A 115,343-nucleotide genomic window follows, 5' to 3' on the forward strand; every position below is an offset into this window, starting at 1 on the left:
TTTCGATACCCTTTGCGGATTACTGTTTTTCATGCTTTTGGGTAAAATTTTCCAGAAGAGAACCTACAACGCACTTTCTTACGACAGAGATTACAAATCATTTTATCCAATTGCCGTTACAAAAGTTGATTTTGAAGGAAAACAGGATAATATTTTACTTTCTGAAGTCAAGATCGGTGACAGAATTCTAGTTAGAAATCAGGAAATTATTCCGGTTGACGCGATTTTGATTAATGGTGAAGGAAATATCGATAACAGTTTTATTACCGGAGAAAGTGCGACCATCAGCAAACAGCCTGGAGATAAAATTTTCGCGGGAGGAAAGCAGATTGGCTCTTCTTTGGAATTGGAAGTAATTAAAGATGTTGACCAAAGTTATTTAACACAGCTTTGGAACAAGGAAGCTTTCAAAAAACACGAAACAGGACTTGACACACTGACCAATAACATCAGTAAATATTTCACATTCATCATTTTAGGCATTGCTTTAATTTCTGGAATTTATTGGGCAACAGTTGATTTGGAGAAAATGTTTCAGGTGATTTCGGCGATTTTAATTATTGCTTGTCCGTGCGCGCTTGCATTGTCTGCACCGTTTACTTTCGGTCACATTATGAGGATTTTAGGTCGAAATAAGTTTTATGTAAAAGATACTTTAACGATTGAAAAAATCGCCAAATTAGATACCATTGTTTTTGATAAAACCGGAACGATTACACATAGAAAAAAATCAAATATAAAATTTGAAGGAACTGAAATCAACGAATTTGATTTACTAAATATCAAATCTTTATTAAAAAACTCCAATCACCCGCTTTCTAAGTCTCTGTATGAATTTATTGAAGTGAAAGACGAGTATTTTCCGGTGGAAAACTTTATAGAAATTTCAGGGAAAGGATATGAAGCGAGTGTAAGAGGTAATATTTACAAAATAGGTTCTGCACGCTACAATAATCAGGAATCTAAAAATCTTGAAACAGCGGTATACATCAGCAAAAACAATGAATTTTTAGGGAAATTTATCTTTAAAAATGAATATCGCGAAAACCTTAAAAGCTTGTTCGGTAAGCTTACTAATTATAAAATTTTCATTCTGAGTGGTGACAATTCTTCAGAAGAAAATCAATTGAAAGAATTAATTCCGAATTATAAAGGGATGGCTTTCAACCAAAATCCAGAGGATAAGCTTAATTACATTAAAGAACTTCAGAATCAAAACATGAAAGTAGCAATGCTTGGAGACGGCCTCAACGATGCCGGAGCATTGAAACAAAGTAATGTAGGAATTGCCATTGCCGATGATTCTAACAGCTTTACCCCTTCTTCTGATGTGATTATGAATGGTGAAAAAGTAGTGACGCTGGATAACTATCTGAACGTAGCCAAAGGTTCGATCACGATTGTGAAAATGACATTTATAATCAGTTTTCTTTATAATGTTGTAGGTTTAAGTTACGCTGTGACAGGGCATATGCATCCTCTTTTTGCGGCGCTTATCATGCCTGCAAGTTCCATTACCGTGGTTTCATTTACGACACTTTCGACTTGGATTTTGGGAAGAAAATATTTCAAAAAACGTGCTTAAAAGCCCTTATTTAGACTGATTTTAAATTAGCCAAAACCCGTATTTCGTGATGAATGTCATTATTTTTCACTAAATTTGAACCCCGAAAATAGGTTAATTTTGTTGTCCAATGGATATTCTATATTTAATGATCTTATGCAGTGTTTCTTTAGCTGCGGTTTTCTTGGTCGTGTTTATAGTGTACGCCAGAAAAGGGCAGTTTGAAGATGACGAATCTCCGGCTGTGAGAATTCTTTTTGAAGACGAAGTCAAAGAAAAGAAAGATCCTGGCAACAAAGCAGAAGACGAAAAAGAAATAGGAGAAAATAATAAAATTGAAGAAAAAAGTGAATAGTTGATATGGAAACACAGAAGTTTAGTTATGACAACAGTATTGTTCGGGCATTTCTTTATGCGACCATCGTTTTTGGGATCATAGGGTTTACGTTCGGACTTACGGCGGCATTAATGCTTTTCTACCCTGAACTTCCGGAATTCTTTTTCGGAACAGATGATACAACAATTAATAGTTTGGCATCTGGAAATATCCAAGGGTTGATAAACACACACGGTGCATTTGGTTTTGGTAGAATCAGAATGCTACACACAAACACGGTAATCTTTGCATTTGTTTGTAATATTGTTTATGTAGGGGTTTATTACTCTACACAGAGATTATTGAAAACAAGAATGTACAGTGATACACTTTCATGGATTCATTTCTGGACATGGCAGTTGATGATCGTCGCTACATTCATCACATTCTTTATGGGGATCAATACTTCAAAAGAATACGCTGAGCACGAATGGCCAATTGATATCTTAATTGCGGTATCTTGGATTATTTTCGGAGCGAATATGATCTTAACGATCAGAAAAAGAAGAGTAAGACACCTTTATGTTGCCATCTGGTTCTATTTGGGTACTTGGGTTGCCGTAGCAATGCTTCACATCTTCAACAATTTAGAAGTTCCGTTATCTTTCACTGGCTGGAAATCTTATTCAGCATACGCAGGGGCAAAAGATGCCATTGTACAGTGGTGGTACGGTCACAATGCAGTAGCATTCGTATTAACGACACCGGTTTTAGGTTTAATGTATTATTTCTTACCTAAGGCAGCAGACAGACCTGTATTCTCATACAAACTATCTATTATTCACTTCTGGTCATTAATTTTCGTATATATCTGGGCTGGGCCTCACCACCTTCAGTATACAGCTTTACCAGCTTGGGCACAGGCAGTAGGAACTGGTTTCTCTATCATGCTTATTGCACCATCTTGGGGAGGTATGTTAAATGGTCTTCTTACATTAAGAGGAGCTTGGGATAAGGTAAGAGAAAATCCTATTCTGAAGTTCTTCGTAGTTGCAGTTACTTGTTATGGTATGGCAACGTTTGAAGGACCGCTTTTGGCAACAAAAAACATCAACAAAATTGGTCACTTTACAGACTGGGTTATCGGTCACGTACACTTAGGAGCACTTGGATGGAATGGTTTCATGGCATTCGGGGTTATCTACTACTTGGTACCCATCTTGTGGAGAACAAAATTATATTCTACGAAATTAGCTAACTGGCATTTCTGGTTAGGTACATTAGGGATCATTTTCTATGCGGTACCTATGTATATTTCAGGATTTACTCAAGGTTTAATGTGGAAACAATTCAACCCAGACGGAACATTATTATGGAAAAACTGGTTGGATACGGTAACTGCTATTATCCCTTACTTTAAAATGAGATTTGTAGGAGGTTTATTCTACATTTCAGGAGCTCTTCTAATGGTTGTGAACGTTTTTGCAACAGTAAGAAAAGGATCATTCCAAAAAGATGTACCTGCAGAAGCACCTGCTTTGGCCAACATCGGAAACAAAAGAAAAGAAGGAGAAGGATTCCACCTTTGGTTGGAAAGAATGCCTACTCTATTAACAGTATTGTCTTTATTGACAATCTCAATCGGTAGTATGGTGGAAATTATCCCTACACTATCTCTTAAGAAAAGTGTACCTACAATTTCTGCTGTGAAGCCTTATTCACCGCTAGAATTAGAAGGTAGAGATATTTATATCCGTGAAGGTTGTAACGCTTGTCACTCTCAAATGGTAAGACCGTTCAGAGATGAGATCGTAAGATTTAACGGTAAAAACGGACAGTATTCTAAAGCAGGAGAATTCGTTTATGACAGACCATTCTTATGGGGTTCTAAGAGAACAGGACCAGACTTACATAGAGAAGGAGGTAAAAACCCAAGTTCTTGGCACTATAAGCATATGTATAACCCAAGATCTACATCTGCAGGTTCTATCATGCCTCGTTACCCTTGGTTGATCGCTACTAACCTAGACAGATCTAAAATGGTAGACAAAATGAAGCTGATGAAGAATACATTTGATGTACCTTATACAAAAGCTCAAATTGATTCTGCTGACACATGGGCAAACAACCAGGCTTCGAAAATTGTAAAAGATATCTTCTCTGAAGCAGCTGACTTAAAAACAGCGTATGCTAAGAGACCACAAGGAGAACTAGAGAAAAAAGAAATTGTAGCTTTGATCTCTTATCTTCAAAGATTAGGTACAGATATCAAGACAACGGAAATTAAAACAGCAAGTAATAACTAACATTAAAGGTTCAACATGATTCCTCAGAACTTTAAAGATATATTATCCAATACAGAAAACGCTGGTTTTTACCAGACGCTGGCTCTGATTTTCTTTTTGCTGTTCTTCGTAGCTCTTATAGTATATGTTTTTAGCAGGCCTAAAAAATATTATAAAGAAGAAGAAGAAGCGCCTTTGGGGGATGATGAAGATGATTTTAATTTAAAAAATTAAACTACTTATTATGAAACAAAGAACACCGGTTGTTGTAAACATTGCAATAATAATTGGACTTTTAATAGTTTTTTATTATCTGTTTGTACAAAGCTACGCGTTTTTAGGCTCACCATATTTCTGGGGAACTGTAGTGATCGCTGGTATCCTGGCGTACATTCACAGTGCTATCGGAGATTTGATTGAAAATAATAAATTCAAAAAATTATCTCAAGAAGAAAAAGATGCATATTTAGCTGAAAAGAAAATCCCTTTCTTGAAGAGACAATATGATGCCGCTTTCAAAAAGCAATCAGATTCTCATGAGAAAGATATCCTTATCGACCACGGTTTTGATGGGATCATGGAGCTGGATAACCAATTACCAAAATGGTGGGTAGGTTTATTCTATTTTGGGACTGCTTTTTGTATTGTATATATATGCGCATACTCTTTCACGGATTTCGCACACCCGTTGAGCGAGTACGAGAAAGAATATAAAGAGCAGATTGCAAGCATTGCAGCTTACGAAGCAACTCAGCCACCTGTAACGATCGAAACTGCTAAATATTCAGCAGATAATATTGCAGAAGGTAAAGAATTATTTAAAACAAACTGTGCATCTTGTCACAAAGAAGACGGTAGTGGTGGTATCGGTCCTAACTTGACTGATAACTACTGGATCAACCAGCCAGAGAAAACGTTATTCAAAAACGTATTCCATATGGACTGGAATGGTTCTCCTACTAACCCGGCGATGAGAGCATTCGGTAAAAATGGTGAAGTTTCTGGTGCTGAAATTGAAAAAATTGCAGCGTATGTGTACCACATCAACCAAGAACAACCTCCAGTTACGCCGGCTCAGGGTGGAGCTGCTCCTCAGGGAACAGAAGCACATTGGGAAAAGGAATAATTTTTAAAAAGAAAAAATAGAACATATGAAAAACATAATTTGTTATTAACTAAAAACTAGTAGCGAATTATGTTTTTCTTTTTTTAAACACTTTACAAAATGTCAGACATAGAAGAAATAGAAGTACGCGGCGGACAGGGACAAGTTCTGGATCCTGAGACTTACAGAGATTCTATAGGCACGATGGATCAATCCGGGAAGAGAAAATGGGTTTTTCCAAGAAAACCGAAAGGTAAATTTACCAACTATAGAAACATTGTAAGTTATGTTTTATTGTTAGTTTATTTTACGGTTCCGTTTATTAAGATAAATGGCAATCCGCTGATTTTGTTTAATGTCATCGATAGAGAGTTTTTCATCTTCGGACAGCCTTTCTATCCTCAAGACTTTTTTATCCTTACTTTAGGAGCCATAGCTTCTTTAATATTCATTATCGTGTTTACGATTGCATTCGGAAGAATTTTCTGCGGGTGGATTTGCCCTCAGACAATTTTTATGGAATCTATATTTCGTAAAATAGATTATCTTATTGAAGGAGACCGAAACAAGCAAATGAAGCTTGATCGACAGGAATGGAATTCTGAAAAAATCTGGAAAAGAAGTTTGAAATGGACGATCTTCGTGATCATTTCATTAATTATAACCCATTTCATGTTTATGTATATCGTAGGATATGAAGAAGTTCTGAATATCGTTTCGCAAGGGCCATTTGCCAACCCGACCAACTTTATGGTCATGATTCTTTTTACTGCCGCATTTTACTTTGTATTTGCTTGGTTCAGAGAGCAGGTTTGTACATTGGTTTGCCCTTACGGAAGGTTGCAGGGTGTTTTAATTGATAAAGATACTATCAATGTTTTTTACGATTTTAAAAGAGGGGAAAACAGATCTAAATGGAGAAAAGGTGAAGACAGAAAAGCAGCCGGAAAAGGAGATTGTATCGATTGTCATCAGTGTGTAGTTGTTTGTCCAACAGGAATCGACATTAGAGACGGACAACAATTAGAATGTGTAAACTGTACTGCTTGTATTGACGCTTGCGACGAAGTAATGGAAAAAGTAGGTCTTCCAAAAGGATTGATTCGTTATGCTTCTGAGAATGAAATTGAACAGGAAACGAAATTCAAGTTTACCGGAAGAATGAAAGGTTTTGCCATTCTTCTTTTAGGGCTTGTGGTATTTTTAGGGTATTTGTTATCAAGCCGTGGAGAAATGGAGGCTAAATTCATTAAACCAGCCGGAAGTACATTCTTTGTAAGAGACGGAAAAATTACCAATACCTACAATTATACTTTCTTAAACAAAACAAATGATAAAAAGATCGTTACCGTAAAAGTTATTTCTCCTGAGCACGGTGAAATTATTTACAGCGCATCAAGCAAAATTACGGTAGAAAGAGATAAAATTACGAAAGGAACCATCAATATCAGCTTCCCGGAAGATGACATGAAACTTTCAAAACAAAATATCACCATTGGGGTCTATGATATGAATGGGAAATTGGTAGATTCTTATCAAACCTATTTCGAAGGACCATTTAAATTACAATTTTAAATTTTAGAAATGAAGAACTTTAGTTGGGGACACGGTGTTGTAATCGCATTATTTGCGTTCATAGTTTTTATATTATCGATGATGTTTCTTTTCCCGAATGGGCAGAAAAACTCTGAAATGGTAACCGATAATTATTATGAAGAAGAGCTGCAATATCAAGATGTAATTGATGCTAAGAAAAGAGCTGACGAACTTCAGGAAAAACCTACGTACAGCCAGGATACAAACGGAATAAAAATTTCTTTTCCAAAAGATTATAATAATTCTAATACTACGGTAAAATTTGTTTTAAACAGAACCGACGACCAAAATTTGGATATTAAAAAATCTGAACAATTGGATGCGAATCAATCGATTTTAGTACCTGCACAGGTGCTGAAAATGGGAAATTATACCTTACGATTGATGTGGACTAAAGACAAAATAGACTATAGAATGGATTATGATGTGATATGGAAATAGCACTTATTGTTTCGGCAATCGGATTAGGTTTTGCTTCCGGATTTCACTGTGTCGGAATGTGCGGACCTATTGCGCTGTCGATGGGATTAACAAAGAAACAAGCGACCAATTTTTACCTTCAGAATCTCACGTATCAATTCGGTAGAATTTTTACCTATTCACTTTTGGGCGCGATCTTAGGAATTATTGGTGAAGGTTTTGAAATGGCCGGAATTCAGCAATATTTAACCATTGGTGTAGGAATTTTGCTGATTATTATGGCATTATTTTCATTCGGAGGAAAAGATTTTGCTTCAAAGATTCCCTTTTTCTCGAAGTTTTTATTTAAAGTTAAATCAAACTTAGGAAAATTGCTTCAAAAGGCAGATTATCGTTCAAGATTCACCACCGGTATTTTAAACGGATTTTTACCTTGTGGAATGGTCTATATGGCTTTAACCGCAAGTTTGGCAAGCGGCGGAATATGGCAAGGCGCTTCATACATGGCTTTATTTGGATTGGGAACCCTTCCCTTTATGTTTGCCGTAGTTTTAGTTGGAAATCTAATGAATCAGGCGTTCAGAATAAAAGTCTTAAAAGCAATTCCGGTAGTAATGATCATTTTAGGAGGATTATTTATTGTAAGAGGTCTTGAATTGGGAATTCCTTATATTTCGCCAAGAGCAGAAGCTATGACGATCTCAAAAGACAATCAGGGCGACTGTCATTTGCCGGGAGATCACAGCACACATCAACATTCGAATACGAATTGTCATTAATAATTACTTTTTAACCATGAAAAAAACATTCTTTTTACTCATTATCAGTCTTTTTGCATTGCAATCATGCAAGATAAATTCTGAGGTTGTTTATCATCAAGATGCATCATCTACAGCCATTACAGATATTGATATTAAAGATTTTGTAAAAGAAATGAAAGCGATGACGCCCGATTCTTTGAAAAATAAAGAGTTTGGTGATTTGGATAAACTTCCTTCAACGTGGACGAGCTTCTACGATTTGGAAAAACAACAGGGAAAACTAAAAACCAAAGATCCGGATTCATTGCGTTTGATGAAGAAAATGTTTTTAAAATCTACAAAAGAAAATAATGAACCTACCTCTTTTGCTTTAAAACTGGACCACTTTAACCAAAGTGATTACAAACAGTTAAATGCTTACACTCAACAGGAAAAATTGCCTTTAGATCAAAACATCTATAATAGTTGGGATGGAAAAACGCTAACGATCGATACCGACAATTTTAACATTAAAAGTATTGAAGATGCGATGAGCAAAAACTCTCCATCCGGAGGTTCTGAAAGCGAAGGAAGTACCAAAGGAATGCTTATGATGTTCTTAAAACAAGTAGGAACTACGTTAAAATTTGATGGAAAAATAAAATCCATCACCGGAAAACATGATTGGCTAAAGCAAATCGACGATCACTCTGTAAAAATAGAATACGATCTGGAATCGCTCTATGAAAAACAGAAAAAACTAACCAACAAGGATAAAAAAATCGTCATTGTAACTGAATAAGTGAAGCCACCGAAAATTTCGGTGGTTTTTTATTTAAATTTTCCTTAAAATCACCTTATCTCATTCAAAATGAATTGCAAACGCTTTTATATTTCAGTACATTTGGAAAAAGAACTGAATGAAAAAGGCTCGCCATGAAGACAGAGCAAAAGTGGTTGATATTTTGTGTAAAGCATTCATAGATGTGCTTATTCCCAATTCCATCAACTTTGTAGTAAAAAAATCAGGAAATCGATATAAAAGACTGAAATCTTTAATGGAATATCAGTTTGATATGTCTATGCTTTATGGACAGGTTTTTCTAAGTGACGATGAAAAAGGCTGTGTTTTATATCTTGAACAAAAAGGCTCTGGATTGAAGAAAATTATTCTTGAAGCAAAACTTTTATTCAACTGTATTGGGGTAGAAAATGTGTTTAAAGTTTTAACAAGAGAAAAATTATTAAGTAATTATCACCCAAAAGAAAAATTCATTCATCTTTGGTTGATGGGAGTTCTTCCCGATGAACAAGGAAATGGCGTAGGCACAAAATTACTGAAAGAAAGCCTGGAAGTTTATAAAAATCAGTTGATTTATGTAGAAACCACAACGCCTGAAAACAGAGCTTTTTATAAGAAAAACGGCTTTACCATTTTCCATGAGACTTTTGAACTAGATTATCCACTTTATTTTCTGAAATATGTTTAATACAGAGCTTTACCTCAGTACATTTATTAGCATATTGATATTCATTGTATTGCTAATTATCGTTTCTGTACAACTATTTTTTGTGTGGAAAAGAAGAGACCGAAATTTTTATCTTAAATTTTTAGGATTAATAATATCCGGAATTATTTACAATGTGGTGGAAGGATTATTGCCTGATGAACGATTTAATGTAAATATTATTTCGCAAAACATCTGCGCGTGGATTGTGGGCTTAGCAGTGGCACTTCATTATTTCATCTATATCAAAAATGAATACGATCTTGTATTTTTTAAGAAATTTTCCATCAGTTCAATAGGAATGTTTGCCTACATTACATTAATTATGTTGTTTATTTTACCATATACCATGACAGGATCTTTGGAAACCTCCAGAGTATTTTTCCTCAGTTTTTTCCTGGCTTTATTTATTTTAGCAGCGATTATTGTCATTAAACAGCAAATCGCTAAGTTTAAAAATCGTAAAACCAAGGTTTTTAAAACCCACGATATTATCGGAATTTTAGCTTTCTTTGGTTTGATTTCCTTACCTGTTACGATATTAGTTTTTGGTGATAATCAACTTATTGAACAAACTTCTTTCAGCATCGGTTTTTTTGTTGTTTCTGTAGATTTTTTCTTGTATGGCTTTCGAAAAAAAGAAATGAAAAAACACATTCCTTTTGAAAAGCTTTCGGCGCGTGAAACGGAAATTTTAAAATTGCTTTTAGAAAATCCGAATTTGAAATATGCTGAAATTAGCGGTATGTTGAACATTTCAGAAAAAACTTTATCTACTCATTTATCCAATATTTACAAGAAAGTAGAGATAAAAAGCAAGAAAGAAATCAAAGAATTGAGCAAAGTTTATCGAGATTCCATAATGGCATAAATATTTAAAAACCAACAAAATAAAAATCCTTAGAGCTTACCCTTAGTGATTTAAGGAGCGATTTAAGGATGAAAATTTTCGCCAATCGAAATGGGAATGATATGTTTGCATCTAGTAAAGCAATTCGATTTTCTTCCCCTTAATCACTTTGCTTTTTGATTTTAAATGTGTGCACTTTATGAATGCAAATTCACCAAAAACACAAAGATATATAGGTGTACTTATTCTAATCAAAAATCAATGAAAAAACTAATAATCTTTGAAGTCAAAATAAAGAAATCTGCTTGCTGCGAATAAAATTGTAGCGAACATTTAGAAGAAAGTCAATACAAACGATAAACCCTCTGAAGTTCAGAGGGTTTATTTTTTATGTAGAGTGATTTAGTTAATCACATCAAATCTTGCATATTCAGCAATCTTCTTAGGAAGCTTAATGCCTTCTTCCGTTTGATTATTTTCTAGCAAAGCCGCCATAATTCTTGGCAAAGCCATTGCAGAACCGTTCAGAGTGTGAACCAGCTGAGATTTTCCATCTGCTTTGTAACGACACTTCAATCTATTAGACTGGAAAGTTTCAAAATTAGAAACAGAACTAACTTCCAACCACATTTCCTGAGCAGCGCTCCAAACCTCGAAATCATAAGTCATTGCAGATGCAAAACCAGTATCTCCGCCACAAAGTCTTAATACTCTGTAAGGAAGTTCAAGATCAGTTAGAATTTCCTTGATATGTTCAACCATTTCTTCCAAAACAGCATAAGAATTTTCAGGCTTTTCAAGTCTTACAATTTCCACTTTTTCAAATTGGTGAAGACGATTCAAACCTCTTACGTGAGCTCCGTAGCTTCCAGCTTCTCTTCTGTAACACTGAGAAAATGCCGTATTTTTAATAGGAAGATCTTTTTCTTCCAATAAAACATCACGATATAAATTCGTTACCGGAACTTCAGCCGTTGGGATCAGATATAATTTATCTTCAGTTACATAATACATCTGCCCTTCTTTATCTGGCAACTGACCAGTACCATAACCTGAAGCTTCGTTAATAACGTGAGGCGGATTTACTTCCGTATATCCTTTATCTATATTTTTATCTAAGAAATACTGAACCAAAGCTCTTTGCAATCTCGCCCCTTTTCCAAGATAAACAGGGAAACCTGCACCGGCAATTTTAACTCCTAATTCAAAATCGATAAGGTTGTATTTTTTAGCCAGCTCCCAGTGAGGAATTGCGCCCTCTCCCAGTCCTTCTACTTCATGAGACTGGAAAATAATTTCGTTATCGTCTGCAGAAGCGCCACTTTTTACCAATTCGTTCGGAATATTCGGGATTTGATATAAGATATCAAGCAATGCTTTTTCTTTAACATCTAGCTGAACTTTCAATTCGGATGTCGACTCTTTGTATTGTGCGGTTTTAGATTTCGATGCTTCAGCTTCTTCTCTTTTTCCTTCTTTCATCAAAATACCGATCTCTTTGGAGATTCTGTTGATTTCTGAAAGTTGGGAGTCTAATTCAAACTGAATTTTTTTTCTTTCTTCGTCAGTAGCAATAGCCTCGTCTACCAACTCAAGATTCTTGAATTGTCTTTTTTGAAGACCTTCTAAAACGCGTTCTTTGTTGTCGCGCAAAAAATTGACTTGTAACATTTTATTTAGATGTTAGTTATTAGAAAGTTAGCATCAGAATGCCAACAGATATGCAAATGTATAAAATTATTTTACGATAGTCACGACATTCGGAACATTTGGTTCCTTCGTGAACTGAAGTTGATCGTTGTAATAAACTTTCGAGACCTCGAATAAGGAGGGTGTCCAATGGTATTGAATTTTTAGCCTATCAACCGTAACTTCCGTACTGTCACCTACAGGTTTTGTTAAGCTCACAGTAACTTCCGATTGATACGTTCTGTCTTCAGGGCTGATGGAATCAACAGTTATTCGTTTCGCACCGGCAAGGTATTCAATATAATAGATGGAATCTGTAGTCATTTTTAACGAAAAAGTAACTGGGGCAACATCCGTCGTTCCATTCACATCATTCATAGAAATAGCGGTATAGGAACCAGATTTTTTACTATTCAGTAAATCCTGTCCTGCACTGTTTTTCATATAAAGATTGAATAACTGATCTATTTTCTGCAAAGAATCTTCATCACTTCTACAGCTCAGAAGTGCGAAAAATATGACCAATATTCCGAAGACTACATTTTTCATTATTCAACAAAGATAAAAACTTATTTTAATTCTTTAAGGTATTTGTGAAAGAAGTAGGCAAGAATAAATCCTGAAATTAATAAGGTAAGCGTTACACTGATCGTCATTCCGAGAATTTCGTATTTCGGAACTAAAATAAACGCCAAAACAATCAATAAAATCAAGGAAAATAAAGATGTTTTTGTATTTAAAGACATTTTCCCGGCTGCGGAAAGCATATTTCCATATAAATTTCGGAACAGAATATTCATGAGAAATGTAAACATGAAAAGAATAAACAGGATATAATTTTCAGCATATTTTTCATTGAACAATGTTTTTAAAATGAATTTACTTAAAACCGAACAAACAATGAAAATTCCAACGCAAACAGGAATAAACAATTTGTAATATCCCGAAATATAATTTTTAAGATACATTTTATCCTGATGATTTTTAGCTAAAACAGGAAAATCACTCTGCATAAAAGCCAATGCTAAAAAGGTAACATTGGAAGGAATTAAAATGGCAACTCGGTAACTAGCCACAGCATTTTCATTTAATAAAAACCCTAACAACAGAATATCTGCGGAGAATAAAGCATCTGATAAAATGGTTGTTCCGGAAGTATGAATGGCATATTGCCAAATTTCTTTCGACGTAAAAACAGAAGGTAAATCAGCTTTTGAAAAAGTAGAAATTTTCAGCCAAAATAAAGATAAAAACGGAGTTAAAGCCATTGCAATCAAATAACCTTTTAGCTGAAAAAAATAACTTAAGATTAATAAAACTGCTAAACCGACAACATTTACCACATTATTAAGTCGCGCAAATTCTCTGTTTTTTTGATTGATTCTTAACTCAGACTGAATAAAATAGAAAAAATAAAACCCAACAAAACGAATGGCAAAAAATAAAAAAATCCAGAATATATCTTCATATTTCTGAATATAAAAAATGCTGCAACCAAGGAAAATTAATGTCAGTATTAATTGATAAATAAACCCTTTAATCAGCAGATAGCTTGACAATTGTTTCTTAATCAAATTATTGGCAGCCAACGATCCGAATCGCAATAAACTCTGATAACTTCCTAATCCTGTGCATGATGCAAACGCCGCAAAAAGTGCAGCTACAATACTCATTACCCCAAAATCTTTTTCGGGTAATAATTTAATGATAAAAAGAGAGGATAAAAATGCGCAGATTTTCCCAATCAACAGAGAAACAAGAACATACTGCCCCTGATTACTGAAAAAATTCTTTAGAAATTGCCATCCGCCTTTCATTCATCAAAAATAAAGCTTAAAAATGGATAAAATATTGATCGCCTGACATTTGTGGTAAAATGTTTTTTGTGAAAACAGATCTGAAACCTCCAAAAGCAATTCGGGATAAAATTCTAACCTTCCTATATTTTCATTAAAATAATTCTGATAATATTGTTGAATTTCCGGTGTGGAATCAAAGTAATACTGATATGGATACATGCTAGCCTTTTCAGGAGAACGTAAAATCTTATTAAAGAACGCCAGATATCCGTTCTTTACATATTTTTCTCCAAACTTCACTTTCCAGAAAGCATCTGGTTTCATTAACGTTCTTTCCCATCTGTATTTTTCGGCATCTTTACAGTGTTTTGAAAGCCATTCGAGATAAAACTGATGACCAAACTTCCATTCTTCAGGAAGACTTAAAGACAGTTTAATAAAATCTTTAGTCATAAAAGGAGAAATAAGATAACCTCGCGGCTGGAGAACCTGAACTCCTAAAACAGTTCGGTTATACGCCAAATTCTGAAGTAAAAATATTTCTTCTCTTTCGTAATTTGACATTACATTTTTCAGATCATTTTGAATCTTCGGAAGGAAGTTTTGATTGACTACAATTTTATATTCTGAAGGGCCTTTTCGTTTAGGCTCAGAATTAAATCCGCCTAAAATACCATCGCCAATCTGGCCGCCGTGAAAAATATTAAAATCCTGAAAAGAAAGCTGATCCAGCGCATATTGCACGTGAATTCCACCTGAATACAGGCTTGTACCTTCAGAAATAGCGGTAAGCTCATCTATTTTTTTCAGGAAACTTCCGTTATCTAAAGGAATGAATTCATAGTTTAATTGATAATCTGCCGCAATTTTTCGGGAAATGGTTTCATCAAAATATCCGGAATGCGAAAAACATAAAGCACAGCCAATATCAAACTTATTCTGAATCGCGTAAAACATTGCCATTCGGCTGTCTAATCCGCCACTTAAAAAAGCTAAAGAGGACGTATTAAACTCTAAATCTTTATTGTATTCCCATTGTACCGCTTCAGTAAAAATTTCATGAATATCATCAACAGCATTTCCTTTTTTCTTAGTATAATATTCAATACCGGAAACATTGAAATACTCTTTTTCGGTTAAAGAATAATTTTCACAGTTAATTTCAACAAAATGAGCATCTTTAACCTTATAAACTCCTTCAATAGGCGTTCTGTTTTCCAAAAGATTACCGATTGACAACAACTGATAGATAGAAATCATATCAGGATTGATGGAAATTCCTTTTTCTTTAATGGTTTTACTTAATCGAACCAAATCTGAATCAGCAAAAATCTGATTGTTTATTTTAGCATAAAAAACACGCTGCGTGGAAGTTGGATTGGTAAAAATTAAGACTTTTCCGCTATTTTTATCCCAAATACAGCCTCTGAATTCTCCTTCTAATTCCTGAAGAAATCTCCAACCTTTTTCAGCATATATTTTCAATACATAATCCTGAAAACTGAGTGATGAATTTTTAAGTAAATCTTTTTTATTGAGAATAATTCCTTCAAGAACAAGTATAATTTCAGGAGTTTCCACAAATACAGAATCGTACGTTTCCTGCTCAAAATAATGTGTAATTTGAACCTGATCCTGATGAATAAAAACAGAAAAACCTAATGCCATTTATATAACTTTCTGATAAATTTCGGTGAACTGACGGGCAATTGCTTCTCTTGAATAATTTTCTACAATAAATTCTCTGATCTTACTGTCCTGATCAAAAGTATATTCTTTATTGCAAATTTTTTCTAACGTCTGATAAAGCTGATCGACATTATTTTTTTCAATTCCAATACCTAAACCGTCTAAAATAAACTCGGCTGCACCGCCTACTTTGGTTGAAATCACAGGCTTTCCGCAGGCATATGATTCTAAAATCACACAACCCTGGGTTTCATTTTCGCTGAAAAGAATGAAATAATCTGAATGCTGCATTTTTCCAGCCACTTCCTGATAACTGATTTCATCGAAAATCTTAATATAAGATTCAGCATTCATTGATTTTACTAAATTTCTTAAAGAATCCGTATCGCCGTCACCTCCAATTTCCAACCTTACAGAAAAACCATTTTGATGTAAAGAATGAATGGTTTTGATAATATCTTTTGGTCTTTTTCTTGGAATAAGGCTCGAAACATGAAGAAATTTAACCGTATCCGATATTTCTTTTTTAGGTTTAATATCAAAAACTTCAGTATCAACAACATTAGATATAACTTTCATTGGTGTTTTTATACCCAACATCTCAAGACTTTCCTTTAAATTATTGCTTACCGGAAGAATATAACCTGCATTTTTCGCAATATATCTGGCAATACGCTTTATATTTCCTGAAGTTTTAGACAAATTATCTTTCTGCAAAGCCGTCCAGTGCTCCGTTAAAACAAAAGGAATTCCGAACTTTTTTTTAAGATACACCGCAAAAAGCATATTATTATGGAGCACATTCGCATGCACAATATCAGGCTTTTTCATCTTTGAAAACCCCATTTTATAGGCTTTCATTCTTCTTAAAAAATTCTGAACCGGATTTTTTGAATTTTTATAATAAATAATCAACGTATGAATTCCGTTGACGACTTTATCATCAAAAACAAATACTTCCTTTTGGTTAAAATCTCCAATTACATGCAGAATTTCTACCTCATGCAACAAAGCAACAGCTTCGGCATGACGCTGTACGAAATTACCGTTGGTGGGTTCCAGATTATTTGGAAACCATGAGGAGATAAAAAGTATTTTCAAAAGATTATTTTATAGAAACAGCCCAGCTTTTTTCGAAAGGTAATACAAAATGACTTAAGAAATCAAGGTAAGTATTTTTAGAGAAATCAAACACCTGAATATCTTTCGATAGTTCACCACTTCTGATTTTATTTTTAAAATCGATCAATTTCAATGTTTTTACCTCTCCGTTTTCAATAAAACTAGCCTTCATTCTGTCGAACAATCCCAACTGATACTGTTCGTCAATTTCCCGCATGATCTTTCCTAAAGCATCAATGCTGCAGCCTGAAGCCATTTCTTTTTCTTCATCCACACATACGATGATGAACTGATTTTTTTCGATCTTAAAAGACGAAGAAAGGGGCTTTCCGTGTGCTGCCCAAGTCGCCAGAAAATCAAATAATTTTTCGGTAATCGCTTTTGCTTCCTTGGTTTCAAAAGGTCTGGAAGCGGGATATATAATAACTCTATAGTCGTTTGTTTCTACAATACTCGATTCTTCAATTTTCATCTTAGAAAAATTTTAGATAAAATTACGATTTTTTATTCAAACAAAAGATTTCGTTTTTCTGCAAGCACCTCCTTACGCTTTAATATATTCGAAAACTGCATTGTATGAATTTTCATTCTGACTTAAGGTTTTTGTCTTTCTATAGCCCTTTTCAGTCAAGAGAGAAATAAGCTCCTCTTCATGATGATTTGAACTTTTTAAGGCTGTATTGTTTATTTCTATCAGTATTTTAGGTCGGTAATGAGTCAGAATTTCATTCATGCCCTGTAAAGCAGCGAATTCTCCACCTTCAATATCAATTTTAATAAAATCAATCTTAGGAATTTGTTTTTCTTTTACATATTCATCCAGATTCACACTTTCTACGCGCTCTTTCGCTGTGAATTCTTCCAAAAAAGAGGAAGCCATGCCTACGTTGTTATAGGTATCATTGTAGAGGATTTCAATAAACCCTTTTTTATCGGCAATTGCCAAATGCTCCAACTTTATATTTTGAAAATGATTGATCGAAATATGATCTTTAAATTGATTATAATTCGGTGTAAAAGCTTCAAACGAAATCACTCTTCCCTCATTTCCAACAATTTTTGAAGCATTTAGAGAAAAAAGTCCGATATTTCCACCAATATCAATGAAGGTATTTCCTTTTCTCAGATTAGAATACAAATAATCGATCTCACTTTTTTCATAATCACCCAAAAAGTAAATCTGCTGCTGAATCCAGTCTTCCAGGTTTAAATGGAGCTTTATAGAATTTCTGTAAACCACTTCTTTTTTAACCCCTTTAAACAATTGATAAGGATTAAAAATGTATTTATAAAACGCAAAATATTTCTGCTTAAAAAAACTGAAACCTAAAATAAATCTAAAAAACGAAGCCAGAATACTTCTCATATTGAGTGGATATAAAGCGCAAGTTAGGTTAAATTTAGCCTTAAAACAATAAAACCCAAGATCACTCCTGGGTTTTGGTATTATTTAATTTAATATTGCTTTTCTTACACATCGTCTGCCTCCGCAAGAAGCTCTACGATATCTTTTACAGCAACTTCTGTATTTTTATTAAAATGTTTTACACCATCTGTCATCATTGTATTACAAAATGGGCAACCTGTTGCAATAACTTTAGGTTCAAAAGATAAAGCTTCTTCTGTTCTTTCGATATTGATATCTTTATTCCCTTTTTCAGGCTCTTTGAACATCTGTGCACCACCAGCACCACAACAAAGTCCGTTGGTTTTACAACGTTTCATTTCAACCAGTTCAGCATCCAGTTTTTCCAATAAAAGTCTTGGCGCTTCATATTCGTCATTGGCTCTTCCTAAATAACAAGGATCGTGGAAAGTGATTTTTTTTCCTTTGAAAGCACCGCCTTCAATTTTCAATCTTCCCTCTTCCATTAATTTTTTAAGGAACTGCGTGTGGTGAAGAACTTCATAGTGCCCTCCCAAGCTCGGATATTCGTTCTTTAATGTATTGAAGCAGTGCGGACAAGCCGTCACGATTCGTTTCACTTCATACATATTCAGAACCTCAATATTGGTAAGTGCCATCATCTGGAAAACGAATTCGTTTCCGGCTCTTTTGGCAGGATCTCCTGTGCAGCTTTCTTCTTGTCCAAGAACTGCAAATTCAACCCCAATATTGTTCATTATTTTACAAAATGCTTTCGTAATTTTTTTGGCACGGTCGTCGAAACTTCCCGCACAACCAACCCAAAATAAAACTTCCGGTGATTTTCCTTCGGCAGCGAATTCTGCCATTGTTTTTATATTGAAATCCATTTTTAAGTCAATTTATCAATATACCAATGTAACAGTTTACCAATGATTGTTACATCGTTACATTTTTTACATTGTTACATTAATTAATCATTTGCCCAATTCAAACGGTCTGCCTGATTATACTGCCAAGGAGCCGCATTGTTTTCTACGTTTGTCATCATCAGATTCAGCTCTTGCGGTGCAGCAGACTGCTCCATCACCAAGAATCTTCTCATTTCGAAAATAATAGAAAGCGGATCTAATAATACAGGACACGCTTCTGTACAAGCATTACACGTAGTACAAGCCCAAAGTTCTTCTTTTGTGATATAATCGTTCAGCAACTTTTTACCATCATCTTCGAACTTACCATTTTTATCGATATTTCTCCCTACTTCTTCCAGACGATCTCTGGTTTTCATCAGAATTAATCTTGGTGATAATTTTTTACCTGTAATATTAGCCGGACAAACTGAAGTACAACGCCCACATTCCGTACAAGAATAGGCATTTAAAAGCTGAACCTGATTAAGATCAAAAATATCTTCAGCCCCAAATTTTGAAGGAACTTCTGCAGCATCACCTTCTGCCGGAGCAGCGTAAGGGTCTGCATTGGGATCCATCATTAATTTAATTTCTTTGGTAACCGATTCTAAATTGTTGAATTTTCCTTTCTTTTCCAAATTTGCATACCATGTACTTGGGAAAGCCAAAATGATATGTAAATGCTTCGAATAATAAAGGTAATTCATGAAGAATAGAATTCCTATAAAGTGAAACCACCAAGCTCCTTTTTCGACAAACATTAAAAATCCGTTATCAAAGCTGAAAATTTCTAAAAATGGAACCAACGTCACTTCACTGATCGGGAAACTTCCGTGTTCCGGAAGAACGCCTCTTAACTGAAGAATGTGATCTGCGGCATTCATTGTAAAGAAAGCCATCATTAGGGCAAATTCAATGATCAGAATCCAATTGGCATCTTCTTTTGGCCACCCCAAAAGTTCTTTCATTGTTAATCTTTTCACTCCGTAAAAATTTCTACGAATGAAGAAAGTAACGACTCCAATGACCACCAAAAGGGCTAATACTTCTAATGTTGCTGTGAAGAAATTATAAAATGTATGTCCGAAAATGGTTGATAAAAAACGGTGGGTTCCGAAAATTCCGTCAACTATAATTTCGATTAATTCGATATTAATAATGACGAAACCAACGTATACGAAAAGGTGTAAAACCCCAGCTATTGGGCGAGCCGTCATTTTGCTTTGCCCCATTGCTACACGAGCCATGGTTTCCCAACGCTCCTTTTTATGATCGTTTCGATTGATTTCTCGGCCTAATCTGATGTTTCTATATATCTTCTGCAGACTTTTTGCAAAAAGCCCAAAACCCGCAACCAATAAAATCAGAAAAATAATATTATCGATATATTGCATGGTGTATTAGTTTAGTCTTTATTATTCTTTCCGAAAACAGAGAAATTGATGTATCTCTTCGGATTTGCTTTCATATCTTCAATTAATGAATTCAAGTTGGTAGAAGCAGAATTTAAGTTATTATACAGCTGCTCATCTTTCATTAATTTTCCTAAACTACCTTGTCCTTTATCAATACCACCGATTACCTGGTTCAATTGACCAACAGTAGCGTCCAGATTCGCAATCGTTGCGTTCAGCTTTTTAGTATCAATGCTTTCTGCTAAGTTTCCGTATTTATCTAAAGTCGTTTTACCGCTTTGCATGGTAAGACTTGCATCATCCAACACTCTCTGAAGTTTAGGATCGTTGTGACCTACTAATGAATTTACGCTTCCTGCAGTAGTTTGTAAAGCACCAACTGTTTTATTAAGATTTGATAATAAAAGTCTGATTTCTTCTCTATTTTGAGCATTCACCACTTGGTTTGCGCTAGACATTAAAGAATCTACTCTATACAAAACATTCTGCAATTGATCTTTCACAGGACCAACCTGAGAAGACAGACTTCCCAAAGTTCCCAACTTGAAAGCACCTTTCAGTGTATCGCCATCTTTTGCTGTAGCTCCTCCGTAAGATAGATTGACTCTCATTTCCTTTCCTCCCATTAAACTAGGCTCAAAGATCTCAACCGTTGAATTTTTTGAAAATTCAAAATTGTTATCAACCGTGATTTTTACAATGAAATCGATTTGACCCGTTTTAGAAGTACGAGGAATGATTTTGTCGACCTGCCCCACTTTCAACCCATTGATGGAAACGGGAGAAGACTGCGCCAGCCCCTCAACATTATCATATTTTGCATAAAATATATTATCGGTAGTAAAAAGGCTTCTGCCTTTCATAAATTGAAAAAGCACGACGAAACCTACAATGGCCAGAAGTGCAATTACACCAGCTTTTATTTCTTTACTGAACTTCACTTGCTAATTTTTTCTAATGAGCAAATATAGTACATTTTAAATTAATGTTTTTCTTTATTGCTCTGCGTTAAATACAAAAAAAGCGGCAAAAACTTTGCCGCTTTTCAATATAGATGAAAATTAATTTCTTATTGTTGCTGAGAACCTAGTTTATTCCAGATTTCAATTCTGTAATCATCGATATCTGCATTGTCCTGCAAGCTCTTTAACCAAGCCTGACCGAACATTCCTGCATTTCTCTGAGTAACAGATTCTGTGAACTGTTTAAGATCTCCAGGCTGTTTGTTTGTAGTTTCGTTTTTCTTCACTAAAACATATACTCCTGTTCCACCTTCGATTGGGTTAGAAACCTTACCTTTTGCAACACCGAATGCAGCACCTGCAACTTTAGGTTCCATAGCTCCCGCTACTGAAGGGTTTAATAAATTCACCTGAGCCGATTGTTTTGCTGTAGCAAATTGCTTAGCAATCTGATCTAAATTACCTGCTTTACCAATTTTCTCAGAAATTTGTTTTGCAGCCAATTTATTTTTAACAACTGTTTCAATTTGATCTCTTACAGATTCCGGATCTGCAAGACCTTTTTCCTGCTTACCGTTAAGATAAACAACGATTTTATCTCCTGTTCCTTCTACTGTAAAGAATTCTGTATCTCCTTTAGATCTTTTCTTATCGAAAGCCCAAGCTAAGATTTCAGCATCTTTATCTGTACCTAAACCTTGAAGCTGACCGTCGAATCTCTTCGCTTGTTTAGGATTTGAGAACTGATAGTTTCCTTTTTTAGCAATATTCACGAAATCGTTGAAAGATTTTCCTTGTACCTGCTGAATAAATCTTCTTGCATTTTTATCTGTAGCTGCTTCTGTAGCATCAGAAGGTTTTATAGTTTTCACCAAGTTAGCTACTTTATAAGCCATTGAACCTGGTTTTTTATCTTCAATATTGATAATATGATATCCAAACTGAGTTTCAACCACACCTGTAGCACCTTTAGGGTTGTTCGCTAAATAATGTAAAAATTCAGGAACGAAAGGAGTTTCAGGAGTCGTCCAACCAAGGCTACCACCTTGTGCAGCAGAACTTGGGTCGTTAGAAAGCTTAAGGAATTCTGTAAATTTAGCCGGAGTAGCTTTTACAATCGCACCAATAGAATCTGCCAATTTCTTAGCTTCTTCTTTAGATCTTGTAACACCTTCTCCCGCAGGGCTTCCTTTGAAAGCAATAAGGATATGTCTTGATAATGTAGAATCTGAAGTCTTTTTATCTAAAAGTTTAGACACTACATAGAAGTTTTGCTCTTTATAAGGGCCAAAAGTCTGTCCGATAGCAGCAGAAGTAATTTGTCCCTGAATAGATTGTGGCAATTGGTTTGGCTTCACATACTGAGCATTGAAAGGCATGTCAGAATTAGCCATTACGAACATAGAGTCGTTTTTAGTATTTTGGAAGTTTTCCGCTCCACTTGCATCACTTCCAGAGAATAATTTTGTAATCTCTTTCTGAGCCGCGGCATCATCAGCTGCACTTGGCTGAGACGGGAAAAATACAATTCCTAAGTTTCTGCTTGGTTCAGCTTTGAACATTACAGGGTGTTCCTTAATGTACGCTGCTAAATCTTCAGTAGTAACTTTGATATTATTTTTTTGAAGGTAAGCAGTATAATCAATTTTAACGAAATCGATATCAGCTAACTGATCTCTTTCTTTCATTAATTCTTCTGCTTCTTTCTTCCCAGTAGTAATTCCTGTAGAAATATTTGCAAAAACCTGTCTGGCCATTAGTCTGTACTCAATAGATTTTTTAGTTTTAATCCATTGATTATAGCCTTCCGGACTAGCCTTTTGTAAATCTTCAATTTGTTTTTTAAGCTCCTGAGTTTTAAAGTTTCCTTTCTCATCAAAGAACTGCTGTTGCTGAGCAAACATTTGATCATACTGAATTTGATTCCAGAAATAATCATCCGTCATTTCGAAGCCCATTTTCTCAAACTGCTGCTTGATAAGTTTAGATTGAACCAATAACTGCCAAGCCTGCTCCTCAAGACCAGCCTTTGGTTGACCTTGCTGCTCAGCTTGTTGCTGTAATACGAAAAGTTGGTCATTAAACTCCTCACGGGTAATTTTCTCACCGTTTACTTTTCCTAAAACATCAGGATTTTTACCAAAAACCTTATCGATGCTATCTGGGTTTACCAAGAACGCTAAAAGCGCCAGTGCAATTACTCCCATCAACAGCCAAGGCTTACTCCTAATTTGTCCTAAAATTGCCATTATATAAATTATAGTTTTTTATCAGTTTGCGAAAATACACATTTTTAAGAAATTACAGAAATCTCAGACCTTTTTTTAATTTTTAAAATTTAAATAATAGAAAAAAGGAAATTTTGACCATATTTTTTAGCGAAAAACAAATGGCATAAGTATTGTGCCATTTAGTATATCATGATATGTGATCCATTTTCAGCACATTTTGTGAGATTTCAATTTAATGAATTAAAACGATAATGACAATTTGTCATTCGATTAACTATGATAGAATTTGAAGATATTAGTTTAGAGGAAATGATTAGCGATGGATTTGATATTGTAGCGGAAGAAATCAACCTTTCTGACTTATCGGAAACAGAACAAAATTCCGAACAAAAGATATTCCCGATCCTTCCTGTAAGAAATATGGTAATGTTCCCAAATGTTGTAATTCCTATTACAGCAGGGAGAAAAACATCTATTCAACTTCTTGAGGAAGCTCAGAAAAACGGAGATTTCATCGGAATTATAAGCCAGAAAAATTCAGATTTGGAACAACCTACCGAAAAAGATTTGTATCAAATCGGAACGTTGGCGAAAATTATTAAAATTATAAAACTTCCTGAAGGAAATATTACAGCTATTACAAAAGGTTTTCACAGATTTAAGGTTAAAAAATTTGTTGAAACTCAACCGTATTTTAAGGCTGAAATCACGAAATTAAAAGACGGAAAAGCAAAAAATAAGGAAGAATACGAGGCTTTGTTGGAAAATATTAAAGATTTAGCTTTAAAAATCATTGAGCTTGATCCGAATATTCCGAATGCAGCCAATTTTGCGATTAAAAACATTAACAATAATGATGATCTTTTAAATTTCATCTGCACAAATGCTAATTTCCCTTCAGGTGAAAAACAAAAATTGCTTGAAGAAAAAAGCTTGATCGAAAGAGCGAATAAGTGCTATGAAATGATGCATGAAGATTTCAGAAAGCTGGAATTGAGAAATCAGATTCATCAGAAAACTTCAAAAGATCTTGATAAACAACAGCGAGAATATTTTCTGAATCAGCAAATGAGAACCATTCAGGAAGAATTGGGTGGCGGCGCTGAAAGCGATATCGAAGATCTGATTGCAAAAGCAAGAAAGAGAACATGGAGCACTGAAGTTGAAGAACATTTCCAAAAGGAAATCAACAGATTACAGCGTCAGAATCCAAACTCACCGGATTATAATGTTCAGAGAAATTATCTGGATTTCTTCACAGATCTTCCTTGGGAAACCTACACAAAAGATATTTTTGATATTGCCAAAGCAGAGAAAGTTTTAGACAAAGCACACTTCGGACTTGAAGATATTAAAAAGAGAATTTTGGAGCACATGGCTGTTTTAAAATTAAAAAACAACATGAAATCCCCTATTCTATTGCTTGTTGGCCCTCCGGGAGTTGGTAAAACTTCATTAGGAAAATCAATTGCAGATGCATTAGGAAGAAAATATGTACGTCTTTCTTTGGGCGGACTTCACGACGAAAGTGAAATTCGCGGGCATAGAAAAACGTATATCGGAGCAATGGCGGGAAGAATCCTTCAATCCATCAAAAAATCGGGAACATCAAACCCTGTAATTGTTTTGGATGAAATGGATAAAATCGCACAAGGTTTACACGGAGATCCAAGTTCAGCGCTTTTAGAAGTTCTTGATCCTGAGCAAAATAAATCTTTCTACGATAATTTCTTAGAAATGGGTTATGATTTGTCTAAAGTGATGTTTATCGCAACAGCCAATTCATTATCCACCATTCAAACTCCATTATTAGACAGAACTGAAATTATTCAGATTGCCGGATATACTTTGGAAGAAAAAATCGAGATTGCGAAGAGACATTTAATTAAAAAACAACAGGAAGAAAACGGTTTAGATGCAAAATCTTTCAAACTAGGAAACCCTGAGTTAAAACATATTATCGAAGCTCACACTTCGGAAAGCGGCGTAAGAACATTGGAAAAAAGAATTGCATCAATCGCCCGTTGGGTAGCTTTACAAACCGCTTTGGTGAAAGAATATGATTCGAAAATTTCTCTTGAAAAAGTAGATGAAATCTTAGGAGTTCCAAGACCAAAAAGCTTATCGGAAATCACTGGATTTCCAGGAGTTGTGACTGGTCTTGCCTGGACAAGCGTTGGCGGCGATATCTTATTCATTGAAAGCATTTTAAGCAATGGAAAAGGCGCCTTAACAATGACGGGCAACTTGGGAACGGTAATGAAGGAATCTGCAACCATTGCTTTAGAATATATTAAAGCTAAACACGATGAATTGGGAATTTCTCAGGATGATATCGAGAAGAAAAACATCCACGTTCACGTTCCTGAAGGAGCGACTCCAAAAGATGGACCTTCGGCAGGTATCGCGATGCTGACTTCAATGGTTTCCTCATTTAAAAATAAAAAAGTGAAGGCGCATTTGGCTATGACCGGAGAAATTACGCTAAGAGGGAAAGTGCTTCCTGTAGGCGGAATTAAAGAAAAATTGCTGGCAGCAACAAGAGCCGGAATCAAGGAAGTTATCCTTTGTGAAGCCAACAGAAAAGATGTGGAAGAAATTAAAAAAGATTACCTGAAAAACCTTACCGTTCACTACGTAAACCGCATGGAAGAAGTAATCGAAATAGCGATTGAAAAGTAACTAGTAAACATATTAACATTCTCAATAAGAAACACGTCTTGATTTTTTTCAAGACGTGTTTCACTTTTAATATATTCACTTTAAATAAGATACTCGTTCTTTATAAAAAATTCATCTTATTTAATTTTTGACGGAATAGATTTTGCTTTAAATCGAAAAGAATTTAGGTTCACCATAAAAAAGCTCTTCAATTCGGAGGGTTTTTCTTATTTTTATACAGCAGATTTTGAAATTATGAATTTTATTCGACTCCCTTTTCTTGTTAAACTGACTTTAGTCATCATTTCCATTATTGGTCTTGGTTATCTTTTGGCATTAGGACAAAGCATTTTAGCACCTTTCTTTTTAGCATTTTTAATGGCGATGCTTTTTCTACCATTTGCCACTTTATTAGAAAAAAAATTAAGGTTCCCAAGGTCTATTTCTACCATGACTTCGGTATTGGTAATGTTGGTGATTTTAGCAGGACTCATTTATTTCTTCGGATCTCAACTCTCGGATTTCAGTAAAGATATTCCGCATTTAAGAACGCAATTTACCACGGTTTTTGAAAATCTTCAGCACTGGATTTCAAAGACTTTTAATGTCAAAATTGATGATCAGCTGGATTACATCAATCAAGGACTGAACAAATTACTTTCGTCTTCGGGCGTAATTTTAGGATTCACTTTCGGAATATTTTCAACAGGATTCGGGTTTATTCTGTTTTTTATTCTTTTCTTTATTTTCATCTTGAATTACAGAAGAGTTTTAAATAATTTCATCGTCACTGTTTTTCATGAAAAGCATAAAGCAAGCGTTCAGGAAGTGGTGAATGAAGTTCGTGTAATGACGAAAAAATACATTATTGGGCTTTGCCTTCAGGTTTTCATTGTCTCTATTTTAACATCCATTGTTTTAACCGTTTTGGGTGTAAAATATGCTGTTCTTTTGGCTGTTTTAACAGGTTTATTAAATGTAATTCCTTATCTGGGAATCTGTATTTCGTTGGTGATTTCATGCTTCATTGCTTTTGCTACAGGCACTCCGGTTACATGTTTTTATGTTGTGATCGGATATATCGCCGTTCATATCATTGATGGAAATATCGTTCTTCCGTTTGTCGTTGGTTCTAAAGTGAAAATCAACGCTTTATTTTCATTTTTAGGAATTCTTTTAGGTGAACATCTTTGGGGAATTGCAGGAATGTTTTTATGTATTCCGGCGATTGCGATTATAAAAATTATTTTTGAAAGAGTGGAAGGTCTGCAGCCTTGGGGAAGACTTCTCGGTGAGGAACAAAAACCGGATAAAAAGAAAAAGAAATATAAAATTTCAAAGAATATTACGTTGGAAGAAATGGATTAATCATTAGCAATAAGTAATTGGTAATGAGCAATTTTAAAATTCTATAAATAAATGAAGCCTTCAAAATTTTGAAGGCTTCGTATTTTTTAAAGTGCACAAATCGGACTCATTCCGCTTGGACAACTTTGATCGCATGGAATATAAGATTGATTATCCGGACAATAGCCTACAGGTTCACCTGGATTTCCTGGTCCACCGCTTCCACCTAAACATGGATGTCCAGCAGGAATTTTACACGGACAACCTTCAGGACCGATGTCACAAATTTGCTCACGACCGCCTCCTTTAATTTCTCTTAAATCTACACGATTTAGTTTTTTAAGATTTCTCAACATAATATAATTTGTTTAGTTTAACTTGATTAACAAATATATAAAATACAGCCACACAGCTTGTAAAAAATTCACATTAAATTGAAAAATAAATAAAAATCAATCTGTTTAAATAAACGAATATCATTTTTGTATTATATTTAATATAAAATCAACAATATGAAAATCGTAAAATTTATTATCTCCTTACTTTTCGGATTGATGTTTATTAATGCCGGATTAAACAAATTTTTAAACTACATGCCAATGGAAAAACCAACGCCCGAGCAAATGAAAATTTTTACTGCTTTTGGAGAACTCAGCTGGTTGATGCCCTTAGTTGGTGCTGTGGAAGTTATCGGAGGGCTGCTATTTATCTTTCCTAAAACCAGAGCTCTTGGAGCCATTGTTATTTTGCCGGTAATGGTAGGAATTGTTGCTCATATTTTTACACTAGACAAATCTACCTCAGGCATGTCTATTGCCGGAATTATGTTCCTGATCAATCTTTGGATGATTATTGATAACAAAGAAAAATATAAAGCTTTAGTGAAATGAAAAAGTTAACGGTGAGTGGTCAATCGTCAATTGTCAATCGCTTTGTTTGTCAATTTTAAAAATTCACTTGCGGAGCAAAATTCACGATTGACCATTCACTTTCAACATTATACAAAGGCGCTGAATCCGGTAATCGATCTTCCGACAATTAACGAATTGATTTCTTTTGTTCCTTCATAAGAATAAATTGCTTCGGCGTCGGCTACAAATCTTGCCACGTCATATTCAAGCAAAATTCCGTTTCCACCCAACACTTCACGGGCTCTGGAAACGATATCTCGTGTTCTCAAAGTACAGAAAACTTTTGCCAAAGAAGCATGTTCATCTTTTAAAATGCCTTCGTCCTGCATTTCAGACAATCTGAAAATCATGGTTTGCATTGCCGTTAAATTCGACAACATTTCCACCAAATGCCCTTGAATCATTTGAAAGGAAGCAATTGGTTTTCCAAACTGTTCGCGAGTTCTTGTATACGCTAAGGCACTTTCATAAGCTCCTCTTGCGCAACCTGTCGCCATCCACGCCACTCCCGCTCTCGTCATTCTCAAAACTTTTCCGGTATCTTTAAATGAATTGGCATTTTGCAGACGGTTTTCTTCTGTGACTAAACAATCTTTCAGCGTAATCAAACCATTTTGAACGATTCTCAACGCCATTTTTCCTTTAATTTTCTCAACAGAATAACCTGGATTATCTTTTTCAACAATAAAACCTTTCACTTCTCCGCCATCTAAATCTCTTGCCCAAATAATAATTAAATCAGCAAACGTCGCATTTCCAATCCATTTTTTTTGACCATTTAAAACCCAACCTTCAGGAGTTTTTTTACAAGTCACTGTTAAACCTCCTGCTGCTCCGGAACCAACTTCAGGTTCTGTTAACCCAAAAGCACCTATTTTTTCAAACTTCTGCATTTGAGGAAGCCATTTTTGTTTTTGTTCTTCAGAACCGCAAATATAAATTGAACCCATCGCCAAGCCGGACTGCACTCCAAAGAAAGTAGCAATCGAAGCATCAATTCTTGCCATTTCCATCGCAATAACACCTTCCATTAAAAAAGGCATTCCCGGACAGCCATACCCTTCGTAGGTTACCCCGCAAATATTTAATTTTTGAAATTTTGGAATTAATTCATGCGGAAATTCATCGCGTAACCAATAATGATTTACCAAAGGCTTCACTTCTTTTTCCATGAAAGCCCTTACTTTTAACTGAATTTCTCGTTGTTCAGGACTCAATGTGTGATAAATATCGTAGAAATCTCCGTCGATAGGCGGAAGTTCTTTTTTCTTTTTATTCGGATCGAGCATTTTCATTAATCCGCCCAACTGTTTATCATCAAGTTTCGAGAAATTTTGCATCAGTTTGGGTAAATCAACTTTTTGAGAAATAGCACTCAACTGATCAAAGTCGATGGTTCTTAATAATTCTATCGCGTTTCTGATTTTGGAAAAAGTATTTGACATAAGAATTTATTGTGTGTTTGATTTGTAAAAGTTAAGCAAAAATTAATCCGAAAACAAGAGACATATTTTTAATTCATTTTACAAAACATTGATTTTCATTTATTTAAAACAGAATTTTTCTTTACAAACTTTTTACTTGGCATTTTCAAACATTACAAGCCATTCTTCTGGAACTTTGGAATAAGCAAAAACATTAAAAAATCAATATTATGAGAACGACTTACATAAAGCTATCCATCGCAACGGCACTTTTATTAGGAATTTATTCATGTAAAAAAGGAGAAGCAATAGAAACATCATCTGCAGATTATGCGACTGCAGATTCTGCTGCGGTAGTGGTTTCCGACAGTGTTTCTTCCGCTGCAACGATGAATGTAAAAGACAAACAGTTTATCAAAACGGCGGATGTAAATATGGAAGTGAAAGATGTTTATGATGCAACCATTTCCATTGAAAAATCGGTTCAGCAACTGGAAGGATTTGTAACAAAAAGCAATCTGCAAAGCAATGTTGTTTCTGAAGACACTTATAATACATCCAACGAAAACGCAACTTTGGTTAAAAAATTTCAAACCGAAAACACGATGCAAGTTCGGGTTCCAACGGATAAATTGGGTGAACTTTTGACGTTGATTAATGATAAAAAACTATTCTTGAATTCAAGAATCATCAATGCGGAAGATGTGACTGCCAGCATAAAATATGCAGAACTTGAGGCTCAAAGAAATAAAAAAACTGATAACAATATTGCTCAGATGAAAGTGAATAAAGATAAAGTAAGTATGAGCAACGACAATATGAAAGAAGGCAATCAACAGCAGCTGGAAACCATGAATACAGCAGATCAGCTAAAATACAGCACGGTGGATATTTACATTAAAGAACCTAAACTTCGCATTGCAGAAATTGCCATTACCAATACAAAAAGCATCGACGATAAATATAGATTTGAATTTTTATACAGTGCAAAATCTGCTTTCGTGGAAGGGTATTATTTAATTCAAAGAATTATTGTTGGACTAATCGTAATCTGGCCCTTATTATTGATTGGCGGCGTTGGATTATTTTTCTACAAAAAGAGAAAATCAATTAAAAAATCACATTCAAATATTTCAGAATAGCAATCCTAACCTTTGGTTATTTATATAAATTTTTAGATTTTACAAGAAACCTCCAGGTTGATTCTGGAGGTTTTTATCTTTAAAATTTTCTTTTTAAAATCTCAGGTTTTGTTTTGTGAAGATGGAGAATTAATTCACCAAACAACGTATTTGCCCAGGCAAACCAAGATCGTGTAAAATCTTTCGGATTATCAACATCAAAAGATTCATGGATAAATCCAGTTCCGGCGTGCGTTCCTTTCAACATTTTTAAACAGGCTATAATTTCCTCGTCATTATCGGTCGTCAAAGCCTGCATAATTAAACCCAAAGGCCAGATTTTATGTTCCCCAATGTGCGGGCCACCAATTCCTTTCGCAAATTTACCTTCACTAAACCACGGATTTGCATGACTTAAAGAAAACTTTCGTGTGTTTTTATAGACTTCATCATCCTTTGAAGCATATCCCAAATAAGGAATTGACAATAAATTCGGAACATTAGCATCATCCATAAATAAAGCATTTCCGAATCCATCAACTTCCAAAGCGTAAATTTTTCCGGCTGTTGGATGATTTAAAATTGCATATTTTTGAATCGCTTCATCCACATTTTTTGCTAAATTTTTGAATTGATTTGATGAATTTTCATCTTTTAAAATCTTAGAGAAAATTTCCGCCGTTTCGCGTAAAGAAACTACCGCAAACATATTCGAAGAAATCAAAAAAGGATAAAAAGTGGCATCATCCGAAGGTCGGAACATCGAATGAATCAAACCTACCTTCTTCGTAGGATTTCCAAAACCTTTGCCAAATTGTGTATCTAGAGGATTTCCGTTCGCTCTTTCAAAAGAATAAGGCCCTTTTGAATTTTTTCGTTGCTGTTCTTTAAAAGTCTGTAAAATCAACAACATCGCTTTTTTCCAATCTGCATCAAAAACAGAAGAATCTCCTGTTGTTTTCCAGTAATTATATGATAAACGCATTACGTAACACAACGAATCGATTTCCCATTTTCGCTCATGAATTCCAGATTTCATATCGGTTGCATCATCTTTCCATTCGCTGATTTTGTGAGCATCATCAAAAAAAGCATTGGCATAAGGATCGAGAAGAACACATTCAACCTGTTTATTAATAACTCCTTTCAAAAGATCTTTTAATTTTTTGTCTTCATTCGCTAAATTTAAATAAGGATAAACCTGTGCCGAAGAGTCACGTAGCCACATCGCATCGATATCTCCCGTGATCACATAGGTAAAAGGTTTATTATTCTTATGATAAAACTTTACCGTTGTATCGAGCGTATTCGGGAGACAGTTTTCGAACATCCACGCCAATTCATTATCAGCAATGTCTTTTTTTATAGTTTTAATTGTTTTTTCGACTGCTTCGGAAGTGAATTTTCTTTGATTTAGACTCGGTCTTTTTGAAACATAATCATTCAAAAATAAAAATTTTGCCGAGGAAGGAACCGTGAAAAAACCTAATCCAAGTCCTGATTTTTTGATAAAATCTCTTCTTTCCATCATTAATATAAATGTGATAATTTGGATTGGAAGTTAATAATTTTATAAACACAAATGATGATCTTCAAATTTCCGAGCCTATTTTTAATTGAATTTTTTCAAAATTTAAATATTTCTTATCATTTTGAGACATTCACCCCATTCATTTTTTCCTTAAATTTGCAGATTGAAATATCACAAACAGAATTCAGGAAGAAAAACACACTGAAATTTCAAATAGTATAACCCTAATTTCTAAAATATATGTTATCAAAAATAAATCCTACTCAAACCAACAGCTGGAAAGCTTTGGACGAGCAATTTGCAAATAATGACTTTGATTTAAGAAGCCTTTTTGAATACAATCCGAACCGTTTTAATGAATTTTCGATTAAAAGACCTAACTTTTTATTTGATTATTCTAAAAACTTAATCGATTCTAAAACAAAAAACCTTCTTTTAAACCTTGCTGAAGAATGCGAATTGAAAGACGCGATTTCTAAAATGTTTTCGGGAGACAAAATCAACGAAACAGAAGGAAGAGCCGTTCTGCATACCGCTTTGAGAGATTTTTCTGATAAAGAAATTTTGGTAGACGGTGAAAATATCAAACCTCAGATCAAAAGAGTTTTGGATCACATGAAATCTTTCTCTGAAAGCATTATTTCTGGAGGTCACAAAGGTTTTACCGGAAAAGAAATTACAGATGTCGTGAACATCGGAATCGGAGGTTCAGATTTAGGACCTGTGATGGTGGTTTCGGCTTTGAAACATTTTAAAACAAGGTTAAACGTTCATTTTGTTTCTAATGTGGACGGAAATCATATCGCAGAAGTTGTTAAAGATTTAAACCCTGAAACGACTTTATTCATCATTGCTTCTAAAACGTTTACGACTCAGGAAACAATGACGAATGCAAATTCAGCAAAAGATTGGTTCTTACAAGCTGGAAAACAGGAAGATGTAGCAAAACACTTTGTCGCTTTATCAACTAACGTTCAGGCCGTTAAAGACTTCGGAATTGCAGAAGAAAACATTTTCGAATTCTGGGATTGGGTTGGCGGAAGATACTCATTGTGGAGCGCGATCGGTTTAAGCATCGTTCTTGCAGTAGGTTATGAAAATTATGAGCAATTATTGAGAGGAGCTTACGACACAGATCAGCATTTCCAAACTGCAGAATTTGGTGAAAACATTCCTGTTTTGATGGGATTAATTGGAATTTGGTATCGTAATTTCTATGCAGCGACAACCGTTGCTATTCTTCCTTATTCTCAGTATTTAGACAGATTTCCGGCATATTTCCAACAGGGAGATATGGAAAGTAACGGAAAATGTGTTGACAGAAATGGAGAATTTGTAGAATATGAAACAGGACCAATCATTTGGGGAGAACCGGGAACAAACGGACAACACGCTTTCTATCAATTGATTCACCAAGGAACAGAACTGATTCCTGCAGATTTTATTGCGTATGCGAAAAGTCCGAACAAAGTTTCTGATCATCAGGATAAATTATTAGCTAACTTTTTTGCTCAGACTGAGGCACTTGCTTTCGGAAAAACAGAAGAGGAAGTGGAAGCAGAATTAAAAGCTTCGGGAAAATCTGACGAGGAGATTGATTTCTTATTAAATTATAAAGTCTTCCACGGAAACACACCAACAAACTCTATATTAATCAATGAATTAACTCCTTTTTCATTAGGGCAATTAATTGCTTTGTATGAGCATAAAATTTTCGTTCAGGGTGTGATCTGGAATATTTTCAGTTTCGATCAGTTTGGTGTAGAACTTGGAAAAGTTTTAGCTAACAAAATCCTTCCGGAACTTGAAAATAATGAGAACGTTACCTCTCATGATACATCAACAAACGGGTTGATTAATTATTATAAAGCGAATAAATAAAATACGATAAAGATTAAAAGTATGGTTGATCATAAATGAAAGTAGATTCAATCGTTAAATATTTAATTCTTATCCAAAATCTAATAAAAAGTAATAAAAGTAAAATGGCAGAAATTCTTGACGGATTAAAAGTATCCAAAGAAATAAAACAGGAAATCAAGGCTGAAGTTGAAAAAATTCTTGCAAACAAAAGAAGAGCTCCGCATTTGGTGGCAATTCTTGTTGGAAACAACGGCGCGAGCAAGGCTTATGTAAACGCAAAAGTAAAAGATTGTGAGGAAGTTGGTTTTCAATCGAGCTTAGTGAAATTTCCAAGTACGGTTTCTGAATCTGAATTATTGGAAAAAATTGAAGAACTTAATAAAGATAAATCTGTTGACGGATTTATCGTTCAGTTGCCTTTACCGGATCAAATCGATCAGGAGAAGATCATCAACGCAATCGATCCGAGAAAAGATGTTGACGGGTTCCATCCTACAAACTTTGGGAAAATGGCTTTGGAAATGGATACTTTCTTACCTGCAACTCCGTTCGGAATTTTAACATTATTGGAAAGATATAATATTGAAACTAAAGGTAAAGACTGCGTTATCATCGGAAGAAGTAAAATCGTAGGTAGACCAATGAGTATCTTAATGGGAAGAAAAGATTTCCCTGGAAACTCAACGGTTACGTTAACGCACTCTTACACAAAAGACATCGAAGAATACACTAAAAAAGCAGACATCGTAATTACAGCGTTGGGAGATCCTCACTTCTTAAAAGGTGAAATGATCAAAGACGGAGCAGTGATTGTTGATGTAGGTATTACGAGAGTAGACAATGATTCTCCAAAAGGTTATTATTTGGCAGGTGACGTAGATTTCGACAGCTGTGCTGCAAAAGCAAGCTGGATCACACCGGTTCCGGGAGGAGTTGGACCTATGACAAGAGCGATGTTGATGAAAAACACCATCATTGCTTACAAAACTTCAGTCTACAACGACTAATTTTAAAATGAATAAAGAAGAAGATATTTTATTAAAAGAAGGTAAAATGCTCCCTGTGATGGAGCATTTTTACACTCTTCAGGGAGAAGGAGCACACACGGGAAAAGCAGCCTATTTCATCAGATTGGGCGGTTGTGACGTTGGGTGCCACTGGTGTGATGTAAAGGAAAGTTGGGATCCGAACTTACATCCATTAATGAATGCAGAAGAAATTGCAGAAACTGCGGCAAAGCATTGTAAGACCATTGTTTTAACAGGTGGAGAACCCTTAATGTGGAATCTTGATATTTTAACATCCAAATTAAAAGAATTAGGATGCACCGTTCATATTGAAACATCCGGAGCATACCCGATGAGCGGACAAATCGACTGGATCACCCTTTCACCAAAGAAAACAGGCTTACCAAAAGAAGAAATTTATGCTAAAGCTCACGAACTTAAAATGATTGTATTTAATAATAATGATTTTAAATTCGCTCAGGAACAAGCGGCAAAAGTTTCAAAAAACTGTACATTATATCTTCAGAGCGAATGGAGCAAGCGCGATGAAATGTATCCTAAAATTACAGATTTCATTCTTGAAAACCCAGATTGGAGAGCGTCTGTTCAGACTCATAAATATCTTAATATCCCATAAAAATACGTACCTTAGCTCTTCGTATCCGTTTATAACACATAGATGCAGAGAATTCGATACTCTAGATACCTGAAATCAATCATTATATTGCTTGACCTTTTGGTTATTGCATCTATTTTCATATTCTTTTTTATAAGCAGAAACGAAGAATTAAAGTACAATCAGGAAAGTTGGTACCAAAATACGTTTTCTCTGGCCTTATTATTTTTGTTTTGGATGCTTCTCAGCGGTAGAACAAAAATCTATAATATTCCCAGGAACTTAACGTATACTTTGTTTCTTGAGCGGCTTTTAATTCACTTTCTCTTATTTATTTTAGGAGTTTTCCTTATCGGGAAAGTGAGCTACAATGCGTTTTTCAATTCCGACATTTATTGGTTATCGTTTTATCTCTATTTTTTCGTATTCCTTTCTAAATCAATAATTTATTTCGGAATAAAATACATCCGAAGTTTAGGGGTAAACCATCGAAATATTATGTTTCTGAATGAAAACAGCTCTACGGAGATTTTAAAGAATATTTTCAGCAACAGAAAAGATTACGGTTATAAAGTTTTTGATTATAAAGATGTTGATATTCAGTCTGAAAATCTGATAAAATTTTGGCAAGACAACGGAATTCATACTTTATTTTTGCCCACAGACCATTCATTCAGCCCAGAAACTGAAGATCGTCTATTTAAACTAGCCGAAGCCAATAAAGTACATATTACTTTAATTCCCAATATTTCACAAAGTGATTTTTTCCTTTATGATTTGGCTTATATTCAGACGCAGCCCATTCTTAATCAGGCAAGATATCCTTTAGATTATTATTCGAATTTTCTGATGAAAAGAACGTTCGATATTCTGTTTTCCATCTTCGTTTTGGTAGGAATTTGCTCTTGGCTTTTCCCAATTATTGCAATTTTAATTAAATCAACATCAAAAGGGCCTGTTTTTTTCATACAGAAAAGATATGGTTTTCATGAAGAGGTTTTTAGTTGCATTAAATTCCGAACCATGGTGGTAAATGATGAATCTACAACCAAAACAACCAGCGAAAACGACTCGCGAATCACCAAGATTGGTAAATTTTTAAGAAAGACCAGCCTTGATGAAATGCCTCAGTTTTTGAATGTGTTGAAAGGTGAAATGTCGATTGTTGGTCCTAGACCGCACATGTTGGCTGTTGATGATTATTACAAACCCAAGATCGGAAGATACAGCCTGAGAAGCATGGCAAGTCCGGGAATTACAGGTTTGGCGCAGGTAAACGGACTTCGTGGAGACTCGGGAGACGTGGAAGTAGAGATGAAAAAACGTGTATTGGCAGACGCTTTCTATGTGAGAAACTGGAGTTTTGCGCTGGATCTTGTTATTATTTTGAAAACCATTTTATTAGTTCTCGGTGGGGATAAAAATGCAAAATAAGGTTTAATTCAAATTAGGATAAATTTAATCTTAATTTGAGCATTTAAAACTAAACCTTAGACTTAATCTCAACTTAAATAATTAAATAAAAAAAGTCTAATTTAGCAGAATGTTAAAAAAGTTTTTTACAGCAGTCGGAGAATATATTCTTCTTCTTGGTAAATCTATCCAGAAACCTCAAAAAATGAGAGTATTCTGGAAACTATTCATGAGAGAAATCAATGATTTGGGAGTCAACTCTTTCGGGTTGGTTATCTTCACATCTATATTCGTTGGAGCGGTAGTGGCTATTCAAATGTTTAATAACTTTGATGCTTCTTCATTTCCTATTCCTCCGTCATTTGTAGGATATGCAACAAAAGCCGTTTTGGTATTAGAATTTGCGCCTACAATCATCAGTTTGATTCTGGCCGGAAAAGTAGGTTCATATATAGCATCCAGCATAGGTACAATGAGGGTTTCGGAACAGATTGATGCTTTGGACATTATGGGAGTAAACTCTCCTAACTTCCTGATTTTACCTAAAATCATCGCCTGTGTAATATTTAATCCTTTACTGATTGCCATAAGCATCGTTTTTGGGATCGCCGGAGGATATATTGCAGGAATTTTGACAGGAAACTGGACAACCAATGATTATGTAATCGGAATTCAGATGTATATGCCGAATCTTTTCATTTATTATGCATTTACAAAAACAGCTGTTTTTGCATTTATCATTGCCACCGTTCCTTCTTATTTTGGTTATAATGTAAAAGGAGGCTCATTGGAAGTAGGTAGAGCAAGTACACAGGCGGTAGTTTGGACGATGGTTTTCATCATCCTTTCCGAATTGCTATTAACCCAATTAATATTAAGCTAATGATTGAGGTAAAAGATTTAAAGAAAAGTTTTGATGGTGTTGAAGTACTTAAAGGAATTTCAACCTCTTTTGATAAAGGTAAAGTAAATTTAATTATTGGGCAGAGTGGTTCAGGGAAAACAGTTTTTCTTAAAAGCTTACTGAATGTTTTTCAGCCAACTTCCGGAGAGATTCTTTTCGATGGAAGAGATATTAACGTGATGACACGTGACGAAAAACAGCATCTTCGTTCGGAAATCGGAACCGTATTCCAGGGAAGTGCCTTGTTCGACTCATTAACGGTGGAAGAAAACATCATGTTCCCGTTGGATATGTTTACCAATTTATCTTACAGAGAAAAGAAAAGACGTGTTTTTGAGGTAATCGGAAGAGTACATTTAGATAAAGCTAATAAAAAATTTCCTTCTGAAATTTCCGGGGGAATGCAAAAAAGGGTTGCTATTGCGAGAGCGATTGTAAACAACCCAAAATATCTTTTCTGTGATGAGCCAAACTCAGGATTAGACCCTTATACATCAAACGTAATTGATGATCTTCTGCTTGAGATCACTAAAGAATATAACACCACAACGATCATCAACACCCACGATATGAACTCGGTGATGACGATTGGTGAAAAGATTGTTTATCTAAGATTGGGTATCAAAGAATGGGAAGGAAATAAAGACGTTTTGATCACGGCGGGCAATAAAAATCTTATTGATTTCGTTTATTCATCAGAACTATTTAAAGAACTGAGAGAATATTTACTTGAGAATAATAAAACTATTGATAATACAATCACAAAAATAGACGATAATGAAAAAGGCACTTAGTATAGCATTAATAGGTTTTTCAGTATTTGCTTCTGCTCAGATTTCTTTGGCAGGTAAAGCAAACATAATATTTCCTACAGGTTCACCATCTTGGAAAAACATTAAAGGAACCGTAAATGATGCCATTGAAGGAAGCGGAAAAAACAATGCAGGTTTCAACGTTGGTCTTTCATTAAAAGTTCCGTTGCCAGGGGCTTTATATGTAATGCCGGAATTGTACTACACGCATTTTAAAAACGAATTTACTACAGAATCTACAACCTTCGATATCAAAAGTAATCGTATGGATTTGCCGATTCTTTTAGGGTATAATCTTTTAGGAAATACTTTAGGAGTATTTGTAGGACCCGTGGCGAGCTATAATTTGAGCAAAGAAGATACTTTTAATGATTTTAAAGAAAACTCAAGAGATAACTTCACGGTAGGTTACCAGTTCGGAGCTCAGTTTGAAATCAAAAAATTAATTCTGAATGCAAGATATGAAGGTGCTTTCAGTAAAGATTCAAGAAACTTCATCAATAAAGTTTCTGGCGAAGAAATAAGATACGACAACAGACCTAATTTATTTATGGTAGGTGTTGGTTACAAGTTTTAATTAATTCGAAAATAACAATTTTAAAAAAATCCTCAAGTCGTTAGATTTGAGGATTTTGATTATGAGACTGTAATTCTGCTTCACGTTTTGCAATTTCGGCAGCCTTTTGTTCAAGCTCTTCTTTATCTTTTTGCAACTGCTTGAATTCTTTCTTCTTTTGTTCAGCCTTGATGGCGCTCCCTTTGCTAACGTATCCTACCATTCCGCCAATAATTAAACCAATGCCAACACCTCCCATGATGCCCATAACGTGGGACATCTGAAGATCATTGATAGTAAAATTGGGCGAGGTAAGGTAAAATAACAATACAGAAACAGCCAAAAGTATAAGCCCGGTAAGTGATAAACCTTTCATAATGTGTGTTTAAGTGGTTAAAATTAAAGCCTTACCAAATTTAGCAAAAATTTAATAAGGCTATATTTCAAGATTAAAATTTCTATTTATTATTTTCCTCCCGCTGCTTTGTAATATTCTAAAGCTTTAGGTAAATCTTTATTAATATCTGAAATTCTGGTTTCAGGATTCGGGTGGGTAGATAAGAATTCCGGCTGTCTTGCTCCGGTTGCTGCGGCTTCCATTCTATTCCAGAAAGGAACTGCTTCTCTCGGATCATATCCTGCCATTGCCATTAAGTATAATCCCATTTCATCTGCTTCAGACTCTTGGTTTCTACCATATTTCAACAAAGCCACCTGAGAACCAATTGGGTAAACTTTCTCAAAAACATTAGCCCATTGCCCGTTAGAAATCGTTCCTCCTAAGATTTGACCACCGTATTGTGCGACCATAGCCTGAGAAATTCTTTCGTTTCCGTGACCTGCCAATGCGTGTGAAACTTCGTGACCCATCACAACAGCAAGACCGTTATCATTTTTAGTAATTGGTAAAATCCCAGTATAAACAGCAACTTTTCCGCCAGGCATACACCAAGCATTCAATTCACTGCTTTGTAAAAGATTAAATTCCCAATTATAATTTGCTAAATCTGCCGATCTGCCAATATTTTGATAATATTTCTCTGCTGCCGCTTTTATTCTGCTACCAACAGCAACCACTTTTTTGGCGTCTGCCGTCCCGGTAATCACTTTACCTTTAGATAAGGTAGTTTTATATTCTTGTGCAGACATGGTAAGGATTTCAGAATTGTTTGCCAATTGTAAAGAAGACCTTCCCGTGATCGGGTTTGTAGTACATGCTGCAACGGAAAGAGCCAGCGCTCCTATTCCTAATAGATGTGTAATTTTCATAGTTTAGAGGGTTGTTAAATCATCATTTACAATTTCTATTCCAAAACTTTTTTGAAACAGAATTTTTGCATACATTTTGCTATTTAAATTTAATAATTATTTTATTATCATGAAAAAGTATATTTCAATCATATTCATTTTTGTTTTTCTGATGATCTTTCAGAATAGTTTTGCCCAAACTAAAGTTGATCCTTCAACTATTGCAGGAATCGTAGATACCGAAGATTTCTCGTTTCGTGCAGAAAGAGCAACACCAACCAATTATGATGTTATTAATGTTATGAATTCTCTTCCTAATACCACATCAACAAGAATGCTTGATCTTGCAGGAAGTAATTATTCAATTGATTTAAAAAAAGATAAGCTTGAAGTTTATTTGCCCTATTTCGGAAGAGTGTTCAACCCATCTTACGGAAATACAGATAAAACCGGCTACAGATTTACCTCAAAAGATTTTTTGGTAAGTAAAACTCAAGGTAAAAAAGGAAAATGGATTGTTAAAATTAAAGTAAATGATCAAAGTACTGTGGATGAGATCATTATTGAAATCTTTAAAAACGGAAGAGCATTTACATCAATCAGAAGTAATGATAGACAGCCGATTTCTTATGACGGATTTATTTCTAAAAATATCGAGGAAAAAGAAAAACTCTAATTTTCAGGATTAAGGAATTTTTCAACAAATAATTTTGCTTCAGTGCTAGGATTTGAAACCATTGCTGAAGCATTTTTTCTATGCTGAAGGTAAGCTTCTTCTAAAGATTCATTTCTCTTCATCAAGGCTAAAATATATTCTTGAACCCAATATTCATATCGTTTTTCAGCTTGCTGTGTTCTAACTTCTTCGAAGCGATTGATTTTCTTTTTTAAATTAATGAAATCTGTTATTTTTTCAAAAATTTCTTTCAATCCTTCGTTGTGCAGCGCAGAACCCAATAAAACCGGAACTTTCCAGTCTTTTTCTTTGGGCGGAATAAAATCAAGGGCACGTTTCAATTCTAACCTTGTATTTTTTGCTTTTTGAAGATTATCTTTTTCAACTTTATTAATGAAAATTACGTCTACCATTTCCATGATCCCGCGTTTGATGCCCTGAAGCTCATCTCCGCCACCAATTATTTTTAAAAATAAAAAGACATCGGTAATATCCGCAACCAGCACTTCCGACTGACCAACGCCGACCGTTTCAATTAAAATATAATCATAACCCGCTGCTTCACAGATCATCATTGTTTCAAAAGTGGTATTGGCAACGCCTCCTAAAAAACCGGAACTTGGAGAAGGACGAATAAAAGCATTTTCTTCCTTTGCCAGTTCTTCCATTCGGGTTTTATCTCCTAAAATACTTCCTTTATTGATTGCTGAACTAGGATCTATGGCTAAAACTGCTACTTTTTTGCCATTTGCAATCGCTAATCTTCCAAAACTTTCTATAAAAGTTGATTTTCCGGCTCCCGGAACTCCTGTGATTCCTACACGAACGGAATTTCCTGTAAAAGGCATGATTTGTTTTAATAATTCTTCTGCCTGAGTTCTATGTTCTGCCTTTTTACTTTCCACTAATGTAATGGCTTTCGCAATCAGACGTTTGTTGCCTGATCGAATTCCATCCATTAGTTCTTGTGTAGAAAATTTCATTGATTCAAAAATAAAGATTTATAAGTCAATGGTCAAGTGTGAAGAGGGTTTCATTTATTATTTTTTGTCGAATAATAATTTTATTTAACAATTGGTATTTGAAATTTTGTATGAGCTCTTGTGGATTTTTACTGATTTTGAGAGAAATGACGGTTTTCTAGCCCGATTGCAGCGTTTGTTTGAGCTCATTTTCTGAGTTTCGGCGGCGGCGGGCTTTGCCCGCCGCCGAAACTCAGAAAATAGCGAGTGCGAAAAGCGAGAAATAGCTTCTAAAAAAAAGAGCGTTTGAGAAAATTTGCCTTCGCCCATTCATATTTATACTTCTTCTAAATTAAGTCTCAATTTATCAATGAGAAAGGGAATTTGCTACATTTGTTATCAATCAAAATAAGAAACATGAAAAAGATAATCGCTGTAGCATCATTCATTGCTGTTTTATTAGCATCTTGTACATCAAAATCATCTACACCAACAGCTCCAATAGGACCTGCAACGTCTACAGCCGAGCAAATAGCACAAGGGAAAACAATTTTTGAAAACTCTTGTGGAAGATGTCATAAATTACCAGATCCAACAGCTCACACTTCGGTACAATGGGTAGGTATCATGAACTCGATGGCTCCGAAGGCAAAACTTACGGATGAGCAACATCAATGGGTTTATGATTATGTTGTTTCTGTGAAGAAATAAACCTTTTCTAAAAATATTGTTATGAAAAAATTGATTTTAGGTATGATTATCGTGTCTGCGTTTATGGCTTCTTGCGGACCTAAAAGTGTAGCTGTCACCGGCCCAAAGTATACCTCATCTGAACAAATCGCTCAGGGAAAAACTGTTTTTGAGAACTCTTGTAATAAGTGTCACAAACTTCCTGATCCCGCAAAGCATGATGACCAAGACTGGATAAAAACACTGGCAAGAATGGCTCCTAAAGCCAAATTAACCGATGACCAGCATCAAATGGTTTATGATTATCTGATTTCTGCGAATAAGAAATAATTTTTCTAAATAATATAAAAGAAGGAGATTTATTTAACCTCCTTCTTTTTTTTGGATTTTATTTTCTTTGGCATTTTAGATTTTACAAACTTTTTACGATCCTTTACCACATTCAAACTATATTCTGTGAAACAATACTTTGCAGATTCGTCCAGAAATTTCAGGGCATTCTTAAAACTTCCTCTTTTTTCGGAAAGCAGGGATCGGTAAAACCATATTGTAGACTTATCAATCCCTTTAATTTTTAATGCATATTCGATTAATCTTGCCGCTTCATGAAAATCTTCGTTATCCAAAAGACATTTGATATAATACTGCGGAGTATTAAGATTATTGACATCATACAGCATGGCTTCTTCAAAATATAGCTTTGCTTTTCCGTAATCAGAAAGCATTTCACTGTAAATTCTTCCCATCAGACAAAGGCTGTCTGCGTCTTCCGGGTCGTAAGACAACGCATAATTCAACGCTTCCAAACATTCCGGAAGACTGTACGGATAGTTGTCCAAAGCTTCGAAGTAATATTTATTTTTAGTTAAGGTCATTTTTGTAGTTTTTTAATTCATTTTTGAGTTGATTTCTCTGTTTTTTGAAAGATTTTTTCTGATGATTCTTTTTAAAATCTGTTCCGGAAAACGTTCTAATCGGGTTTCCTCTTTGCACCTGTAAATGATTGTTCCACGTTTCCTGCATTCTTTTTTGAAGCTGAATAATATTCTGTTCCAAAACCTTTTCCTTCAATCTTGTAATCGAAAGTTTCTTATTCTCCAATTGTGAACGAGAATCTTGCACAAAAACACTTTGTCCCGTCGGAATATGAGTCGCCCGAACAGCCGTGTTCACTTTATTCACATTCTGCCCGCCACTTCCCTGACTTCTTGTTGTCTGAAACTGAATATCTTTTTCATTAAATTGAATTTTCTCCAAACCTTCCAGTTCAAAAATTCCGATAAACCAATTACTTCTTTTATGCAGTTTTCGGAACGTACTTTTTCCTGTCCAGCAAATGCTTCCTAACCACGTTTTTAAAAATTCATTGATGCTTTTTGATTTTAAAAGCAACGTTACAGATTTCAATGTCAGGTTTTCATCACCATTTTCACGATGGATGATTTCATAGTCTATATTATTATTTTTTGCTTCCTCAAGGAATGTTTTCAGCACTTTGGCAACGACCCATTGGCATTCCAAAGGTCCTCTTCCTGAGGTTATTTGTATGAGTTTTTCCATTTTTGTAAAATTTTTAAAATCGCCTCTCTGTTTTTGGCTTCTTTAATAAATGTTGGTAATCTTTCTACCATTCGCATTCTGTACGGTAATCTTGTTCTCAAGTCTGAGGAAACATAGTTTTGCATCTCTAAAAGATGTTCCCTATTTTTTGCCCAGAATAATTTTCCTTTAAAATCTTCCTGAAAATAATATCTACAACCGAAAACGGGATCATGTATCAAGCCTTCTTCTTTTATTGAATTATTGAGATATTTCTCTGATTTTGGTTGAATGTGAAAAGAAGATTCGCACTCATCACATTTTACAGTAACATTCTTAGGTTTTTCTTTCAAATTTCCTTGCTCATAACGAATCGGATGCGCACAAACCGGACAATTTAATTTTACAAACACTTTGTAAATCACTAAATCCAATCCTTTTTTTCGCAAATCACAATGATTACACTCTAATGTTGCCGTTTTATAACTGTGTTAATTTTTCACAACAGCATCTTCTCCGCAATCCGGACAAACTACGAGAATACTTTCGTGATAGCCAAAATATTCCTGTTTATATCTTTTTTTCATTTCAGTTTATTTTAGGCATTTCACTTAATTTCGGATGACCAACCGGGTCAATTCCTTTTTCTAATAATTCTTTTGCCGCCATTACTCCCCAACATTTATCGCTGGAATGGATATTTCTGTAAAACGAAAGTAAAATATCAGGTTTTACGACAGTAAATCCGTTTGCTTCGACAGTTTCCAGATCGTTTTTCTCAAAGAAATCAATCGTAATTCTGTGAAATTTTCCGTTTTCCATTTCAAGTGTTTTCTCATATCTGCGAAAATTTTCTTCGCTCGGAAGATGATCGTATCTTGTCCAGACTTTTTGAAAACCTTCCTGCTGAAGAATCATTACAGCCTCAGCTACATTCTCTTTCTTTACAAAAACATCAATATCCTTGTGGTCATGAGCGTGTTTGTATTCCGTATGTCCGGTTTCAGACATAAAATGCCACGCCCAACCTCCTGAAATGATGACTTTATCTTTTAATTTCTCTAAAATTTCCAGTCCGTGTTGAATCCTAAATTCCGGCCAGACTTCACCGTATCTTTTTATATTATGTGGTGCTCCCATTTTGTCAAATTTTTTGTTGATTGTTGACGGTTGATAGTTGCTGGTTAAAATCCATCAACCAACAACTAAAACCCATCAACCAATTTATCTATCCATTCTCACAATTCGAGGCTGGAAAGTTCCCAGAATATCAACTAACTCACTTTGTGCATTCATCACCTCATTGATATCTTTGTAAGCCATTGGTGCTTCTTCTGTATTTCCGCCCATCAACGTGACATTCTTCAGTTTTAATTCTTTTTTGATGTCATTTTGAGTGAAAAGACTTCTGCATTCTCCTCTAGAATGCGCTCTTCCTGCGCCGTGTGAAGCCGAATTCAAAGAATCCGGATTTCCTTTTCCGCGAACGATGAAACCTTTTGCCGTCATCGAACCGGGAATCATTCCCAATTCATTTTCATTAGCTGGAGTTGCACCTTTTCTGTGAACAATTACTTCTTTTCCGTTATGAATTTCTTTCCATGCGAAATTGTGGTGATTTTCGATTCTGGCTTTCACTCTTCCTCCGACCGCTTTCACCAATCTTCTGTGAATATCGTCGTGACAAGCCGAAGCGTAATCTCCTGCCAAATTCATTGCAGTCCAATATTCCAATCCGAGGTGAGTACTTAAATCCAGCCAGGCAAATTGTTGTGCTTCTTTCGGCAACGGACATTGTTCTGTCGCCACTCTCGAATAATACTGAGCGATTTCCGCTCCCAATCCACGCGAACCGCTGTGTGAAAGAATTCCGAGATATTTTCCTTTTGGAAGTCCGATTTGTTCATCTTCTTCCGTGATTTCTACTTCTCCGAATTCCACGAAATGATTTCCGCCTCCGGAACTTCCCATTTGCTTAATGGCTTTTCCTTTTAATCTTCTCAAAATCGGAATTAAATCAAACGTATCTCTGTCGAAAATTTCATGATCGACGTGAGATTTATGTGTTTCATACATTCCGAATTTGGTATGTTCGGCAAGAGCTTTTTCGTATTTATCTCCCGCTCCGTCAAGATATGAAATAGGTGTATCCAAAATACTGAGGCTCATTCTGCAACCGATATCCATCCCGACTCCGTAAGGAATCACCGCATTTTCTACGGCGAGAACTCCACCGATTGGAAGCCCGTAACCGCTGTGTGCATCGGGCATTAAAGCTCCCTGCATCGAAATTGGAAGTTTCAATGCGGTGTACAGTTGGTTTTTTGCTTCATCCGAAATTTGAGTTCCGAAAATATTAAAAGTCGCTCTGTTTGTATTAAGCATTCTTTTTTCTGTTTTCTTGGATGAAAGCAAAGCTTCTGCGATTTGTCCGAACGTTAAATCTTTTTCGAATTGTTCTGGATTTTGCAGAATTTCCTTTAAAAGAGATTTCACATGATGAATATTTTTCGTTGCAAAATTTCTTTTCATGACTTCCAAAGCGATGTTCACACTCTGATTGTTTGGATAGCCTATTTTTAATATATCTTTTCCTTTAAGTTTTAAATTTCCCATTGTTTTTGTTTTAAAATTGGAGGATATTTCCATCCTCTGAATTTTCTGCAATCTCTGTTGCAGACATTTTGTAGTGAACGCATTTTCTGCTGTTCAGCGGATCACGTTTGTATCTATCTTTCCACGGATTGGGTTTACCATATATCTTTTTATGAATAATTCCCATAATTTTATGCCGACCTAAAAATGAATCGAGTTCATCAATTTCTTTTTCTAAATCGGAATTCAATGGTTTGTAATGAGTGACCATGTTTGGTTTTACTCTCAATACAAATCTCCACGGTTCGATAAATTCGTAGTAAATATTATATCTCTTTCTGAACGGACAATACTCTTCTCTTTTTAAGAAATATTGCCTTTCTCGGATTGTTAATCCCAACTTGGGATCGTTCCACTGATACGTTGAAAATCGAGCCAATTTCTGCTCTCTTTCAATATATATTCTTCGTCCGCATTTTCTTTTCTTTTTTAAGAATTTTCGGGTTTCTGAGTACATCTTTGTATTGATCTTATCTAAAATTCCTTCGAAGAAATCGCCATCTTTGGAACGTTTCACATCGTCTCTTATGACAAAGAATCTTACAAAACCTCTCTGATAAGGTTCCATCAAAGGAACTAACGGAATATTTCTTCTTATTTTCCAAAGTTCATCACTAAGTTTATACTTTTTCCTGATCTGCTTTTCTACATCTTTTCTTATGATTCTTTTTCTGCTTCTCAGACTTCGTAATCTGGAAGACAAAAGGTTATCTTTTTCCATTACATTTTAGATATTAGAAGTGAGACTTCGATATATCACATTAAATCTGAATCAACTAGCATTTTAGTTGACTTTATTTAAACCTCATAGGCTTCAAAAACCTATGAGGTTTCGTTTAGCGGTAACCTTTTCCTAGCCCCGATTGCAACGGCATCCTTTTTTGTTGCGGCCGCAGCGAAGCGGAGGCCGTAATAAAAAAGATATAGTGGAAAGCGGGATAAAGCTCCTAAAAAACTTTATTCGAAAAGATTCCAAAAATTGTATAAAAAAAGATTTCGGGGAAACTGATTTGAGTTTGATATATTGCGCAATAAAAAACCCGAAAATCTTACGACTTCGGGTTTTGATATATCATTATACTGTTATTCTAAGAGTGTACCAAACCACGAAGCCTCGCCTTTGCAAAAGACAATCCTACTGTTGAATGTAGATTAAATTTGAACATTGCTTCGTTGTTTTTTAATGGTTAAACTTGATTTTCAGATGCAAAGATATAGTATTTTTTTAATCTGCAAAATAATTTTTTAAAATTCTTTGCCTTTCATCATGCTGAGCATCAAGTTCAAAGCATTTTCCGAGTGAAGGAATGCCGTATTTTTCAATGTATCTTCGGTGACTTTTGAGGTTCTTTGCTGCATCTGTTTTTCGTAGTATGAAATGGCTGTTTTCAGGTCTTGAAATTGATCATTGGTGAGTGCGTCCGCAAGCTCGAAAGCATCCTGCATTGCCATATTCACACCTTCTCCAGCATAAGGCGGCATTCGGTGGGCAGCATCACCGAGCAGCGTGATATTGGGCATAGTTTCCCAAGATTGATTCAATGGAAAATGATATTGCGGGCGGGGAATACAGCTTACCTCATCACTCGAAAACAGCTCATTCCAATCGGAACTCCAATTTCCAAACTCCGTTTTAAACCAATCAAAAACCTGTCGATTATCTTTAAAATCAATTCCTGAATTTTTAACCCATTGTTCTTCCACTTTACTGCCTGTGTAAAATGAAAGGCTTCCGTCTCCTTTCGAACTTAGAATAATTGATTTTTCATCGCCGAAAGCGAAAACTTTGCCTCCTTTTAACAGGGCATTCAGTTTCGGAGCATTTTTTTCTGCGTTATAAACATTTCCTTCCAAAATGGTAACTCCGGAATAGATGGGCTGAATAGCGTTAAGGTATTTTCTGATTTTTGAATTGGCTCCGTCTGCAGCAATCACCAGATCAGCATAGGTCGAAGTTCCGTTTTTAAAGTGAAGCATCCAGCCCTCACCAGATTTTTCCATAGAAATGAAATGACTGTCCCAGATGATATTTTCAGGATCTAAAGAGTCTAAAAGAATTTTTCTGAGTGGTCCTCGATCGATTTCAGGACGGTCTTCTGCGTAAGATTCATCGGAAAGATGATCATCCAGATGAATATTGTTGTTTTTATCTACAATTCGCATTTTTCCGGCATCGGGTCTGTAGTTTTGTTCAAACTCCTGCATTAAACCAGCTCTGCGAAGTGCTTCTAGACCAGATTCTTCATGCAGATCCAAAGTTGCGCCCTGTACACGCACCTCTTTGTTGAAATCTCTTTCATACACTTTGACATCTAAACCCTTTAATTGAAGCAAACGTGCTAAAGTTAAACCGCCTGGACCGCCACCTACAATGGCTATTTTTTTGTTTTTCAGTAACATATTGTTAAATTTCATGTTACAAAATTAGAGTTACTGCAACGTAGAAAATTGTATAAAACGGTCGTTTTTATTTTTGAATAATTCTTTAGGGGAAACTCCCGCCAGTTTTTTCACCTCTTTGATGAAATGTGCCTGATCTGTAAAGTTTTTCTCAGGAAATAATTTCCCTTGTTTGATGTGGCCGAACGAAGCTCTGAAACGAAGAATATTACAATAAGATTTTAATGAAAGTCCGAATTCTTTAGTAAAATATCTATTGATTTGCCGACTGCTCCATCCTATTTTATCAGATATTTCTTTAATGACAATATCTCCCTCTGATTGATACACTTCATGGAACAGTTTTTCTTTTCTTGAATCCAAATCTGCGGGTAAAAGATCAATAATTTTTTGAGTGGCGGACACATGAAAGGTTTTGAAATCGTTTAAAGATTCAACATCAAAGCCCAAGAAGTCATTATTCAGAATTTTTGCTTTACCTAAAAGATCAGCCACCGATTCATTTAAAATATATTCTACCGCAAGTAATGTAAAGCTAATGGCAAACATTTTTGTTTTGGCAGGAATAACAATTTGTTCAGGCAATGTTTCAATCCCCAAAAGAACGATATGAAAAGGCTCGGATGATGATTTTGAAAGAATAAGATCTACCCTTCCGTCAGGTAAAAGTATGGCTTCTTTAGGGTCTTCAGAATGATTTTCAAGCATCCAGAAACTTTCCACAAAATTTGAAATTTCGGGTTGAGGCTGAATGAAATGATATTCAATCTGAGAATCCATACTGTTTAAAATTTACTTTAAATTAATCAAACTGATGAAAATGGCATCAATCACCTTCGTCATTCTTTGTAGATCGAGCGTTTCCAACGTATCTGTCGATTCGTGATAATTTTTATTTCTAAAAAAAGAGGTATCTGTAATCATTAAAGCCGGATAATCAAATTTCCAGTAATTCAGATGGTCTGAAAAATCTACTCCTTTTACAAACTTAGGAGCCGGAAAAGTTTCAGTTTTGATTTGTTTTGATTCTTTAAAATTATCTATAAAGTTTCTCACAAATTTTCCTGAACCGCTAAATCTTTTAACCAAAGTGATAAAATCTCCTTTATTTCCATAAATCCACGAAAGGGCTCCTACAGGAAAATCCTGTGAATTTTTTTCGTCTTTAAAATAGCCAATCATTTCGACACTTGCCATTCCGTACACGTCAATATGATTGTCTTTGAGATATTTCGCATGAATATAGCTTCCCATATTTTCAGTTCTGAAAAACGGTGGTTCCTCCAATGTATAAGCAACCAAATCGATTCTATAATTGAGTTTTTGCCCTTTCAACATTCTGGCTAATTCCAAAAGAGCCGTCACCCCCGTCGCATTATCATCCGCTCCTTTTTGATCGCCGCAAACATCATAATGAGCTCCAATGATAATTCTCTTTTGATGTTCTGTTCCGAAAGAACAAATTACATTTTTATAGATCTTTCCATCAACTTTATATTCCTGAAAGATCGTTTCATCGGCATATTGATTGAAGTTTTTAAAAATATAATCTGCAGTAGCATTCAGTTGTTCCAAATTATTATGATTCCGAAATTGTGGGGTTTCCACCAACAATTTTAAATGTTGATTTACCAAATGAATATCTGCTGAAACATTTGCTTTATTTAAACGAATTTTCGTTTTGAAAGTTCCACAAAGAAAAAGAGTTAGAAAGCAAAAACCTACAAGAAGAAAAAATTTTCCTCTTGTAGGCTTCAATATATTTTTAAATTTCATTATTTATAATAGGTTAGTTGAGTTTAATCTTTTGAACCCAAATCATCCATCGTATCTTCCATTCCTCTGCTATTAGGGCGATAGGTTCTTTCTGGATCAAGGAAATAAATATCGTGTCTTGCTTTCGCAATGATTCCATCATATTCTTTCTCCGTCATTCCGTCAGGAATATCTTTCTGATGATCCGAAGGTTTTCTGTATACTTCAAGAGCACCCTTTTCATTAAGAATCATTTTTGCTGCTTTTGCCTGTTCCAAATCATTTGCATAGACCACCACATTATTTTTTCCTACGCTATGCGTTCTGTAGGCATCCAACATTTCGGCATCGTGGGCGAACACATAATCAAAGAAGCCTTTTGTCTGCTCGTCTTCCTGATAATGATTAAGCCCCGCCTCAACATTTGATTTTGAAACAATAATATTCGCTTCGCTGAATCCTTTTTCTTTTAAATCTTTTTTAATTTCCTCTGTATCTACAGTCTGCGGAAATACTGAAACTACTGTATAAGCCATAATATTTTGTTTTGGTTATGGTTTACAGTACAAACGCTGTGCAATTTTTCCATTGAAAACGTTAATTTAGTTTAAAAATTTCTCCAAAATATCGACAGCGCATTTCGGTAGATTTGTTCCCGGACCGAAAATAAAGTCTGCTCCGTTAGCATATAAAAATTCATAATCCTGTTGAGGAATTACGCCACCAACAACGATCGTAATGTCATCTGCTCCCAATTTTTTAAGTTCTTCCACCACTTGCGGAACCAATGTTTTGTGACCCGCCGCCAATGAAGAAACTCCCAAAATATGAATATCGTTTTCCACGGCCTGTTTGGCCACCTCTTCCGGAGTCTGGAACAATGGCGCCACATCGACATCGAATCCCATGTCCGCAAATGCGGTTGCCACGACTTTTGCTCCTCTGTCATGACCATCCTGTCCCATTTTTGCCACCATTAATCTTGGTCGGCGACCTTCTTCTTCTTCAAATTTCTGAGTAAGATTTAATGCTTTTTCAAAATATTCGTTTTTCCCTGCATTCATCGCATAAACTCCTGAAATTGTTCTGATGTTTGCTTTATATCTTCCGAAACTCTCTTCCATGGCATCACTCATTTCTCCCAGCGTCACTCTTCTGCGAGCCGCTTCGATACATAATGCTAAAAGATTGCCTTTTCCTGTTTTTGCGGATTCTCGGATTTCATTTAAAATCTGTTCAACCGCTTCGGAATTTCTGTTTAACTTAATGGAATCCAATCTTTCGATCTGCTTTCTGCGAACTTCCGTATTATCAATATCTAATATTTCGATTTGATCTTGTTTCAAAGCAGATCTGAAAGAATTAACTCCGATGATAAATTCCTCTCCGCTATCAATTTTAGCCTGCTTTCTTGCCGCCGCTTCCTCAATTCTCATCTTTGGAATTCCGGCTTCGATGGCTTTTGTCATTCCCCCTTCCTGCTCAACCTCATCAATATATTTCATAGCTTCCTCGATCATTTGCTGAGTCAGAGATTCAACCAGATTACTTCCTCCCATAGGATCTACAACATCACAAATTCCACTTTCTTGTTGAAGAATAATCTGTGTATTTCTTGCAATTTTCGCTGAATAATCTGTAGGAAGTGCAATTGCTTCATCCAAAGCATTTGTATGCAAAGACTGAGTTCCACCTAATGCAGAAGACAATGCTTCAATCGCTGTTCTTGTAATATTGTTAAATGGTTCCTGTTCCGTTAAAGACCAACCAGAAGTCTGAGAATGCGTTCTTAAGGCTAGCGATTTTGGATTTTGAGGATTGAATTGCTTTAATAATTCAGCCCAAATATATCTTGCGGCACGCATTTTTGCGATTTCCATGAAATGATTCATTCCGATTGCCCAGAAGAAAGATAATCTTGGGGCAAAATCATCGACATTCATTCCCGCTTTAATTCCGGTTCTTACGTATTCTAAGCCATCTGCAAGTGTATATGCCATTTCCAGCACCGGAGTTGCTCCAGCTTCCTGCATGTGGTACCCTGAAATAGAAATTGAATTGAATTTTGGAATATTTTTAGATGTATATTCGAAAATATCAGCAATGATTTTCATGGAAGGTGCTGGTGGATAAATGTAGGTATTTCTCACCATGAATTCCTTCAAAATATCATTCTGAATGGTTCCTGAAAGTAGATCCTGAGCAACTCCCTGTTCTTCCGCAGCAACAATGTAAAAAGACAGAATCGGTAAAACAGCCCCGTTCATCGTCATGGAAACCGAAATCTGATCTAATGGAATTTCATTAAATAAAATTTTCATATCCTCCACAGAATCGATCGCTACTCCCGCTTTTCCAACGTCTCCAACCACTCTCGCATGATCGGAATCATAGCCTCTGTGTGTCGCCAGATCGAATGCTACGGAAAGTCCCTTTTGCCCAGCCGCTAAATTTCTTCTATAAAAAGCATTGGATTCTTCCGCTGTAGAGAAACCTGCGTACTGACGAATCGTCCAAGGTTTCTGAACATACATTGTGGAATACGGACCTCTTAAATAAGGCGCAATCCCCGGAGAAGTTTCGGTTAAAGATTGATCTTTAACATCTTCTTTTTTATAAGAAGATTTTAACTGTAATCCGTCTTTTTCGAAAGGATAGATTTCCGTTATTTTTTCAGTTATATTAAATTGAGGAGTTTTGTTTTGAACTTCTCTTCTCATACTTTCAGATTTATTAGATGGCTAAATTTAAGCATTTTTGGAATAATAAAACACTATTGATAACCTTGTGATTACGTGGATTTTAAATTAAAATTAACTCGCATTACATTTTGTTTAAAGTATGATCAAAATATAGTTTTGAAATTCATAAATCCATCTTAGTACCACTATTAAGAAATAAAAACCGGATGAAGCTCATCCGGTTTTATTTTATGTTATAACAATGTATTCTAAAGTTTAATTCCCATTTCATATAAAGCAAAAGAGATCAAATCTGCATTTTCGCCAATCACCTGTTCTGTAGACCTTCCGGCTCCGTGACCTGCATTTTTCTCAATTCTTAAAAGGATAGGATTCTTACAATTTTGTTTTTCCTGTAATTCTGCACCAAATTTGAAAGAATGCGCAGGTACCACCCTGTCATCATGATCACTTGTGATAATCATAGTTGATGGATAGCAAGTAGATTTCACATTATGCACCGGCGAATATGACTTTAAATATTCAAACATTTCTTTGTTATCCTCCGCTGTTCCGTAGTCGTAAGACCATCCCGCTCCGGCTGTAAATTTGTTATACCTCAACATATCCAAAACACCCACTCCCGGGAAAGCAACTTTTGCCAGATCAGGACGCATCGTCATCGTAGCTCCCACTAAAAGACCACCGTTTGATCTTCCCGACAACGCCATATATTCTTTTGAAGTATAGCCTTTAGACTGTAAATATTCTCCAGCAGCAATAAAGTCATTGAATACATTTTTCTTCTGCATTTTCGTTCCTGCATCGTGCCATTTTTTACCGTATTCCCCTCCTCCACGGATGTTCGGAACGGCATAAATACCTCCATTTTCCATCCAGATAGCATTTACCACAGAGAAAGAAGGTTGCAGACTGATGTTGAACCCCCCATAAGAATAAAGAATCGTAGGATTTTTACCATCCAGCTTAGTTCCTTTCTTATAATTGATCATCATCGGAACTTTTGTTCCGTCTTTTGAGGTATAGAAAACCTGTTCAGATACATAATCTTCAGGATTAAATTTCACTTTAGGCTTCTGATACACCTCTGATTTTCCAGAATCTGCATTGAATTTATACGTTGTTCCCGGTGTAATATAGTTCGTGAACGAGAAATAAAGCTCCTTCTCTGTTTCCTTACCGCCAAAACCTCCGATATTACCTTTGCCCGGAAGCGCAATTTCTCTTACTAATTTTCCAGTCTTGTCATACTGTTTCACCTGATCAATAGCATCAATCATATATGTCGCAAAGAAATAACCACCACCTGAAGAAATTCCCAAAACATTTGGCGTTTCCGCAATCACATCTATCCAGTTTTCAGGAGATGGATTTTTAATGCTTGTCTTTACCAAACGCATATTCGGAGCATTTTTATCTGTGAAAATAAACAAATTGTCTCCTTCCGTATCTACAATGCTCGCATTGATGTCGAAACCTTTGTTAATCTGAACGAAATCACCTCCGTTTTTCAGATCTTTGATGTATAATTCGTTTCCGTTGGTGGCATTCGCAGCAGAAATAATTAAATATCTCTGATCTTCAGAAACCCCCGCGCTTAAATATCTTCTCGGAGTCTTTTCACCACCAAAAATCAATTGATCTGCTGATTGTTTTGTACCTAATTTGTGGAAATATACTTTATGCTTATCCGTCATTCCTGAAAGCACCGTTCCTTCTTTAGGTTTATCATAGCTTGAATAATAAAAGCCTTCATCACCTCTCCATGAAATTCCGCTGAATTTTACATCCACCAATGTTTCATCGATCTGCTTTTTAGTAATCGCATCAATAATGATGATTTTATTCCAGTCGCTACCGCCTTCTGAGATGGAATATGCCGCTAAATTTCCTTTTTTATTGAAAGATAAATTCGCCAAAGAAGTGGTTCCTTTATCTGAAAATTTATTAGGATCTAAGAAAACCTCCGTAGATTTTGTTTTATTGTTGGTTCTGTATAAAACCGACTGCGCCTGCAATCCGTCGTTTTTATAATAATATGTATAATCGCCTTCTTTGAAAGGTGCTGAAATTTTTTCATAATTCCAGATATCTCTCAGCCGATCTTTGATTTTATCTCTGAAAGGGATTTTTGAAAGATAATTCTGAGTGTAGCTCACCTCTTCATCCACCCATTTTTTAGTGGCTTGGGAATCATTTTCCAAATCCCTGAACGGATCAGCAACCGAAGTTCCGAAGTAGGTATCGGTTTGATTTCCTTTTAATGCTTTAGGATAATTCATTTTTTGAGAATAAAAAGTTGCTGAAAACAAAACGCCAGCCGTTAATAAAATAGGTCTAAAATTCATTTCGAACGATTTTCTCAAAAATACGCAAACTATCGGAAATAAAAAAAGCTACTGAAAACAGCAGCTCATTTTATTTAAGGTTTTATTTTGTTTGAATTAAAATTTTGAAAATAGAAATTATTCAGCTTCCACAACAATTCCTGAGGGCCTCCATTCCAGTAATAAACTTTATCATTTTTATAAATCTGATATAGATTAAATTTTTCCGAAAGAGAAAATTCTTTATTGGCACTCAATAATTGATTCGTTATATCTTTCAAGTAGATTTTCAATTCTTTAGCGCTGATTTTCTTTCCATTTTTAAGATCAATATTAGATTTATTTTCCGGAATTTTTACCATCACCTCATAATAAACTTCAGAAATATCCTGACTTTGAGAATAGTCGTTTCGCATCGTTTCCATATTTTTAATGGTGTAACGCGCAGATTTAAATCTATCAAAAAGTGCATTGAAGTAATTTTTAACATCCGGCTCGCATTCTTTAGCTACATTTTCCGAAAATCCGGATAGAAACAGATTGGTCAGTCCTTTCAGTTCTTCACGATAGGCAGTTTTCATATCAACTTTATAGAGACCTTCCTCGCCAATAAAATTTTTAAGATAATCATTAAGTTCTGTTAATGACTGATCGTTGTGCTTTACAAAAGCATTAAAATACAAATCAAATACTTTGTCAGGCTTTAAAACATTCGTCTGTGCCCTCAGATTCTGAACACAGATCAGTACTGTAAGTAACAGCACATTTTTGATCCATCCCATAGTTTATATTAATTCTCAGTGTTTAAGCAAAAAAAAGCTCTTGAATCTCAAGAGCATTATAAGTGTAATTTTCTTTTAAAAGTTTTCTTCTTCTCCTTTCATTTTTTCGGCATTTTCTGCCATGATTACTGCATCGATCATTTCAGAAATATCGCCATTCATGTACGCATCTAAGTTGTACATAGACTTGTTGATTCTATGATCGGTAACTCTTCCTTGCGGATAGTTATACGTTTTGATCTTTGCAGAACGGTCACCCGTAGAAACCATGGATTTACGTTGTGCAGCAATATCTCCCTGCACTTTCTGCAATTCGATATCATACAATTTTGTTCTCAACATTTCCATTGCTAGTTCACGGTTTGCTAACTGAGAACGTGCCTGCTGACAAACAACTACCAAGCCTGAAGGTTTGTGGGTTAACTGAACTTTAGTTTCTACCTTGTTAACGTTCTGACCACCAGCCCCACCTGAACGCGAAGTCTGCATTTCGATATCAGCTGGATTTAGTTCAAAATCGACTTCTTCAGCTTCCGGAAGAACGGCAATTGTGATTGCAGATGTGTGAACTCTACCTTGAGATTCCGTTTCGGGAACACGCTGTACACGGTGAACTCCCGATTCGAATTTCATGACTCCGTAAACGCCTTCGCCTTCTACTTTCATGATTAATTCTTTGTAACCTTTTGCAGCTTCGTTAGAATCTGTTACTTCATGTCTCCATCCTTTCGTTTTGAAATACATAGAATACATTCTGTAAACATCTTCCACGAAAATAGCAGCTTCATCGCCACCTGTTCCCGCACGAAGTTCGACAATTACGTTTTTATCATCCGCAGGATCTTTAGGAATTAATAATACTTTTAATTCTTCTTCCAATCCCGGAATTTTTTCCAACGCTTCGTTTTTCTCGATTTTTGCCAATTCAACAAAATCTTTGTCTGATCCGTCAGCAATGATTTCATCGGACTCTTCGATCGTATCCAAAGCTCCTTTATATTGATCGTAAACTCTTACAATTTTCCCCAAATCGCTATATTCTTTGTTCAGAGAAGAATATCTTTTCTGATCAGAAATAACATCAGGCTGTATAATAAGGTCTGCAACCTCATTATATCTTTGTTTTATAGCTTCTAATTTTGGAATTAATGATTTAGACATTATGAAAATTTTGTGGGTGCAAAGATACGGATTATTAATTCAAAACTCAATAACCCATCGCATTACATTATTTTTTCTCGCAAAATATTGCGGTTTGTCATTCTGAATGAAGCGAAAGCGTAGTGAAGAATCTATTTTTAACTCAAAGTTCGCTAAGTTTTTATTTGAAATTATTGAAAATATTTTTTGTTCGCAAGGGCGTTTCACTCAGCAAATGATAGCTGATTTTTTAAATTAAATCAACAGTATTTTTGTCATTCTGGAAGAATATAAACAGTTTTTAAAATTGTGAATGTCCTTTTGTCTTGAAACAAAAGAACGAAAAGTTCAAGACTTGGAATCTGAATGCTAAAAATAAATTCTGTTCTCTAAAAATTCTAAAACTCGCGCGATTTCAAGATTTGTTCTTCGATACAGAATTTATCTCGCGCTCAAACAGTAGAATTTTCTTAACATTCACAGATTTTATTTTCTTTACGCTTCAGCTTCCTATGTCGAAAGAGATCCTTCGACTTCGCTCAGGATTACATCGCTAATATTAACTGCTTAATTAAATATTTGATATTTAAAACCCAATTAAGCCAGTGTCAGTCTGAGCGGAGTCGAAGACTTTTACCGTAAATAATATTAATAATTCAAAAAAATCAAGAATCAAGCTTTAGGCTTTAGGCTTAGTAATTTTCCTATCAATTAAGTAAAGAACAATTCCCAAAGCAACAATTCCCAATCCAATAATACTTTCCTTTGGATTGTGGATAAATGTGAAATACAAAATATAAACACTAAACAAAAGAAAAACCGTCGGGAAAATGTAAAATAAATTTGATTTAAATATTTTTAGGTCACTTTTTTTAATAAAGAAAGCCGTAGAAATTGCTAGACTCGCAAATAATTGAAGAATAAAAGCCGTGTACACAAAGATTTCTTTAAAACTTCCCGTTAAAATAATCAAAGTTGCAATGGCTGCATGAGCAAAAATCGCTCGAACCGGAATTCCTTTTTGATTGGTTATTGACAAACTTTTCCACAATTTATTTTCCTTTGCAAAAGCCTGTGTTAAACGCGATCCAACCCATAAATATCCACTGATGGTTGCGATCAATTGCAAAGCGATAAAAACATTCACTACTTTTCCGAAAGTGTAACCGAGCATATTGTTTGCTGCTTCTCCCATCACATCTTCTTTTCCAGCTAATTGATTTACGGGAGCGTGTTTTAGCATGATAAAATTCACCAAAAGATAGCAAACAGTTACGAAAACCGTTCCGACAATCAGTGATTTGGGAAGATTTTTTTGAACATCTTTTATTTCTCCTGCAATGTAAGATGCAGAATTCCATCCTATGTATGAATACGTTACAAAAACCAAAGAAGTTGCAAAAGCAGGAAGCATAATTTCTTTTTGCCAGGAATTATCTAAATTTAAACTATTTCCGATGGTTTCCGATTCTGAAAGTCCGACTCCGAGAATAATTAAAACAATGATAAAGGCAATTTTAATAAAAGTAAAAAAATTATGAAATCGGCTTGAAGCTTTTAAACTAAAGGATAAAAATATAGAAACCAAAAAAATCACACCAATAGCAAAACCATTTCCAAAAGAAAAATTGAAAGCAGAAAGATATTTCGACATCGCCAAAGCCGCCAATGCGACGGGTGACGAAAATCCGATAATCAGGGAAATCCAGCTTACCAAATATCCCAAAAGCGGATGGTAGGTTTCTTTTAAATAGATAAAATCTCCGCCATTTCCTTTAAAATGAGATCCCAATTCGGCATAGCAAAAAGCTCCAAACAAAGCCAAAATTCCCCCGATGACCCAAAGTAGGAATATGCTGTATGTATTTGTAATATCTGCCAACTGAAAACCCAATGTTGTAAAAATCCCCGTCCCGATCATATTCGAAACGACAATGGCAACGGCGGTTTTCCAGCCAATCTGGTGTGAAGTAGATTCCATTTAATTAAAATGTAAAATTAAGCCTTCCGAAGAAATAATTCCCCAATGTTCCCATTTGAACCGGAGCATATTTGAAAACACCATAATACGAATTTTCATAGATCTGAAGATCAGGAAAAACATCGAAAACATTGTTTGCACCGATTGTAAGATTAATATTTTTCGTAAAATCATAACCAACACTCACGTCCGTCACAACTTTTGGAGTAAATTCCTGAACACCGCCGAAAGGATATCCATCTCTGATCACTTTTCCGAAATACGTATTTCTCACCAGGAAATTAAATTTACCAATTCCATAATTTAAGCCCAACGTTGCTTTTGTTTTTGGTGATAAACTTTCGATGATATTAATTTGATCCGGTCCGAAAAATTCATCTTGAGGTGTTTGAAGATTTGCCGGGAAATGGAAATCTGTGATTTTTGTTTCCGTATAATTTCCGGCAAGATTGATGTTTAAATTTCCACCACCTAATTTCCAGTCGTATGAAACAACCAAATCAACACCTTTTGTTTCCGTGTCGACTGCGTTGGCGAAAAACCTTCCGCTTTCTACACCATAAACCGCCAATCTGTCGTCGGTAATATTACTTGTGATGACAATTCTGTCTTTCACTTTAATTAAATATCCATCCAACGTAACGAAAAGACCTCTTGCAGGTCTTAGGGTAAATCCGGCGCTTCCGTTGACAGATGTTTCCTGTTTTAATTTATCAAAACCAAGAGCTCTTGCCGCTTCACTGTCATTATTAAAGATTCCTTTTGTAACGATGGAATTTCCTGTTGTAGAAATGTCCGCATAAGAATTATTAAAATATTGCTGCTGTAAAGACGGCGCTCGGAAACCAGTTCCTACCGCTCCACGAATCGCAAAGTTCTTTACAAATTCATATCTCAAAGCCAATTTACCATTCAAAGTGCTTCCGAAATCTGAATAATTTTCGAATCTTCCCGCTAAATCAACATTAAATTTTTTATTTAAATCATAAGAAACATCTGCATAAACTGCGGTCGAAGTTCTTGATTTTCTCAAAGCATTTTCCGGTGAAAAACCAATGAATGACTGAGATCCTCCCGCTCCGATAATATCAGCAGAAGGCGTTGAAGCTGTTACAACATTTCCGTAAATATCGTATCTCGCATATGATGATTCTTGTCCGGATTTGATTTCATATTGTTCGAATCTGAATTCTCCACCGAAAGCAATGTTGAAGTTTTTAATATTTTTTGAAACATCAAGATTAACTGTATTTTGAAGGAAACTGTGCGCCCCTGCTTCAAAACTTGTCGGAGATTTTGCGCCTAATGAAGCATTTACCGTGTTGCTCACATCATAATTGAAAGTATTGCTTCCGAACGTATTGCTTAGATCAAAAAACCAATCGTTTTTGTTGTATTTTGCTCCTACAGCGTAAGAAAAATCGTACACTTTCGATCCTAAAGTCGGCTGAAAACCATTTGGAAAAATGGATGGTACATTATTCGAAGTTTCGCTTGGAAGCCTTCTGAAACCGTATCCCTGACCTTCTTTTATGCTGAAACCTCCAAAAGAATATAATTTAAACTGATCATTAATCGGATATTCTGAATTAAAAAACAATTGCGCCTGTTTGATTTGTGCATCTCCAATTTGGAAATTGAAATCGTCGCGAGTTAATCCATTTTGAGCAATTAAAGCATCATCATAAGCCCTTGAAATTTGCGCACCTGTTCCTCCGTCAGCAGGATCGGCAAATGGATAAGCAAAAAAATTCCCATAACTTCCGGTGGCAATCGGTGAAACATTTGGTAAAACTATTCCATTAGCTGAAATTGTTCCCCCATTATTAACGACATTCAGATTTGATTGATCGTAAATAATCAAATCATGATTCTGCGTTCTTGTCGTTTTTCCTCTATAATTTAATTGTAAAGATAAATTGATGTAACCATCTTTTTTACCCAAAGAAGTTCCGTAGTTCGCTCCGGCTTGGTAAGTTTCGCCATCATTTCTCCCTGTAATTCCATAATTAAGAGTTGCAGATCCGCCAATATTTTTTTTCAGAATAATGTTGATAACTCCCGCAATCGCGTCAGAACCGTACTGCGCTGCTGCTCCATCTCTCAATACTTCAATTCTGTCGATGGCAATGACCGGAATTGTACTCAAATCTGTTCCGACAGAACCGTTCCCAACTGTGTTCTGATAATTCACCAAAGACGTTGTGTGTCTTCTTTTTCCATTCACCAAAACCAAAACCTGATCCGGTCCCATTCCTCGCAATGTCATCGGATCGATGTGTTCTGTACCATCCGAAGCTGACTGGCGAACTGCATTGAACGACGGAATCACGTAATTCAATAAATCCTGAACGGAAATTTGCGGTGAAGATTTTTGTATTTTTTCGATATTGATAACATCTACTGGAACTGGAGTTTCCAGCTTTGTGCGTTTTGCATTTCGGTTTCCGACGATGATAACGTCTTCAATTTGTTTTTCTTTTTCCTGTTCCTGAGCCGATACGAAAACCGCTCCAAGCAATAATATAGAAATGCTTAGTTTCTTCATCTCTTGTTTTTTGCAAAATTAATAATAAACCCGAACGGATCAAAATCCGCCTACAAAGACCGTCAAGAAAATGGAAAAATATTAAGAATATGCTTCACTTATCTTCCCCCGATTGGGTTGGAATTAGCACCTTTACACGTTTGGAAATGTGTCGGTTGCTAAGGTTTCACAGGGCCAAATCCCTCCACCTTTCTTGATAAATCTAGTGCAAAGGTAGAGTATTAATTTTAATTGACAAAAAATCGCAAATTTTTACTGTTTTTGAATCCTTTTTCGATTGTGAATAAGTTGTGGATAACGCGTGAATTACCTGTTAGCTAGGCGTGAATTGCATGTGAGTTATCAAAATTCAAATATTAACAAGTTATTTTTTAAATGTGAATAAGATATGGATAACGTCTTAATAAGCTATTAACAAGCCCAAAAAATTTGTGAATTTCTATGCGGAAAACCCTGTGAATTACGTGTTGAAAAGCCGTTAGTTTCTTATGAATAAGCATTAATTTAAATGTGAAAAAAGTGTGGACAAACAAAAAAAGAGATCACTTGCGTGACCTCTTTGTATGGTAATCCTCAGACTTATCCACAGGTTATTTCACAATCATTTTTTGAATTGCAATTCCTGTATCTGATTTTAAATGAACTAAATATGATCCCGCAGGATAATTTGTTTTCAATTCATATGTTCCGTTTTCATTGGTAAGCTTAAATGAATCCATCTTTTTTCCACTCATATCGTAGATTGAGATCTCCCCATTCTTCGCTTTGTGGTAAATTAATTTAGCCAAACCATTTTTTACAGGGTTATCCCCAATTTGAAGCGATAATGTATTTTCTGCATTCACATTGACTGTGGATAAATTCGTTCCCGTATAATTTCCGAAAATTCTGAATTCTCCCGGTTGAAGAGAAATCGGAGTCGTTGTAGAAGCCACTGTAAAGATTGAATTGTCCATTAAATTCTGCCATTGCCCAGTATAAGGAAAATACGGAACAACATTTTGAGTTGCCGTTGTGTAATTCGCCAATACAACAACGTTTTTAATTCCCAAAGTCAACGTATTATCGTACACGAAGATCCTTGTAATCAATCCGTTTGGATCATTTGTTAAGTTATTGGATTCAACTGTATATGTTTTAGATTTAAAAACAGGATGTGCATTTCTAATGTTGATAATTTTAGCCCAAGTATCATAAACTGCCTTTCTATTGGCACTTGTATCATAGTTTAAAGTGAATGCAATTGGTTTTTCATCGGTTCTGCAACCGTTATTAATAGAACCATCTGCACATCTATTGATGCTAAACTCATACCCCAATTCACCAAACTGCCAGATCATTTTGGGACCAGGAATTGTAAAAAATGTAGCTCCAAAAGTTTTCATTCTATCAAGTGCCGTATTTAAGTTTTTAACATCATAAGAACCATTCACCGCACCATACGCAAGATTTTTAAACATCAGTCTTTCCTCGTCATGACTTTCACCATATCCAACCGCTCTCATTTGCGAAAACCCATGAAGCTCATGATCCATTCTGTCGAAATTGCTATTTTCCTTATAACCCATCGTATTTTGGTTATAAGAACCATTCTGATTATTCCACATCATTACACCCTTACCTTCCGATGCCTTATAATTAGCCCATTGCTGCTCTTCCTGATCTGTTCCCAAATGCTCAAAAATCATATAAGAATTCGGATCCAGCGCCCACTGTTTATCGGCATAATCTTTAAGAATATCTAACCTGTCCTGTTGATAAGCATTGGTACAGTTTTCATCATTTTCAGAACAGTTTTGAGTGAAACCTTTAGTCAAATCCCAACGGAATCCATCGATTTTATATTCAGTTAACCATTGCTGCAATGTTCTTTCAACGTAATATTTAGTCGAGGGACTTGTATGGTTAAAATCATTAAATACATTATACGAATGTTTGGGAACCGTATTAAAATAAGGATTGTTAGCTGCCACATCTCCATAGCCGTCGCCATCAGGATCAACATTCCAAAGTCTTACCAACGGAGAACGACCCGTTGCATGATTGAAAGCAACATCCAGAATCACTGCAATACCATTTTGGTGACAAACATCTACAAATTCCTTAAATTTTTCCGGCGTCCCATAGGCTTTATCTAAAGCATAATGAAAAGACGTATTATATCCCCAAGACAGATTTCCATCAAATTCCATAATAGGAAGCAGTTCGATTGCATTAATGTTCAATCCTTTCAAATAAGGAATTTTAGCAATTAAAGACTGCCAGTTTTTTTCCTGAGTAAAATCTCTTAGCAACAATTCATATACTACAAGATCCTCTTTTGCCGGACGCTGAAAATTGTTTACCTGCCAATTGTAAGGCGTTTGACCTGTTTTAAACATTGAAACCTCAAAATCCTGTCCAGTAGGAAATATTGGTAAGTTCGGATAAGTAGTAGCCGAAATCCATTGATCATCATAAGAAGATAAAATCTGTGGTGAATAAGGATCTGCCACTTTTTTCAAATCATTAGTTCTGTATTGGAAAGTATACAGTTGCTGAGGAGTCAGTCCGTTTAATTCAATCCAGTATAGATCAGGATTTGTCGTATCTCTTTTCATTAAATAGGCATCATTCACCGCCCAGTTATTGAAACTTCCGATTATGTGAACGAAATTTTTAAATGGCGCATACAAAGCCAATCCCACCTTGGTATTATCTGTAGGGTTGTAATTAATTCCCTGTCTTATCCATCCCGGAATTGCTTCAGAAACAACATTTCTAGGAACTTGTAAAGTAAATGTTGCATTTTTAGATGAAGAACCTTCCGTAGCAATCAGTTCCATATTAGCATCTCCCGTCACAGTATAGGCGTAAGAATAGGAATTGGAAGGCGTTGATGTCGAATTCACAACTGTTCCGTTGGCTTTTAGCTGGAAAGTTGAATTCACATTGGTAGTTGCTGTAACATTGATTGAATTCCCTACAGGAACCGATGTCAAGCTATTTGCAAGAGGATTGGTAAGATTTAAATTTAAAACTCCAACATTCACAAAACTATCTCCCGTTTGGTGTCCTCCTGTTTTATCTTTTAATAAAAATCCGAATCTTCCGATTCCGGTTCGGTTATAAAAAGTGGTTGGCGTAAAAGTTAAGGAATATGAATCTGTCGCGTTATTATATACCAACTTGTTCGCATCGTTGGAATCTCCCCATTGTCCGTTTGTAGGGCAATCCTGACTGTTTTGGTAATTAGCATCCAAAGACCAAGTCCAAATATATATCGCGTTATTGGTAACTCCCCAGGCGGCTTCATCGATCTGATCTCCGGGAACCGTTAAGGTAATCTGATCCGTCTCATTGAACGGATTTGGTGTAATTGTATAGTTGATCTGCCCAAAAACCAGAGCCATGATAAACAACAATATACCCGAATAAAATTTCTTCATAAAGTTTTAATTTTTTTGTTAGTACTATACTAAAATAATTTATTTTTTAACAAATAATCATATTTCAGTCGGAAAAGACATAACTCAGTGCTTAAAATAGTATGCAAATCTTTGTACTTTCAAAATTTATAAAATTCTAAAGCTCAGGTTTGTCTATTTCAAAATACGTATTGTCCGTTTCACCTTGTTTGTAATTTCTTAGCAATCTTTCGCGAACTACTTTTGAATTATAATTTAAAATCTAAACCATTATGTATCCCTATTCAAAACCTCAGCAGATTCAGAATATTAAAAAATATTTAGCAAGCGGAATTCTAATTTTACTTTTCAATTTAGGATTATCACTAAACGCTCAACAAAAAACAGAAGGCTCTTTAGGAACTTTAAAGCAGGTCAATGCAGGCGTTTTAAACATTGGCTATACAGAAGCAGGACCATCCAAAGGAACTCCGGTTATTCTTCTTCACGGCTGGCCTTACGATATTCACAGTTATGAAGAAGTTGTTCCGCAACTTACTGCCAAAGGATATCGTGTAATTACTCCGTATTTACGGGGTTTTGGAACCACCCGCTTCCTTTCTGACAAAACCATGAGAAACGGACAACAGACTGCCGTGGCTTTAGATATTATTGCTTTGATGGATGCTTTAAAAATTGATAAAGCCATTATTGGAGGCTTCGATTGGGGCGCAAGAACCGCCGACGTAATGGCTGCACTTTGGCCTGAACGTGCAAAAGGACTTGTTTCTGTAAGCGGCTATCTAATCACCAATTTAGAAGCCAACAAAAAACCGCTTCCTCCGAATGCAGAATTAGGATGGTGGTATCAATATTATTTTTCTACCGAACGCGGCGAAAAAGGCTATGCAGAAAACACGTATGATTTCAATAATTTGATTTGGAAAACGGCTTCTCCAACCTGGAATTTTGATAAAGCAACGTACGACAGAACAGCTCAATCTTTCAATAATCCAGATCATGTGGCGATCGTGATGCACAATTACCGTTGGAGATTATCTTTAGCAAAAGGTGAAGCACAATATGATAAATTGGAGAAAAAGCTTCAATCAAAACCAAAAATCAATGTTCCGACAATTACGATCAGCAGTGATTTTGACGGAGCCGCTATTGATGGAAAGGCATACAAAGGACAATTTACAGGAAAATATTCTCACAAAATTTTAAATAAAATCGGGCATAATGTTCCACAGGAAGATCCAAAGGCTTTTGCGGATGCGATTGTGGAAGTGGATGGGTATTCAAAATAATTAAAAGATCCTCTCATTAAAGATAATTACAATACTTTGAATTAAAAAGCAATTTTTCTTTTGTCTTAACACAAAAGAAACAAAAAGTCAAGACTTGGAAAATGAATGCTAAAAATTAAAACTTAATCCTAAAATCCCCAAAATTTGCGCGAATTCAAAAGTTTTTCATCTTAACTAAATTTCTCTTGCGCTTCGAACAGTGGGAATTTTTTAACGGATTAATTTCCAATTTTCTTAACGCTTCATTTTCCGACGTTCATGATGACAAGGATAAATTCATTTCAAAATAAATTTCAATCAATAAAAATCTTAAAAATGGAAAATACAAACATCATTCAGGCAGAAAAAGTTTTATACACAGGAAAAACACATACTACAGGCGGCAGAGAAGGATTCTCTAAAAGTTCGGATGGTAATTTAGATATAAAATTATCAACACCCGGAGGTTCGGAACCGGGAACCAATCCGGAGCAGCTTTTCGCCGCGGGATGGTCTGCTTGTTTTATCGGCGCTTTAGGAATTGCCGCAAGAAAAAGAAAGATTAAACTTCCTGCTGAAACCGCAGTAGATGCCGAAGTAGATTTATGTTTAAACGATGATGCCTACTTTTTGCAAGCCCGATTGAACATTAGCCTTCCAGGAATTGATAATGAAACAGCTCAATTATTAGCCGAAGAAGCGCATCAAACATGCCCGTATTCAAAAGCTACGAGAGGAAATATCTTGGTTACATTACAAATCTCATAGTCTATTCATTTATATTAAACAAAAACCCGCACTGTGACGAAACAATGCGGGTTTTACTGCAATTTAAAAAATGAACTAGCGCTGACTTTCAGACAAAGGTTTATGGAGCAGACCTTTGAATTCAATCAAACGTTATGACTATTAGTTTTTAACAACTTTTTTCGAAATTTTCTGTCCGTTCTTCAATTTCAATTCAACGATATACACACCGTTTGAAAGTGCTTTCATATCGATTTGATTGTTTGAAATCTGAACATCTACTTTTTGACCTACCAAATTGTAAACAGCAACGTTATCAATCGTAGAATCTGCTTTGATATTTAAAATACCATTCGTAGGATTTGGATAAACACCGATGGTAGCTGCATTTAATCTTACATCAATAGTACCTAATTGTGTAAAATCTTTGATACATCTTACAGCTTCTCCCTGACCTCTCGGTGCTCCGGAAGTTGGCTGTGCATTCCCTGTTCCGATATATAAAAACTTACCACCTGAAGTCGCCGTATCTGAACTCCAGTAATATCCTCTTTCTCCAACAAAAGTAAATCCTCCTGTTGAGCTGCTTCTGTATCCTCCTGCAGGTAATTTCAAGTAACTGTTAAATGCTGTTGCCGGATTATTAATACCTTCTGCATTTACTGCTGAAACCCACTCTGCTGAAACCGGAAGTCTCCAACCCTGACCTACTTTTTTACAAGGATCTGCACTCACTGCTGAAGTTACATCTGAAGAAGAAGCTGCCGTCCAAGCATCACTAGTAGCATTTGTTGCCCACCATGAAGAACCTGAACCACCGATGATATAAGAACTATTTCCTCCCGTGATTCCTACTGGTGAATTTGGACTAGGCGCTGAATTAGTTGTTGAATTTCTCAACTGGTGACCATCATCCCATCTTCCCCACTGGAATAAATCTCCATAAGAATCTTCATCATTAAAAGTGGTAGCCACTCTTGTACTTCCTAAATTTTGCTGGAACCAAACTTTCCCATCTGCACCTCTTACCGTTGTGTAAACAACTTGCTGACCTTGATAGAAGAAAGATACACATCCTAGATCTCCAGGGTTATTTCCCGGATCTGTATTGTTACAAGTTGGAATTGTATTATTACTTGTGATTGAAATTCTTTTCACCTTTGTTCCAGCATCTGAATACGCTAAAACCAAATAATTATTAGCCTTATCAATTGCTAAATCATTATAAGTCGCCTGCCCGTCAGAGATAAAATCTCCTCCGAATTTTTCCCAGACTTGATTAGCATTTAACTTAAATACTGAATTTTTCAGATAATTATCATTTTCGAAACGACTCCCCACCACATAAGGTTCTCCTGAAGGCGTAACAGCAATGGCAACGTGCTGCACTCTTCCTTCACTGAAGTATTGATTTCCAACCGCTACCCAAGAAGTTCCATCGAATTTTTTAACATTTAATTTAGTTCCGTTTGTTGAATTGGAAACATAGGCAACATATATATTGTTATTTCCATCAATCGCAATATCCGAAGTATACTGCTCGCTTGCTGCAGCACCATCTACAATACTTCCGCCAACCAATTCCCAATTGTCTGTAGCACTCGCAGTCGTAGAATTTACATAGACTCTTAAACCACTTGATACGTTTGCCGTATATACTTTATTGTTGGTTCCGATTACCATTTCTGCATACATGGCACCGTTGGAAAAACCTGCATTCCCAACTTGCTCCCAAGCGCCGTTTACATAACGAGAAACAGTTCCTGAGTTATGATTTCCGAACGTAAATAAAACATTAGAAGGTGAAACTGCCGAAGCATGGTAATTTACAGAGGTATTGGTTGAGTTTGGTAACGAATTCCAAGATGTTCCGTTAAACTGACGAACTTCCATTCCCGAACCTGGATATCCGATCTGATTTGTATAATAAATATTGCCTAAACCGTCTACTGATAAAGAATTATAAAGCGCAGTTCCTGTTGTAATTCCCGCACTTCCTCCTGCATAAGACCAAGTATTTCCGTTAAAAACCTGAACAGAGCCTTTTGCTACTGAAGTATCATAATATGAAAGATAATATTTTCCTGCATTATCTACAACCAGATTGTTATAGCTACTTCCTCCGGCCGAAACCGTTGCCACACCTCCTACATTCTCCCATTGCTGAGCGTATGAATATGTACTTGCGAATGCCAAAACACCGAGACCAACCCCGATTTTTTTCATCGCCACGTGTAAATTTCCGAACATAATCAATATTATTTTTATTTATTCTAAATTATATTTAATTTTGCGCAAAATTACTTCTCATTATTAACCTCAAGTTATCATTTCCGAACTTTTTGTTATCCTATGTGAAGCTTTTATTTTAAAATGTACCACAAAAACCGCGCATCGTATGAAGCAAACTAAGAACGGATCTATATTCCAGTCCGATGATATACAAATAGTACTGCATGAAGATTCGTATGCGGAACATTATTTGAAATCGAATTTTATTGAAGGAAAGTCGAGCTTCAATCTTCTTTTTTTATTAAGTAACAATATTCATCTGGAAGCCAATGACTGCGGTGCTAATTTTCTTTTCAAGAAAAACCAGTACATTCTTCATTATTCTTCATTAGACAGCTCGGCAGAACTTTGGACGGAAAATCAGGATAGTTTAAAATATTTGCAGATTCAGATTAATTATAATTATATATTCAATCTCATTAATCCGGAAGCCAATAGAGAAAACGCGGAAATTTTGGAGAGTATGATTAAGAATAATTTCATCTTTCTCCATAAAAAAACGCCACCGGATATGACGGTAGAAATGCACATGATTTTGAAAGAGATCATCAGCTATTCAAAAAAAGGCGTGATGCAGAAATTGTTTGTGGAAGCCAAAATCATCAAGCTTCTTATTTTGATTTTTGAGCAATTTAATAGTAAAAATGTAATCGATAACACCCCAAAAACATCTTCTATCATCAAAAAATTCATCGATGAAAATTATCATAAAAATATTAAAGCTGAGGAAATCGGAAAGCTGATTGGGATGAATCAGAATAAAATCAGAAAAGAATTCAAGGCACAATATCAGATGACTGTCACCGATTATATTTCTGAATTGCGAATGCTAAAAGCTAAAAAACTGATCATCAACAAAGATATGATGATTAAAGAAATTGCTATTGAATGCGGATATGAATACGTTCAGAATTTCACAAGAGCCTTCAAAAAGAAATTCGGAGTTTCGCCTGAAAAGCTTCGAACGAATTAAAAAAAAGAAAACCACTTAAAAAATTAAGTGGTTTTGTATATGTTGTTTTGCTTTGATATTACTTCCTCGGAATTCATGTGAGAAAGCAATGACTATCAATTAATGATGTCCGTGACTATCGTGACCGTGGTCATGAATAAAAGGCCCGTGACCTTTAGGCTCGTTGAAGATTACTTCAACACCTTCTTGTTCTGTAAGCAATTTGCTTCTGATATCTTCCGGATCGAAAGGTTTTACTTTACCGAAATACTCTTTTAAACCTTCAGTCAACCACATAGGAATTACCAATCCGAAGAACATGAAAATACACCAGAATCCTACTAGGAACATTGTTACGAAGAAAATCGTCCAAAGGAACTGGTAAAACGGCCAAAATGCTGATAAAATCGTTATCATTCTTTAAAGATTTTAGGCAAAAATAAGGCTTTTTATTGTTTTACACAAAACATACAAGCCCTATTTTGTTATTTATTTTGATTTTAATTAAAAGACTAAAAGATGATAGACGGATAGATGATAGATTATTCACTCTTTTATCTATTTTCGATCGTCTATTATCTATCTGTCTTAATGCGCAAGATTCGCAAAGAAATCATTTCCTTTATCATCAGTAATAATGAATGCAGGGAAATCTTTCACCTCGATTTTTCTTACTGCTTCCATTCCTAATTCCGGGAAATCGACTACCTCAACAGACACAATATTATCTTTTGCCAAAATTGCAGCAGGACCTCCGATTGAACCAATATAGAAACCACCATATTTGTTACATGCGTTGGTAACGTCTGCTGTTCTGTTTCCTTTTGCCAACATCACCATGCTTCCGCCATGGCTTTGGAATTCGTCAACATAGACATCCATTCTTCCTGCCGTTGTTGGTCCAAAACTTCCTGAAGCCATTCCTTCCGGGGTTTTTGCAGGTCCCGCGTAATAAATTGGGTGATTTTTGAAATATTCAGGCATGGGTTGTCCAGCGTCCAATAATTCTTTGATTTTTGCGTGAGCAATATCTCTTGCAACGATCAATGTTCCGTTTAATTTTAATCTCGTTTTGATTGGATATTTTGAAAGCTCTGCTAAAATTTCAGACATAGGCTGATTCAGATTAATTTCAACTGCTTCTTCCAAATGTGGCGGAGTTGTCGGTAAAAACCTTTTCGGATCTTGCTCCAACTGCTCCAAGAAAATACCTTCTTTGGTAATTTTTCCTTTAATATTTCTGTCTGCTGAACAAGAAACTCCCATTCCCACTGGACAAGAAGCCGCGTGACGAGGCAATCTGATTACTCTCACGTCGTGTGTTAAATATTTTCCACCAAACTGAGCTCCAATCGCACTTTCCTGGCAGATTTTCTGAACCTTTGCTTCCCATTCCAAGTCTCTGAAAGCCTGTCCAGCCTCATTTCCTTCAGTCGGAAGATTATCGTAATATTTTGCAGATGCTTTTTTCACTGCAGCCAAATTCGCTTCCGCAGAAGTTCCACCAATAACCAAAGCTAAGTGGTAAGGCGGACAAGCAGCTGTTCCTAGATCCGAAATTTTCTCTTTGATGAATTCTTCAAGAGATTTTTCGTTCAATAAAGACTTAGTTTTTTGATAAAGGAAAGTTTTGTTAGCAGAACCTCCTCCTTTCGTTAAGAATAAAAATTCATAATAATCTCCCTTTTTAGCATAAATATCAATCTGCGCCGGAAGATTTGAACCAGAATTTTTCTCATCAAACATTGTTAAAGGAACCACCTGAGAATATCTTAAATTTCTTTTTTGGTAAGTATTAAAAATTCCTTTGCTTAAATATTCACCGTCGTCAACGCCTGTGTAAACATTTTCTCCTTTTTTACACATCACAATCGCTGTTCCCGTATCTTGGCAAGAAGGTAAAGCGCCTTCCGCAGCCACTGCAGCATTTTGCAATAAATTATAAGCAACGAATCTGTCGTTATCTGTCGCTTCAGGATCGTCGATAATTCTTCTCAAACTTTCAAGGTGCGAAGAACGAAGCATAAAAGAAACATCCGCCATCGCCTCTTCTGCAAGAAGTTCAAGACCTTTCGGATCTACGGTTAAAATTTCTCTGTCTCCCAATTTTTCAACTTTCACATACTCTGAAGTCAATTTCTTATACACCGTATCATCTTTCGTGATCGGATACGGATCCTGATATCTAAATTCCATTCTACTTTTAATTTTTTCGATGCAAAAATACGGCTTACGCAAAAAAACATGAGCAAAATCAGTGATTTAGATTGATATTTATAATGATTATAAATTGCGAGAGTTTTCATTATTGAGTAACTTTAACAATTAAGGCTAAGGTTGAGATTGAGGTTAAAATTCACCTTAAACTTAGCATAAACCTTTAAAATAAATTTCACAATGAATTACAGAATAGAAAAAGACACCATGGGTGAAGTGCAGGTTCCTGCAGATAAGTTTTGGGGAGCACAAACAGAACGTTCGAGAAACAATTTCAAAATCGGTCCGGAAGGCTCTATGCCACACGAAATTATTGAAGCTTTTGCCTATTTAAAAAAAGCGGCAGCATTCACCAACACTGATTTGGGAGTTCTTCCTGCTGAAAAAAGAGATATGATCGCAAAAGTGTGTGATGAAATCTTAGAAGGAAAATTGAACGATCAGTTTCCTTTGGTCATTTGGCAAACCGGTTCGGGAACGCAATCAAACATGAACGTAAATGAAGTTATTGCCAATCGTTCACACGTAAATGCGGGAGGAAACTTAGGTGATAAAACTGAAGTTCATCCGAATGATGATGTGAATAAATCTCAATCTTCGAATGATACGTATCCAACCGCAATGCACATTGCAGCGTATAAAAAAGTGGTGGAAACGACAATTCCAGCAGTGGAAAAATTAAGAGATACATTAAAAGAAAAATCAGAAGCATTTAAAGATATTGTAAAAATCGGAAGAACGCATTTGATGGATGCAACTCCACTAACTTTAGGGCAGGAGTTTTCAGGATATGTCGCTCAATTGAATTATGGAATTAAAGCGTTGAAAAACACTTTACCTCACCTTTCAGAATTGGCTTTGGGAGGAACTGCGGTTGGAACAGGCTTGAATACTCCGCAAGGTTACGATGTAAAAGTGGCTGAGTATATTTCAAAATTCACGAATCTTCCTTTTGTGACGGCAGAAAATAAATTTGAAGCTTTGGCTGCTCACGACGCGATTGTTGAATCTCACGGCGCTTTAAAGCAATTAGCCGTTTCATTATACAAAATTGCTCAGGATGTGAGATTATTGGCTTCTGGACCACGTTCAGGAATCGGGGAAATTCATATTCCTGAAAATGAGCCAGGTTCTTCGATTATGCCTGGAAAAGTAAATCCTACCCAAAACGAAGCCATGACGATGGTTTGCGCACAGGTTTTAGGAAATGATACAACAATTTCGTTCGCAGGAACTCAGGGAAATTACGAACTGAATGTTTTCAAACCTGTCATGGCGTACAATTTCTTGCAATCTGCTCAGTTGATTGCTGATGCCTGTATTTCATTTAATGATCATTGTGCGGTTGGAATCGAGCCGAATCATGAAAGAATCAAAGAACTGGTTGACAAATCTTTGATGTTAGTAACGGCTTTGAACACCCATATCGGTTATGAAAATGCTGCAAAAATTGCAAAAACTGCTCACAAAAATGGTACAACATTGAAAGAAGAAGCTATAAATCTTGGACTTTTAACTGCTGAACAATTTGACGAGTGGGTAAAACCTGAAGATATGGTGGGAAGTTTGAAATAATGTAATGGCTGGAAGAGGGAGGCTAGAAGCGGGATGAATATAAATATCAACTTCTGACCCCAATTTTTCAGAGAAAATAAATGAATAAAACCTTAGAGAAATCTGAGGTTTTTGTTTTTTATAATTGATTGAAATACAATTTTTTAAATAAAATCATTTTCGAATTATTTTTTTTCATAAATTAGTGATATAAATACAAATCATTATAACAAATTACTATGAAAAATTTAAAGAAAATCAAGAGACAGAATTTAAAAGAAGTTTTAGGAGGACACACTTGCCCCGGAAACCTGATCCATGTACAATGGAATGGCTACCATGCCTGCTGTATTACACCTCCGCCGGGTGGAAATCCCTGTAACGGAACGGCTTGCCTTATTCCTGTAGATATGTGCGACGGCGGATTGAGCTAAAATGTATAAATAGTTGATAAAAGATTTCAAAAAAGAAAGGTCGGAGAATTTTCTCTGACCTTTTATATTTAACTTAATGCTGGTGATGAAACCTGATCTGCAAAATATTGCTCTAAGTCTTTCAACGTTTCCGGATTGGTTTGAATATCTTTTACCAATTTTCCTTTATTCACTACAACAATTCGGTTGCAGACTTCCGTTGTATGCGAAAGATCATGACTGGAAATAAGGAAAGTAACACCTTCCTGTTTTGATAATTCTTTAATTAGATTCTTTAATTTAATTTGCGTTGAAGGATCGAGATTGGCAAAAGGTTCATCAAGAATTATAATTTCAGGATTTCCGATTATCGCACCTACGATCCCTACTTTTTTCTGATTTCCTTTTGAAAGATCACGGATATATTTTCCTGAATTTAAAATTTCACCACTGAAGAGATCATGAAACTGATTTAGAAATTCGTCTACCGAAGCTTTGTTCTGACCTCTCAGCTCACCGATAAAGTAAAAATATTCTTCCGGCGTAAGATAGCCTATCAAAAATGTATCGTCTACAAACGCTGAAACTTTACTTTTCCAGGCTTCAGATTCGTTTACTTTAATTCCATCAACACTTACGAAACCTGTTGTTGGTTGGATAAGATCGAGCATTAGACTAAAAAGCGTTGTTTTTCCGGCTCCGTTATTTCCCACCAGTCCGAAAGTTTCTCCTTTAGGAATTTCAAGGTTTTCTATATTTAAAACGGTAGCATTTCCGTATGTTTTAGATAAATTTTGTATTGTGATCATGATATTAAGCTTTATTTTTAAATGCGTCTATGGTACTATATTTTTCCACTTTATAGTGTTTTACAATAATGTCGAAAATTTTCTCTCTCAATAAAAATCCTATCAAACCAATAATTGCTATACTTACAACACTGGCTGTGATTCCGAAGAAATATTTAGCACCGGCAAAAACTGCCATCGGTAAAAGCATTTTAGGAATGAGTAGAAGTAAAGATTTTAAATTGAAACTATTTTTTTGTCCGAATCTTTTTTCTTTAGAATTAAGATCGATCTGCATTTTATTGTAAGCACCCGACCATAAGGTAAATTGTGAATTAACTCCGATATTATAAATTCCGGCAGCAAGAAATGTTAAATAAATTTCCCATCCGAAATAAGCATAGCACAGCGCCAACACAATGGAAACCGCAGTTACAATATTCATCAGCCACCATTTTGCCTTGATGTATTCTTTATAAGGAACATTCAAAGTCATCATTAAAGGATAATACGAGCTATCAAATGCAGGAACTCTTTGCCCAAATAAAAACTGAAAGCCTCCCGTTACAAAAAGCCCCATAAACATCATCATCGCCGGCGTTTTATAAACCGAGGAAGAAAACATCAACATTCCGTAGAACAAGAAAAAGAAACTTCCGATTAAAATACCTTTGGTTACTTTATTTCGTCTCAGCATTTTAATATCGTTGTTGATAAACGTCCCGATCACTCCATATTTATTCAGAAAAGCGATATTTTCCGTTTTACCGACTTCTTTTTTGACTTCTAAACCTTGATCTAGATAAAAATCTTTAAAAATAGAATTAAATGAAATTTTCCATAAACCAGAAAATAAGCTGATTGCGATCACTACAAAATACGGCCTTTCATAGAAATTATAAAAGAAAGTTTCGGCATACGAAAGCACAGGAACGATATTATAATATCCCAACGCAGCAATTCCTGCAATCAGAATTCCAATTCCGATGGCAATATTTTCTTTCTCATTCAGAAGAATATTGATAAAATTATTCAGGTAAAAGAGTAAAGAAACACCTAAAAACCAAGTCAATATTCCTAAAAAGCTGAAACCATTCCACAAAGCAATAACTGAAAAAGTGATAAAGAAAAGCGAATTCAGCCAGCTGAAAGGAGACAGAAAAGTTTTGATCAACATATAATTAACCAACGTTTTCTTCGAAATATTCATCGTCAGAAAAGGCTTGATATTCTGCGTCGGCAATTGCTGCATCATGTATTTAAAAATAAGATCCGCAAGCCAGACAATAATTAAAAATCGGGAAACAATCTTCAAAGGATCTAAGTTCAGTTCTTTGTGAATATAATAGTAAGCGCCAAATGCTCCGCCCACAAGACACGCCATAAAATAAAGAATTCCCAGTAATCTGAAAATCTTCATGGCAAGATTCATCCCCAACGACGAACCACGAAAAAAACTTTTGATCTCTAAACGTAAGAATTTTACAAACATAGCTCAGTTTTAATCATTAGTTATGATTTTGTAAAATATGTTACAGTTTTCTAATGAAAAATGTAGTCTTTAAACAAAAAAAGACCTCTAATCAGAAGTCTTTCTATATATTTTAATATGAATTTTTATTTTATCCGATAAGCTCTTTCGCCTGTGCCAAAGCTGCTTCGGTAATTTTGCTTCCTGAAAGCAATTGTGCAATCTCGTTCAGCTTTTCTGCATCGCTTAAAGGAACAATATTGGACTGCGTTTTTCCGGCAATATCCTGTTTTACAACCTTATAGTTATTATTCCCTTTTGCAGCAACTTGGGCCAAGTGAGAAATAACAATCAGCTGCATATCTTTAGACATTTCGCGCATCAGATTTCCGATTTCTTCGGCAACTTTCCCTGAAACACCGGTATCAATTTCATCCAAAATTAAAGTTGGAAGATCGTCACTTTCAGCAATAATTTTTTTCACTGCCAACATGACTCTGGATCTTTCACCTCCTGAAATGGCCGTTTGAATCGGTCTTAAAGGAAAACCTGAATTCGCCTGAAATAACAGCTGAATATTTTCTTTTCCGAAAGAATTGAATTCTTCAGAATGCTGTAATTCAATATCAACTTTTGCTTTTTCAAGACCTAACTGCTTCAATAATTTTTCGGCTTTCGAAATGAAAACAGGGACACTTTTTTTTCTGTTTTGCGCCAGTTTATCAGCTAAAATCTGTAATGACTTTTCTTTTTTAGCAATATTTTCCTGAATTTCAACAATATATTCTTCCAGCTCAGAAGCTCCTTTTTGTTCACCTGATAATTGATCTCTGAGATCTTTCAATTCATTAATATCAGCAACATTATGTTTAATAAACAAACTGTTGAGCTTATTATTAAGTTCCGTTAAAATCAAAAGATTCGCCGGATTGATCTCTATTTTTTCAGACTCGTTTTCAAGCTCCGAAATAATATCTTTCAATTCAACAAAAGACTGCTCAAGCCTTTCATCAAGCTCCACAAAACCATTGGAAACTTCAGCAATTTTTGAAAGCTTATTTTTTGCTTCATGGAAAAAGGATAAAATCCCGATTTCTTCCTGATGAAATCTCGACAAAACCTGACCGATATTTTCTGAGATCATCTCCGCATTTTCCTGAATAGAAAGCTGATTTTGAAGATCTTCATAATCTACATCATCAAGATTCAGTTCAGTTAATTCGTTCAGTAAAAACTGCTTATAATCACTTTCCTTATTGCTTTCAGCAAGTTGAGTCTGCAATTTTTTAAGCTGAGTTTTTAAACTTTGAAATTCTGAAAATTCAAACTGATAATCTTCAATCAGCTTTTTATTTTCTGAAAGTCCATCGATTATTTTAAACTGATATTCAGAAGTAAAAAGATTAGACGTTTCAAACTGAGAATGAATATCAATCAGTTGCGAAGAAAGCTCTTTTAAAATATCAAGCGTTACCGGAACATCATTTATAAATGCCCTCGACTTTCCTGAAGGTAAAATTTCTCTACGGATGATGGTTTGGTGTTCATAATCTAAATCATTCTCAATAAAGAATTTTTTGAACTGATTATTTAAAGCAAATTCCGTTTCTACCACGCTTTTCTCTTCCGATTTTGCAATAGATTTTACGTCTGCCCTTTCGCCCAAAATGAGTCTCAGTGCTCCAAGAATAATAGATTTCCCAGCTCCTGTTTCACCGGTAATAACCTGTAAACCATTGTTTAGTGACACTTCAAGAGTATCAATTAATGCAAAATTTTTAATATAAATTCTCGATAGCATTGATAAGCAAATTACTTTAGGTATTGCAAATATAAAACTTTAGAATCGTAAAAAATTATTTCCATTTACTCCATCTGGAGTCTGTATTTTTTGGAGAGAACAGCATCATTAGCTGTTTCAAACTGGCAATATCGATTCCACCGTTGTTGGTAGAATTAAAGATATTAAAAATCTCATCAGCCTTCGTTACGAGAAAAAGATCGAGGAAATAATTCTGTGCAAAAGAGTTTTCATACATTTTCAACTGCATTAAAGCATCGAAAATAACTTTTTTACCTGGTGCTTGATCCTGATTAAATAAATTATCTAAACCCGCTCTATGATATGAATAATATGAAGAACGCAATTGCGCCATATTTGGATTCATAATCTCTCGAATTAATTGAGATCTGTTTCTAGGCTCGTTTACCTGCTTCCAGCCTTCGTAATTGTTTTGAGACTCTCCGTTTTGTGCGATCTGCTGCGCTTTTTGGAACCATTGAGTTCCTCCCATTGATTGGAAACTGTCTGCATCATACCCTAAAATCACATACACATAAAAACTGATTACATCAATAAGGTTTTTACCGGAAAACTGTCTTTCATTAAATATAAGATTTTCATTTTCAATATATTCAAAAGAAAATCTTTGATCCTGAAGATTAAGTAAAGGAGACTCATAATTGGTATTAAAAACCGGACGAACCGCCTGAATAATAATACTTCCCTTAAACCTATTGGCATCTCTTTCTGCAATTACAATTGCGAAATTACACTTTACTTTTTCGAAATTCTGAAGTCTCTTCCCCGTCCAGCTTGTATTATTGATAAAATCTTTGAGACTTTTCTCCAGCGCTTTAAAAGCCTGTGTATTACTACCCTGCACCTGTTGAGAATTCACCTGAACGGTAGCCAGCAATTCCTGAGAAAAACTTGTAGTATATATGAAAAGTAGTAAAAATAAACTTATAATTTTTTTCATTGTCTTATTAAAAATTGAGAACGGAAATTTATTAAAATTATTTTAAAAGTTGAGTTTCAACGAAATCCAAAATATCTTTCGCCACCTCATCCTTCGATTTTAAATTAAACTCTGTTTTCTCTGTTTTGGTGAATATTTTAATTTTATTAGTATCATTCTTGAAACCCGCGCCGCTGTCACGAAGAGAATTCAGAACAATCATATCCAGATTTTTCTTTATCAGTTTACCCTTTGCATTTTCCTCTTCATTTTGAGTTTCCAAGGCAAAACCTACTAAAAACTGATGCTTTTTATTTTCACCCATTGTCTTCAGAATGTCCGGATTTTTCACCAATTCAATCGTCAGATTTTCATCATTTTTTTTGATTTTTTCCTTCGCCACTTCTTTAGGAGCATAATCCGCAACGGCAGCACTCGCAATCGCAATATCTACATTCTCGTAAAATTCAAATACTTTGTCGAGCATTTCTTTTGCTGAAGTAACCTTATGTAAATCAACGTTTTCACTATGAATTTTTTGAGAGCTCGGCCCCGAAACTAAAATTACTTTCGCACCTCTTTTTGAAGCTTCTTCGGCTAATGAAAAGCCCATTTTTCCGGATGAATGATTTCCTATAAATCTCACAGGATCAATTGCTTCATACGTTGGTCCAGCAGTAATCAAAACCGTTTTTCCTTCAAGGCTTTTATTTTCATTTGAATTAAAAAAATTTTCTATCGCTTTCGCAATCATTTCCGGCTCAGCCATTCTTCCTTGCCCAACCAACCCACTCGCCAGTTCGCCACTTTCAGCAGGAATAATAAAATGTCCGAAATCTTCAGCCATTTCTAAGTTTTGCTTTGTTGAAGGATGTTGATACATATCCAAATCCATTGCAGGAGCGATGAAAACAGGGCATTTTGCAGACATATACGTAGCAATGACCAAATTATCACACATTCCGTGCGTCATTTTAGCCAATGTATTTGCGGTGCATGGAGCAATAACAATTACATCTGCCCAAAGCGCCAATTCCACATGACTATTCCAGGTTCCGTTATCACTGTAAAAATCTGAGTACACAGGTTTTTTAGATAATGTTGATAAGCTAAGCTTGGTAACGAAGTTTTCAGCATCGGGCGTCATGATCACCTGAACTTCAGCCCCTCTTTTTATAAAATCTCTTATCAGAAAATGAATTTTATAGGCTGCAATACCTCCGGAAACAGCTATGAGAATCTTTTTCCCTGAAACGCTCATGTAGTTTTAATTTTAGAATACTAAATTACTTATTTTTTCTCAGAACGCGGCTTTATAGAACGATAAAGGTCATAAAAGAAACAACTCCTTTATGACCCTCATCTATAAAAAACATATTGTATTTTATTTTCTGTCTTCAGTTTTTCTGAAGTAAACGTCTTCATTCAACCACTCTTCAATTGCGATAGAAGTTGGTTTTGGAAGTTTTTCGTAGTGCTTAGAGATCTCAATTTGCTCTCTGTTTTCGAAAACTTCTTCTAATGTAGAATTGTGAACAGCAAACTCGTCTAGCTTATTGTGAAGCTCAGTACGAATTTCAGCATTAATTTGCTCTGCTCTTTTTCCCATGATAACAATAGCTTCATAGATTGAACCTACTTTATCTTCAATCTTATCCTTATCGTAAGTGATAGTATTTACTTCTGCTTTTGTATCTTTTACACTCATTTTGAGAAATTTAATTTATTTTAAGTTGGCAAATTTACGAATTATCTTTGAATTTTGAAAGTCGCTGCCGGCGGAGGTGTCTGAAGCGCTGCACTATCCCTCTGGATCTGCATTGCCTTCTTCTCAGCATCGATTTGATTTTTCACCTGCTCATCAGATTTTTGCTTTGATGCTAGTAAATCTGCTTCTTTTTTCTGCTTTGCCGTTAATGTTGCAATTCTTTCTTCCGTTTGTTTTTTAACAATAACGAAATTCGCTTTTTCTTTTTCTAATTTTTTTCTTAGATCTAAAGCTTTTTTAGAATATTCTGTATTCGGAAGATCTTTTTCAACCTGTCTTGTAAATGCCAAAGCACTTTCAATACGCTCGTCTTTCAAATCATAAATAGATTTTGCGGCAAGCTGATAACGAGAATCCATGATATATCCATAGATTTTCGGACGAAGTTTTGTACTTGGGAAATCGTTCAATACATTTTCCAACGCTGTATTTGCAGCTTTATATTCACCCATGTTGAAATATTGTCTTGCATTTTCAAAAGCTTTAAATTCAAGCTTGTAAGACAATTCATCAATCATCGTGTTGATATTCTTAGATCTTTCAGACGCCGGATATTCGTTCAGGAAATTCTGCAATTCATTAATTGCCAATTCTGTACTCGACTGATCCAAATTATAATCCATTGAACCTTCATAGTAGCATAATGCTGATAAATAGGCAGCTTCTTCAGCTCTTGGATCTTTCGGAAAGTTGATCGAAAAGTTTTTAAACTGATGCCCCGCCAATTTATAACTCTTGTCATAATAGTTAGCAGAAGCCGTATTATAGGCAACATTTGGGAAATCATCTGTTCCGGCAACAAGATTCGCAAGTCTGTCGTACAATGCCAAAGCATTTTTCCATTTCTTTTTAGCGAAGTTTTCATTGGCTACTTTCAGGATGTACGCTTTGTCAGCACTTTTCATTGCTTTATCTTGCTGACTAATACATGATGACACTACAGCTACAGCAAAAAGACCTAAAATATATTTTTTCATATAAAAAATTCAACAGTTTTCGGATTATATAACCGATCTATTAATTTGCAAAAATATAACTTTTTTGTCAATAGATTTTTTTTTATGAATATTTAACGTAATTTTAGTCCGCAGCGTATCCCAAAATTGCAAAAACGCTCATTAAAAGATTCATTCTTACTTTTTTTTCGGCTTCTTTGGCATAAGATTCTTCATTTTTGCTCGGAACATACAATTCATAAAAATTTTTATTCCTGATCACAAATAAAGTAGAGCCAATAATCGTTGTTAAAATATCTTCCGGTCTTGGAGTATAAGTAAAAACACCCGATGCCACTCCTTTTTTAATGACATCATCCAGCTTTTTTACAAATAATTGATAGAAATCCAGCAGTTCATCTTTCAGGTTTTCGGTATGACGAAGCTCCTGAGTAACAAAACCGTGGAAATAATTGTATTTAAATAACTGAGAAACAATATATTTAATAATTTCCTTCATTTGCATTTCCGGCTTCCCGTCTTTTATAGTATCTGCAAATTCAGAAAAATTCTCTCTCGTTTTCAGCACACGGTACTGATAAAGATAAGACATCATTTTTTCCTTCGACCCAAAATAATAAGAGATCATAGCAACATTAATATTTGCTTTCGAACAAATATCCCTCACCGACGTTCCTTCATATCCTTTTTTCGCAATCAGCTCTTCGGCGATGTCTAATATGTGGATTTGTTTTTCTGTAAATTTTTTTCTCATGAAATGTGGCTTTCAGGTAAAGTTAAGAAATTTTTAACACATTTATAAACGTTCGTTTAAGAAATTTACATTAAATCTAAATAAATAGTATTTTTGACCATGGAATTTTTTGATTTTCACCATCATAAGAAAAACATCAGCAACGGAATTTATAATATTAATATTGAAACAGTTCCGCCGGATTTCCCTTATTCAATTGGTATTCATCCGAAAGAAATAGACATTCATCATATTGAAAATCAATTCAATTGCCTTGAATCAAACATCACTAAAAACTGTTTTGCCATTGGAGAATGCGGCTTGGATTCTTTTGCTGAAACAGATCAGAAAACGCAAGAAGAAGTTTTTTTAAGACAAATAAAATTCGCCAACGAGATCAAAAAACCAATCATTGTTCATTGTGTACGGAAATTTTATGAAGTAATTTCTTTAAAAAAATATGCTAAACAACCCATGATCATTCATGGTTTTAATAAAAAACAAAGCATTGCCGACGATTTGCTTAAAAATAATTTTTATCTGAGTTTTGGAAAAGCCGTTTTGTATAATTTATCTTTGCAAAATACTTTGAAAATTACTCCTTTAAATAAAATCTTTTTAGAAACCGATAATGACGATTTCAATATCGAAGAATTATATCTGAAAGTTTCGGAAATTAAAGAGATTTCCCTGGAAAATTTAAACAAACAAATTGTAGAAAATTTAGAGACGATAAAAAATGGATAAATATTGGTTGGAAAGAACAGAACTTCTCGTAAAAGAAGAAGGTTTGGAAAAGTTGAACAAAGCAACAGTTCTGGTTGTAGGATTGGGCGGAGTTGGCTCTTTTGCTGCTGAATTTTTGGCAAGAGCAGGCGTTGGAAACATGACAATCGTAGATGGTGACACCGTAGATATCACCAACATTAACAGACAATTACCCGCTTTACGATCTACCGTTGGAAAACACAAAGTAGAAGTGGTTGCGGAAAGACTTTTAGACATTAACCCGGATCTTAATTTAACGAAAATCAATGAGTTCCTGAACCCTGAAAGAATGGATGAAGTCTTAGATTCCGCAAAATTCGATTATATTTTGGATTGTATCGACAGCGTGACTCCGAAACTTACATTAATTATTGCAGCTAAAAGAAGAAAAATAAAAATCGTGAGCTCTATGGGCGCAGGCGGAAAAACTGATCCGAGTAAAGTAATGGTGCGAGACATCAGCAAAACGGAACATTGCCGCCTTGCAAGACAGGTAAGAAAAAGGCTGAAAAAAGAGAAAATAGACAGAGGCGTTCGTTGTGTTTTTGCAAATGATATTCAGGATGAAGAAAGCCTGAAAATGACCGACGGAACCAATTATAAAAGATCTTTCTACGGAACCATAAGTTATATGCCTGCTATTTTCGGGCTGTACACTGCTTCGGAAGTGATTAATTATTTATTGAAAAAAGATTAATTTTTTTCTATTATTCTTAAATATGCTTTGACTTCGCTTAGCTTGACAATTCTAATATCTACTGTCTTATTTTAGCGGTAAAATTGTAGCGGTGTCATGCTGAGCGAAGTCGAAGCATCTCTATTAAAATCAAAAAACAAGAAAATTTCCCCTATATTTACAGTCCGTAAATGACAAATTTCAAATATCCCAGAGCCGAAAAACTCAAAAAAAATACCGAGATCTCTTTGCTTTTCGAAAAAGGCAAATGGAAAACGAATGGGAATTTGAGAATTATTGTGCTAAAAGATAAGCCTTCAGCGCCTGTTGAAAGTAATAAATTTGCAGTTTCGGTTTCTAAAAAATATTTCAAAAAAGCGGTTCACCGAAATCGTATCAAAAGACTTTTGCGTGAATGTTACCGTTTAAACAAAGAACTTTTCAAAGAAGCTTTTGGCGAAAAAACAGCAGCCATGCTATTTTGGGTTTCCCCGGAATTACCTCAGAAATTTCAGGATGTTGAAGCACAATTCATCAAACTTTGTCAGGCTCAGCATCAGAAAAAATCTTAGTTTCTTTATCTGAAATTAATCTTTTTTATTATTCGTTTTTTGAACCATTAAGAACATTTAAGTGGTTAAGCTTAGTTAAGGAAAAATCAAATTGATTTTTCTCTAAATTTGATCTTATCTTAATTTCCTAAACTTCTTAACAGAAATCTTAATGGTTTAACTAAAGGGGGTTCATAATAATTTAAAATTTGAGGAAAGTAAAGTTGGGAAATTTCACCATCAATTGTTCCAAACTTTATTACTTAGATTTTGTAACTTTAGGGAAAACAATTAATCTGAAAATTAAAATGTTAGACCAAGTTCCCTATTTACCTTACGTCTTAAGCGCGTTTATTGGAATCGGATTGGCTGCAGCCACAGGATTTCGGGTATTCCTGCCAATGTTTGCCGTAAGTTTAGCTTCCTTTATGGGCTGGATTCCTATGAATGAACACTTTGAATGGCTTTCAGGGCTTCCCACGCTAATCACCACAGGAATTGCAACCATCGTGGAAGTTTTGGCCTATTACATTCCTTTTGTGGATCATTTATTAGACACTTTATCAGTTCCATTGGCAACGATTGCGGGATCTGTACTTTTTGCCAGTCAGTTTGCAGATCTGGGAACATTTCCTCAATGGGCTCTGGCACTTATTGCCGGGGGAGGAACCGCAGCGACGATTAGCTCGGGGTTTGCGGGAATTCGGGCAGCCTCCACAGCTACAACGGGAGGATTGGGAAATTCAGTCGTCGGAACCACAGAAACTGCAGGCGCAGGAATTATGGCGGTTTTAGCGATGGCTTTGCCCATTTTTGCAGGTATTTGTGCTATTGTTTTGGTAATCTTTATTTTAGTCGCCGGAAGAAAACTCTGGAGAAAATTCAAAAATAGAAAAACGGCAGCGAGCACTCCATAAAAAAATCCCGATTCAAAAACCGGGACTTCTATTAATTTTTTGTTCTTATATCTTTTACTTCCTGAATTTTAGCTTCAAAATGCTCTTTTTTCTCAGGATGCTTTTTGATTAATATTTCAAAAGCTTTAATGGCTTTGGTATACAATTTTTGTTCTGTATATAAATTGGCTAGCGTCTCCGTCATTAAGTGTGAAATATCTCCGGTTTTTTCTTTCACAACATACGAGCTTTCATCTTTTAACTGACTGATTCTCGGATTATTTTCAATGAAAGTCTCAATCGCTTTAGTCTTAATCTGCGTTTTTTGTTTATCTTCTTCCTCCGGTCTGTCGATTTTCAACCAACTTTGCCAAGTATTGATAAATCCGGGAACATTGCTATCCAGAATATTAGGCAGTTTCTTTTCTTCAACAACCTTTTTAATCTCTTCCGGTTTTTCTTCCTTAACTTCTTCTTTTATAGGTTCAGTAGGTTTCCAGCTTGAAATATCAGAACCAAAGAACGACACATTCATTACAGGAGTTTCTTCCTTTGAATCAGACGACTTCTCTTCTTGTACAGCTTCTTCAGGAGTTTTAAATTCTTCAGCTTGATCTTCAATTAATTCAGGAGTATCTTCAACGATGGGTAAAACTTCTTCCGTTTTTACTTCATCTTTAATTTCCTCTACTTTTGGAGTTTCAACAATTACAGGCTCAGTTTTAGGCACTTCAACCTGTTGGTTTTTAGACAATAAAGAATCAGGAACATGAGATTCAAAACTCATTGGTTTCCATGCAGATTTTATTTCTTCAACTTCTGAAACCGCTTCATTTTCATTAATTGTTTCTTCAATTTGTTCTGAAGATTGCTCCTTTTTTTCAATAGATTCAACTATTTCAGCAACAAGATTTTCTTCTTTTGCCTCTTCATGTTTAACCTCAAAACTTTGAGTTTCAGCAAAGCTTATATCGTGATTTCCAACAGGTTCAGTTTCTTCTTTTGCTTCAGAAGCTACTGATTTTGTTTCCTTCATTTTCTTTTCAACCTCTTCAATCAAACGACGCATTTCATCTTCATGTTTATTGATATTTGGTTGAATAATATCTTCCTCTTTTATTGGAGTTTCTGTTCGTTCAGATTCAATCTTAATTTCTGGAAGGAAAGAATCCGTCCCGTGGAAACTTAGTTCAGAATCATCCTCAACAATCGTTTCTTCAGCATGATCTGAAGCAATTTCCTCTTCATGAATAATCGTTTCCGAAGTAAATTGTGTATCTTTTTCTTCTGTTGAATGATCCTCTTCTTCAATAACAGATTCTTCTTCAGTGGTATTTAATTCAGAATCAATTTCAACATTTTCTTTTTCAGTTTCTTCCTGAATTTCAATTGTTTCCTGATTTTCAACTTCGGCATTTTCTACAACCTCAGTTTCAGGATTTAATGATTCTGTTTCGTGGAAACTTATATTTTCTTCATCATTTACAGTTTCGTTAACTTTCTCTGAAGAAATATGATCTTCATTAATGATGACTTCAGGCGTAAATTCGGCATTTTCGTCAGCAAGTGTTTCATTCATGAAATCTTCTTCGCCTTCAAAAAGAATTCTGTTTCTTTCGCCGTTTACGTAAATATAATTTGCATCAACTTCAGATGTCTGAATTTCACAAGATTCCTGATCTTCAACAATTTCAAGATTTTCAGGTTCTGCGATGACAGCTTCCGGCTCAACAGGAATTGATAAATTTTGATTTAAATCCTCCTGATTTAGTTCTATTTGTTGAACTTTATCTTCTCTTTTTAGAGGAAAATTGCTGCTTTTATAAACATATTGGAAGTTATTTTTTACAACTCCCTCCTTTTGTTCTTCAACTTTTTCAACCTTCACAACGACCTCAGGTTTCGGCTTTTCTTTTTGTTGAATTTTACCGTTAATTAACTGATACAGAATCTTTTTATCGGTAGTATAAGCTGCTGTCGTTGAAAGCTCTTTCTGGTAATTTTCTTTATCAAAAAGGTGAACTCCATACAAATGCAGTGCCCTGATATTCTGGATATAGGGAAAAGAATTGATCTCTTCTTTCAAAAGACCTAGATCTTCTGACTGAATGTGCTTCGGGTTCTTTAATAATTCTAAAACTCTGGGATTCATCTTACCAATTGGCTACAATATCGTTAAATATTTTATTAATAATTCTGTCCGTCACAATTTTCACCTGAGATGCCTCAATATCAGATTGCGACAAGCTACTGTTGAAAACGGCTTCGTCTGAATACGTTCTGTCAAAGCTGGAATCAGGGTGTATTTTATTTTCATAATGTACTTTCACCGTGATCGTCAGCTTATTCTGTGATTCTTGAACTACCCCACCAACGTTGTTACTCGTTGTTGTAGAACTGATGGTTGTAGGCGAAATGGAATAATCTGTAATTTCACCTTCAATCAGAATATCAGGATTTTCTTTGGTTCCTTTTAAGGTTGTTCTCTGTAAAAAACGGTTCTGAATATCTGTTGAGAACTGTTGCGCCAACGCCGGATTTACCAACGCTGCATTATTCGGAAATTCATTGATCTGCACAGTTTTTTCATCCGTTAAAGACGAACCTGTAAAACTGTAGCAAGACTGTAAAAATCCTAAACAGATAAACAAAAGCCATGTAAATTTAGGCTGATTTGTTTTAATTTGACTTAATTTAATATTCATTTTTTACTCCGATTTCTTTTATTTCGTCATGCTCAATCTGCTGCATTGCATCCTCAAAAGCAAAATAATTGGCTGTATAATTCAACGGTAAAGTAAATAAAATACCTATTCCGCAGGCTAAAATTCCCAATTGAGAAAGTATTCCCACAACAATTGCAAAACCTAGAATAGACCAGAAGTTGCCTTTTGTCATTACTTTAGACATATTCCAAGCTTTTTTAATGTCTTTTACTTCTCCTAATGAAATAAGAGCCGGAATATAAAATCCTCTGAAAATGACATAAAATAAAGCTATATAAAAAACGATCATACAAACAACGACCATCACTGGACCTACCGCAGAATCATCACCACCAATTCGTGTAAGAAGCGTGATAAAAAATAGTGGAATAAAAAGTAAAAGCATACCACCAAAAATAATCAGCTGCAACATCAAATAAGGCATGAAATCATCAAAATTAAAAATTTCTCCGGGCCCTGTATTCTGTCCTTTTCTTAGCTTTCGGCAATATTTATATAAATTTCCCATTCCCAGCATTCCGCAAAGGGGAATAAATGCCATAATAAAGCAAAAAATAACAGCCAGCAAAAGATTTCCAAAGTTATTCTTCAGAAATTCAAATCCGTTGCTCAGGTATTCTCCAAATTTAAAATTAATCGGTTTCGCGTTCAGTTCCGTCATTTATGTATTATTTTAATTATCAGTCTTCTAAGTTATATTGTTTTATTTTTCTGTATAATGTTCTTTGTGAAATTCCTAATTCGTCTGCCGCTTTGTTTCTCCTTCCTTTATGCTTTTCTAAAGCTTTTACAATCAGGTCTTTTTCGTTGTTTTGAAGAGATAAAGATTCAGGCTTATTTTCCTCAATTTCAATATCTTCGATGTCTTCATAGCTTTCTTCCGGCGAAGCCATAATCGTTGAATTTTGAACGACAGGCGTATTATTTCCGTTTTCAAAATACAATAAAGAATTCTGGCTTATAGGCTGTTGCGTTTCAGGAGTATAAATTCTGTTGATCAGATTTTTTTCCTGATTGCTCAAATCTCCCGCTCCGCGATTTTTTATTAATTCCGAAGTTAAGGATTTTAAATCATTTATATCATTTCGCATATCGAAGAGAATCTTGTACATAATTTCTCTTTCGCTGCCGAAATCGTTTTGTTTTTGGGTATTTGGCGTATTCACCACCATCGGAAGATGTGTTTCCATGGGAATGTACTCTGCCAGTTTTTCCACCGTTACGTGTCTGTCTCTTTCTACAACCGTCATTTGCTCAACCAGATTTCTCAACTGACGAACATTTCCGGGGAAAGAATAATTTTCAACATAATGAACAGCGCTTGGTTCCAATTCCAGCTCAGGCATTCTGTATTTTTCAGCAAAGTCGATTGCAAACTTCCTGAATAACAAATGGATATCTCCTTTTCTTTCTCTTAAAGCAGGCATATCGATCTGAACCGTATTTAAACGATAATACAAATCTTCACGGAATCTTCCGTCATGAATTGCCTTCATCATATTCACATTCGTAGCCGCCACAATTCTCACATTCGTTTTCTGAACCTGAGAAGAACCCACTTTCATAAATTCACCGCTTTCCAAAACCCTTAACAAACGAACCTGCGTCTGCAAAGGAAGTTCACCAACCTCATCAAGGAAAATTGTTCCGCCGTCAGCAACTTCAAAATAACCTTTTCTAGTTGTTGTAGCACCGGTAAAGGCTCCTTTTTCGTGCCCGAATAATTCGGAATCTATCGTTCCCTCAGGAATTGCTCCACAGTTAACGACAATATACGGCTGATGTTTTCTTTTCGATTCTGAATGAATGATTTTTGGAATAAATTCTTTCCCCACACCACTTTCTCCAATGACTAAAACGGAAATATCGGTGGGTGCTACCTGAATAGATTTTTCCAAAGCTCTGTTTAAAGCCGGAAAGTTCCCAATGATACCAAAACGGTTTTTTATATTTTGTAGCTCGTTGCTCATAAGTAAATTTTTAGATTATTGATTTAAATTTAATCTACAATTAATCAATGAATTGCAGATTCATTTTAGTGATACGATGAATGATATTTTCATCTTATTTTTTAAGAATTAACTCTTAAAATCTAAATAATCTTTGTTTCTTATCTTCGAAACTTTATCTTTTAAATATGTGCTATCAGTAAAATTATAATCTTTGCTTTGTTTTTCAAAATTTAATAACGACAAATCATGTTTTTGCCTTTCGGAATAAGCCAAGCCAATATCCGAATTATTAAATCCTAAATTATGCTGAATTTCAGGAAGAATTTTCCCGACAACTTCAATTGCTTTATCCTTTTGATTTAAAGCCTGATAAGCTGTTTTCTTTTTAGTAAAATAAATTTGAGAATCACTATGCTGAGATTCAAAAAACTGGCTATAAATCTCGCAAATCTTCCTACAGTCTTCATTTTCAATGACTCCGTTGGTTACTTGCGCCGAGATATTGTTATAAATTATTACCAATAAAACACTAAGGCAATATTTTTGAAATTTTTCCATTGTCTTTTTTATAGGTTAATATTGATAATAATTTACTTAATTTTTTATTTTTCGGTTCGATTGTTATTCCGCAATTCTCCCTAAAAGCGTGCCTTGCGTGTTATCATAAACAAAAACGTTCACAATGTCACCAATTTTTTGACCTTCTGCCATATCGAAAACGCAAACGGCATTCTGAGAGTTTCTACCTTTCCACTGATTTTTATTCTTCTTGGAAATTCCTTCAATTAAAATCTGGTGAACTCTTCCTACATAACCTGCCATTCTTTTTCTTGACAATTCGCCTTGCAAAGCAATAACCTCAGCCAAACGTCTTTGTTTTACGTCTGCCGGAATATTGTCTTCCATTTTCTTGTGAGCAGGTGTTCCCGGTCTTTCTGAATACGCGAACATATAACCGTAGTCATATTCCACTTCTTTCATCAGACTTAAAGTATCCTGATGATCTTCTTCAGATTCGCTGCAGAAACCAACGATCATATCCTGAGAAAATGCAACTTCCGGAACAATTTCTTTAGCTTTTTTAATTAAATCTAAATATTCTTCACGCGTATGTTGTCTGTTCATGGCTTCAAGCATATTATTGCTTCCGCTCTGAACCGGTAAATGAACGTATTTACAAATATTTTCGTGCTTTGCCATCATCTTGAAAACATCAAGACTCATATCCTGAGGGTTTGAAGTTGAGAATCTGATTCTCATTTCCGGAACAGCTTTAGCCACCAAATCAAGCAAGTGAGCAAAATTAACAGCAGTAGCCTTTTGCATTTCAGAAGCTTTGGCAAAATCTTTTTTCGGTCCGCCACCATACCAAAGGTAAGAATCTACGTTTTGACCCAACAATGTAATTTCTTTATAACCGCTGTTCCAAAGATCTTTACATTCATCCAAAATAGAATGCGGATCGCGGCTTCTTTCTCTACCTCTTGTAAACGGAACCACACAGAACGTACACATATTATCGCAACCTCTAGTGATTGTAACATAAGCAGTTACCCCATTTCCGCCCAAACGAACGGGGTTAATGTCTGCATAAGTCTCTTCTTTGGAAAGAATTACGTTAATGGCATCTCTTCCATCTTCAGTTTCTTTTAAAAGATTTGGTAAATCTCTGTAAGCATCGGGACCAACTACAAGGTCGACCAATTGTTCTTCCTCTAAAAATTTTGTTTTCAGCCTTTCTGCCATACATCCGAGAACACCCACCGTCATATTCGGCTTTTCTTTCTTTAGATTTTTAAACTGAGAAAGACGCATTCTTACGGTTTGTTCCGCTTTTTCACGGATTGAACAGGTATTTAAAAGGATAAGATCTGCTTCTTCAACCTTCATTGTTGTATTGTATCCCTGTTCATTAAGGATAGAAGCAACGATTTCGGAATCCGAGAAATTCATTTGACAACCATAGCTTTCTAAAAATAATTTTTTAGAGTTTTCAGGTCTTTCTGCAATTGCAAAAGCCTCTCCTTGCTTGGTTTCGTCTATATATTTTTCTTGCACGATAGTCTTTTTTAAGGTTTAAAGCCTAAAATTTAGGGTTTATTGCATATCACTTTGAACTCAAAATCATAAACTTTGAACTTATTGAATTTGCAAAGATACAAAATATTGAGACAGAATGGCAGGGCTATCTTTCATAATATGTTACGGAAAAATTCATTGGAAATGAAATTCTCTGTTTGATCGGAATATTCTTATATAATGCGGGCTGCCAAGTTTTTTTTAATCTCGATAGAGTTCTCATAAACGAAATATTAAAACTTCTATCATCAATTTCAGGAAAAATTCTAGCATCTGCAATTTTTCCTTCTTTATTTATATAAAACTCAAGATTAATTTTACCTTGAATTCCAAAATCAGCAAATAAGCTCATAAAATTATCATGAAAATCTTTTTCAAAGACAGATTTCCCTTTCGGATATTTTGCAGAAATCACAAAGTTATACGCGTTATAATTTGCCTTGTAATTACTCATTAAATCTTTAGGACAAATAATAAATTCGGTAATAGAAGCTATTTTATTTTCTTTAACAACAGCTGGTTGCCAATTTTTAAGATTTTTAAGAATATTTAATGATAAGTTATATGCACATTTGTTAGCAGTTATATTTGCAGTATCATTATCTTTTATAATCTTTATTCCTGCATCTTTTGTTACAATAATCCGTGGTTGATAGATCTCATTTTCATCACACTCAGTAAAATTATTACTCACAAGATAATCATGAACTTCTTTATAAAAAGTAGCATTACCTCCTTTATAAAAACTTTGTCCTGATGGATATTCATCTAAAATTTGAGATCTAAACTGTAAACTGGCTATAAAAAAAAATAACAATAATAATTTCTTAATCTCCATGGTCAAAATGATCTGATGTAAAATTGATTTTAATAACTTTTTTAGAAACCACAGCTTTACCATCTTTCATGGCTGGCTTCCATTTCTTTTTCACTTTTTTGATAGCAAATTTCATATCATCAATGAACATTTCGCTGTCTTTTACTTTGGGCAAAACATCAAGATTGCTAACTTTTCCATCTGGATTTACATCAAAAACGAAAACAAACTGCCCATTCACTGCATATTTTTGCAGATCGATGTAGGCATGAACCATTTTGAGAAATTCATTCGCGAAAGCAGAATCCCCACCAGGAAATTCTGCCGTTTGCGAATTTATATTTTCTTTTTGAATTTGATTTTGAGATTGAGTTTCCTGAGAATATCCTTTAAAACCGATAAAGAATAAAAGTAAGGTTATTATAGTTTTTTTCATAAATTTTTACATATCAGCTGACATGGAAGAGAAATTCATCCTCAGCTTCATTTCAGATTTTATCGGTTGGCCGTTACACGTTGCCGGAGACCAGTTTTTCTTAATTCTTCTCACAACATATTGCATATCATCGAAGAAAACTTCACTGTTCAATACTTTTGGATCGCCCATTACATCAATCACTTTTCCTGTTGCATCAATCGTTAGTGTAAAAGTAAAATCACCCGTTAATGTATAGAAATCTGAGTTGAGATAAGTATACATATATTTTCTTAGAACCTCTTTATAAGTAGCCGCTCCGCCTTCATATGCTGCGGGTTTGAAATCTGTACAGTTTTTTGCTGCAATCTGCAAAAAAGGCTCTTTAATATCTATTTTTAAAAGATTCTTGTTATTTTCTACGATAAAAGATTCATCCCTGTCTTCCAAATCTGTCTGCGCAAATGCTAAATTTGCTGCAAAAAGTCCTATAAATAATGCTATTGCTTTCATAGTATAATTTTTTCAATTGATAGTTTATCAGGAGCCAAAATTACGCCAAAAAAAAGAAAGAAACTCCACTTAAAAGCGAAGTTTCCTGTAAAATATTTTTATGATAAATTGACTCTATTAAGCTGCCTGAGCCTTACTTCCCGTTTCTTTCAACATCAATGAAACAATGATCGCTAAAACAATTCCACAAATCCAAAATAAAATGGAATGCTGAAAGTGTAAATCTCCTGCAGAATCTCCTAAACTTTTCCCAAACCATCGGCTGAAAACCGGGCTTAGTAAAGTCGTAACGCCGAATGTGATGAAATTGATAGCTCCTGTCGCGCTTCCTTTTACAAAATCAGGATTCGCTTCTTTAATAACAGAATAAGGAATCATCGCCGCTCCGGATCCAAGACCAAGAATAAACATACTGATCTTCGCAGGATATAATTCCGGAAGATAGATTAACTGTAATAAGCTTAAGATCATCACCACAGCTCCAGCAACCAAAACTGGTTTTCTGCGACCTATTTTATCAGTAATAAAGCCTAATAACGGACAGCCAAATACCCAACCAAACGCGACCATTGCACTTGTAATGGCAGCATCATGAAAGACAAATTGCTTATCTTTTTCAAAAAAAGCAACCGCCCAGGTCATCGCAAATATCGTTGTTGGTGCAAACAAAAGCCCGGAAATAATTCCGCAAAGCCATGATTGAGGATTTTTAAAAACAATTTTATAAGGCTCTAAATAACCCATAGGTTTTGCTCCTGTTTTTGTAGATTCTTCTGCTTTTTTCTCTTTAGGAATAACGAAAAACAATCCGAAAGCAGTGATAATGGTTGCAATTCCTGACCAAAGCCAAAAAGTATCAATATTTACCCCTTGTTCCACCCAAGGTCCAACCACAAATTGCCCGGCCGTTCCGCCCAACATTCCGATACATTGCGTAAAACCAATTGCTGTAGCCAATGACTTTGAAGAAAAACCTTTACTTGCCAGATACACACATCCCGGAAAAGCAAAAGCACAACCCGCGCCCTGCAACAATCTTCCGGAAACTCCTGCAACCTGACTTGAAATTAAAAATAACAGACACCCGATTCCTAAAATCAGCGTTCCTACAAAAAGTGATCTTTTGCCACCAAATTTGTCTAACGCAATTCCCGCAATCAAACTGCAGGTAGAATAGGTGTAATAATAGGTTCCGACCATGCTGATCAGTTTCAGTTCGGTCGTATTAAAATTATTGACCAGTTCAGGAATCATTACCGCCGGTGCCGATCGGATCACATAATCTAAAAAATAGAAAACAAGCCCGAAAACCCAAGCGATAACGTAGAATTTCTTCAAAGATGCATTCATTATAGCAAATCTTTAATATGTTTATAGTTTGTTTTTACTGTATCTAATGCTTCTTCCATTTTTCCGCCAAGCATTAATTGCGCCATAGATTTCGTCATTCCCAATACCTGATCGAATTCAATTTTCGGAGGTAAAGCCAATGCGTTTGGATTCGTGAAAATATTTAACAAATAAGGTCCGTTATGCTCCAAACATTCTTTAATTGAACTTTCAACATCATCAGGATGGTGAACATTTTTTCCGGTATACCCCATTGCCTGTGCGATCATGGCAAAATCAGGGTTAATCATATCGGTTTCATTATCGGGCATTCCGCCTACTTCCATTTCTAATTTTACCATTCCCAATGCTCTGTTGTTGAAAACAATCAGCTTTACAGGTAATTTATACTGAAAAATAGTTGCCATATCTCCTAACAACATCGACAATCCACCGTCGCCGCACATCGCAATCACCTGTCGGTCTGGATGTGCTAACGAAGCGCCAATCGCCATCGGCATTGCATTCGCCATCGATCCGTGATTGAATGATCCCAGCATTTTACGATCTCCGGTTCCGGTAATATATCTCGCGCCCCAAACACAACACATCCCCGTATCCACCGTGAAAATGGCATTATTTTTAGCCAACTGATCTAAAGTATGCGCTACAAATTCCGGCTGAATGGCATTTTCCGTTCCTCGATCTTTCACATAAATCAATTGGTTTTCTTTTACTTTTTCATAAAACTCCAATTGTTGGTTCAGGAAATTAACGTCGGTCTTTTCTTTTAGCAAAGGTAATAATGCCTTAATCGTTTCTTTCACATCACCTGCAAGACCCAATTCCAACTTAGCCCTTCTGCCTAAACGTTCCGGACTTTCATCGATCTGAACAATTTTGTTTTTAACAGGCATGAATTTCTCATAAGGAAAATCGGTTCCCAACAATAAAAGCAAATCTGCTTCGTGCATCGCATGATACGCAGAAGGCAATCCAAGAAGCCCTGTTAATCCCACTTCATTAGGATTGTTTGGCTGAATCGCCATTTTTCCACGGAAAGAATATCCTACCGGTGCTTTTAAATATTTTGACAACTTCACTACTTCAGCATTAGAATGTTCAGCTCCAATTCCGCAGTAGATGGTTACTTTTTTACTTTCATTAATTAAATCGGCCAATTGCTTCAATTCATCATCAGAAGGACGAATAACCGGATTAGTTTTAAATATTTTATTGGAAGTCGTAGCTTCTTCAGCGTTCAGCTCCGAAACATCGCCCGGAAGCCCGATTACCGCAACCCCTTTTTTAGAAATCGCATGCTGAATAGCCGTCTGAACGGTTCTCTGAACCTGCTCAGGTCTTGTAATCATTTGGTTATAATGACTGCAATCGTCAAATAGTTTAATGGTATTTGTTTCCTGAAAATAATCCATTCCCATTTCTTCACTCGGAATTGTGGAAGCAATCACCAACATCGGAACATGCGAACGATGCGCTTCATACACCCCGTTGATCAAATGCACGTGCCCCGGACCGCAACTTCCTGCACAAACAGCAAAACCATCAAGTTCTGCTTCTGCCGCCGCTGCATACGCTCCTACTTCCTCATGTCTCACATGAATCCATTCAATACTGCTTTTTTTAACGGCAATATTCAGATGATTCAAGCTATCTCCTGTAACTGCATAAATTCTTTTCACATTTGCGTTCTCGAGCATCTCAACTATTTGCTCAGCTATGTTTTTAGCCATAATTAATATTTTTGGTGGTTAATATATTCGAAAAAAAACGGATGTGAATATGGATTGAAAAGCATTTTATTCTTGTTTTAAAATAAATGCCTATCAAATGTAAGGAATAATAAATATTTTAAAGATTCTTAGTCATTAAAATTTAATTAAGAACACAAAAAACTCCGCAATTTCTTGCAGAGTTTTTGTTATTTATTTTACAACTTCGATCTGATTTCTCAATAAATCTTCGAATTCGTCTCTTTTTCTGATCAGGTGCGCTTTTCCGTCTAAGAAAAGAACCTCAGCAGGCTTTAATCTTGAATTGAAGTTTGAACTCATCTCAAAACCATAAGCTCCCGCATTACGGAATACCAAGATATCGCCTTCTCTTACTTCATTCAGCTTTCTATCCCAGGCGAAAGTATCTGTTTCACAAATATTTCCGACTACGGTATAAATTCTCTCTGCTCCTTTTGGATTAGATAAATTTTCTATTTGGTGATAAGAATCGTAGAACATCGGACGAATCAGGTGATTGAATCCTGAATTTACGCCAACGAAAACTGTCGCTGTAGTTTGCTTGATTACATTAGCTTTAACTAAAAGATAGCCGCTTTTACCCACTAAGAATTTCCCCGGTTCAAACCAAAGTTCGAATTTTTTACCTGTAGATTTTGAAAATTCAGCGATTACTTTTTCTACTTTTTTACCCAATGTTTTCACATCTGTTTCTTCTTCGCTGTCTTGATAAGGAATTTTGAAACCGCTTCCCATATCCAGATATTTCAGATTCGGGAAATGTTCAGACAATTCAAGCATGATATCCAAAGCCTGCAGGAAAACTTCAGGATCTTTGATCTCACTACCGGTATGCATGTGAAGACCTTCCACATTCAGGTTAGTAGATTTCATCACTCTTTCGATGTGACGAACCTGGTGAATAGAAATCCCAAATTTACTGTCGATATGCCCCGTTGAGATTTTGTAATTTCCTCCTGCAAAAATATGCGGGTTGATTCTTACTAAAATCGGGTATGTATTTCCATATTTATTTCCGAATTGCTCAAGAATAGAGATATTGTCGATATTAATGTGCACTCCGAAAGTCATTGCTTCTTCAATCTCAGCAAGATCCACACAATTCGGGGTGAATAATATTTTTTCTTTTGAGAAACCTGCCTTAAGCCCAAGTTTCACTTCGTTTATCGATACACAATCCAAAGAAGCACCTAAGTTCTTGACATACTTAAGGATATTAATGTTTGTCAATGCCTTCGCTGCATAGAAGAACTTTGTGTGTTTTAAAAAAGAAGATGTAAGTTTTTCGTATTGCTCTTTTATAGATTCAGCATCATAAACATACACCGGTGTGCCAAATTCGTTGGCAATCTTTAATAATTCATTTGAATTCATAATTTCATTTTAGCATAAAAAAAGGCAGATTCTTCGAAAAGAGTCCGCCGCAATATTATTATTTTTATGCAAGGCAACTCTTTTAAATATTCCAAACCTTAGAGAACCTTACAGCTCCCTTTTTTCCGGTTTTATTTTGTTTAAAATCTTGCATTGCTTTTTCTATTTTCTCTGCAAAAATACTAATTCTTTTTCATTTTCAGAAAACTGATTTACAAAGTGTTTGTTTTTCAGCAAGATCAGGAATTCTGTTTTGGAAGCAACCAAGAGATGATGCCAATCGCGATTAATATCAACAAAAATACAGAAATAGATAGCGGATTGGCAAAATTTACCGTCCAGCCCCATCCGAATCTTTTGGGCGGAAATAGTCTTTTATCTTCTTTATTGTAATAAAAAAGTCCGAATTTCCAGTGTTCTGAATCTTTATCAAAGGGATTCATACTGTATTTATATTAAATTATTTCGGCAAAGGCAATGTTTCAAAATCGCCGCGAAGCAAAGCCAATTGTAATTCGTTATTTAGATCTGCAGATGATAAAGGCAAATCTATTTTCAGCTTCGCCAATTTGCTTAATGTTTGAATCTGAGTAAACAGCTCGTAAAATCCGTAGGAAATTACTTTGCCGTTTTCGATGATCATAAAAAGCTTTTCGCCTAATTTTCGACCTTGCCCTAGCCAAAGTTCGTTTCTTTTTTTGAAATCGATCTTCTTTTTGAACACCTCAACATCGTGATATTCTTCAATCCCATTAATAAACTGAATCGCTTTTGAACCTTGCGTGAAAGACCTGAACTTCAGAAGAGGCTTTTCCGTTTTATTCAGTGTATTTTTCTCAACAACATATTTATTGTTTCGGCAAAATAATCCGAATGGTAGCGTGTCCCTTTTTTTAAGTCCTTTTGAATTTAAAATAAGTTTCGCAATAATATCCGTTCCGGTAAGTTCAAAATTAATTTGCTCAACACCCTGCTGAATATCTTCCCATTTTTTTGATTTGGAATTAAAAACTTTCTTCGAAAATTTATTAATATCCTGAACATGATCTGAAAAAATGATTCTCCCAGCGTCGTCCTGAAAATAAACAAAACCTTTTTCGTTTGGTAAATCCTGAGTTAGCTGCTTGATCTTATTGATATACGTTTTGGCATTGGATTCCTCATGCTGTTTCTGAATGATCTCATTTTCCGTATCTTTTGATATGAGAAGTTTAAACAATTCTAATGTCGCACGCGCATCTCCGTCTGCACGGTGATGATTGGTTAAAGGAATACCCAGCGATTTCACCAACTTTCCTAGAGAATAGCTTACCTCATCAGGAATCAGTTTTTTAGCTAAAGGAATGGTATCTAATGTATTGATTTTAAATTCGTACCCCAACCTGGTAAAAGACTGACGGAGCATCCTGTAATCGAAATCGATATTATGACCAACTAACGTAGTATTGGCCGTAATTTCTACGACTCTTTTGGCAATTTCGTGAAATTTCGGAGCCGTTTTCACCATTTTTGGAGTAATATTGGTTAATTTCTGCACAAAGGGTGTGATATCACTTTCCGGATTAACAAGCGAAATAAACTGATCAACAATTTTTTGCCCATCATATCTGTAGATAGCAATATCAATAATACTTTCTTTTCTGTAACCCGCGCCGTTACTCTCTATATCAATTATGGAATACAACTTTACTTAATTAAAATCTAATGATAAATGTAGGCATAAATTCATAAAATTCCTCGTTTCTTCAAAATTTTGCCCGTTACTTTTCAGTCTATACTGAGTTTACATAATATAAAACCCTTCAAAAACAGGAAAATGCTGTATAACCATCTCCAACAAATGATTTTGTTTTCAAACAGTTACACAGCACCCCTCATTATTTGAAATCGAAAATGATAAGTCAAAAACCTTACCATTCCGACTCTAACGAATATATAAAAATTATTTAAAATTTCTATCGCTTTCTTCCGCCCAGACCAAGCATTCCTAAAATTGCTTTTGCCCCTTCGCGCATCAGCGTGCTGGTGAAGGTTCTTCCCGCTTTACTCTGTAAAACCTGCTCCAGCATTCCCGGCTCTTCTTTTACAGACTTTGTTTTTTGAGCGGGAACTGCATTCTGAGCGGCCTGTTCCATTCTGTTGACCAAGATTTCGTAAGCCGATTCGTTATCCACTACTTTTTCATATTTGGCAACCAAGGCAGATTTACTGGTTAATTCAGAGATTTCAGCATCATTTAGTACATCCATTCTGGATTCCGGTGAAATTAAATACGTATGAACCAGCGGAGTAGGAATTCCCTTTTCATCCAAAGCTGTGACAAAAGCCTCCCCAATTCCTAAATTCTGAATTAAAGTAGAAGCATCATAAAACTCCGTTGTAGGATAATTTTCAACTGCTTTACTAATCTCTTTTTTATCTTTCGCGGTAAAACCTCTCAGCGCATGCTGAATCTTCAAACCTAATTGAGAAAGCACTCCTTCCGGCACATCTCCCGGAACCTGCGTGATAAAATAAATACCGATTCCTTTGGAACGAATCAGTTTTACCATGGTTTCAATTTGGGAAAGTAGAGCTTTGGAAGATTCATCAAAGATCAAATGCGCTTCATCAATGAAAAGAACCAGTTTGGGTCTTCCGCTGTCACCTTCTTCAGGGAAAGTCATATAAATTTCAGCAAAAAGAGACAACATAAATGTAGAGAACAATTGAGGTTTACTTTGAATATCCGCCACCCGCAAAATATTCACCACACCTTTTCCGTCTCTGGTTTTCAAGAGATCGTGAACATCAAAACTTAATTCTCCAAAGAAACTTGCCGCGCCCTGTTGTTCCAAAGCAACGATAGATCTCAGAATAGCTCCCAAAGAAGCCGAAGAAATGGAACCATAATTTCCTGCCAAGTCTGCTTTTCCTTGGGCATTTTCAGTAACATATTGAAGAACTTTCTTCAGATCATTCAGATCAATTAAAGGCAGCCCTTTATCATCACAATATTTAAAAACAATCGACATGATACTTTGCTGAGTATCATTTAATTCTAAAATTTTGCTTAGTAAAACAGGTCCGAATTCGGTAACAGTTGCTCTCAGTTTCACACCTCTTTCGCCTGAAATTGTCATCAATTCTACCGGAAAAGCCTGTGGCTCGTAAGGAAGATGTGTTTTGGAATATCTTTCTTCAATAATAGAATTTTTTTGTCCCTCCGCTGCAATTCCAGAGAAATCTCCTTTGATATCCAACACCAAAGACGGAATTCCCTGATGAGAAAGCTGTTCGGCAAAAACCTGCAACGTTTTGGTTTTCCCAGTTCCTGTGGCTCCGGCAATCAATCCGTGACGGTTGATGGTTTTTAAAGGAATGGTAACATTCACCTCAGGGACAACTTCCCCATCCAGCATTGCCTTTCCTAATATAATATGATCTCCTTTCGGAGTGTATTTAGCATTTAATTCTTCAATAAATTTTGCTTTATCTGCCATTTGATTTTTTTTAGACATCTAAAGATAAAAGTTTTTGTAAGATATTTTATTCTGATAAATAATATTCTTTTGTGAATATCTACACTATTATTTTTATCTTTCAAACATGATAAAAAACAGTCTACTAATTTAGTATGCTTTTCGACTGTTCTTTTTATTTGAATTAAAGCAATTTAAACCCGATCAACAAAGTAAAATTGATATAAACTATTAGGCAGATTTAACATTTGATACACAATTCATCTAATACTTCGTATCTTTAACTAAATTTTTAAAATAAAGCCAATGAAAGTTGAACAAATATATACGGGCTGTCTGGCTCAGGGCGCCTATTATATTGTATCAGAAAATGAAGCTGCAATTATAGATCCTTTAAGAGAAGTAAAACCTTATCTGGATCGTCTGGAAAAAGATAATGTAACTTTAAAATATATCTTCGAAACACATTTTCATGCAGATTTTGTTTCGGGGCATTTGGATTTAAGCAAAAAAACGGGAGCTCCTGTGGTTTACGGACCAACGGCACAACCGGAATTCGAAGCAACAATTGCTGAAGATGAGCAAATTTTTGAAATCGGAAAAGTAAAAATAAAAGCACTTCACACGCCTGGTCATACGATGGAAAGTACAACTTACCTTCTTATTGATGAAAACGGTGTGGAAACCGCTATTTTCACAGGTGACACTTTATTTTTGGGAGATGTGGGAAGACCCGATCTTGCCCAAAAAGCAGGAAGTGTAACGCAGGAAGACCTTGCAGGAATTTTATACGAAAGCTTACACAGCAAAATCATGCCGTTGGACGACAGCATTACGGTGTATCCGGCTCATGGCGCGGGTTCTGCTTGTGGAAAAAATATGCAGAAAGAGACGGTTGATCTATTAGGCAATCAAAAAAGAACGAATTATGCTCTTAATCAACCAGATAAAGAATCGTTTGTGAGAGAAGTTCTTGACGGACTTACCGCTCCGCCAAAATATTTCGGAATGAATGTAGCCATGAATAAATGCGGCTACGAAAGTCTTGATATTGTGATGGACAAAGGTTTGACACCTGTGGATGTTAATGATTATGAAGCGTATGCAGAAGAAACCGGTGCTTTGATTCTTGACACGAGAAGCCCGGTAGAATTTCACAAAGGATTTGTTCCTAATTCAGTAAACATCGGCTTGAAAGGTGATTTCGCACCATGGGTCGGAACGTTGATCGTAGATGTAAAACACCCTTTATTATTAATCGTAGACGAAGGAACTGAAGAAGAAGCGATTACTAGACTGAGCAGAGTTGGTTTTGATAATGTAGTTGGCTATTTAAACGGAGGTTTTGAAGCTTGGAAAAATGCAGGAAAGGAAACCGATGAAGTAAAAAGAATTTCTCCGGCTGAATTTGCAGAGCAATTTAACGAAACTTCAAAAGTAGTTGATGTTCGTAAAATTTCAGAATATTCGGCGGAACATATTGATAACGCTTACAATAAGCCTTTAGATTTAATCAGCGATTGGGTAAAAACGATTGATGATTCTGAACATTTCTTCTTGCATTGTGCAGGCGGTTACCGAAGTATGATTGCGGCAAGTATTCTTAACTCACACGGAATCAGAAATTTTACTGAAATTGAAGGTGGTTTCAACGGAATCAAAAAAACAGAAAAATTCCCGACAACGGATTTTGTTTGTCAGTCTAAAGTGATCTAAAATGAAGATGAAGAAAGGTATATTTTTTGGAATTATCCTTACAACATTTACAATAACAGCTTGTAAAACAGCCAGTCATTCTGAAGCGCCAAAAGCGAACATCAGAGAAGTTGTGAACAGCTCAGATGTAACGTTGGTAGATGTAAGAATTCCGGAACAGTATGCAGAAGGAACCGCAAAAAATGCCATCAACATTCCTTTGGCTGAAGTTCAGAATAATACTGAACAATTGAAAGGTAAAAAAGTAGTTGTTTTTTGCAACAAAGGAATTCAGGCAGATCAAGCGGTAGAAATATTAAAGAAAAACGGCGTTGACGTATACGACGGCACAAGCTGGAAAAACGTAAAAGCCATTCAGGATGAGCAATCATCAAAATAATTAAAAACCAAAACTATGTCACAAAAATTTCAGGAAATTATAGATTCGGAAAGACCAGTATTAATCGACTTTTTTGCAACCTGGTGTCAGCCTTGCAAAGTTCAGTCTTCGGTTTTAACGACAGTAAAAGAAAAAGTAGGCGAAACCGCCAGAATTATAAAAGTAGATATCGATCAATATCCCGCCATCGCTTCACAATATGGTGTGCGCAGTGTTCCGACATTAGCAGTTTTCAAAAAAGGAGAATTACTTTACAAAGAAAGCGGCGTGCACGATGTGAACAGATTGACACAACTTTTAGAACAATATGTTTAAAAAGGTTGAGGTTAAGATTAAGGTTATAAATCTCAGCCTAAATCTTAACCTCATTTTTTTTATAATTGAATTGAAAAAGCATCCCTATCATTCAAAAACTGAAAATGCTTTCTGAAATCTTTCAATTGTTCTACATCCAGATCTGCAATAATGAGATTTCCATTCTTTTCAGAAATCTCAGATCCGTCAGCAGAAAAACAGTGAGAACTTTCCTGATAAAAGAGATTATTTCCATCGGTCCCGATTCGGTTCAAACCAAAAACAAAAGATAAATTCTCGATTGCCCTTGCTTTCAGCAGATGCTCCCAGGCTCCTACCCTTTTCTCTGGCCAGTTGGCTACATATAAAATTGCATCATAATCATCATTATTTCTGGCAAAAACAGGAAAACGAAGATCATAACAAACCTGCAACAAGATTCTGAATCCCTTATAGTTTACAATCACCCTTTCTCTTCCCGGCGTATACACTTTATCTTCTCCGGAAAAGGAAAACAAATGCCTTTTATCATAGAAATCAACCTGAGAATCGGGTTGTACAAAATACATTCTGTTATAAAAATTGCCTTCTTCTTCCACGGGCGCACTTCCGCAAAAAGCTGCATTTTTTTCTTTTGCCATTTTCTTTAAAAACTCCAGAGATTCCTGATTTCTGTCTGAAACCTCCCCGGCATCCATACAAAAACCTGTTGAAAACATTTCCGGAAGCAGAAAAAGGTCAGCTTCCTGATTTTGTAACTCCTTTTCAATCTCTTCAAAATTTGCAGATTTATTTTTCCAGATAATATCTAAATTCAGTCCTGTGATTTTCATAAACTTTATTAAAAAACTTCTATAAAAATACGATTTTCAAATAATTTCGGTTCTATTTTTGATACGAATCTTTTTTATTAATAACACTAAAAAGGTAAAATTTATGAAGAAATTGTTTTTTATGCTGATGATGGTCTTTCTGGGAACAGCCGCCAATGCACAAGCCTGGACGGGTAAAGGAGATCAGAAGATTAATCTGGGGCTTAGTGCGTGGGGTTACGGAACCGGAATTACCGCAACCTATGATTATGGCTTAAACAAGCTGATATCTGTGGGAGCTGGTGCAAATGCTTATTTTGATAATTATAAAGATAATGATAAAGACAACCGTGTTTTCATTTTCGGAAGACTGAATTTTCACCTTCAGGATGCGCTTGACCTTCCTTCAAAATGGGACATTTATCCGGGAGTTGATGTCGGAGTTTTAGGGAGAGACTTCGGAATCGGGGCTCACATTGGCGCCAAATACTTTTTCACGGAGAAATTCGGAGTTTTTGCAGAAGTCGGCAACAATGGCAGTCTTGGCGTTTCGTTCAATTTGTAGAAAAACACCTGATTATATGACAAAGCTTCTCATTTCGAGGAGCTTTTTTATTTGGCATAGTTTTGATAATTGTTACCTTTGCAAATTAAACATAAAAAGCATTAATGGAAATAGCAATTAAACTGTTTCAATTTATATTGAGCATTTCTATCTTAGTAATCTTACACGAGCTCGGGCATTTCTTACCCGCAAAATACTTTAAAACCAAAGTAGAAAAATTTTACCTTTTCTTCGATCCTTGGTTTTCAATCGCTAAAAAGAAAATTGGTGAAACCGAATATGGTATCGGATGGCTTCCTTTCGGAGGTTATGTAAAAATTGCCGGAATGGTAGACGAAAGTATGGATACCGAGCAGTTGAAGCAGCCTGCACAGCCTTGGGAATTCAGAGCGAAACCGGCTTGGCAGAGATTAATCATTATGCTTGGTGGCGTTACGGTAAACTTTTTCCTGGCTTGGTTAATTTATACTTGCCTTTCTTTATTCAATGGAGAAATGTATACCGATCTCACCAAATTCGAAAACGGAATTGGCGTAACAGAAGCGGGTAGAAAAATTGGGTTCCAAAGTGGAGATAAAATCATCAATATCGACGGAAAACCTGCAGAAAGATTAGAAAATGCTTCCATTAATATTCTTTTAGGCGATAATGTAACGGTTCTTAGAAACGGAAAAGAAGTAACTTTCCCGGTAAATAAAGACGGTGTTGCTGATGTTTTAAAGCAAAAAGAAGCTAAAATGTATATCACGCCAAGAATGCCAATGATTATTGATACATTAGTAAGTCCCACAGCGAAAGCTTCAGGATTGGCAAAAGGTGATAAAGTAGTTTCAATTAATGGCAAGCAGACTCCTTTCTTTGATGAAGTGAGCGATGTTTTATTGGAAAATAAAGGTAAAGCAGTAAGCATAGATATTCTGAGAAACGGTAAGCCTGAAACGGTTTCTGCAACAGTAGATCAAAACGGTAAACTGGGAGTTGGTGTAGATCAGAAAGCACTGGCAAACGTTGTTACAGATAAAAAATATTCTTTCGGAGAATCTATTCCAAGAGGATTTACAAGAACAATTGAAGCTTTAACGATGCAGGTAAAGCAGTTCAAAATTATGTTTAATTCTAAAGTTCAAGGCTATAAAAACGTTGGCGGACCGATCGCTATTGTTAAAAATATGCCGGTTGACAGAGATGCAGACGGTGGTTATGCGATCAATTGGGTTGCTTTCTGGAGTTTCACAGCAATGTTCTCTGTTTGGTTAGCATTTTTGAACTTAATTCCGATTCCGGGATTGGATGGTGGACACGTAATTTTCACTTTATATGAAATGATCGTTGGAAAACCTGTACCTCAAAAAGTATTGGAAAACGCACAGATGATCGGGGTTATCTTCCTGTTAGGCTTGATGTTACTGATCTTCGGAAGCGACATCTTTAAGGTCTTCACCGGAAAATTATAATTATTTTTAAAATTTTTATTAAAAATATTTGTAGGGTATAAATATTCGTCCTATATTTGCACCACTTAAAACAAAGGACATTCCTCCTTAGCTCAGTTGGTTAGAGCATCTGACTGTTAATCAGAGGGTCGCTGGTTCGAGCCCAGCAGGAGGAGCAAAAAAGACTTACAGAAATGTAGGTCTTTTTTTATGTTTATATTTGTGAATTTTATTAAAATACTTAAAACCCATTAGTATTTTTCATCAATATAAACTAGCTCATGAAAAGACTATACATTTCATTATTTACTGCCTTTGCGATCACACAGATTTCGGCGCAGGAAAAATCATATTTTTTATCAACACCTTCATTAAGTCCGGACGGAAAAGTTGCCTATTTCGCTTACGATGGAGATATCTGGAAAGCAGATTCTAACGGAGGAAACGCTTCAAGAATCACAGCGATGGAAGGCGAAGAGATCAATCCACGAATTTCTCCTGATGGAAAATGGCTGGCGTTCAGCTCTAATCAATATGGCAACTATGATGTTTATCTGATGCCTGCTGAAGGAGGAACGATCAAGCAACTGACTTTCCATACCGGAAAAGATGAAATGGAAAATTGGAGCTGGGACAGCAAAACGATTTATTTTACTTCGAGCAGAAATAATAATTTCGGAAGTTTTAAAACCACAATTGAAGGAAAAACTCCGGAAAAGCTTTTTAACAATTATTTTAATAATACGAATGGATTAGCAGAAACGCCTTCTGGAGAATATCTTTTCACAAGTTCTATGGAAAGCGCCAATCAGGTTCATCGTAAGCGTTATAAAGGCGAAAATAATCCTGATATTTTAGGCTTCAATCCAAAGAACAATTCTTTTAAACAATACACCAATTACGAAGGAAAAGACTTTAACCCAAGTGTAGATAAAAATGGCGTTATTTATTTTATTTCTGATGAAAATAATGGCGAATACAATCTTTACAAACTTGAAAATGGTCAAAAAACTGCATTAACAAAGTTTGACACTTCAATAAAGAAACCTTTTGTTGCAGCCAATGGCTCTAAAGTTATTTTTGAAAAAGATTATCAGCTATATGTTTATGATGTCGCTTCAAAAAGCACAAAAGCCCTTGCTATCAATTTAAACACGAATAAAACATTAGAAAAAGAACAAAGCTTCAGCGTAGAAAATAATATTTCGTATTACGATGTTTCTCCCGATGGCAAAAAAATGGCGTACGTGAGTCGCGGGGTTCTATTTGTTTCGGATGTGGAAGGTAAATTTTCACAACAAATTTCCGACGGAAAAGAACGTGTCATGGAAGTAAAATGGCTGAAAGATAACCGCACGTTACTTTTCAGTCAGACTGATAAAGGATATCAAAACTGGTTCAGCATTGCTGCAGACGGAAAAGGACAACAGAAACAGCTGACCAGTGATTTGCGAAATAACCGCAACATCAGCCTTAACAGCGATTTGTCAAAAGCAGTTTATTTAAGTGGTCGTGATGAAGTGAGATTAATGGATCTTAAAAATTTCAATTCGACAACGATTGTGAAAGACGAAATCTGGGCATTTCAAAACTCAAAACCCTCTTTTTCACCGAATAACGAATACGTTTTATTTTCAGCAAAAAGAAATTTCGAGCTTGATATTTTCATTTATAATATTAAAAAAGGTGAAACTACTAACCTTACAAACACCGGAGTATCTGAAGAAGATCCTTACTGGTCGCCGAACGGGAAATACATTTATTTTACAAGTGACAGAACAAGCCCTTCCTACCCTTTAGGCTTGCAGAAATCTAACATCTACCGTATGGCGCTGGATTGGTTTGACACGCCTTATAAATCTGAAAAATTCGACCAACTCTTCAAGGAAGAAGACAAAAAAGAAACGAAAGATTCTGAAAAAACGAAGGAGAAAAAAGAGAAAAACGACAAGGAAAAGGATGAAAGCAAAGATAAAGACGGGGATAAAAAAGATGAAAAGGAGAAAGAGAAAGAACCTGTCGTTAAGGAAATCAAGGTAAATCCTGAATATACGTCGGAGCGAATCGAACTGGTGACCGACCGATATGGTTATCAGGATGATCCGGCAGTTTTCTTGGATGACAAAAAAGAGATTTTATTGTTTAACTCCAATCAGGATAATGGTAAAAGACAGTTGTTTAAAAAAGTTTTCACTGATTTTGAACCCGCCAAGTCTGAAAAAGTTTTCGACAAAGCCGCTTACAACATCACTAAAAATGCTAAAAACCTTTTTGCGTTAATCGAAGGGAATGTTTATAAAACAGCAATTTCAGCTTTAAAACCTCAAAAAATAAATATTCAGTATACATTCAACAAAGATCTGGCTTCAGAATTTACACAAATGTATGATGAAACGTGGACGGGTGTTGAGGAAAATTTCTATGATGAAAAATTCCACGGCATCAACTGGAAAGCTAAAAGAGAGCAATATGCAAAATATCTTCCGTATGTTCACAACAGAAATGATCTTAGAATTTTGTTGAATGATCTTTTAGGCGAATTAAATTCTTCTCACACCGGATTTTCTTCTACAGGAAAAGAAGAAAGCACTTATCTGAATTATTTCACCAACGAAACGGGAATCATCTTTAAAAAAGATCAGCCTTACACCGTAGAAAGTATCGTAAGAAAATCTCCCGCTTTCCGTACCGGAGTTGATATAAAATCTGGAGACGAACTGGTTTCTGTAAATGGAAAAACCATTGACAAAAATGAAAATATTGAAACCTATTTTACCACGCCTAAAAAGCAGGAAGAGCTTATTTTAACCTTCAATCGTAATGGTAAAAATATAACGACAAAAGTTCATCCGATTTCAAATGTGGAATTAAAAAGTCTGCTGTATGACGACTGGATTTTCAACAATCGTGAGCGCGTGAATAAACTGAGCAATAACAGAATCGCTTATTCTTACATGAAAAACATGTCGACCGAGGAGCTTGATCGCTTCCTTTTAGACATGGTAGAGCAGGAAAACAGAAAAGACGCCGTTATCCTCGACCTTCGATACAACACAGGTGGAAATGTACATGATAAAGTCTTGAATTTCCTTTCTCAACGACCGTATTTACAATGGAAATACCGTGAAGGTAAAATGACAACGCAGCCAAATTTTGCTCCATCAGGAAAACCTATTGTTTTGTTAATCAACGAAGCGTCTTTAAGTGATGCCGAAATGACTGCAGCAGGATTTAAAGCTTTGAAATTAGGAAAAATTATTGGTCAGGATACTTACCGCTGGATTATCTTCACTTCTGGAAAAAGCCTGGTAGACGGATCTTTTTACAGATTGCCTTCTTGGGGAACTTACACCCTGGACGGTCAGAATCTTGAAAAAACAGGAGTGAAACCGGATATTTATATCAAAAATACGTTTATGGATCGCCAGCAGAATAATGACCCACAATTGGAGCGCGCTGTTCAGGAAATTCTTAAAGATTTAAAGAAATAAAAAATTTAAAATATCTGAAACTGAAATAGCAATATTCTTTTTATTGTTATTTCAGTTGAGATAAAAAACAAGAACCCCTAAGCAATACAACATTTTTTCTAAGCTAAACATTTCAATTTTGGAGTAATAATTGAGAAGAATTCAGATTTAATTAAAAAAAATGTAAAATATTTGTGATTGAAATTCAATACATTTAGCGAAAAATCATCATGAATAAAGGATAAAACTTGCTTGATATAAATATTCATATTATATTTGCATCACCTTAAAAGAAGGAAATTCCTCCTTAGCTCAGTTGGTTAGAGCATCTGACTGTTAATCAGAGGGTCGCTGGTTCGAGCCCAGCAGGAGGAGCCAAAAGACTTACAGAAATGTAAGTCTTTTTTTATGCTTCAAAATTTACTCTTCCCTTTACATACTATAAAATCTGTTATTTCGTTTTAAAACAGAATTATATCCGTAAAAAGTTACTCCTTAACAGATTTACAATTACAGCATCACTAAAAATGTTGAAGTTATTTTTGCTATTTTTGTTGTTTTGTTCCTAATTACAAAAAAAGCGTAAAAATTATTAACCCTTTGAAAGAAACAGCATGCTTTTTGTTTATGCTAAATGCTAGGAAAAATACAAATGTTTATTAACAATATAAAATACTATCCCCTTTTCTTTATTATACTTTTATCTGATTTCGTCTGCGCCCAAAATTCGGCTAGCGGAAGAATTATTGATGAAAAAACCACTAAGCCTATCACAGGTGTAGATATTTTCATCAACGACAGTAATAAAGCTGCTTTAACTACAAATTCCGGAAATTTCAGTATTCAGTCAGACAGTATTATTTATAAACTTAAATTTTTAAAGAAAAACTATTCGCTGCAAAGCATTGATATTACTTCAGAAAATAACTCTAATATTTTTGTAAAACTTTCCGCTGAAAAAGTGGGAGATATTCAGGAAGTTGTAATTCATAACGAAAAGCCAAAGTATAAAAATAAAAAAGAAAATCCCGCGTATGCCATCATGCAGGAAGTCTGGAAAAGAAAAAGGAACAATGGTTTAGAAAAATTCAATACCTACACTTACAAAGAATACGAGAAAATTCAGTTTGATGCCAATAATCTGGATAGTACTTTCATGAAGAAAAAGATCTTCAATAAAATGGATTTTATCTTCGATTATGCAGATTCTACTGCCAGCGGAAAAATGGGACTTCCTATATTTTTAAATGAATCTATCTACGAAAATTACGGAGAAAACAAACCCGATAAAAAAAACAAAAAGCTTCTTATAGCTCAGAAAACTTCAGGATTCCAAGATAATCAAGTGATTACGGTAACCGCAAAAAACCTTTATCGTGATATTAATATTTATGATAATACTTTAAATTATTTCGATATTGGTTTCCCAAGCCCTGTAGGTACAGACGGTTTTAGTACGTATGATTATAATTTAACCGATACCATCAGCGTTCATGGCGAAAGAGCCTACAGAATTAGATATCAACCGAAAAGAACAGAGGTTTTGGCTTTTCAGGGCTATCTTTATATCGATACAGACAGCTATGCCGTATTGGGAGCAACTTTAAAATCTACTCAAAAGATTAATGTTAATTTCATCAACAGTATTTCTACCGAGTTGGAATATGACAATCCTGATGATGAAACTTTCTTACCTAAAAAATTCGTCACCGCAATTGAGTTAACGCCTTTTGCCAAGAAAAAAACATCCAAAAGCATTATTGCAAGGCGGTCTGTAGATTATTACGAATATGATTTTAATAAACCTTTAGATAATAAAGTTTTCGTTCGAAGAGAAGAAGAATATGATGATAAGTTTGTAGATAAAGACGATGCTTACTGGGCAAAAGCTAGACCCGATTCTTTATCTAAAACCGAGCAAGGAGTGTATGAAATGCTTGACAAGCTAAAACAGACGCCAAAATTCAACCGAATTGTAAAGCTTTACGAAACATTAGGCTCAAGATATTACAATATTACCAAAGGCATCGACATCGGTCCTATTTTCTCTGTTTACGGCTTTAATGAAGTGGAAGGCAGCAGAATAAGACTGGGTGCAAGAACATATTTTACTCAAAACGATCCTTGGAGGGTTCAGTTTTATGGAGCGTACGGATTTAGAGATCAGCAGTTTAAATATGGCGTGGAAGGAAAATACATGTTCAATAGACTCAACAGATTCATGATTGGAGTAGGAAGCAGAAGAGATATTTTACAGCTCGGGACACAGCTTACAGATGACGACGGAATTATGTCTAGATCATTCGCCTCTTCTACCGTTTTTGCGAGAGGAGACAACGCTTCTTTAAGCTCGGTAAATTCAACCAATGTATTTGCTTCTATTGAACCTTGGAAAAACTTTCAGGTAAGAGTAGACGGAACCATGCAAAGCATTAAATCAGCCAACCCAGGCGGTTTCAACCTGATGTATTACAGAAACGGTGAATTAAGACAAACGGTGAATGATTCTCATGTTACTGTTAGTTTAATTGCAAGACCGGGCGCGAAATTCTCACAAACCGGAGTCGACAGATACGAACACGGAACGCTTGCTCCGACTATCGTTTTAAAGTACACGAGAGGCATTGAAGGTTTATTTAATGCTGATTTCAATTATAATAAATTACAGTTTTTATTCTACAAACCAGTTTTGGTGGGAAGTTTAGGAAAATTGATGATTAACTTTGAAGCTGGAAAAAATTTCGATACCGTACCATTAGCAATACAAAATGTAATTCCCGGAAATCAATCTTATGGTTTGGTTCCCAATACTTTTTCACAGCTTAATTATTACGAATTTGTAGCGGACACGTACACCACGCTACATCTTGAACATCATTTTAATGGAAAGATT

102 protein-coding genes, 2 tRNA genes and 1 riboswitch (2 of these 105 running past the window's edge) are annotated in these 115,343 nt (G+C 35.4%); of the genes, 43 read left to right on the forward strand and 61 right to left on the reverse strand.

Annotated elements, in window-relative coordinates; genetic code table 11:
* From OXQ85_RS11325 to OXQ85_RS20715, 11 genes are all read left to right on the forward strand, one after another.
* On the forward strand, positions 1-1,585 hold the 3' portion of the coding sequence (locus OXQ85_RS11325; protein ID WP_267404843.1) for a heavy metal translocating P-type ATPase metal-binding domain-containing protein. 791 nt of this gene lie to the left of the window's left edge; the window shows 1,585 of its 2,376 coding nt (coding positions 792-2,376); the start codon falls outside the window, past its left edge; its stop codon occupies positions 1,583-1,585.
* A 109-nt stretch (positions 1,586-1,694) separates the two neighbouring features.
* Positions 1,695-1,919, forward strand: coding sequence for a cbb3-type cytochrome oxidase assembly protein CcoS (gene ccoS / locus OXQ85_RS11330; protein WP_267404619.1), 225 nt, complete (start codon positions 1,695-1,697; stop codon positions 1,917-1,919).
* A 5-nt stretch (positions 1,920-1,924) separates the two neighbouring features.
* A complete protein-coding gene (ccoN, locus tag OXQ85_RS11335; RefSeq protein WP_267404621.1) occupies positions 1,925-4,186 on the forward strand; it encodes a cytochrome-c oxidase, cbb3-type subunit I in 2,262 nt (753 codons plus the stop codon).
* A gap of 15 nt (positions 4,187-4,201) precedes the next feature.
* Positions 4,202-4,399 (forward strand): CcoQ/FixQ family Cbb3-type cytochrome c oxidase assembly chaperone, encoded by a 198-nt coding sequence (locus OXQ85_RS11340; protein ID WP_267404623.1) that lies wholly within the window; start codon positions 4,202-4,204, stop codon positions 4,397-4,399.
* A 10-nt stretch (positions 4,400-4,409) separates the two neighbouring features.
* Positions 4,410-5,291, forward strand: coding sequence for a cbb3-type cytochrome c oxidase N-terminal domain-containing protein (locus OXQ85_RS11345; RefSeq protein WP_267404626.1), 882 nt, complete (start codon positions 4,410-4,412; stop codon positions 5,289-5,291).
* A gap of 99 nt (positions 5,292-5,390) precedes the next feature.
* On the forward strand, positions 5,391-6,845 hold the full coding sequence (ccoG, locus tag OXQ85_RS11350) for a cytochrome c oxidase accessory protein CcoG (protein WP_267404629.1): 1,455 nt from the start codon (positions 5,391-5,393) through the stop codon (positions 6,843-6,845).
* 9 nt (positions 6,846-6,854) lie between these two features.
* Positions 6,855-7,307 carry a FixH family protein gene (locus OXQ85_RS11355; RefSeq protein ID WP_267404631.1) on the forward strand — a complete coding sequence of 151 codons (453 nt, stop codon included), beginning with the start codon at positions 6,855-6,857 and terminating at the stop codon, positions 7,305-7,307.
* On the forward strand, positions 7,298-8,065 hold the full coding sequence (locus tag OXQ85_RS11360) for a sulfite exporter TauE/SafE family protein (RefSeq protein WP_267404632.1): 768 nt from the start codon (positions 7,298-7,300) through the stop codon (positions 8,063-8,065). Before OXQ85_RS11355 ends, OXQ85_RS11360 begins: the two co-directional genes overlap by 10 nt.
* Positions 8,066-8,081: 16 nt before the next feature.
* Positions 8,082-8,828 carry a hypothetical protein gene (locus tag OXQ85_RS11365; protein ID WP_267404633.1) on the forward strand — a complete coding sequence of 249 codons (747 nt, stop codon included), beginning with the start codon at positions 8,082-8,084 and terminating at the stop codon, positions 8,826-8,828.
* A 118-nt stretch (positions 8,829-8,946) separates the two neighbouring features.
* Positions 8,947-9,516: a GNAT family N-acetyltransferase gene (locus tag OXQ85_RS11370; RefSeq protein WP_267404634.1), complete on the forward strand. Its 570-nt coding sequence runs from the start codon at positions 8,947-8,949 to the stop codon at positions 9,514-9,516.
* A gap of 82 nt (positions 9,517-9,598) precedes the next feature.
* Positions 9,599-10,405: a helix-turn-helix transcriptional regulator gene (locus OXQ85_RS20715; RefSeq protein WP_267404635.1), complete on the forward strand. Its 807-nt coding sequence runs from the start codon at positions 9,599-9,601 to the stop codon at positions 10,403-10,405.
* Between the two features lie 381 nt (positions 10,406-10,786).
* On the opposite strand, the gene serS is transcribed toward OXQ85_RS20715, so the two are convergent.
* The 11 genes from serS to OXQ85_RS11430 form a co-directional block, all read right to left on the reverse strand.
* The gene (gene serS / locus OXQ85_RS11380) at positions 10,787-12,055 is read right to left on the reverse strand and encodes a serine--tRNA ligase (RefSeq protein WP_267404636.1); all 1,269 of its coding nucleotides are present in this window, start codon (positions 12,053-12,055) and stop codon (positions 10,787-10,789) included.
* Between the two features lie 66 nt (positions 12,056-12,121).
* Entirely contained in the window at positions 12,122-12,622 is a 501-nt protein-coding gene (locus OXQ85_RS11385; protein ID WP_267404638.1) for a hypothetical protein, read from the reverse strand.
* Positions 12,623-12,642: 20 nt separating this feature from the next.
* Positions 12,643-13,890, reverse strand: a complete 1,248-nt coding sequence (locus OXQ85_RS11390; protein WP_267404640.1) for an oligosaccharide flippase family protein — start codon at positions 13,888-13,890, stop codon at positions 12,643-12,645.
* 3 nt (positions 13,891-13,893) lie between these two features.
* Positions 13,894-15,540 (reverse strand): hypothetical protein, encoded by a 1,647-nt coding sequence (locus OXQ85_RS11395; protein WP_267404642.1) that lies wholly within the window; start codon positions 15,538-15,540, stop codon positions 13,894-13,896.
* Positions 15,541-16,662 carry a glycosyltransferase gene (locus OXQ85_RS11400; RefSeq protein ID WP_267404643.1) on the reverse strand — a complete coding sequence of 374 codons (1,122 nt, stop codon included), beginning with the start codon at positions 16,660-16,662 and terminating at the stop codon, positions 15,541-15,543. It lies immediately after the preceding gene.
* Positions 16,663-16,666: 4 nt separating this feature from the next.
* A complete protein-coding gene (locus tag OXQ85_RS11405; RefSeq protein WP_267404646.1) occupies positions 16,667-17,155 on the reverse strand; it encodes a hypothetical protein in 489 nt (162 codons plus the stop codon).
* A gap of 72 nt (positions 17,156-17,227) precedes the next feature.
* Positions 17,228-18,049 carry an FkbM family methyltransferase gene (locus OXQ85_RS11410; RefSeq protein WP_267404649.1) on the reverse strand — a complete coding sequence of 274 codons (822 nt, stop codon included), beginning with the start codon at positions 18,047-18,049 and terminating at the stop codon, positions 17,228-17,230.
* Between the two features lie 104 nt (positions 18,050-18,153).
* Entirely contained in the window at positions 18,154-18,939 is a 786-nt protein-coding gene (locus OXQ85_RS11415; RefSeq protein ID WP_267404652.1) for a (Fe-S)-binding protein, read from the reverse strand.
* 83 nt (positions 18,940-19,022) lie between these two features.
* The gene (locus OXQ85_RS11420) at positions 19,023-20,357 is read right to left on the reverse strand and encodes a 4Fe-4S dicluster domain-containing protein (protein WP_267404655.1); all 1,335 of its coding nucleotides are present in this window, start codon (positions 20,355-20,357) and stop codon (positions 19,023-19,025) included.
* 11 nt (positions 20,358-20,368) lie between these two features.
* Positions 20,369-21,319 (reverse strand): MlaD family protein, encoded by a 951-nt coding sequence (locus tag OXQ85_RS11425; RefSeq protein ID WP_267404657.1) that lies wholly within the window; start codon positions 21,317-21,319, stop codon positions 20,369-20,371.
* A gap of 128 nt (positions 21,320-21,447) precedes the next feature.
* Positions 21,448-23,589 carry a peptidylprolyl isomerase gene (locus OXQ85_RS11430; protein WP_267404660.1) on the reverse strand — a complete coding sequence of 714 codons (2,142 nt, stop codon included), beginning with the start codon at positions 23,587-23,589 and terminating at the stop codon, positions 21,448-21,450.
* A gap of 258 nt (positions 23,590-23,847) precedes the next feature.
* On the opposite strand from OXQ85_RS11430, the gene lon reads away from it, so the two are divergent.
* Positions 23,848-26,253 carry an endopeptidase La gene (gene lon / locus OXQ85_RS11435; RefSeq protein WP_267404662.1) on the forward strand — a complete coding sequence of 802 codons (2,406 nt, stop codon included), beginning with the start codon at positions 23,848-23,850 and terminating at the stop codon, positions 26,251-26,253.
* Positions 26,254-26,487: 234 nt separating this feature from the next.
* Positions 26,488-27,600, forward strand: coding sequence for an AI-2E family transporter (locus tag OXQ85_RS11440; RefSeq protein ID WP_267404664.1), 1,113 nt, complete (start codon positions 26,488-26,490; stop codon positions 27,598-27,600).
* Between the two features lie 86 nt (positions 27,601-27,686).
* On the opposite strand, the gene OXQ85_RS11445 is transcribed toward OXQ85_RS11440, so the two are convergent.
* Positions 27,687-27,935, reverse strand: a complete 249-nt coding sequence (locus OXQ85_RS11445; protein WP_267404665.1) for a hypothetical protein — start codon at positions 27,933-27,935, stop codon at positions 27,687-27,689.
* Between the two features lie 156 nt (positions 27,936-28,091).
* On the opposite strand from OXQ85_RS11445, the gene OXQ85_RS11450 reads away from it, so the two are divergent.
* Positions 28,092-28,469 (forward strand): MauE/DoxX family redox-associated membrane protein, encoded by a 378-nt coding sequence (locus tag OXQ85_RS11450; protein WP_267404667.1) that lies wholly within the window; start codon positions 28,092-28,094, stop codon positions 28,467-28,469.
* 107 nt (positions 28,470-28,576) lie between these two features.
* Here OXQ85_RS11450 and OXQ85_RS11455 read toward each other — a convergent pair whose 3' ends face one another.
* Entirely contained in the window at positions 28,577-29,935 is a 1,359-nt protein-coding gene (locus OXQ85_RS11455) for an acyl-CoA dehydrogenase family protein (RefSeq protein WP_267404669.1), read from the reverse strand.
* A gap of 209 nt (positions 29,936-30,144) precedes the next feature.
* Between OXQ85_RS11455 and OXQ85_RS11460 the strand changes: the two genes are divergently transcribed.
* A complete protein-coding gene (locus tag OXQ85_RS11460; RefSeq protein WP_267404671.1) occupies positions 30,145-31,056 on the forward strand; it encodes a DUF4349 domain-containing protein in 912 nt (303 codons plus the stop codon).
* A gap of 79 nt (positions 31,057-31,135) precedes the next feature.
* Here OXQ85_RS11460 and OXQ85_RS11465 read toward each other — a convergent pair whose 3' ends face one another.
* On the reverse strand, positions 31,136-32,566 hold the full coding sequence (locus tag OXQ85_RS11465; protein ID WP_346659713.1) for a glycoside hydrolase family 125 protein: 1,431 nt from the start codon (positions 32,564-32,566) through the stop codon (positions 31,136-31,138).
* Positions 32,567-32,806: 240 nt separating this feature from the next.
* On the opposite strand from OXQ85_RS11465, the gene pgi reads away from it, so the two are divergent.
* The 7 genes from pgi to OXQ85_RS11500 all read left to right on the forward strand — a co-directional run bounded on the left by pgi (position 32,807) and on the right by OXQ85_RS11500 (position 39,758).
* Positions 32,807-34,447, forward strand: coding sequence for a glucose-6-phosphate isomerase (gene pgi, locus OXQ85_RS11470; protein ID WP_267404673.1), 1,641 nt, complete (start codon positions 32,807-32,809; stop codon positions 34,445-34,447).
* A gap of 104 nt (positions 34,448-34,551) precedes the next feature.
* Positions 34,552-35,436: a bifunctional 5,10-methylenetetrahydrofolate dehydrogenase/5,10-methenyltetrahydrofolate cyclohydrolase gene (locus OXQ85_RS11475; RefSeq protein ID WP_267404675.1), complete on the forward strand. Its 885-nt coding sequence runs from the start codon at positions 34,552-34,554 to the stop codon at positions 35,434-35,436.
* Positions 35,437-35,443: 7 nt separating this feature from the next.
* On the forward strand, positions 35,444-36,073 hold the full coding sequence (locus OXQ85_RS11480; RefSeq protein ID WP_267404847.1) for a 7-carboxy-7-deazaguanine synthase QueE: 630 nt from the start codon (positions 35,444-35,446) through the stop codon (positions 36,071-36,073).
* A gap of 42 nt (positions 36,074-36,115) precedes the next feature.
* A complete protein-coding gene (locus OXQ85_RS11485; RefSeq protein ID WP_267404677.1) occupies positions 36,116-37,486 on the forward strand; it encodes an exopolysaccharide biosynthesis polyprenyl glycosylphosphotransferase in 1,371 nt (456 codons plus the stop codon).
* 109 nt (positions 37,487-37,595) lie between these two features.
* On the forward strand, positions 37,596-38,348 hold the full coding sequence (locus OXQ85_RS11490) for an ABC transporter permease (RefSeq protein ID WP_267404679.1): 753 nt from the start codon (positions 37,596-37,598) through the stop codon (positions 38,346-38,348).
* Positions 38,348-39,163 carry an ATP-binding cassette domain-containing protein gene (locus OXQ85_RS11495; RefSeq protein WP_267404685.1) on the forward strand — a complete coding sequence of 272 codons (816 nt, stop codon included), beginning with the start codon at positions 38,348-38,350 and terminating at the stop codon, positions 39,161-39,163. Before OXQ85_RS11490 ends, OXQ85_RS11495 begins: the two co-directional genes overlap by 1 nt.
* Entirely contained in the window at positions 39,147-39,758 is a 612-nt protein-coding gene (locus tag OXQ85_RS11500; RefSeq protein ID WP_267404686.1) for an outer membrane beta-barrel protein, read from the forward strand. Before OXQ85_RS11495 ends, OXQ85_RS11500 begins: the two co-directional genes overlap by 17 nt.
* Positions 39,759-39,798: 40 nt before the next feature.
* On the opposite strand, the gene OXQ85_RS11505 is transcribed toward OXQ85_RS11500, so the two are convergent.
* A complete protein-coding gene (locus OXQ85_RS11505) occupies positions 39,799-40,113 on the reverse strand; it encodes a hypothetical protein (protein ID WP_267404689.1) in 315 nt (104 codons plus the stop codon).
* Positions 40,114-40,202: 89 nt separating this feature from the next.
* The gene (locus OXQ85_RS11510; protein ID WP_267404691.1) at positions 40,203-41,006 is read right to left on the reverse strand and encodes a M48 family metallopeptidase; all 804 of its coding nucleotides are present in this window, start codon (positions 41,004-41,006) and stop codon (positions 40,203-40,205) included.
* 109 nt (positions 41,007-41,115) lie between these two features.
* Here OXQ85_RS11510 and OXQ85_RS11515 point away from each other — a divergent pair, with 109 nt between their 5' ends.
* On the forward strand, positions 41,116-41,661 hold the full coding sequence (locus OXQ85_RS11515) for a DUF4251 domain-containing protein (RefSeq protein WP_267404692.1): 546 nt from the start codon (positions 41,116-41,118) through the stop codon (positions 41,659-41,661).
* Here the strand turns inward: OXQ85_RS11515 and meaB are convergent.
* Positions 41,658-42,644, reverse strand: coding sequence for a methylmalonyl Co-A mutase-associated GTPase MeaB (gene meaB, locus OXQ85_RS11520; RefSeq protein WP_267404693.1), 987 nt, complete (start codon positions 42,642-42,644; stop codon positions 41,658-41,660). The genes OXQ85_RS11515 and meaB overlap by 4 nt on opposite strands.
* Positions 42,645-43,040: 396 nt before the next feature.
* Between meaB and OXQ85_RS11525 the strand changes: the two genes are divergently transcribed.
* Both OXQ85_RS11525 and OXQ85_RS11530 read left to right on the forward strand, forming a co-directional pair.
* Positions 43,041-43,334, forward strand: a complete 294-nt coding sequence (locus tag OXQ85_RS11525) for a cytochrome C (RefSeq protein WP_267404695.1) — start codon at positions 43,041-43,043, stop codon at positions 43,332-43,334.
* A 42-nt stretch (positions 43,335-43,376) separates the two neighbouring features.
* On the forward strand, positions 43,377-43,643 hold the full coding sequence (locus OXQ85_RS11530; RefSeq protein WP_267404697.1) for a cytochrome C: 267 nt from the start codon (positions 43,377-43,379) through the stop codon (positions 43,641-43,643).
* 29 nt (positions 43,644-43,672) lie between these two features.
* On the opposite strand, the gene OXQ85_RS11535 is transcribed toward OXQ85_RS11530, so the two are convergent.
* The 17 genes from OXQ85_RS11535 to OXQ85_RS11615 all read right to left on the reverse strand — a co-directional run bounded on the left by OXQ85_RS11535 (position 43,673) and on the right by OXQ85_RS11615 (position 66,570).
* Positions 43,673-44,188 carry a hypothetical protein gene (locus OXQ85_RS11535; RefSeq protein ID WP_267404700.1) on the reverse strand — a complete coding sequence of 172 codons (516 nt, stop codon included), beginning with the start codon at positions 44,186-44,188 and terminating at the stop codon, positions 43,673-43,675.
* On the reverse strand, positions 44,175-44,873 hold the full coding sequence (gene prfH, locus OXQ85_RS11540; protein ID WP_267404702.1) for a peptide chain release factor H: 699 nt from the start codon (positions 44,871-44,873) through the stop codon (positions 44,175-44,177). Before prfH ends, OXQ85_RS11535 begins: the two co-directional genes overlap by 14 nt.
* The gene (locus OXQ85_RS11545; RefSeq protein WP_267404704.1) at positions 44,852-45,265 is read right to left on the reverse strand and encodes a hypothetical protein; all 414 of its coding nucleotides are present in this window, start codon (positions 45,263-45,265) and stop codon (positions 44,852-44,854) included. Before OXQ85_RS11545 ends, prfH begins: the two co-directional genes overlap by 22 nt.
* Positions 45,266-45,440: 175 nt before the next feature.
* Positions 45,441-45,992: a hypothetical protein gene (locus OXQ85_RS11550; protein ID WP_267404706.1), complete on the reverse strand. Its 552-nt coding sequence runs from the start codon at positions 45,990-45,992 to the stop codon at positions 45,441-45,443.
* Between the two features lie 84 nt (positions 45,993-46,076).
* Positions 46,077-47,468, reverse strand: coding sequence for an RtcB family protein (locus OXQ85_RS11555; RefSeq protein ID WP_267404708.1), 1,392 nt, complete (start codon positions 47,466-47,468; stop codon positions 46,077-46,079).
* Between the two features lie 10 nt (positions 47,469-47,478).
* Positions 47,479-48,228, reverse strand: a complete 750-nt coding sequence (locus tag OXQ85_RS11560) for a hypothetical protein (RefSeq protein ID WP_267404710.1) — start codon at positions 48,226-48,228, stop codon at positions 47,479-47,481.
* Positions 48,229-48,752: 524 nt separating this feature from the next.
* The gene (locus tag OXQ85_RS11565) at positions 48,753-49,907 is read right to left on the reverse strand and encodes an NAD(P)/FAD-dependent oxidoreductase (RefSeq protein ID WP_267404712.1); all 1,155 of its coding nucleotides are present in this window, start codon (positions 49,905-49,907) and stop codon (positions 48,753-48,755) included.
* 30 nt (positions 49,908-49,937) lie between these two features.
* Positions 49,938-50,687 carry an AraC family transcriptional regulator gene (locus OXQ85_RS11570; RefSeq protein WP_267404714.1) on the reverse strand — a complete coding sequence of 250 codons (750 nt, stop codon included), beginning with the start codon at positions 50,685-50,687 and terminating at the stop codon, positions 49,938-49,940.
* Positions 50,688-50,699: 12 nt separating this feature from the next.
* Positions 50,700-51,683 carry a M28 family peptidase gene (locus tag OXQ85_RS11575; RefSeq protein ID WP_267404716.1) on the reverse strand — a complete coding sequence of 328 codons (984 nt, stop codon included), beginning with the start codon at positions 51,681-51,683 and terminating at the stop codon, positions 50,700-50,702.
* 23 nt (positions 51,684-51,706) lie between these two features.
* Positions 51,707-52,198 carry a hypothetical protein gene (locus tag OXQ85_RS11580; protein WP_267404718.1) on the reverse strand — a complete coding sequence of 164 codons (492 nt, stop codon included), beginning with the start codon at positions 52,196-52,198 and terminating at the stop codon, positions 51,707-51,709.
* Positions 52,199-52,264: 66 nt separating this feature from the next.
* Complete coding sequence (gene scpA / locus OXQ85_RS11585) at positions 52,265-54,382, reverse strand: methylmalonyl-CoA mutase (protein WP_267404719.1); 2,118 nt, start codon at positions 54,380-54,382, stop codon at positions 52,265-52,267.
* Positions 54,383-54,612: 230 nt separating this feature from the next.
* Positions 54,613-56,646 carry a prolyl oligopeptidase family serine peptidase gene (locus OXQ85_RS11590; protein ID WP_267404849.1) on the reverse strand — a complete coding sequence of 678 codons (2,034 nt, stop codon included), beginning with the start codon at positions 56,644-56,646 and terminating at the stop codon, positions 54,613-54,615.
* Positions 56,647-56,786: 140 nt separating this feature from the next.
* Positions 56,787-57,473, reverse strand: a complete 687-nt coding sequence (locus tag OXQ85_RS11595; RefSeq protein ID WP_267404720.1) for a hypothetical protein — start codon at positions 57,471-57,473, stop codon at positions 56,787-56,789.
* A 75-nt stretch (positions 57,474-57,548) separates the two neighbouring features.
* Positions 57,549-58,634, reverse strand: coding sequence for a peptide chain release factor 1 (gene prfA, locus OXQ85_RS11600; RefSeq protein WP_267404721.1), 1,086 nt, complete (start codon positions 58,632-58,634; stop codon positions 57,549-57,551).
* A 658-nt stretch (positions 58,635-59,292) separates the two neighbouring features.
* Positions 59,293-60,594, reverse strand: coding sequence for an amino acid permease (locus OXQ85_RS11605; protein WP_267404722.1), 1,302 nt, complete (start codon positions 60,592-60,594; stop codon positions 59,293-59,295).
* Positions 60,595-60,598: 4 nt separating this feature from the next.
* Positions 60,599-63,142 carry a TonB-dependent receptor gene (locus OXQ85_RS11610; RefSeq protein ID WP_267404724.1) on the reverse strand — a complete coding sequence of 848 codons (2,544 nt, stop codon included), beginning with the start codon at positions 63,140-63,142 and terminating at the stop codon, positions 60,599-60,601.
* A 95-nt stretch (positions 63,143-63,237) separates the two neighbouring features.
* A riboswitch (SAM riboswitch) is annotated at positions 63,238-63,345 on the reverse strand.
* Positions 63,346-63,732: 387 nt separating this feature from the next.
* Positions 63,733-66,570 carry an alpha-amylase family glycosyl hydrolase gene (locus OXQ85_RS11615; protein ID WP_267404726.1) on the reverse strand — a complete coding sequence of 946 codons (2,838 nt, stop codon included), beginning with the start codon at positions 66,568-66,570 and terminating at the stop codon, positions 63,733-63,735.
* A gap of 251 nt (positions 66,571-66,821) precedes the next feature.
* On the opposite strand from OXQ85_RS11615, the gene OXQ85_RS11620 reads away from it, so the two are divergent.
* Entirely contained in the window at positions 66,822-67,838 is a 1,017-nt protein-coding gene (locus OXQ85_RS11620) for an alpha/beta hydrolase (RefSeq protein WP_267404728.1), read from the forward strand.
* Between the two features lie 315 nt (positions 67,839-68,153).
* Positions 68,154-68,585 (forward strand): organic hydroperoxide resistance protein, encoded by a 432-nt coding sequence (locus OXQ85_RS11625; protein WP_267404730.1) that lies wholly within the window; start codon positions 68,154-68,156, stop codon positions 68,583-68,585.
* A 141-nt stretch (positions 68,586-68,726) separates the two neighbouring features.
* Here the strand turns inward: OXQ85_RS11625 and OXQ85_RS11630 are convergent, their stop codons facing one another.
* Positions 68,727-70,814, reverse strand: coding sequence for a T9SS type A sorting domain-containing protein (locus OXQ85_RS11630; protein WP_267404732.1), 2,088 nt, complete (start codon positions 70,812-70,814; stop codon positions 68,727-68,729).
* Between the two features lie 148 nt (positions 70,815-70,962).
* Here OXQ85_RS11630 and OXQ85_RS11635 point away from each other — a divergent pair, with 148 nt between their 5' ends.
* Positions 70,963-71,829: an AraC family transcriptional regulator gene (locus OXQ85_RS11635; RefSeq protein WP_267404735.1), complete on the forward strand. Its 867-nt coding sequence runs from the start codon at positions 70,963-70,965 to the stop codon at positions 71,827-71,829.
* Between the two features lie 99 nt (positions 71,830-71,928).
* On the opposite strand, the gene OXQ85_RS11640 is transcribed toward OXQ85_RS11635, so the two are convergent.
* Positions 71,929-72,225 (reverse strand): hypothetical protein, encoded by a 297-nt coding sequence (locus tag OXQ85_RS11640; RefSeq protein ID WP_267404738.1) that lies wholly within the window; start codon positions 72,223-72,225, stop codon positions 71,929-71,931.
* Between the two features lie 171 nt (positions 72,226-72,396).
* Complete coding sequence (locus tag OXQ85_RS11645; protein WP_267404740.1) at positions 72,397-74,004, reverse strand: fumarate hydratase; 1,608 nt, start codon at positions 74,002-74,004, stop codon at positions 72,397-72,399.
* 201 nt (positions 74,005-74,205) lie between these two features.
* Here OXQ85_RS11645 and fumC point away from each other — a divergent pair, with 201 nt between their 5' ends.
* Together fumC and OXQ85_RS11655 are read left to right on the forward strand one after the other, a co-directional pair.
* Positions 74,206-75,600 carry a class II fumarate hydratase gene (gene fumC, locus OXQ85_RS11650; RefSeq protein WP_267404742.1) on the forward strand — a complete coding sequence of 465 codons (1,395 nt, stop codon included), beginning with the start codon at positions 74,206-74,208 and terminating at the stop codon, positions 75,598-75,600.
* Positions 75,601-75,818: 218 nt separating this feature from the next.
* Complete coding sequence (locus OXQ85_RS11655) at positions 75,819-76,013, forward strand: hypothetical protein (protein WP_267404743.1); 195 nt, start codon at positions 75,819-75,821, stop codon at positions 76,011-76,013.
* Positions 76,014-76,081: 68 nt separating this feature from the next.
* Here the strand turns inward: OXQ85_RS11655 and OXQ85_RS11660 are convergent, their stop codons facing one another.
* From OXQ85_RS11660 to OXQ85_RS11695, 8 genes are all read right to left on the reverse strand, one after another.
* Positions 76,082-76,801: an ABC transporter ATP-binding protein gene (locus OXQ85_RS11660; RefSeq protein WP_267404745.1), complete on the reverse strand. Its 720-nt coding sequence runs from the start codon at positions 76,799-76,801 to the stop codon at positions 76,082-76,084.
* Between the two features lie 4 nt (positions 76,802-76,805).
* Entirely contained in the window at positions 76,806-78,272 is a 1,467-nt protein-coding gene (locus OXQ85_RS11665) for a DUF5687 family protein (RefSeq protein WP_267404747.1), read from the reverse strand.
* Between the two features lie 130 nt (positions 78,273-78,402).
* Positions 78,403-80,052 (reverse strand): DNA repair protein RecN, encoded by a 1,650-nt coding sequence (locus OXQ85_RS11670; RefSeq protein WP_267404752.1) that lies wholly within the window; start codon positions 80,050-80,052, stop codon positions 78,403-78,405.
* Positions 80,053-80,107: 55 nt separating this feature from the next.
* Entirely contained in the window at positions 80,108-81,013 is a 906-nt protein-coding gene (locus OXQ85_RS11675) for a DUF4835 family protein (RefSeq protein WP_267404754.1), read from the reverse strand.
* Positions 81,014-81,050: 37 nt separating this feature from the next.
* A complete protein-coding gene (gene coaBC / locus OXQ85_RS11680) occupies positions 81,051-82,253 on the reverse strand; it encodes a bifunctional phosphopantothenoylcysteine decarboxylase/phosphopantothenate--cysteine ligase CoaBC (protein WP_267404756.1) in 1,203 nt (400 codons plus the stop codon).
* A gap of 123 nt (positions 82,254-82,376) precedes the next feature.
* Positions 82,377-82,700: a DNA-directed RNA polymerase subunit omega gene (locus OXQ85_RS11685; RefSeq protein WP_047424579.1), complete on the reverse strand. Its 324-nt coding sequence runs from the start codon at positions 82,698-82,700 to the stop codon at positions 82,377-82,379.
* Between the two features lie 41 nt (positions 82,701-82,741).
* The gene (bamD, locus tag OXQ85_RS11690; protein WP_267404761.1) at positions 82,742-83,737 is read right to left on the reverse strand and encodes an outer membrane protein assembly factor BamD; all 996 of its coding nucleotides are present in this window, start codon (positions 83,735-83,737) and stop codon (positions 82,742-82,744) included.
* Positions 83,738-83,840: 103 nt separating this feature from the next.
* On the reverse strand, positions 83,841-84,470 hold the full coding sequence (locus tag OXQ85_RS11695) for a TetR family transcriptional regulator (RefSeq protein ID WP_267404763.1): 630 nt from the start codon (positions 84,468-84,470) through the stop codon (positions 83,841-83,843).
* Between the two features lie 99 nt (positions 84,471-84,569).
* Between OXQ85_RS11695 and OXQ85_RS11700 the strand changes: the two genes are divergently transcribed.
* The 4 genes from OXQ85_RS11700 (at position 84,570) to OXQ85_RS11715 (ending at position 87,361) form a co-directional block, all read left to right on the forward strand.
* Entirely contained in the window at positions 84,570-85,196 is a 627-nt protein-coding gene (locus OXQ85_RS11700) for a TatD family hydrolase (RefSeq protein WP_267404764.1), read from the forward strand.
* The gene (locus tag OXQ85_RS11705) at positions 85,189-85,914 is read left to right on the forward strand and encodes a tRNA threonylcarbamoyladenosine dehydratase (protein ID WP_267404766.1); all 726 of its coding nucleotides are present in this window, start codon (positions 85,189-85,191) and stop codon (positions 85,912-85,914) included. Before OXQ85_RS11700 ends, OXQ85_RS11705 begins: the two co-directional genes overlap by 8 nt.
* 170 nt (positions 85,915-86,084) lie before the next feature.
* Positions 86,085-86,465 carry a ribonuclease P protein component gene (rnpA, locus tag OXQ85_RS11710; RefSeq protein ID WP_267404768.1) on the forward strand — a complete coding sequence of 127 codons (381 nt, stop codon included), beginning with the start codon at positions 86,085-86,087 and terminating at the stop codon, positions 86,463-86,465.
* 287 nt (positions 86,466-86,752) lie between these two features.
* Positions 86,753-87,361: a DUF4126 domain-containing protein gene (locus OXQ85_RS11715; RefSeq protein ID WP_267404851.1), complete on the forward strand. Its 609-nt coding sequence runs from the start codon at positions 86,753-86,755 to the stop codon at positions 87,359-87,361.
* A 31-nt stretch (positions 87,362-87,392) separates the two neighbouring features.
* On the opposite strand, the gene OXQ85_RS11720 is transcribed toward OXQ85_RS11715, so the two are convergent.
* The 15 genes from OXQ85_RS11720 to OXQ85_RS11790 all read right to left on the reverse strand — a co-directional run bounded on the left by OXQ85_RS11720 (position 87,393) and on the right by OXQ85_RS11790 (position 103,802).
* Entirely contained in the window at positions 87,393-89,492 is a 2,100-nt protein-coding gene (locus tag OXQ85_RS11720) for a hypothetical protein (RefSeq protein WP_267404769.1), read from the reverse strand.
* A gap of 1 nt (position 89,493) precedes the next feature.
* Positions 89,494-90,045, reverse strand: a complete 552-nt coding sequence (lptE, locus tag OXQ85_RS11725) for an LPS assembly lipoprotein LptE (RefSeq protein WP_267404771.1) — start codon at positions 90,043-90,045, stop codon at positions 89,494-89,496.
* Positions 90,035-90,727, reverse strand: coding sequence for a hypothetical protein (locus OXQ85_RS11730; RefSeq protein WP_267404773.1), 693 nt, complete (start codon positions 90,725-90,727; stop codon positions 90,035-90,037). Before OXQ85_RS11730 ends, lptE begins: the two co-directional genes overlap by 11 nt.
* Before the next feature lie 19 nt (positions 90,728-90,746).
* A complete protein-coding gene (locus OXQ85_RS11735; RefSeq protein WP_267404776.1) occupies positions 90,747-92,036 on the reverse strand; it encodes a sigma-54 dependent transcriptional regulator in 1,290 nt (429 codons plus the stop codon).
* Between the two features lie 108 nt (positions 92,037-92,144).
* Positions 92,145-92,576 (reverse strand): hypothetical protein, encoded by a 432-nt coding sequence (locus OXQ85_RS11740; protein ID WP_267404779.1) that lies wholly within the window; start codon positions 92,574-92,576, stop codon positions 92,145-92,147.
* Between the two features lie 63 nt (positions 92,577-92,639).
* Complete coding sequence (gene miaB / locus OXQ85_RS11745) at positions 92,640-94,076, reverse strand: tRNA (N6-isopentenyl adenosine(37)-C2)-methylthiotransferase MiaB (RefSeq protein ID WP_267404782.1); 1,437 nt, start codon at positions 94,074-94,076, stop codon at positions 92,640-92,642.
* A gap of 127 nt (positions 94,077-94,203) precedes the next feature.
* Complete coding sequence (locus OXQ85_RS11750; protein ID WP_267404785.1) at positions 94,204-94,935, reverse strand: energy transducer TonB; 732 nt, start codon at positions 94,933-94,935, stop codon at positions 94,204-94,206.
* A complete protein-coding gene (locus tag OXQ85_RS11755) occupies positions 94,925-95,350 on the reverse strand; it encodes an energy transducer TonB (RefSeq protein ID WP_267404787.1) in 426 nt (141 codons plus the stop codon). Before OXQ85_RS11755 ends, OXQ85_RS11750 begins: the two co-directional genes overlap by 11 nt.
* 6 nt (positions 95,351-95,356) lie before the next feature.
* The gene (locus OXQ85_RS11760; protein ID WP_267404788.1) at positions 95,357-95,842 is read right to left on the reverse strand and encodes a hypothetical protein; all 486 of its coding nucleotides are present in this window, start codon (positions 95,840-95,842) and stop codon (positions 95,357-95,359) included.
* Positions 95,843-95,959: 117 nt separating this feature from the next.
* Positions 95,960-97,192 (reverse strand): MFS transporter, encoded by a 1,233-nt coding sequence (locus OXQ85_RS11765; RefSeq protein ID WP_267404790.1) that lies wholly within the window; start codon positions 97,190-97,192, stop codon positions 95,960-95,962.
* Positions 97,192-98,925, reverse strand: a complete 1,734-nt coding sequence (locus tag OXQ85_RS11770; protein WP_267404792.1) for a thiamine pyrophosphate-dependent enzyme — start codon at positions 98,923-98,925, stop codon at positions 97,192-97,194. Before OXQ85_RS11770 ends, OXQ85_RS11765 begins: the two co-directional genes overlap by 1 nt.
* A 192-nt stretch (positions 98,926-99,117) precedes the next feature.
* Positions 99,118-100,320, reverse strand: coding sequence for a diaminopimelate decarboxylase (lysA, locus tag OXQ85_RS11775; protein WP_267404795.1), 1,203 nt, complete (start codon positions 100,318-100,320; stop codon positions 99,118-99,120).
* Positions 100,321-100,559: 239 nt separating this feature from the next.
* Positions 100,560-100,763 carry a DUF5808 domain-containing protein gene (locus tag OXQ85_RS11780; RefSeq protein WP_267404798.1) on the reverse strand — a complete coding sequence of 68 codons (204 nt, stop codon included), beginning with the start codon at positions 100,761-100,763 and terminating at the stop codon, positions 100,560-100,562.
* A 17-nt stretch (positions 100,764-100,780) separates the two neighbouring features.
* The gene (locus OXQ85_RS11785) at positions 100,781-102,004 is read right to left on the reverse strand and encodes a 3'-5' exonuclease (RefSeq protein WP_267404800.1); all 1,224 of its coding nucleotides are present in this window, start codon (positions 102,002-102,004) and stop codon (positions 100,781-100,783) included.
* Between the two features lie 271 nt (positions 102,005-102,275).
* Positions 102,276-103,802 (reverse strand): helicase HerA-like domain-containing protein, encoded by a 1,527-nt coding sequence (locus OXQ85_RS11790; RefSeq protein ID WP_267404801.1) that lies wholly within the window; start codon positions 103,800-103,802, stop codon positions 102,276-102,278.
* A 285-nt stretch (positions 103,803-104,087) separates the two neighbouring features.
* Here OXQ85_RS11790 and OXQ85_RS11795 point away from each other — a divergent pair, with 285 nt between their 5' ends.
* The 3 genes from OXQ85_RS11795 to trxA are packed head-to-tail and all read left to right on the forward strand — an operon-like array spanning position 104,088 to position 106,191.
* A complete protein-coding gene (locus tag OXQ85_RS11795) occupies positions 104,088-105,497 on the forward strand; it encodes an MBL fold metallo-hydrolase (RefSeq protein WP_267404802.1) in 1,410 nt (469 codons plus the stop codon).
* Positions 105,498-105,504: 7 nt separating this feature from the next.
* Complete coding sequence (locus OXQ85_RS11800; protein WP_267404803.1) at positions 105,505-105,876, forward strand: rhodanese-like domain-containing protein; 372 nt, start codon at positions 105,505-105,507, stop codon at positions 105,874-105,876.
* Positions 105,877-105,891: 15 nt separating this feature from the next.
* The gene (trxA, locus tag OXQ85_RS11805; RefSeq protein WP_267404804.1) at positions 105,892-106,191 is read left to right on the forward strand and encodes a thioredoxin; all 300 of its coding nucleotides are present in this window, start codon (positions 105,892-105,894) and stop codon (positions 106,189-106,191) included.
* A gap of 59 nt (positions 106,192-106,250) precedes the next feature.
* Here trxA and OXQ85_RS11810 read toward each other — a convergent pair whose 3' ends face one another.
* Complete coding sequence (locus OXQ85_RS11810) at positions 106,251-107,003, reverse strand: nitrilase-related carbon-nitrogen hydrolase (RefSeq protein WP_267404806.1); 753 nt, start codon at positions 107,001-107,003, stop codon at positions 106,251-106,253.
* Positions 107,004-107,106: 103 nt separating this feature from the next.
* Between OXQ85_RS11810 and OXQ85_RS11815 the strand changes: the two genes are divergently transcribed.
* The 6 genes from OXQ85_RS11815 to OXQ85_RS11840 form a co-directional block, all read left to right on the forward strand.
* Positions 107,107-107,547: a DUF6646 family protein gene (locus OXQ85_RS11815; RefSeq protein ID WP_267404807.1), complete on the forward strand. Its 441-nt coding sequence runs from the start codon at positions 107,107-107,109 to the stop codon at positions 107,545-107,547.
* Between the two features lie 104 nt (positions 107,548-107,651).
* Positions 107,652-109,001, forward strand: a complete 1,350-nt coding sequence (gene rseP / locus OXQ85_RS11820) for an RIP metalloprotease RseP (RefSeq protein WP_267404809.1) — start codon at positions 107,652-107,654, stop codon at positions 108,999-109,001.
* Between the two features lie 81 nt (positions 109,002-109,082).
* Positions 109,083-109,156: transfer RNA gene (locus tag OXQ85_RS11825), tRNA-Asn, on the forward strand.
* A 105-nt stretch (positions 109,157-109,261) separates the two neighbouring features.
* On the forward strand, positions 109,262-112,471 hold the full coding sequence (locus OXQ85_RS11830) for a S41 family peptidase (RefSeq protein ID WP_267404811.1): 3,210 nt from the start codon (positions 109,262-109,264) through the stop codon (positions 112,469-112,471).
* 280 nt (positions 112,472-112,751) lie between these two features.
* A tRNA-Asn gene (locus tag OXQ85_RS11835) sits at positions 112,752-112,828 on the forward strand.
* Between the two features lie 274 nt (positions 112,829-113,102).
* Positions 113,103-115,343, forward strand: the 5' portion of a protein-coding gene (locus OXQ85_RS11840; protein ID WP_267404813.1) for a DUF5686 family protein. The gene runs 285 nt beyond the window's last position; the window shows 2,241 of its 2,526 coding nt (coding positions 1-2,241); its start codon is at positions 113,103-113,105; its stop codon lies beyond the right edge, outside the window.

Origin of the sequence: Chryseobacterium sp. GM_Chr_2 (assembly GCF_026540445.1) — a bacterium.
Taxonomy (GTDB): Bacteria; Bacteroidota; Bacteroidia; order Flavobacteriales; family Weeksellaceae; genus Chryseobacterium.

What these genes read in the sequence shown, in the direction of transcription:
- OXQ85_RS11535 (WP_267404700.1), bottom strand. Translation starts at nt 44,188, where the DNA reads ATGACCTTAACTAAAAATAAATATTACTTCGAAGCTTTGGACAACTAT.
- OXQ85_RS11670 (WP_267404752.1), bottom strand. Translation starts at nt 80,052, where the DNA reads ATGCTATCGAGAATTTATATTAAAAATTTTGCATTAATTGATACTCTT.
- OXQ85_RS11770 (WP_267404792.1), bottom strand. Translation starts at nt 98,925, where the DNA reads ATGGCTAAAAACATAGCTGAGCAAATAGTTGAGATGCTCGAGAACGCA.
- OXQ85_RS11450 (WP_267404667.1), top strand. Translation starts at nt 28,092, where the DNA reads ATGAAAATCGTAAAATTTATTATCTCCTTACTTTTCGGATTGATGTTT.
- rseP (WP_267404809.1), top strand. Translation starts at nt 107,652, where the DNA reads ATGGAAATAGCAATTAAACTGTTTCAATTTATATTGAGCATTTCTATC.
- OXQ85_RS11630 (WP_267404732.1), bottom strand. Translation starts at nt 70,814, where the DNA reads ATGTTCGGAAATTTACACGTGGCGATGAAAAAAATCGGGGTTGGTCTC.
- OXQ85_RS11765 (WP_267404790.1), bottom strand. Translation starts at nt 97,192, where the DNA reads ATGAATGCATCTTTGAAGAAATTCTACGTTATCGCTTGGGTTTTCGGG.
- OXQ85_RS11555 (WP_267404708.1), bottom strand. Translation starts at nt 47,468, where the DNA reads ATGGGAAATTTAAAACTTAAAGGAAAAGATATATTAAAAATAGGCTAT.
- scpA (WP_267404719.1), bottom strand. Translation starts at nt 54,382, where the DNA reads ATGAGAAGAGAAGTTCAAAACAAAACTCCTCAATTTAATATAACTGAA.
- OXQ85_RS11705 (WP_267404766.1), top strand. Translation starts at nt 85,189, where the DNA reads ATGGATAAATATTGGTTGGAAAGAACAGAACTTCTCGTAAAAGAAGAA.
- OXQ85_RS11460 (WP_267404671.1), top strand. Translation starts at nt 30,145, where the DNA reads ATGAGAACGACTTACATAAAGCTATCCATCGCAACGGCACTTTTATTA.
- OXQ85_RS11565 (WP_267404712.1), bottom strand. Translation starts at nt 49,907, where the DNA reads ATGTTACTGAAAAACAAAAAAATAGCCATTGTAGGTGGCGGTCCAGGC.
- OXQ85_RS11345 (WP_267404626.1), top strand. Translation starts at nt 4,410, where the DNA reads ATGAAACAAAGAACACCGGTTGTTGTAAACATTGCAATAATAATTGGA.
- OXQ85_RS11575 (WP_267404716.1), bottom strand. Translation starts at nt 51,683, where the DNA reads ATGAAATTTAAAAATATATTGAAGCCTACAAGAGGAAAATTTTTTCTT.
- OXQ85_RS11390 (WP_267404640.1), bottom strand. Translation starts at nt 13,890, where the DNA reads ATGAAAGGCGGATGGCAATTTCTAAAGAATTTTTTCAGTAATCAGGGG.
- OXQ85_RS11415 (WP_267404652.1), bottom strand. Translation starts at nt 18,939, where the DNA reads ATGGATTTCAATATAAAAACAATGGCAGAATTCGCTGCCGAAGGAAAA.
- ccoN (WP_267404621.1), top strand. Translation starts at nt 1,925, where the DNA reads ATGGAAACACAGAAGTTTAGTTATGACAACAGTATTGTTCGGGCATTT.
- OXQ85_RS11750 (WP_267404785.1), bottom strand. Translation starts at nt 94,935, where the DNA reads ATGGAGATTAAGAAATTATTATTGTTATTTTTTTTTATAGCCAGTTTA.
- OXQ85_RS11610 (WP_267404724.1), bottom strand. Translation starts at nt 63,142, where the DNA reads ATGAAGAAACTAAGCATTTCTATATTATTGCTTGGAGCGGTTTTCGTA.
- OXQ85_RS11790 (WP_267404801.1), bottom strand. Translation starts at nt 103,802, where the DNA reads ATGGCAGATAAAGCAAAATTTATTGAAGAATTAAATGCTAAATACACT.
- lysA (WP_267404795.1), bottom strand. Translation starts at nt 100,320, where the DNA reads ATGAATTCAAATGAATTATTAAAGATTGCCAACGAATTTGGCACACCG.
- OXQ85_RS11740 (WP_267404779.1), bottom strand. Translation starts at nt 92,576, where the DNA reads ATGGAAAAATTTCAAAAATATTGCCTTAGTGTTTTATTGGTAATAATT.
- OXQ85_RS11365 (WP_267404633.1), top strand. Translation starts at nt 8,082, where the DNA reads ATGAAAAAAACATTCTTTTTACTCATTATCAGTCTTTTTGCATTGCAA.
- OXQ85_RS11455 (WP_267404669.1), bottom strand. Translation starts at nt 29,935, where the DNA reads ATGTCAAATACTTTTTCCAAAATCAGAAACGCGATAGAATTATTAAGA.
- rnpA (WP_267404768.1), top strand. Translation starts at nt 86,085, where the DNA reads ATGACAAATTTCAAATATCCCAGAGCCGAAAAACTCAAAAAAAATACC.
- OXQ85_RS11440 (WP_267404664.1), top strand. Translation starts at nt 26,488, where the DNA reads ATGAATTTTATTCGACTCCCTTTTCTTGTTAAACTGACTTTAGTCATC.
- OXQ85_RS11815 (WP_267404807.1), top strand. Translation starts at nt 107,107, where the DNA reads ATGAAGAAATTGTTTTTTATGCTGATGATGGTCTTTCTGGGAACAGCC.
- OXQ85_RS11645 (WP_267404740.1), bottom strand. Translation starts at nt 74,004, where the DNA reads ATGGAATTTAGATATCAGGATCCGTATCCGATCACGAAAGATGATACG.
- OXQ85_RS11780 (WP_267404798.1), bottom strand. Translation starts at nt 100,763, where the DNA reads ATGAATCCCTTTGATAAAGATTCAGAACACTGGAAATTCGGACTTTTT.
- ccoG (WP_267404629.1), top strand. Translation starts at nt 5,391, where the DNA reads ATGTCAGACATAGAAGAAATAGAAGTACGCGGCGGACAGGGACAAGTT.
- OXQ85_RS11695 (WP_267404763.1), bottom strand. Translation starts at nt 84,470, where the DNA reads ATGAGAAAAAAATTTACAGAAAAACAAATCCACATATTAGACATCGCC.
- serS (WP_267404636.1), bottom strand. Translation starts at nt 12,055, where the DNA reads ATGTTACAAGTCAATTTTTTGCGCGACAACAAAGAACGCGTTTTAGAA.
- OXQ85_RS11620 (WP_267404728.1), top strand. Translation starts at nt 66,822, where the DNA reads ATGTATCCCTATTCAAAACCTCAGCAGATTCAGAATATTAAAAAATAT.
- OXQ85_RS11655 (WP_267404743.1), top strand. Translation starts at nt 75,819, where the DNA reads ATGAAAAATTTAAAGAAAATCAAGAGACAGAATTTAAAAGAAGTTTTA.
- OXQ85_RS11515 (WP_267404692.1), top strand. Translation starts at nt 41,116, where the DNA reads ATGAAAAAGTATATTTCAATCATATTCATTTTTGTTTTTCTGATGATC.
- OXQ85_RS11795 (WP_267404802.1), top strand. Translation starts at nt 104,088, where the DNA reads ATGAAAGTTGAACAAATATATACGGGCTGTCTGGCTCAGGGCGCCTAT.
- OXQ85_RS11720 (WP_267404769.1), bottom strand. Translation starts at nt 89,492, where the DNA reads ATGAATCCCAGAGTTTTAGAATTATTAAAGAACCCGAAGCACATTCAG.
- OXQ85_RS11810 (WP_267404806.1), bottom strand. Translation starts at nt 107,003, where the DNA reads ATGAAAATCACAGGACTGAATTTAGATATTATCTGGAAAAATAAATCT.
- OXQ85_RS11570 (WP_267404714.1), bottom strand. Translation starts at nt 50,687, where the DNA reads ATGGATTCTCAGATTGAATATCATTTCATTCAGCCTCAACCCGAAATT.
- OXQ85_RS11420 (WP_267404655.1), bottom strand. Translation starts at nt 20,357, where the DNA reads ATGCAATATATCGATAATATTATTTTTCTGATTTTATTGGTTGCGGGT.
- OXQ85_RS11485 (WP_267404677.1), top strand. Translation starts at nt 36,116, where the DNA reads ATGCAGAGAATTCGATACTCTAGATACCTGAAATCAATCATTATATTG.
- OXQ85_RS11580 (WP_267404718.1), bottom strand. Translation starts at nt 52,198, where the DNA reads ATGGCTTATACAGTAGTTTCAGTATTTCCGCAGACTGTAGATACAGAG.
- OXQ85_RS11800 (WP_267404803.1), top strand. Translation starts at nt 105,505, where the DNA reads ATGAAGAAAGGTATATTTTTTGGAATTATCCTTACAACATTTACAATA.
- OXQ85_RS11590 (WP_267404849.1), bottom strand. Translation starts at nt 56,646, where the DNA reads ATGAATTATCCTAAAGCATTAAAAGGAAATCAAACCGATACCTACTTC.
- OXQ85_RS11465 (WP_346659713.1), bottom strand. Translation starts at nt 32,566, where the DNA reads ATGATGGAAAGAAGAGATTTTATCAAAAAATCAGGACTTGGATTAGGT.
- OXQ85_RS11605 (WP_267404722.1), bottom strand. Translation starts at nt 60,594, where the DNA reads ATGGAATCTACTTCACACCAGATTGGCTGGAAAACCGCCGTTGCCATT.
- OXQ85_RS11505 (WP_267404689.1), bottom strand. Translation starts at nt 40,113, where the DNA reads ATGAAAGGTTTATCACTTACCGGGCTTATACTTTTGGCTGTTTCTGTA.
- OXQ85_RS11730 (WP_267404773.1), bottom strand. Translation starts at nt 90,727, where the DNA reads ATGACGGAACTGAACGCGAAACCGATTAATTTTAAATTTGGAGAATAC.
- OXQ85_RS11625 (WP_267404730.1), top strand. Translation starts at nt 68,154, where the DNA reads ATGGAAAATACAAACATCATTCAGGCAGAAAAAGTTTTATACACAGGA.
- OXQ85_RS11405 (WP_267404646.1), bottom strand. Translation starts at nt 17,155, where the DNA reads ATGAAAATTGAAGAATCGAGTATTGTAGAAACAAACGACTATAGAGTT.
- OXQ85_RS11475 (WP_267404675.1), top strand. Translation starts at nt 34,552, where the DNA reads ATGGCAGAAATTCTTGACGGATTAAAAGTATCCAAAGAAATAAAACAG.
- lptE (WP_267404771.1), bottom strand. Translation starts at nt 90,045, where the DNA reads ATGAATATTAAATTAAGTCAAATTAAAACAAATCAGCCTAAATTTACA.
- OXQ85_RS11715 (WP_267404851.1), top strand. Translation starts at nt 86,753, where the DNA reads ATGTTAGACCAAGTTCCCTATTTACCTTACGTCTTAAGCGCGTTTATT.
- pgi (WP_267404673.1), top strand. Translation starts at nt 32,807, where the DNA reads ATGTTATCAAAAATAAATCCTACTCAAACCAACAGCTGGAAAGCTTTG.
- OXQ85_RS11615 (WP_267404726.1), bottom strand. Translation starts at nt 66,570, where the DNA reads ATGAAGAAATTTTATTCGGGTATATTGTTGTTTATCATGGCTCTGGTT.
- OXQ85_RS11830 (WP_267404811.1), top strand. Translation starts at nt 109,262, where the DNA reads ATGAAAAGACTATACATTTCATTATTTACTGCCTTTGCGATCACACAG.
- OXQ85_RS11500 (WP_267404686.1), top strand. Translation starts at nt 39,147, where the DNA reads ATGAAAAAGGCACTTAGTATAGCATTAATAGGTTTTTCAGTATTTGCT.
- OXQ85_RS11370 (WP_267404634.1), top strand. Translation starts at nt 8,947, where the DNA reads ATGAAAAAGGCTCGCCATGAAGACAGAGCAAAAGTGGTTGATATTTTG.
- bamD (WP_267404761.1), bottom strand. Translation starts at nt 83,737, where the DNA reads ATGAAAAAATATATTTTAGGTCTTTTTGCTGTAGCTGTAGTGTCATCA.
- OXQ85_RS11755 (WP_267404787.1), bottom strand. Translation starts at nt 95,350, where the DNA reads ATGAAAAAAACTATAATAACCTTACTTTTATTCTTTATCGGTTTTAAA.
- fumC (WP_267404742.1), top strand. Translation starts at nt 74,206, where the DNA reads ATGAATTACAGAATAGAAAAAGACACCATGGGTGAAGTGCAGGTTCCT.
- OXQ85_RS11595 (WP_267404720.1), bottom strand. Translation starts at nt 57,473, where the DNA reads ATGGGATGGATCAAAAATGTGCTGTTACTTACAGTACTGATCTGTGTT.
- lon (WP_267404662.1), top strand. Translation starts at nt 23,848, where the DNA reads ATGATAGAATTTGAAGATATTAGTTTAGAGGAAATGATTAGCGATGGA.
- prfH (WP_267404702.1), bottom strand. Translation starts at nt 44,873, where the DNA reads ATGGAAAAACTCATACAAATAACCTCAGGAAGAGGACCTTTGGAATGC.
- coaBC (WP_267404756.1), bottom strand. Translation starts at nt 82,253, where the DNA reads ATGAGCGTTTCAGGGAAAAAGATTCTCATAGCTGTTTCCGGAGGTATT.
- OXQ85_RS11640 (WP_267404738.1), bottom strand. Translation starts at nt 72,225, where the DNA reads ATGATAACGATTTTATCAGCATTTTGGCCGTTTTACCAGTTCCTTTGG.
- OXQ85_RS11735 (WP_267404776.1), bottom strand. Translation starts at nt 92,036, where the DNA reads ATGAGCAACGAGCTACAAAATATAAAAAACCGTTTTGGTATCATTGGG.
- trxA (WP_267404804.1), top strand. Translation starts at nt 105,892, where the DNA reads ATGTCACAAAAATTTCAGGAAATTATAGATTCGGAAAGACCAGTATTA.
- OXQ85_RS11395 (WP_267404642.1), bottom strand. Translation starts at nt 15,540, where the DNA reads ATGGCATTAGGTTTTTCTGTTTTTATTCATCAGGATCAGGTTCAAATT.
- meaB (WP_267404693.1), bottom strand. Translation starts at nt 42,644, where the DNA reads ATGAAATTTTCTACACAAGAACTAATGGATGGAATTCGATCAGGCAAC.
- OXQ85_RS11340 (WP_267404623.1), top strand. Translation starts at nt 4,202, where the DNA reads ATGATTCCTCAGAACTTTAAAGATATATTATCCAATACAGAAAACGCT.
- OXQ85_RS11700 (WP_267404764.1), top strand. Translation starts at nt 84,570, where the DNA reads ATGGAATTTTTTGATTTTCACCATCATAAGAAAAACATCAGCAACGGA.
- OXQ85_RS11430 (WP_267404660.1), bottom strand. Translation starts at nt 23,589, where the DNA reads ATGGCAATTTTAGGACAAATTAGGAGTAAGCCTTGGCTGTTGATGGGA.
- OXQ85_RS11660 (WP_267404745.1), bottom strand. Translation starts at nt 76,801, where the DNA reads ATGATCACAATACAAAATTTATCTAAAACATACGGAAATGCTACCGTT.
- OXQ85_RS11560 (WP_267404710.1), bottom strand. Translation starts at nt 48,228, where the DNA reads ATGGAAAAAGATAACCTTTTGTCTTCCAGATTACGAAGTCTGAGAAGC.
- OXQ85_RS11665 (WP_267404747.1), bottom strand. Translation starts at nt 78,272, where the DNA reads ATGTTTGTAAAATTCTTACGTTTAGAGATCAAAAGTTTTTTTCGTGGT.
- OXQ85_RS11385 (WP_267404638.1), bottom strand. Translation starts at nt 12,622, where the DNA reads ATGAAAAATGTAGTCTTCGGAATATTGGTCATATTTTTCGCACTTCTG.
- OXQ85_RS11675 (WP_267404754.1), bottom strand. Translation starts at nt 81,013, where the DNA reads ATGAAAAAAATTATAAGTTTATTTTTACTACTTTTCATATATACTACA.
- OXQ85_RS11410 (WP_267404649.1), bottom strand. Translation starts at nt 18,049, where the DNA reads ATGAGAAGTATTCTGGCTTCGTTTTTTAGATTTATTTTAGGTTTCAGT.
- OXQ85_RS11355 (WP_267404631.1), top strand. Translation starts at nt 6,855, where the DNA reads ATGAAGAACTTTAGTTGGGGACACGGTGTTGTAATCGCATTATTTGCG.
- OXQ85_RS11525 (WP_267404695.1), top strand. Translation starts at nt 43,041, where the DNA reads ATGAAAAAGATAATCGCTGTAGCATCATTCATTGCTGTTTTATTAGCA.
- OXQ85_RS11635 (WP_267404735.1), top strand. Translation starts at nt 70,963, where the DNA reads ATGAAGCAAACTAAGAACGGATCTATATTCCAGTCCGATGATATACAA.
- OXQ85_RS11510 (WP_267404691.1), bottom strand. Translation starts at nt 41,006, where the DNA reads ATGAAAATTACACATCTATTAGGAATAGGAGCGCTGGCTCTTTCCGTT.
- OXQ85_RS11530 (WP_267404697.1), top strand. Translation starts at nt 43,377, where the DNA reads ATGATTATCGTGTCTGCGTTTATGGCTTCTTGCGGACCTAAAAGTGTA.
- OXQ85_RS11480 (WP_267404847.1), top strand. Translation starts at nt 35,444, where the DNA reads ATGAATAAAGAAGAAGATATTTTATTAAAAGAAGGTAAAATGCTCCCT.
- OXQ85_RS11685 (WP_047424579.1), bottom strand. Translation starts at nt 82,700, where the DNA reads ATGAGTGTAAAAGATACAAAAGCAGAAGTAAATACTATCACTTACGAT.
- OXQ85_RS11360 (WP_267404632.1), top strand. Translation starts at nt 7,298, where the DNA reads ATGGAAATAGCACTTATTGTTTCGGCAATCGGATTAGGTTTTGCTTCC.
- OXQ85_RS11760 (WP_267404788.1), bottom strand. Translation starts at nt 95,842, where the DNA reads ATGAAAGCAATAGCATTATTTATAGGACTTTTTGCAGCAAATTTAGCA.
- ccoS (WP_267404619.1), top strand. Translation starts at nt 1,695, where the DNA reads ATGGATATTCTATATTTAATGATCTTATGCAGTGTTTCTTTAGCTGCG.
- OXQ85_RS11495 (WP_267404685.1), top strand. Translation starts at nt 38,348, where the DNA reads ATGATTGAGGTAAAAGATTTAAAGAAAAGTTTTGATGGTGTTGAAGTA.
- OXQ85_RS11550 (WP_267404706.1), bottom strand. Translation starts at nt 45,992, where the DNA reads ATGGGAGCACCACATAATATAAAAAGATACGGTGAAGTCTGGCCGGAA.
- OXQ85_RS11490 (WP_267404679.1), top strand. Translation starts at nt 37,596, where the DNA reads ATGTTAAAAAAGTTTTTTACAGCAGTCGGAGAATATATTCTTCTTCTT.
- prfA (WP_267404721.1), bottom strand. Translation starts at nt 58,634, where the DNA reads ATGTCTAAATCATTAATTCCAAAATTAGAAGCTATAAAACAAAGATAT.
- OXQ85_RS11445 (WP_267404665.1), bottom strand. Translation starts at nt 27,935, where the DNA reads ATGTTGAGAAATCTTAAAAAACTAAATCGTGTAGATTTAAGAGAAATT.